The following is a 112103-nucleotide window of genomic DNA, read 5'->3' as shown; positions in this document are numbered from 1 at the left end:
CCGCAGCGCGGGTCGGCGAACCTCCTGCGGAGCCTCCTGCTCGACCCGGCGCAGTGCGGCGAACGTCTGCTTGCTGTCCCCGAGTGCGTTCCACATGCGGGCGACGTCGGTCCACGCCCGTGCCCGCCGCTCCGCCGTCGGCATGCGGTCCACGTTCAGCCGGGCCGCGACCTTAACCGCCTCGTCCGGCGTGCCGAGGGCGTTGAGCACGCTGATCCGGTAGGCGTCGACCTGGGTTCGCGTGGCCTCCACGGTGAACAGGCCCGGCACGGCCGGATGCCGCTCCATCTCCTGCTCGGCCTCGTCCAGCAGCGACAGGGCCGTCGACCGGTCCCGGCCGGTCGCCGCCGAGTACGCGCCGGTCAGCAGCAGCGTCGTCCGCACCGCGCCGGTGTGGTCATGGGAGGCGTCCAGGTCCTCGGCCTCTTTGGTGAGCAGGTGCACCGCGGCCGTCGAGCGGCCCGAGCGGCGCATCGCGATCGCCAGCTGCCGCGAGGCCTCCCCGACAGCCACCGGGATGCCGCTGCAGCGCGCCGCCGCCAGCGCCCGGTCGGCCGCCACCCACGCCGCATCGGAGTGCTGCTTCGTGGCCAGCTCGGCGGCGAGCACGTAACTGCGGGCCAACGCCAGGTCCGCCTCCTGACGGATCCAGCCCGTCGAGGCGTCCCGCGTCGCGGTCGCCGACGCGATCAGGCCGGGCAGCACCTGCCCGAGACGGGCGTACTGGGTGGCGCAGTAGTCCCGGCGCGCGGCAGCGATCTGCTCCACCAGCTGGGGTAGCGGCATCGGCTCCGCCTGCGGCAGCCGGAACAGCGCCACGTCCAGATTGACCGGCGCGGCAGCGGCGGAGGCTGGGCTGGCGCCGACGACGGCTGTCGCCCCCGCTGCCACTACTCCCGTCAGCAGCTCCCTACGACGCACCTCGTCCTCCTCGTCCGACCGGCAACCTCCGGCCACCGTAGCGAGATTGGTCATGCCGGGTACGGCAGACGCACGCAGCTGCTCGGGTGCGATCCGCAAGAACGCGGCGAACTTCAGCAGGGTCGGGTAGTCGATGCGCAGCTTGCCCGACTCGATGCGGGACACGGCCGACGCCGAATAGCCGCAAGCCTTGCCTACCTGGGCCTGCGTGTACCGCGCGGCGCAGCGCGCCCCGCGTAACAGAGCGCCGATCTCAGCATCCGCGCCCATGGGCGCCTCCTCGGACCCGGGATGGGGTGGTGCAGAACCTACCGACGCGGCACGCGGTGTTGGGAGGGCGCGCGGATGCACACCGTATGCCGGATCCGCACACCGCTTGCCGATGCCCGCCCGCCCGCTCCGCACCGGTCTTGCGGGCCGCCATGGTGAGGACCGCACCCGGCAACCGCTGGGCGTCTCCACGACCGGTCCCCCCAACTGCGGCACACCCATGCCGCCGGCCGGTCATCCTCACCGGAGGCAACACATGAAGCTGTTGGTTACCGGCGGCGCCGGTTTCATCGGCTCCCACTTCGTCAGGCGCATGCTCGGCGCCGACGACATCGAGCAGGTCACCGTGCTTGACGCGCTGACGTACGCGGGCAGCAGGGGCAACCTCGGGCAGGCGTTCCTCAGCCCGAAGCTGGACTTCGTCGTCGGCGACATCTGCGACGCCGCCCTGGTGGACGACCTCATGGCCCGGCACACCGCGGCCGTCCACTTCGCCGCCGAGTCCCACGTCGACCGCTCGTTCACGACCGCCGGAACGTTCGTCACCACGAACGTCATCGGCACACAAACCCTCGCGGACGCTGCCATGCGGCACGGCATCGCCAAGTTCGTGCACGTCTCCACGGACGAGGTGTATGGGCCGCTCCTGGAAGGCGCGGCCACCGAGGACTATCCGCTGCGCCCGACCGTCCCCTACGCCGCGTCGAAGGCCGCCAGCGACCTGATCGCCCTCAGCTACTGGCAGACGTACGGGGCGCCCGTCTGCGTCACCCGCTCCTCGAACAACTTCGGGCCCTGCCAGCACCCCGAGAAGATCATCCCACTGTTCGTGACCGGCCTCCTGCGCGGTGAGCAGGTCACCCTCCACGACCAGGGCCAGCACATGCGCAACTGGCTCCACGTCGAGGACAACTGCGCCGGCATCGAACTCGTCCTGCGGTCCGGCGTGCCCGGCGAGGTCTACAACATCGGCGGCGGCACCGACCTGTCCAGTAAAGACCTGACAGGGGAGCTGCTGCGGATCTGCGGCGCCGGCTGGGGCCGGGTCACCTACATCCCGGACCGGCTGTCCAACGACCTCCGGTACGCCATGGACTGGGGCAAGCTCGCCGCCCTCGGCTACAAGCCCGTCCGCGACTTCCAGGCCGGGCTGGAAGAGACCGCCGACTGGTACCGGCGCAACGCCGACCGGTGGGCGCCGCTCTCCCGCAGCCCGCTGCCCGCCATGCCCTCCCCGCGCACCGCCCCGACACCCGCGAAGGGGCGACAGCATGCCTGACCAGACCCCGCGCCGGATCGTCGTGACCGGCGTCGGCGCCAACCCAGGCTTAGGCCTGGCCCGTAGCCTCCTTCGGCTCGGCCATCGGGTCGTCGCCGTCGACGCCAACCCCCTCGCCCCCGGCTTCTTCCTGGGCGATGTCTCGCCGTACGTCGTCCCGCTCGCTGAGGACCCCGACTATCCGGAGGCGATCGTCGGGCTGTGCCGCGCGCTGGCCGTCGATGCGATCGTGGCTGGCATCGAGAGCGACCTGTCGCCGCTGCTCGGCCTGCGGCCCCGCTTGGAAGCCGACGGCATACGCCTGTGGCTGCCGGACGACGAGTCGGTGTACGACTGCATCGACAAGGCCCGCTTCCACCAGGTCCTGACCGAGCATGGCATCCCGACGCCGCGCACCTGGGACCCCGAAGAGTTCGACCGGGTGCCGTCCGGCGTCGAGCTGGTCGTCAAGCCGCGAGGCGGCCACGGCGCCCAGGGCGTGCACATGGTGACGTCCCGACGGCACGCCCGCGTGCTGTGCGAGTTGGTTCCCGCCGCGATCGTGCAGGAACGCGTCTACGGCACCGAGTTCACCGCCGACTGCCTCGTGGATCGCGACGGGCAGGCCTCTGTGATCCTGCGCCGCCGCGATCTGGTCAAGGCCGGCTGCGTGGCCGTCTCCACGACGTTCGAGGACCAGGCCGTCCGCGACCTGATCGTGAAGACGCTGCAGGCCGTACGCGCGCAGGGCCTGTGCTGCGTGCAGGGGTTCATCACCGACAACGGGGTCACCATCACCGAGCTGAACGTCCGTGTGGCCGGAGGGTTCGCGCTCACCGAGGCAGCCGGCGCGGACCTCGTCGACCAGATGGTGCGCGGCCTGTTCGGCCAGCCCGTCGACCACGACCAGCTGACCTACCGCACCGGCGTGTTTCTGACCAACTACCTGGAGACGCTGCGCGTCGGCGACGTCGCCGAGCTGGAGGTCGCCGCAGCCCCGAAGGGAGCCACCGCATGACCACCACCGTCAGGCTCGACGCCGGGCGCAACGCCTCCCCGTACCTGTACGGCGAGGAGGCCGTCGCGGTGGCCCGCGTACTGGAGGCCGGCCAGTACGGGCACACCGACGTCACCGAGGAGTTCGAGCGCCGCATCGCCTCGTTCCTGGGCGTCCGTGACGCCGTCGCCGTCATGTCCGGCACCGCGGCCCTGCACACGGCACTGCTCGCCGCCGAGGTCGGCTCCGGTCACGAGGTGGTCGTGCCGTCCATGACGTTCTGCGCGACCGTCCAGGCGATCCTCGCTGTCGGCGCCACCCCGGTCTTCGTGGATATTGACCCGGCCACGCTGTGTGCGACCGACCAGCTCGTCATGGACGCCGTCACCGACCGCACGCGCGCCGTCATGCCGGTCCTGTTCGGGGGCCGAGCCATCGACCTCACCCCCATCCGTCCGGAGCTGGCTGAGCGGCGCATCGCCGTGATCGAGGACGCCGCGCACGCCTTCGGCTCCCTGGGCGGCGCCCGCCGTGTCGGCGCGTCCGGAGACCTGACCTGCTTCAGCTTCGGCCCGATCAAGAACCTCACCTGCGGCCAAGGCGGCATCCTCATCCCCCGCGACCCGCACGACGCTGCCACCATCCGCCGGATCCGGATGCTCGGCGTCGTCCAGTCCCAGGCCGAACGCGCCAAGACCACCGCCTACGGCGTGGAGGGCTTCGGCCTGCGCTACCAGATGTCCGGCATCAACGCCGCCATCGGCCTGGCCCAGCTCGACCACTTCGAGAAGGCCGAGACGACCCGCCGCATCCTGTGGCGCGCGTACCGGCGCGCGCTCGCCGGCCTGGACGGCGTGACCCTGGTCGACGTCGATCCCGACCGCTCCGTTCCGCACCTGTGCCAGGTCCTCGTCTCGCACCGCGACGAGGTGCACGCGCGGATGACGACCCGCGGTATCGGTGTCGGCGTCCACTACCCGCCCAACCACCTGCAGCCCGCCTTTGCCGAGTGGAGGCGCGACTTGCCCGCCACCGAGCAGGCCGGCCGCGAGATCCTCTCGCTGCCGTTCCACCAGCACCTCACCGAGAACGACATCGACCGGGTCGTCACCGTTCTCGGCCAGGCTCTCAAGACCGGGGGAGCCGGATCGTGCGCAAGGTCCTGACCGTCTGCCTCGGCAATCACTGCCGGTCGCCGTTCGCCGCGCTCGCCCTCGCCCGGCGGGGCGCCGCCGAGCTGGAGGTCCGCTCGGCCGGGCTGATCGGGAAGTGGGAAGGCGAGCCCGCCAACGAGGCGATGGTCGCGGCCGCTCGGCGGCTCGGCCTCGACCTCACCGCCCACCACGCGCAGCAGATCACCCTGGAGGTACTCGACTGGGCGGACATCGTCCTCGCGATGGACACGGCCGTCCTCGAAACGCTCCGGGCGATCTGCGGCGAGAAGAACGCGGAGAAGCTCGCGCTCTACCTGAACGACCGTGACGTCCCCGACCCGATGGGCAAGGACCAGGCGGTGTTCAACGACTGCGCCCTCCTCATCGAGGCAGGGACGGCTCTCCACGTCGGCCGGCCTGACCGGTGACCGGCTGACCCGCCGCGGCCGACAGGATCTCGTCCACGAGCCTGTCCGCCGCGTCCGGACGGCCGTACGCACGGGCCCGCTCCGCCATACCCCACCGCATGTGGGTATCGGCCAGGAGCGGGCCCACTGCTTCCTGCAGCCGGGCCGCCGTCACCTCGCCGGTGAGCGCCACCGCCGCGCCTGCCTGCTCCAAGTGCCGCGCATTGTGCACCTGCTCGTTCCCGGCCGACGACGCCAGCGGTACGAACACGGCAGGCTTGCCCAGCGCGGTCAGCTCCGCCAGCGTCCCCGCCCCGCTCCGCGAGACCACGACGTCGGCCAGGGCCAGGACGTCGGGCAGCTCGCCGCTGACGAACCCAGCCAGGTGGTAGCGGCCTGCCAACTCGGGCGGCAGCCCGGCCGCCCGCGCCCGCAGGCCCTCCTCGTTGGCCGGGCCGCACTGGTGGATGACGTTCGCGAACTGCAGCAGCCACGGCAGGGCCTCGCCGACCAGTTCGTTGATCTGCTGCGAGCCCTGCGCGCCGCCGGTGACATACACCGTCGGCAGCTGCCGGTCGAAGCCCCACAGGCCCAGAGCCTGGACAGCCCTGTCCGCGTGTCCGGACAACACTTCCGGCCGCACCGGGTTGCCCGTCACCACGGCCACCGACCGCGCCGACTCCGACAGCAGCTCCAACGTCGACTCCGACGACACGCAGATCCGCGCCGCCGACGCCGCCAGCTTCCGATTTGCCAACCCGAGCCGCACCGTCTGCTCGTGCAGCACGAGCGGCCGGTGGCACATCCGCGCCGCCAGCCCGGCCGGAACCGCCACATAGCCGCCCGTCGCCAGCACCACATCCGGCCGGAATTGGTCGATGGCCCGCCGCGCCTGCAGCACACCGAGCGGCACCCGGGCCATGTCCCGCACGTTCGCCGGCGACGCCAGCTTGATCGGGTTCTTCGAGCGGCGGATCTTGCCGGTCGCCACCGTGGTGAAGGCGATGCCCTCGGCCGGGGCGACGCGCGCCTCCAGGCCGTCAGCCGTTCCGATCCACAGAGTCTCGAGGGCCCGGCCCTCACCGCCGAGCCGGGCCTGCAGAGTGCGCACCGCGGTCAGCGCGGGATACGTGTGTCCACCAGTCCCGCCGCCCGTGACGACGAGACGGAAAGGGGCGCTGTGCATCGGGCCGCTCCTCGGCGAAACGGAGATCAGACGAGCCGCCACAGTAGCGGCTGCAGGACGCCGCTTCGCCCGCCGCGCGAGAATCCACGCCACGCGTCGGCCCGCCAGGACATGAGAGAGCCGTGCGCTTCCTGGTTGCCGCTGGCGAGCGAAGGGTTGCCGCCCGTTTCAAGATTTTTACGAGTCGCCCGCGCCGTCCGTGTGCGCCGCGAAGTCGCCGCCCACCGCGCGCTGCGTGCCGTCCGCCGTGGCCTTGACCGTGTAGCTGTCGTCCTTCGCGTCCCGGCCGCCGCGCTCGTGGTTGTACTGCCCGGCGAACACCCACTCGCCCTTGGGGACCGTACGGCCCTCCTTGAGCACCCACGTGTAGACCAGGAAGCCGTCCTGCTCGCCGACGGTCAGGGTGAAGTCCTGCTCCGGCAGCGAGCGCCAGGCGCCGGCCGAGCCGACCCCGCCGGTCTGCGCGACCTTCAGCTGCACGGTGAGGGAGGTGAGTTGCTCGCTCGTCTTGAGCGTGACATTGCTCTGCGCCCAGAAGTCGTTGCTGTGCGGGTCCACCGAGCCGTCCGACCACAGCGAGCCGTCCGTCTCGCCGTCGGCCGACGGCACCACGGGGGTCGAGGCGGAGGGCGTCGAGGAGGGGGAACCGCTCGGCCGGCGCGTCTTCGGCGCCCTGCTCGGCGCCGGGTTCACCGGCGGAACCGGCGCCCGGCTCGTCGCGTCCGGCGAGGGCGTGGGCGTCGGTGAGACCGCGACCGTCTGCTGCGGGGGAGTGGTGTTGTCCTTGACCGCGGACGCCACCGCGTACCCGCCGACCGCGAGGACTCCGGCGACCGCCGCGGTGGCGCTGACCACGCGCACCCAGCCGAACACGGGCGGGCGCGTGGCCCGGTGGTCGGGGCGGGTCTGCGCGGCCATGCCCCGCTCGATGCGGGCCAGGATGCGCGCGCGGTCGGGTTCGTGGGCCTCGGCCGCCTCGTGCAGCCGGGCGCGCAGCTCGTCGTGCACGTCCTGCTGCCTCATCGGTTCTTTCCTCCGCTCTCGCCGCCGCGCGCCATGGCCGCGTGCACCCGCTGCGGAACGCGCTGGGTGCCGAGCAGGCGCTGCAGTTCGGCCATGCCCTTGGACGTCTGGCTCTTAACCGTACCCACCGACACCCCGAGGGCGAGCGCGGTGTCCTTTTCCGACAGGTCGAACGCGTGCCGAAGTACCACACATGCGCGTTTGCGGAAGGGCAGGCGACGCAGCGCCGACTGCACGTCCACCACGCCCGCGACGTCCGGGTTCTCGGTCTGCTCCTCTCGGTGCGACCAGAACAGCGCGATCCGGCGCCGCTCGCGCACCGCGCTGCGGATCCGGGTGCGGGCCAGGTTGGCGACCACGCCCCGCGCGTACGCCACCGGATGGTCGGCCGCGCGCACCCGGTCCCAGCGGTGCCACAGCGCCAGCAGCGCGTCCGCGGCCAGGTCGTCGGCGGCATCGGCCTCGCCGGTCAACAGGTGGGCGAGACGGGAGAGTGCGGCGTAGTGCTGCTCGAAGAAGGCATGGAACTCCACGGAGGCGGCGTCGTCGACGACTGAGCCCACGGGTGACCTCTTCTCGGTGCAGCTCTGTGAGTGTCATGTGAATGACATGCGAACGTCCGGCGGAGCCCCGGATGGAGATCCGGAAGCGTAGCAGTGACCGCTTTCTGTCAGTCGTACGGGGGGTCGGACACCGTGTGGCACACCGAACCCGATTCCGTAACACGTTGAAAACCTGAAACGGGTTCAACGTGGGAACAATCCAGCCAGCATCCGCACACGCTCATCAGGCAACGAGGAGTACGACCATGTCCGAGACGCAGAAGGTGGACCAGCGGCCGGATGCCGCGCCACCTGCCGGGAACAGCGTCGACCGGTACTTCAGAATCTCCGAGCGGGGATCGACCTTCGGCCGGGAGATACGCGGCGGCTTCGCCACGTTCTTCACCATGGCCTACATCCTTGTCCTGAATCCGATCATCCTGGGCAGCGCCAAGGACAAGTTCGGCCACTCCCTCGACACCGGCCAACTCGTCACCGCCACCGCGCTGGTGGCCTGTGTGATGACGATCATCATGGGCGTCGGCGGCAACCTCCCGCTCGCGATCGCCGCCGGCCTCGGCCTCAATGCCGTCGTCGCCTTCCAACTCGCCCCGCTGATGAGCTGGTCCGACGCGATGGGCCTGGTCGTCCTCGAAGGACTCGTGATCTGCCTGCTGGTCCTCACCGGGCTCCGGGAAGCGATCATGAACGCGATCCCGCAGCAGCTGAAGCAGGCCATCGGCGTCGGCATCGGCCTGTTCATCGCCTTCATCGGGTTCGTCGACGCCGGGTTCGTCAGCCGCATCCCGGACGTCGCGCACACCACCGTCCCGGTGCAGCTCGGCGCCGTCGGCCGCCTCACCGGCTGGCCCGTCCTGGTCTTCTGTCTGGGCGTCCTGCTGACTATCGCGCTGCTCGCCCGCAAGGTGAAGGGCGCGATCCTCATCAGCATCGTGACGATGACCGTCGTCGCGATCGTCATCAACGCCGTCGCCGACATCAAGAGCTGGGGCCTGACCACCCCGAAGGTCCCGGACAAGATCGTCGCCGCCCCGGACTTCGGGCTGGTCGGTCACTTCAGCCTGTTCGGCGGCTTCGCCAAGGCCGGCGTCCTCACCGCCGTGCTGCTGGTCTTCACCCTCATCCTGTCCGACTTCTTCGACGCCATGGGCACCATCGTCGGCATCAGCGCGGAGGCCGGACTCCTCGACGAGAAGGGCCAGGTGCCCGGCATCGGCCGCGTGCTGTTCATCGACGGTGCCGCAGCCGTCGCCGGTGGTGTCGGCTCCGCCTCCTCCAACACCGCCTACATCGAGTCCGCGGCCGGTGTCGGCGAGGGCGCCCGCACCGGCTTCGCCAACCTGGTCACCGGCGGCCTCTTCGGCCTCGCGCTCTTCCTCACCCCGCTGCTGACGATCGTCCCGCTGCAGGCGGCGGCGCCCGCGCTGATCGCGGTGGGCTTCCTGATGATGACCCACGTCAAGCACATCGACTGGGACAAGTACGAGATCGCCATCCCGGCGTTCCTCACCATCGCCGCGATGCCGTTCACCTACTCGATAACCGACGGCATCGGCGCGGGCTTCCTGTCCTACGTGGTCATCAAGACGGTCCTCGGCAAGGCGAAGGAGGTCAACTGGCTGCTGTGGGGCGTCTCGGTGCTGTTCCTGGTCTACTTCGCGATCGATCCGGTGGAGCAGATCCTGGGCGTGAAGTAAGGCAGAGAAGCAAGGCAGAGGGGGCGGTTGTGCCGAGCCGCCCCCTCCCGTCGGCTACTTGAGTGCCGCCTGCATCATCGCCTTCGCCACCGGCGCCGCCAGCCCGTTGCCGCTCACCTCGGACCGAGCCGCATCCGACTGCTCCACCATCACCGCGACGGCAACCTCCTTGCCGCTGCTGTCCGACTTGCCGTACGACGTGAACCAGGCGTACGGCGTCTTGCTGTTGTTCTCGCCGTGCTGGGCGGTACCGGTCTTGCCGCCGACGGTCACCCCGTCGATCAGCGCGTTCGTACCGGTGCCGTCCTTCACCACCGTCTCCATCGCCGACTGCAACTGCTCGGCGGTGGAGGAGCTGACGATCTCCTCGGTGTCCGCGCTGTCGTCGTAGTCCTTCAACACATCACCGCCGCTGTCGGTGATCTGCGAGACCATGTGCGGCGAGACCAGCTTGCCGCCGTTGGCTATGGCTGCGGACACCATGGCCATCTGGAGCGGGGTGGCGGTGACGTCGAACTGGCCGATGCCCGACAGGGCCGTCTGCGCCTTGTCCATGTTCGAGGGGTAGATGCTGGCGTAGGCCCGCACCGGCACGTCCCGCTCGTCGTCGTTGAAGCCGAACTTCTCGGCCATCGCCTTCACCTTGTCCTGGCCGAGGTCGACGGCCATCTTGCCGAAGACGTTGTTGCAGGAGAAGCGCAGGGCGACCCGGATCGACGCGTCCTCGCACGGGGCCGACTTGTTCTCGTTCTCCAGGTCCCGTGTGGTGCCCGGCAGGGTGTACGGGTCCGGGCTGTCGGTGCGGTCGTCCACGTTCTTGTACAGCCCGTCCTCCAGCGCGGCGGCCGCCACGACCAGCTTGAACGTCGAGCCGGGCGGCAGCGGCTGGCGCAGTGCCCGGTTGGTGAGCGGCTTGTCCTTGTCCGCGTTGAGCTTCTTCCAGGCCGCCCCGGCCGTGTTCGCGTCGGTGAGCCGCGCGGGGTCGTACGACGGCGTCGACACCACGGCGAGGATCTTGCCGGTCTTCGGGTCGATGGCGACGGCCGCGCCCTTGTTGTCGCCGAGCGCGTCGTACGCCGCCTTCTGTACGGCCGGGTCGATCGTGGTGAGTACCTCGCCCGGGTCGGCACGCTTCCCGGTGACCGTGTCCATCACGGTCTTGAGCCGGTTGTCCGTGCCGTTGAGGAGGTCCTTGTAGATGCCCTCCAGCTGGGTCGGGGCGTAGGCCTGCGAGGCGTATCCCGTCACCGCCGCGTACAGCTCGCCGTTCTTGTACGTCCGTTTGTACGCGAGATCGCTCCCCTTCGTCCGCACCGAGCCGGTGATGGCGTTCCCGGCCACGATGATGTTGCCGAGCGGGTGTGAGTACGTCTCGATGACGTTCCGCCGGTTGTCGTTGTCGTCCGCGAGGGCCTTGCCGTCGTAGAACTGCACCCAGGTCGCCCTGATCAGCAGGGCGAGCACGAGCAGCAGCGCGAAGACGGACGCCCGCCTGATCGTCTTGTTCATCCCGCTCGTGTAGACGATCGAGACGGGGTGATCGTTCCCGTACGTCCCGTTTTCTCATCGCACGTTCAGAAAACCGGCCTCGTACGCGGCGATCACCGCCTGCGTCCGGTCCCGGGCACCCGTCTTGGCGAGCACCGCAGCGACGTGCGACTTGACGGTGGCGGGGCCGACGTCCATGCGCCGGGCGATCTCCGCGTTGGTCAGCCCGGCGGCCATGTGCCGCAGCACCTCGCTCTCCCGCCCGGTGAGCCTGCTCACCCACGCCGGGGGTGCGGGCGCCGTGCGCGCGTGCTCGGCCGCGAGGGCGCGTACGGCCGACGGGAACAGCAGGCTGTCGGTGCGCGCGACCAGCCGTACCGCCTGGACGAGCGCGTCGGCGTCCGCCCGCTTCAGCAGGAACCCGGCGGCTCCGGCGCGCAGCGCGTCGTACACGTAGGAGTCGTTCTCGAAGGTGGTCACGACCACCACCCGGGGTGGCTCGTCGAGGGTGGCGAGGATCTGCTCGGTGGCCCGTATGCCGTCGACCTCCGGCATACGGACGTCCATGAGGACCACGTCGGGGCGCAGCTCCCGGACCACGGACACCGCCTCGGCGCCGGTCGCCGCCTCGCCGACCACCTCCAGGCCGGGCTCGGCGGAGAGGATGGCGCGCAGGGCGGTGCGGACCATGCGCTCGTCGTCGGCGAGGACGATCCGGATGGCGGGCCGGGTCATGTCCGCCCTTTCGTCGGTCACGTGGATCCCTTCAGCGGCAGTCGGACGTGCAGGTGCCAGGTGTCCCCGGACGCGCCCGCCCGGGAGGTGCCGCCGAGCAGTCGTACCCGGTCGGCGATGCCGCGCAGGCCGTGGCCGCCGCCGGGGCGGGGAGCGGGGCAGGCGCCGAGGGGGTTCTCGACGGAGATGTCCAGGTGGCCGTCGACGGTGGCGATGCGCAGGGCGACCGGTTCGCCGGCGTGCTTGAGGGCGTTGCTCAGGCCCTCCTGGACGATCCGGTACGCCTCCCGGGAGACCAGCGGGGGAAGCACGGCGGTGCCGGTGTCGACGGTGGCCGTCACGCGCTGCCCGGCCGCGCGGGTCCGGCGCAGCAGCCCGTCCAGGTCGGCCGCGAGGGTCGGGGCGGGGGCGGTGCCCGGTGCGTCGCCGTCCCGCAACACGCCCAGTACGGCGTCGAGTTCGCCGACCGTGCGCCGGGTGGTGTCCTCGATGGCGGCCAGCGCCTCGCGGACGAACTCCGGGTCGGTGTCGAGGACGCGGCGGGCGGCGCTCGCCTGGAGGGTGACGGCGCTCAGCGCGTGTCCGACGGAGTCGTGCAGCTCGCGGGCGAGCCGGTTGCGTACGGCGAGGTCGGCGGCGCGGGCCTCGGCCGCGGCGAGCCGGTCCGCGGGGGTGGGCCCGAGCAGGGCGGGCGCCCAGCGGGCGAGCACGGCCCCGCAGGCGGCGGCGCAGGCGGCGAGGGCGATCAGCATGGCCAGGCCCGCGACCGGGCAGAGCGCCAACGCCCAGCCGTGGTCGAAGACTTCGGGTGTGCCGAGCCGGGTGTCGCGCAGTCCCTGGAACAGGGGCAGCAGCATGAGGAACACCGCGAACGGCGGTACGGCCAGCGACATCCCGGAGAGGATCCCGCCGAGGCCCAGGTGCAGTGTGAGCCAGGCGGCCGTACGCCCCCGTTCGGACCGCGTCCGGGCCGGGCCGTGGGCGAGGGCGTCCCCCTCGATGCCGCACAGGGCGCGGCAGGCGCCGGCCTCCAGCGGGCGGGTCAGCGGAAACAGCGAGGTCACGGTGGCGATCGGCAACCCGACCGCGAACGAGCCGAGTTGCAGGGGCAGGGACCCGAACACGTCGTCCACGCCGGTGAGCGGGCCGACGATCACCGAGCCGACGAGGACGTACGGCATGGCGAGCGCGCCGCCGAGGATCAGATGGATCCAGCGGCGGCGCGCCCGTCGGCCGAAGAGGAAGCTCAACGCCTCGGTCACCGTGGGGCCCTGGCCGACCGGTCCGCGAAGTGGTGGGCGGCGACGGTCGCCACGAGCAGGCCGACGATCATCTGCACAGCGTAGGTGAGGCTCATCGCCGGTGTCGGGCGGTCGGCGAGATCGTGGGAGGTCACCAGGGCGCCGAGCGCCATCCAGCCGCCCCAGCAGGCGACCGCCCCGGAGCCGACCCAGGCCAGGGCGAGCGGCACGGTGACCGGCAGGGCGCGGCCGCGGCGGAAGGCGAGCTGCCAGGCGCCGGTGACGGCGGCGGCGAGGAACCCGACGTAGACGACCTCCATGAGCCGGCCGCCGTTCGTGCCCCGCCCGGCCGTGAACCCGCAGGCCCACAGCAGCCGCAGCGTGCCCGGGACGAGTGCGAGCAGCGCCGCAGTCACGGCGGTCGTCCGCTGCGCGGCCGCCGTGCCGTGCGCGGGCAGCTCCCACACCCGCCCCCGCCACAGGTGGCCCCACCGCTCGCGGGCGTAGTCGACGAACAGCACCCCGAGAGCGAGCCCCTGCACGATGAACCCCCCGTACACGACCCCGAACACCCAGCCGTCGAGGAACGGCCGGTCGTCACCGCTGTCCGTGCCCCCGTGCACGACCAGTTGCAGCGGAAAGCCCACCATGATCGGCGCGAGCAGCCCCGTGGCGACCCACATCGGCACCGCGAGCACCCAGGCCGGCACCCGCCGCCCCCACGCCTGGGTCAGCAACAGCGCCAGCACGATGACGGCGGCGTCCATGAGCACGGTGAGCCCGTTGGCCAGCGCCATGACCATCCGGTGCTCCAGCAGCGGACTCCCGTCCGGGATACCGAGATGACTCCCGCAGATCCAGGCGAGCTTGAGGGACAGGTAGGGCAGGCAGGAGACGATGGTCACGAGCCGCAGCACGGGGCGCAGCCGCAGGCCGGTGACAGCGGCAGTGGTCGAGGAAGTCATGCCTCAACGCTCCCGCGCCCACGGTCCGGCCCACTTCCTGCGTGACGACGATCCGCCTCCGCCGCTCGGCGGAGACGCCGTCCTCCTCACAGCCTCCGCGTGGCCAGCGTCAGGCGGTCCCGCGCGTCGAACAGGGCGTCCTTGATCATCTGTTCGTGGGCCGGGGTCAGGCGGGCCACCGGGACCGAGCAGCTGATGGCGTCGCGGGCGGGGGTGCGGTACGGGATCGCCACACCGAAGCAGCGCAGGCCCAGCGTGTTCTCCTCGCGGTCGACGGCGAAGCCCTGCTCGCGGACCTGGTGGAGTTCCTCGATCAGCTTCTCGCGGTCGGTGATGGTGTGCTCGGTCAGGGCGGGCAGGGTCTCCGGGAGGAGCTTGCGGACCTGTTCGTCGGTGTGGGTGGCGAGCAGCGCCTTGCCGAGGGACGTGGAGTGGGCGGGCAGGCGCCGGCCGACGCGGGTGAAGGGGCGCAGGTAGTGCTGGGACTGGCGGGTGGCCAGGTAGACGACGTTCGTGCCGTCCAGGCGGGCCAGGTGGATGGTCTCCGTGGTGTCGTCGGAAAGGCGGTCCAGGGTCGGGCGGGCCGCCGCCACCACCTCGTCGCCGTCCATGTAGGAGGTGCCGACCAGCAGTGCCCGCACCCCGATGCCGTACCGCGTCCCCGTCGCGTCCGTCTCCACCCAGCCCAGCTCCACGAGCGTGCGCAGCAGCATGTACAGGCTGGACTTGGGGTAGCCCACAGCCTCCTGGACGGCCGCGAGGGAGTGCATACCGGGCCTGCCGGCGAAGTACTCGAGCAATTCAACGGTCCGCACCGCGGACTTGACCTGCGCCCCGCCTGTCTCGCCTGCCGACATCGCCGCTGACCCCTTCGTTCGACGAGGACCTGGATATATAGTCTCCGAGCAGCGTATTCATCATCAGAGACAGTGTTCAGTATATCGAACGCGGCTGATGGTTGACCCAGGAAGTGCGGCCTTACTTGGAGGGACCCGCGGTGGCAGCAGCACCAGTCTGGAGTGTCGACCCGCGCACCGGGAAGCAGCGTGAACAGGTTGCGGTGGAGGCCACAGCCCAGGAGGTGGACGCGGCCGTCAGGGCGGCACACGCCGTGCGCGGTGCCCTCGCCGACCGCACCGTCCGCTCCGCGTTCCTGCGCTCGGCCGCGGCAGGCCTGAACGCGGCCAGGGACGGTCTGATCGAGACCGCCGACGCCGAGACCGCCCTCGGCCCGGTCCGGCTGACCGGCGAACTCGCCCGTACGGCGTACCAGTTGCGGGCCTTCGCGGACATCGTCGACGAGGGCGCCTTCCTGGACGTCATCATCAACCACCCCGACGACACCGCCACCCCGCCCATACCGGACCTGCGCCGCTACAAGGTCCCGCTGGGCGTCGTGGCCGTCTACTCCGCCTCCAACTTCCCCTTCGCCTTCTCCGTGGCGGGCGGCGACACCGCGAGCGCGCTGGCCGCGGGCTGCCCGGTGGTCGTCAAGGCCCACCCGGACCACCCGGCCCTGTCCGAGCTGGTCGCCAAGGTGCTGCGCCGGGCCGCCGCCGAGCACGGCATCCCCGAGGGCGTCGTCGGCCTCGTGCACGGCTTCGAGGCGGGCGTCGAGCTGATCAGGCACCCGCTGGTCACGGCGGCGGGATTCACCGGATCCGTGCGCGGTGGGCGTGCCCTGTTCGACGCGGCCGCCGCGCGCCCGGTGCCGATCCCGTTCCACGGTGAGCTGGGCTCGCTGAACCCGGTCCTGGTGACCGAGGCGGCGGCGGCCGAGCGGGCGGAGGCGATCGGATCCGGCCTCGCCGGGTCCATGACGCTGGGCGTCGGCCAGTTCTGCGTCAAGCCGGGTCTGGTGCTGGTGCCGTCCGGCGCGGCGGGCGACGGCCTGGTCAAGGCGCTCACGGACGCCGTCAGCGACACCGACGCGGGAGTCCTCCTCGACCACCGCATGCGGGACAACTTCGTCGCGGGCGTCGCCGAGCGGGCGCAGCTGCCCGAGGTGGACTCGCCGGTCACGCCGGGCGCGGGCGGCGAGCACACGGTCAGCGCGGGGTTCCTCACCGTGCCGGCGAGCAGGCTGGCCGAGCAGGGCGCGTACGACCTGCTGCTGGAGGAGTGCTTCGGGCCGGTGACCGTGGTGGTCCGGTACGAGGACGAGGGCGAGGCGACGGCGGTCCTGTCCCGGCTGCCGGGCAACCTCACGGCGACCGTCCAGCTGTCGGCCGAGGAGGCCGCCGGCGAGGGCCGGGGCGCCGAACTGCTCGCCGAGCTGACCCCGCTGGCCGGGCGCGTGCTGGTGAACGGATGGCCGACGGGCGTGGCCGTGGCTCCGGCCCAGCACCACGGCGGTCCGTACCCGGCGACCACCTCCACGTCCACGTCCGTGGGCGGCACGGCCATCGAGCGGTGGCTGCGGCCCGTCACCTACCAGGGCGCGCCACAGGCCCTGCTGCCGCCGGAGCTGCGGGACGACAACCCGCTGGGCCTCCCGCGGCGGTTCAACGGCGGCCTCGAGCGCTGAACCGGATTCGCAGGACGGAGGAAAAGGAACCTGGGACACTCACGCAATGGACGTGGAACTTCCCGAACTCCCCTTCGCCCTCCGCACCTACGGGCCCGACGGCAACTGGTCCTATGAGGGGGGTGTGCTCACGGGATGGGCCGGGCCCCGGCAGGATCGGTTCGTCACGCCCACCGGTGAGGCTCTGGAGCCCGCCTCCGACGCGCCCCGGCTGCTCGGGGCGCCCGAGGACGACTTCCAGCTGATAGCCCGGGTCACCGTCGGGTTCGGCGCCGCCTTCGACGCCGGAGTGCTCTACGTCCACGTCGGCGAACGCGCCTGGGCCAAGCTCTGTCTGGAGTACTCCCCGGATGTGCCCACCGTCTGCACGGTGGTCACCCGGGGACACTCCGACGACGCGAACTCCTTCACCGTGGAGGGGAGTTCGGTGTGGCTGCGGGTCAGCAGGACCGGACGGGCCTTCGCCTTCCACGCCTCCCGGGACGGCGAGCGCTGGACCTTCGTCCGGCTCTTCACCCTCGGCGAGGAGAAGGAGACCGGCGCGGCGCTGATCGGCTTCATGACCCAGTCGCCGATGGGCGAGGGCTGTGTGGTGACCTACGACCACATCGAGTTCCGGCCCGGCTGGCCGGACGACCTGAGAGACGGCAGCTGAGCCGAAGGGCAGGGCGGGGTACGGAACCGGGGGCGGTGCTCGTACGTCCTCCGTTGCATGATCAGTGAACGCGTGAACGGTGCTCTGGTGATCCGCACCGCCCTGCCCGCCGAGGCCGAGGTCATCGCCGATCTGCATGTCCGGGCGCGCTCGACCTACTACCCGGACGGGCTCCCGCCGGCCGACTTCGACTGGGTCGAGGCCTGGCGCGGTTCCATCGAGCGCCCCGAGGCACATGTGCTGTGCGCCGTCGAGCAGGGCCGGATCGTCGGCATCGCCTCCTTCCGCACCCCGGACGGCGCACCCGCGGAAACGGTCAAGTTGTTCCAGTTCCACGTCGACCCCGACCACTGGCGCGCCGGCATCGGTACGGCCCTGCACGCGGCCTGCGTGGAGGAGTGGCGGGCCGACGGCAAGCGGACGGCCGTACTCGACGTCCATACGGACAACGCCCGGGCCCAGGCCTTCTACGCCCGCCAGGGCTGGATCCCCGACCCGGAGAACCCGCCCGCCGAGGGCGACCACCACCTCGACCTGCGCTTCTCCGTGCCCGGGAATGAACGTGGCTGATTGAACGTTCACGTACTGGCCGGAGAGAGCCTCCGCGCCCGTACGACCTGGAGAGAGCCGAAGACATGCGCGTCGAGATCTGGAGCGACATCGCCTGCCCCTGGTGCTACGTGGGCAAGGCCCGCTTCGAGAAGGCGCTGGCTGCCTTCCCGCACCGCGACGGTGTCGAGGTGGTGCACCGCTCCTTCGAGCTGGACCCGGGCCGCGCGAAGGGCGACGTCCAGCCGGTGATCAGCATGCTCACCAAGAAGTACGGCATGAGTGAGGAGCAGGCCCAGGCCGGCGAGGAGAACCTGGGCGCCCAGGCCGCCGCCGAGGGCCTGGACTACCGCACCCGGGACCGCGACCACGGCAACACCTTCGACATGCACCGCCTGCTGCACTTCGCCAAGGAGCAGGGCCGGCAGGACGAGCTGATCCAGATCCTGTACCGGGCCAACTTCGCCGAGGAGCGGTCCGTCTTCACCGAGGGTGACGAACGCCTGGTGGGGCTGGCCGCCGAGGCCGGCCTGGACGCCGAGGCCGCCCGCACGGTGCTCGCCGACCCGGACGCGTACGCCGACGAGGTCCGCGCCGACGAGCGCGAGGCAGCCCAGCTCGGCGCGAACGGTGTGCCCTTCTTCGTCCTGGACCGCAAGTACGGCGTCTCCGGAGCCCAGCCCGCCGAGGTCTTCACCCAGGCACTGACCCAGGCCTGGGGCGAGCGTTCCCCGCTGAAGCTGGTCGACCAGGGTGATGCCGAAGCGTGCGGCCCGGACGGGTGCGCGGTGCCGCAGCACTGAGAAACCGCAGGTCGGCGCGGACGTATAAGCGTCTCTAAGCGGATCCACGTAAAAATCGGCAATGGACTACGACTTCATCCGGCCGCAGAGTGGACCCATGGAGACCACGGAGACGTTCGAGAGCCTCGTCCGCGCCGAGTTCACCCCGAAGACCACCTACCTCAACACCGCCAGCAACGGCCTGCTGCCCGCCCGTACCGTCGCCGCCCTGCACGAGGCGGCGCTGCTGCGGGCCGAGGGCCGTCCGCTGACCCCGCTGTTCGAGGACGTCGAGGCCTGCCGGGCCGGGTACGCCCGGCTCGCCGGAGTCCCGGCCACCCGGGTCGCGGCGGGCGCCTCGGTCGCCGCGCACTCCGGCGTGATCGCCGCCTCGCTGCCCGCCGGGGCCGAAGTCCTCACCGCCGAGGACGACTTCACCTCCGTGCTGAACCCCTTCCACGTCCGCGGCGACCTCAAGGTCCGCGCGGTGCCGCTGGAGCGGATCGCCGAGTCCGTCCGCCCGGACACCGCGCTGGTCGCGGTCAGCGCCGCCCAGTCCGCCGACGGCCGCCTCGCCGACCTGCCCGCCCTGCGGGAGGCCGCCCGTGCGCACGGGGCGCGCACCTACGTCGACTTCTCCCAGGCCGCCGGCTGGCTGCCGATGGACGCGGACGCCTACGACTTCACCGCCACGGCCTCCTTCAAGTGGCTGCTCGGCCCGCACGGCGCGGCCTTCCTCACGGTCCCCGAGGACTTCGGCGGGCTCACCCCGCTGCTCGCGGGCTGGGTCGCGGCCGAGCAGCCGTGGGACAGCTGCTACGGCCCGGTCGCCGAACTCGCCCACTCCGCCCGGCGGTTCGACCTCACCCACGCCCTGTTCACCTACGCCGGGCTGCGCCGCTCCCTCGAACTGATCGAGGAACTCGGCGTGGCCGCGGTCCACGCCCACGACGTGGCCCTCGCCGACCGGTTCCGGGCCGGGCTCGCGACCCTCGGCCACGCGGCCGTGCCCGCACCCGGCTCGGCGATCGTCTCGGTCCCCGGACTCGGCGGCCGCCAGCCCGAGCTGAGCCGCGCCGGCATCGAGGTCTCCAACCGCGCGGGCAACCTGCGCGCGGCCTTCCACCTGTTCAACACGCCCGCGGACGTGGACCGCCTGCTGGACGCGCTGTCCGGCTGACACGACCGGACCGGGACCTCCCGTCCCACACGAGGAGGCCCCGGCCCGGTGCTCTGGGGGTTACTTCACCGGGGTGAAGTCGCGCGCGCCAATGAACTCAGGCCGGCGCACCGGCGCGGCGAACGGCTCCACCGCCGCGTTCTCCACGCTGTTGAACACGATGAAGACGTTGCTGCGCGGGAACGGCGTGATGTTGTCGCCGGACCCGTGCATGCAGTTGCAGTCGAACCAGGTCGCCGAGCCGGCCCTGCCCGTGAACAGCCGGATGCCGTACTCGCTAGCCATCTTGGTCAGCGCCTCGTCGGACGGCGTGCCCGCGTCCTGCATCTGCAGCGACTTCTTGTAGTTGTCCTCGGGCGTGGCCCCGGCGCAGCCCAGGAACGTCCGGTGCGAGCCCGGCATGATCATCAGGCCGCCGTTGGTGTCGTAGTTCTCGGTCAGCGCGATCGAGACGGACACCGTGCGCATGTTCGGCAGACCGTCCTCGGCGTGCCAGGTCTCGAAGTCCGAGTGCCAGTAGAAGCCGCTCGCCCCGAAGCCCGGCTTGACGTTGATCCGGGACTGGTGGACGTAGACGTCGGAGCCGAGGATCTGCCGGGCACGGCCGACCACCCGCTCGTCCCGCACCAGGTTCGCGAACACCTGGCTGATCCGGTGCACCTCGAAGACGGAGCGGATCTCCTGCGACTTCGGTTCGACGATCGAGCGCTCGTCGGCCCGGATCGCCGGGTCCGCGATCAGCCGGTCCAGCTCGGCCTTGTAGACCTCGACCTCGTCGGGGGTGATCAGCTGGTCGATGGCGAGGAACCCGTCACGCTCGTACGACTGGAGGCCGTCGGTCGTAATCGGGCCGGGCGTCGTCGGGGAGCCCCAGACGACCGGGTCCTGGCGGGGGACGGTCACCTCGGCGGGGCGCCGGCTGGGATACAGGTCGGTGACGGTGGTCATGGGTGTCACACCTCCTCGGGCTCGGTGAGCAGGGGATAGACGCCGTTCTCGTCGTGGTCCTCCCGTCCCGTCACGGGCGGGTTGAACACGCAGATGCAGCGGAAGTCCTCCTTGACGCGCAGCGTGTGCCGCTCGTGCCCGTCGAGGAGGTACATGGTGCCGGGAGTGATCGTGTACGTCTTCCCGGTCTCGTGGTCGGTGAGTTCGGCCTCGCCCTCGACGCAGACGACCGCCTCGATGTGGTTGGCGTACCACATCGACGTCTCGGTCCCGGCGTACAGGACGGTCTCGTGCAGGGAGAAGCCGACGCGCTCCTTGGCGAGGACGATCCGCTTGCTCTCCCAGGTGCCGGACTTCGCCCGCACATGCCGGTCGGTGCCTTCGATGTCCTTGAACGATCGGACGATCACGGTGGTGCACAGCCTCCTTGCTAGATGGTTTCCCGGACGGCACGGGCGAGGACGCTCAGCCCCTCGTCCAGTTCGTCGGCGGTGACGGTGAGGGCGGGCAGCAGCTTGACGACCTCGCCCTCCGGGCCGGACGTCTCGATGAGCAGCCCGAGTTCGAAGGCCCGTCGGGCGATCCGCCCGGCCCGGTCCTTGTCGTGGAACTCCAGGCCCCAGACGAGACCGCGCCCTCGGTACTCCTTCACGTCGGCGAGGTTCTCCTCGGTGATGGAGATCAGCGCCTGCTCGATCTGCTCGCCGCGGGCGCGGGTCTGCTTCTCCATGGCGGAGCCGTCGGTCCAGTACGTCTCCAGGGCAGCGGTGGCCGTGACGAACGCGGGGTTGTTGCCGCGGAAGGTGCCGTTGTGCTCGCCCGGCTCCCAGACGTCGAGTTCGGGCTTGAAGAGGCACAGCGACATCGGCAGGCCGTACCCGCTGATCGACTTGGAGACCGTGACGATGTCGGGCGTGATGCCCGCCTCCTCGAAAGAGAAGAACGCGCCGGTACGGCCGCAGCCCATCTGGATGTCGTCGACGATGAGCAGCATGTCCTGCCGCTCGCACAGCTCGGCGAGCGCCCGCAGCCACTCCGGGCGCGCGACGTTGATGCCGCCCTCGCCCTGCACGGTCTCCACGATCACGGCTGCGGGCTTGTTGAGCCCGGACCCCTGGTCCTCAAGGAGCCGCTCGAACCAGAGAAAGTCCGGGACCGTGCCGTCGAAGTAGTTGTCGAACGGCATGGGCGTGCCGTGCACCAGCGGGATGCCGGCGCCGGCCCGCTTGAAGGCGTTGCCGGTGACGGCGAGGGAGCCCAGCGACATGCCGTGGAAGGCGTTCGTGAACGACACGATCGCCTCCCGCCCCTTCACCTTCCGGGCGAGCTTCAGCGCGGACTCCACGGCGTTGGTGCCGGTCGGGCCCGGGAACATGACCTTGTAGGGCAGGTCGCGCGGGCGCAGCACCAGGTCCTGGAAGGTCTGCAGGAAGGTCCGCTTGGCGGTGGTCGACATGTCCAGGCCGTGGGTGACGCCGTCCCGGGACAGATAGTCGATCAACGCCCGTTTCAGGACCGGGTTGTTGTGGCCGTAGTTGAGTGAGCCGGCCCCGGCGAAGAAGTCGAGGTACGCGTGGCCGTCCTCGTCGTACATCCGGCTGCCCTGCGCACGGTCGAACACGGTGGGCCAGCCGCGGCAGTAGCTGCGAACCTCGGACTCGAGTGTCTCGAAGACGCTGAGGTCGGGCTGGGTGATGGTCACGGTGAATCGCTCCTCAGTGCGCGGTGGGGGTCAACGGGCCGATGCGGTACAGCACTTCGGGGTCGTGCGGGCCGTCCGGGAACAGGTCGGCGGGGAACAGCACCTCGCGGGCCAGGTCGGCGCCGTGGCGGGCGGCGAACGAGGTGAACAGCCGCTCGGAGGCGGTGTTCCCGGGGGTGATGGTGGTCTCGACGGTGGTGATGCCGCGCTCGGCGGTGAGCCGGGCGGTCAGCCCGTCCAGCAGTGCGGCGGCGATGCCCAGACCCCGGTGGGCGGAGTCGACGGCGACCTGCCAGACGAGCAGGGTGCCGGGGCGGTCGGGCCGCACGTACCCGGTGACGAAACCGACGGGCTCGCCGTCCGCGCCGCGCGCCACCGCCGAGGTGCCGGCGAAGTCCCGGCACCACAGCAGATAGCTGTACGAGGAGTTCAGGTCGAGGGTTTTCGAGTCCTTGGCGAGACGCCAGAGCGCGGCTCCGTCGGACACGGCCGGTCGGTCGATGAGCAGGTCTGCTGGTCGGGCAGTCATGCGGCACGAATTTAGCGAGGCAAATTCAGAAATGCACGGGAGGGTTGACCGGAGTGAGGGCCGGAGGCGGCGAAATGCCTGTTTTGCCCCACATCAAATCATGACAAAACACACCTGGTGTGGAGTGTGTCACAGCTCAGAAATCCCTACGAAATCTTGTTGTTTAGCCTCGAAAAAAGCGGGCAGAAGAAGACGGGAAGCTGTTCTGGGTGGAATTCTGGAAATAGGAGCCGGAATTAATGTGGGTCGTGTGAATTTCAGGCGCCGGACTTTACGCAGCGGACTCGGCCCGCAGCGCGTCCGGCGTGGCGTCGCGGTGCTGGGCGGTCGCCGTCGATCCAGCGCTCCTTCCAGTCGAGGAGGGTGGGTAAGAGCGGCGCGGCGCGTTCGGGTTGCCCGCCATGCGGGCCCACGCCCGCTCGCTCACCGAGATCGCCGACACGCCCGCCGGGCCGCCCATCGCCTTCTGCGCGCCGATCACGCACAGGTCGACGCCCCACGCGTCCGGCAGCACCGGCTCCGCCCCGACGGAGGCGACCGCGTCCAGGTAGAACGGCGCGCCGTGCTCCCGTACCACCTCGCCGATCTCCGGGTGGGCGGCGAAGGCTTCCCGGACCAGCTGGGCCGTCACGGCGGTGTGGAAGGGCACTGCGAGGTCGTACACCGTGGCGCCGGCGTCCCGGAGCCAGTCGCCGAACGTCTGGCCGTACGCGCGCATTCAGGGGGTGTGCAAAGGGTGCGACTCCACCGATCTTAAGTCGAGAGGCTCTGTAACCATCGGTTTGGTTTGAGGGGCTCAAACTCTTCCTTATAATCGGAACCCACAGTTCCCCCATAGGGAGATCCACCCATGACAACGCTCCTCGGGCGCCGGGCCCGCATCCTGGCCGCCATCACCGCGACGGCCGGACTCGTGCTCGTGGCCGGCTGCTCCTCCGGCGACTCGGGCGGCAAGACCACCGTCAAGGGCGTCCACCTCGTCAAGGCCGGTCAGCTGACCACCTGCACCCACCTGCCGTACCCGCCGTTCCAGTCGGAGATCAACGGCAAGGTGCAGGGCTTCGACGTCTCCCTGATCGACCTCGTCGCCAAGGACCTGGGCGTCAAGCAGCAGATCCTGGACACGCCGTTCGAGAACTTCAAGACCGGCGCCTTCCTCAACTCCGGGCAGTGCGACCTCGCCGCCGCCGGCATGACGATCACCGCCGAGCGCAAGAAGAACGTCGACTTCTCCGACCCGTACTTCGAGGCCACCCAGGCCGTCCTCGTCGACAAGAAGGCCGGCGTGAACTCGCTCGCCGACGTCTTGGTCAAGGGCAAGAAGCTCGGTGCCCAGGCGCAGACCACCGGCGAGGACTACGCCAAGAGCAAGGGCTTCGACCCGGTCTCCTTCCACTCCTCGGACGCGGTCCTCAACGGTCTGCGCACCGGCCAGGTCCAGGCCGTCATCATCGACTACCCGGTCGTCCAGGGCTGGCTGAAGGACAAGGCCAACGCCGACGCCTTCAAGGTCGTCGACAACCTCAACACCGGTGAGCAGTACGGCTTCACGGTGAAGAAGGGCAACACCGCGCTGCGCGAGGCCATCAACAAGGCGCTCAAGCAGGCCAAGGCCGACGGCACCTACAAGAAGATCTACGAGCAGTGGATCGGCCCGTACAACGCCTCCGCCGCCTCGCCGTCCGCCTCCTGATCCCATGACCGAGACGGACACGCAGATCCAGCCGAGGAAGACAGGCCTGACGCGCCGCCAGAAGCGCAGGCTGTCGCGCGCGGCGCAGTACGCCGTCTTCGTCGCCGCCGTGGCCGCGTTCGCGGCCGCGGCGGACTGGGGACGGCTGAAGAACCAGTTCGCGCAGGCCCACATCGCCGAGCAGATGTTCCCGGACGTCATCACGGTGGCGCTCAAGAACACCGTGCTGTACACCCTGTCCGGCTTCGTCGTGGGCCTCGCCCTCGGCATGGTCATAGCCCTGATGCGGCTGTCCTCCGTGGGGCCGTACCGCTGGGTCGCCGGCATCTACATCGAGATCTTCCGCGGCCTGCCCGCCCTGCTGATCTTCATCTTCGTCGGTGTCGGCGTGCCGCTGGCCTTCCCCGACATCCAGTACCCCGGCGGCACCTACGGCAAGGTCGCGGTCGCCCTCGGCCTGGTCTCCGCCGCGTACATGGCGGAGACCATCCGCGCCGGTATCCAGGCGGTGCCCAAGGGGCAGATGGAGGCGGCCCGTTCCCTGGGCTTCTCGCCTGCCCGGGCCATGATCTCCATCATCATCCCGCAGGCCTTCCGGATCATCCTGCCGCCGCTGACCAATGAGCTGGTCCTGCTCTTCAAGGACTCCTCGCTGGTGCTGTTCCTCGGCGTCACCCTGGAGGAGCGCGAGCTGTCCAAGTTCGGCAACGACCTGGCCAGCACGACCGCCAACTCCACCCCGATTCTGGTCGCTGGCCTGTGCTACCTGCTCATCACCATCCCGCTCGGCTTCGTCGTCCGCCGCATGGAGTCCAATTCCACCAAGGAGGCGATCCGGTGAGCCGCCCGGAGATCCGCGTCCAGGACCTGCACAAGTCCTTCGGCGACAACCACGTCCTGCGCGGCATCGACCTGGAGATCGGCCAGGGCGAGGTCGTCTGCGTCATCGGCCCGTCCGGCTCCGGCAAGTCGACCCTGCTGCGGTGCGTGAACCTCCTGGAGGAGCCCAGCCAGGGCCAGGTCTTCGTCGGCGGCACCGAGATCACCGACCCGGACGTCGACATCGACGCCGCACGCCGCCGCATCGGCATGGTCTTCCAGCAGTTCAACCTCTTCCCGCACCTGACCGTCACCGAGAACCTCACGCTCCCGCAGCGCCGGGTCCTCAAGCGGGACAAGGCCACGGCCGCGAAGACCGCCGCCGAGAACCTCGCCCGGGTCGGCCTGTCCGAGAAGGCGGACGCCTACCCGTCCTCCCTCTCCGGCGGCCAGCAGCAGCGCGTGGCCATCGCCCGCGCGCTGGCGATGGGCCCCGAGGTGATGCTCTTCGACGAGCCGACCTCGGCGCTTGACCCGGAGCTGGTCGGCGACGTCCTCGCCGTCATGCGCATGCTCGCCACCGAGGGCATGACCATGATGGTCGTCACCCACGAGATGACCTTCGCCCGCGAGGTCGCCGACCGCGTCGTCTTCATGGACGGCGGCGTGATTGTCGAGGACGGCAGCCCCGACCAGGTCATCGGCAACCCGCAGCACGAGCGCACCCGCCACTTCCTCTCCCGCCTGCTCGACCCGGCGATGGCTCAGGTGGAGGAGGAGACGTCGGACCAGATCGGGAAGTCCGAGTCCTAGCTCACTAACACGACCGCGCCCTGGCTCATTAAGGTGCGATGCATGAGCGATCACGCGGTGCTGCACGTGAAGGGCCGGGTCCTGGTGGGCCCCGAGGACGTCCGCGACGAGCTGTGGGTGGTCGGCGGGCGCGTCTGCTACGACCGTCCCGCCGGGGCCCGGGACGTCCGGACCGTCGAGGGCTGGGCGCTGCCCGGCCTGGTCGACGCGCACTGCCACGTCGGACTCGGCGCGGACGGCCCGGTGGACGCGGACACCGCCGAGAAGCAGGCGCTGACCGACCGGGAGACCGGCACCCTGCTGATCCGCGACGCGGGCTCGCCCTCCGACACCCGCTGGGTCGACGACCGCGACGACCTCCCGAAGATCATCCGGGCCGGCCGGCACATCGCCCGCACCCGTCGCTACATGAGGAACTACGCCCACGAGATCGAGCCGGACGAACTCGTCGCGTACGTCGCGCAGGAGGCCCGGCGCGGCGACGGCTGGGTCAAGCTGGTCGGCGACTGGATCGACCGCGACCTCGGCGACCTGTCCGCCTGCTGGCCTCGCGAGGCGGTGGAGGCGGCCATCGCCGAGGCCCACCGCCTCGGCGCCCGCGTCACCGCGCACTGCTTCGCCACCGACTCCCTGCGCGACCTGGTCGAGGCGGGCATCGACTGCATCGAGCACGCCACGGGCCTCACCGAGGACCTGATCCCGCTCTTCGCCGAGCGTGGCGTGGCGATCGTCCCGACCCTCGTCAACATCGCCACCTTCCCGCAGCTCGCGGCGGGCGGCGAGAACAGGTACCCGCGCTGGTCGGCTCATATGCGCCGGCTGCACGAGCGCCGCTACGACACCGTGCGCGGCGCCTACGACGCCGGCATCCCGGTGTACGTCGGCACGGACGCGGGCGGCTCGCTGGCCCACGGCCTGGTGGCGGGCGAGGTCGCCGAACTCGTCACCGCGGGCATCCCGCCGGTCGAGGCACTGTCGGCCACCAGCTGGGGTGCCCGGGCCTGGCTGGGCCGCCCCGGTCTGGAGGAGGGCGCACCGGCCGACCTGGTGGTGTACGAGTCCGACCCGCGGGCGGACGTACGGGTGCTGGCGGCGCCGAGCCGGGTGGTGCTGAACGGGGCCGTGGTCGAGTAAGGGAACGCGTGTGCCCGGTGATTCGAAGAAGTGTGCGGAATATTCACGTTTGAGTGAAGTAACTCAGGATAGCTGACCGTTCACCCACAGTGCGTACAAGGTTGACGGGTCCCAAGCAAGTTTCGTCTGGGGGTCCCACCGCCTTGAACAGCAACAACTTCCGTATGCCCGCACGCCGTCTCGCCACGGTCGCGACGGTCACCGCCCTGGCCGCAGGTCCCGCGGTCCTGGGCGCGGGCGCCGCGCACGCGACCACCGACCACGGTCGCGCCTCCGCCGTCGTGCTCCGCACCGGACTCGACGTGTCCCTGCTCAACAAGACCGTGAACGTCCCGCTCGCGGTCACCCTCAACGAGGTCCAGGCGCCCCGGAGCGCCGACAGAACCGCGCTCTCCGCCCGGCTCGACGGCGTGAACGGCGGCAAGCCGTTCACGGTCCTCGGCGCGGACGTCGCGACGGCCAGGGCCACGGTGGACAAGAAGCTCGCCGAGGGCTCGGTCCGCGTCGTCCACGCCAAGGTGCACGTCCCGGGCCTGCCCCTGCTCTCCCTCGTGGAGGTCGACACGGTCACCGCGAAGGCGACCTGCGCGGTCGGCAAGCGGCCCGTCGCCTCCGCCGACGTCCTCGGCGCCGTCACGGTCCTCGGCAAGCGCGTCACGCTGACCGCGGGCGGCCCGACCGAGGTGAAGGTGCCTGGCGTCGGCGAGGTCCGCCTCGACCTGTCCCAGCACGCGACCACGACCCGCACGGCGGCCGCGACGGCCCTCGAACTCAAGGTCTCCGTCAACCCGCTGAAGCTCAACGTGGCCGACGTGGCAGGAACGATCACCCTGGCCAAGGCCACCTGCGAGTCCCCGATGCACCCGCCCACCGGACACCCGGTCCCGAACCACGACCCGGCGTCCGACGTGAAGCCGCAGGGCGCCCGCGCCGACCTGGCCGAGACGGGCGGCAACCCGGCGACGCCGTACATCGCGGGCGGCGCGCTGGCGCTGCTGCTGGTGGGCGGGGGAGCGGTGACGGTGGCCCGACGCCGCAAGAGCTGACGGACCCCTGGCGGGGTCAGCCCAGTGCCCGCTCCAGCCCCGCCAGGAATCCGTTCACCGTGGCCCTGTCCCGTACGGCCATGCGTATCCAGTCGGCGTCCAGCCCGGGAAACGTGTCCCCACGCCGCACCGCGTATCCCAGCTCGCGCAGGCGCCGTCGTACCGCGGCGGCGTCCGGCATGCGCACCAGCACGAACGGTCCTTCGGCGGGACCGGCCACCCGCACACCCCGGTCGGCGAACGCGCTCAGCCCCGCCACCAGATGGGCCCGGTCCGCCGAGATCCGGTGCGCCGCATGCGCCGCCTCCGCCAGGGCCCGCGGCGCCACGCACGCCTCGGCCGCGGCCAGTGCCGGCGTCGACACCGGCCACAGCGGTTGCGCCCGCTCCAGCTCGGTGATCGTCTCCGGCGCGGCCAGCACGTAGCCGATGCGCAGCCCGGCCAGCCCCCACGTCTTGGTCAGGCTGCGCAGCACGACGAGACCGGGCACATCGGTCCGCCCGGCCAACGCCTCCCGCTCACCCGGCACCGCGTCCATGAACGCCTCGTCGACGACCAACGTCCGCCCCGGGCGGGCGAGTTCGGCGATCGTGGCGGCCGGGTGCAGGACCGACGTCGGATTGGTCGGGTTCCCGATCACCACCAGGTCGGCGTCCTCGGGGACGGCCGCCGGGTCCAGCCGGAAGCCGTCGCTCTCGCGCAGCAGCACCCGGTCCACGGTGTGCCCCGCATCCCGCAGCGCCGCCTCCGGCTCCGTGAACTGCGGGTGCACGACGACCGGCCGGCGCACCTTCAACGCCCGCGCCAGCAGCACGAACGCCTCCGCCGCCCCGGCCGTCAGCAGTACCCGCTCCACCGGCAGCCGGTGCCGCGCCGCCACCGCCGCCCGCGCGGCCCGCCCGTCCGGGTAGGCCGCGAGCGACGACAGCGACCCGGCGATCTGCTCCCGCAGCCACGTCGGAGGCGTGTCCGCGCGGACGTTGACCGCGAGGTCGACCAGCGCGGCCCCGTCGTCACGGACCTCGGCGTCCCCGTGATGCCGCAGATCGTGCCCGGTGTCGTCAGTGTGCATGGCTGTGCGTGTGCCCCCCGTGATGGTGGTGCCCGTGCCCGTGGTGGTGGCCGTCGTCGTCCGGGTGGAAGTGCGGCTGCTGCGGCAGCCCCACCTTGTCCTCGAAGCCCGGCAGCGCGATCCGGTAGACGCAGGAGTCGCAGTTCATCCGGAGGTCGCCCTTGACGGCCTCCTCGTACCGCTCCATCACCAGATCCAGCAGCTCCGGCTCGGGCCCGATGACGTCCGCCGAGCGCACCTCGACCTCCGGGTGCGCGGCCGCCCAGCCCTCGGACTGCTGCCGCACCCGGTCCGGCAGGATGCCGGTGAACAGGAAGTAGGGGAGGACGACGATCCGCTTCGCCCCCAGCTTCACGCACCGGTCCAGACCGCTCGGCACGTCCGGCGCCGCCAGCGACACGAACGCCGTCTCCACACCGGCGTACCCGCGCCCCTCCCACAGCAGCCGGGCCGCCTTGTGCACCTCGGCGTTGGCGTCCGGGTCGGTGGAGCCCCGGCCCACCAGCAGCACGGTCACGTCGGCCCGGTCCTCGGGCGTACGGGCCGTGCCCCCGAGGGCCTCGTCAAGGCGCCGCTCCAGCACGTTCAGCAGCGACGGGTGCGGGCCCAGCGGGCGGCCGTAGGTGTACGAGATCCCGGCGTGCCGCTCCTTCTCGCGGGCCAGCGCGGCCGGGATGTCACCCTTGGCGTGCCCGGCGGACACCAGCATCAGCGGCACGGCCGCGAACCGCCGTACGCCTCGCTCGACCAGGTCGGTGACGGCCTCGCCCAGCGGCGGCGGGGACAGCTCGATGAAACCGCCCGCGACGGGCAGTTCGGGGTGGCGGCGGCCCAGTTCCCGCACGAAGTCGCGGAACGCCTCGGCTCCGGCCTCGTCCCGGGTGCCGTGGCCGGCGACGAGCAGGGCGGGGGGAGGGGTGGTCACGAGGTCTCCTTCGGGGAAATCGGGTGGTACAGCAGGGCGTTGAGCGCGGCGGCGGCGACCGCCGAGCCGCCCTTCTCGGACACGTTGCTCACGGCGGGCAGCCCGCTCGCCCGCAACGCCTCCTTGGACTCGGCCGCGCCGACGAAGCCGACGGGCAGGCCGATGACGAGCGCGGGGGAGGCGTCGAGGGTCAGCAGTTCCTCCAGGGCGGTCGGCGCACAGCCAATCACCCACAGGGCACCGGGCCCGACCTCCTCGTACGCGAGCCGGATCGCATGGGCGGAACGGGTCAGCCCCGGCCCGGCCTTGGCGTCCTTCAGCCGGCACACGGTCTCCCGGCGGGTGATGCCGGCCGCGACCATCTCCACGTCCACGACGACGGGCGCCCCGGCGTGCAGCGCGGCATGCGCCTTCACCAGGTCGCTCTCGTCCGTGACGAGGTCGCTCGCGTACTCCAGGTCGGCGGCGGAGTGGATGACCCGCTCCACCACCGCCCGGGTCAGCGGCGGGAAGTGCGAGGTGTCCAGCCGGGCGCGCAGCCGCCGGAAGGACTCCTGCTCGATGGGATGGACCACACGGGCCACAGGGTTCACTGGGCGCCCTCCTCCGTGCTCTCCTGCGTGTTCACCTGTGTGCTTTCCTGCCAGCGGTAGCCGCGCGGGGTCACCATGCGCCCCGCGATGTCCCGGGTCGCCGTGTTGCCCACGGTCACGACCGTCATCATGTCGACCGTCGCCGGGTCGAGCGCGGCCAGCGTCGTCAGCCGGCTCGACTCGTCCGGCCGCGAGGCGTTGCGTACGACACCGACGGGCGTCGTCGGCTCCCGGTGCCCGGCGAGGATCGCGAGCGCCTTGGGCAGCTGCCAGTCGCGGCCCCGGGAGCGCGGGTTGTAGAAGGTGACCACGATGTCCGCCTCGGCCGCCGCCCGCACCCGCCGCTCGATGACCTCCCACGGCGTGTGCAGGTCGGACAGGCTGATCGACACATGGTCGTGGCCGAGCGGCGCGCCCAGGATCGCCCCGGCGGCCAGCGCGGCCGTCACACCGGGCACACCGACCACGTCGATGTCGTCGGACGCCTCGGCGAGCGCGGGGGAGGCCATGGCGTACACGCCCGCGTCCCCGCTGCCGATCAGCGCCACCGCATGCCCCTTGCGGGCCTCGGCGACCGCCGTGCGGGCCCGCTCCTCCTCCGCGCCGAGCCCCGACTCCAGCACCCGGGTGCCGGGCCGCAGCAGGTCACGGATCTGGTCGACGTACTGGTCGAGCCCCACCAGCACGGACGCCCGCCGCAGCTCCGCCGCCGCGCGCGGGGTGAGCAGGTCCCGGGCGCCGGGGCCGAGCCCGACCACCGCGAGCCGCCCGCGCCCGGGGCGTCGTACGACGGCACAGGTCGCCATGGCCGGCTGCCCGTCGGCACGCTCGGACTTCCGCTTGGGCACGAGGAGTTCACCGCCGCGCACCAGCGCCGCCGCCTCGGCGACGGAGGGGGTGCCGACGGCCGCGAGCGGAGCGATTGACGGGTTGGGCACCCGCACGGCCGCCAGCTCCTCCGCCGGGTACGTCACCAGCGGCACCCCCAGCCGCTCGGCGGCCGCGATGATGCCGGGTTCCTCGGACTTGGCGTCCACGGTGGCGAGTTCGGCCACCGACTTCGGCGAGAGCCTCGCCTCCCGCAGCACGTCCTCGACCAGCCCGAGCACCTCCTCGACCGGCGCGCCCTTGGACGCGCCGACCCCGACCACCAGGGACGGCGGCCGCAGCAGCACCTCCCGCTCGCCCGGTTCGACGGCGCGGTCCGTGAGCCGGACCGTGTACGACCCCTGCGGCGAGGTCGGCAGCGGGGGCAGCGGCCACGGCACCTCGGCCTCCAGAGCGACCGGTTCGCCGTCCAGCAGAGCCCGGGACACCGTGGCGACCGAGCCCTCGAACGGGAACCCGAGGGTGTCCAGACCCGGCAGCCCCACGGCGTCCGTCGCCGTCGTCACCACCGGCTCCGCGCCCAGCAACGCGCCCACCTCACGGGCGAGTTCGTTGGCACCGCCGCCGTGCCCGCCGACCAGCGACACCGCGAAGCGGCCGCCCTCGTCCACGCACACCACACCCGGGTCCGCCGCCTTGTCGCCGAGCAGCGGCGCGAGCAGCCGTACCGTCGCGCCCGTCGCCAGGAAGCACACCAGCTGCTCGCACTCCGCGAACGCGGCCCGGACGGCCTCCCCGACAGGGCCGTCGTACACCCGCGTACGGTCCGGCCAGGCCGCGGCCAGCCGGTCCCGTGCCGCCGCCCCCGCCGCGGTGGCGGAAATGAGGCCGATCACTGGGCAACTCCTTCTCTAGACGCCGGGGTTCTGACGCCCCACAGCAGGAAAACGGGATTGGTCGCCGCGAGCCGGGTCACGTCACCCGGCAGCGGCGCCAGCCGCGACGACTGCAACAGCACCCCGTCGCAGGCGAACCCGGCACTCGTCAGCGCCTCGCGCGCCGCCGGTACCCGGTCAAGGGCTGCCATGGCCACAACAACAGTGCGCCGCGTCCGCCGCGCGCACGCGCCGACGATGGCAGGCAGCTCGCGCCCGCCGCCGCCCACGAACACCGCGTCGGGATCGTCGAGTTCGTCCAGCGCGTCCGGTGCCGAGCCGTGCACCACGCGGACGTCGACACCGTGCGCCCGCGCGTTGGCGTGGATCCGCTCGACCCCGTCCGGGGTCTTCTCGACGGCCACGACGGCCGCGCCGAGCCGCGCGCACTCCACGGCGACCGAACCCGAACCCGCGCCGACGTCCCACACCAGGTCGCCCAGGCGCGGCCCGAGCCGGGCCAACGCCAGCGCCCGCACCTCGAACTTGGTGATCATCGAGTCGCGGTGCGCGAACTCGCTCTCGTCCAGCGCCCACCGGTCCGGCCGCGCGGGCACCCCGGCGACCGTGCGCAGCCCGCCCAGCGCCCGGGTCTCGTCCAGGCACAGCACCACGCTCACCGCCGTACCCCAGTCCCGTGCCGCGGCCTCGGCGGGCGTCACCCGCTCCACGCGCTCGCGCTCGGGATCGCCGAGCGCGCTCGCCACGACGAGGACCCGGCCTTCGCCGAGCGCGGCGCCCAGTTCGGCGGGCCCGGCCCCGGGCCCGGTCAGCACGGCCACCTTGGGGTGCGCCCGGCACACGTTGACGGCCGTGCGCAGGTCGCGCCCGTGCGCGCTCACCACGACCGCGTCGTCCCACGGCAGCCCGATCCGCGCGAACGCCGTCGCCACCGACGACACCCCGGGCCGCACGTCCAGCAGCCCGGCCCCGAACCGCTCGGCCAGCGCCCGCACGATCCCGAAGAACCCGGGATCCCCGGAGGCCAGCACGACCACCGGCAGCTCCTTGCCGACGTACTCCGCGATCGTCTCCAGGGCGGGCGCCAGCGGCCCGAGCACGATCCGCTCCGTGCCCTCGGGCAGCCGTACGGCGTCCAGATGGCGCCGCCCGCCGACGACCAGGGCGGCACCGGCGAGGACGTCCGCGGGAACCGGCGCCCCCGTCCCCGTACCGACGACCGTGATCAACTGTTCGCACCCCGCTCGCGCAGCGCCCGCCGCGCCTCGGGGTCCGCCTTGCGGTACCCGTGGAAGTGGCCCGGGTGGTACAGGTGCGAACGGGTCCCGTGGGCGTCCAGCGCCGGGCCGACCAGGAAGAGCGTGTGCTTCCAGAGCTTGTGCTCCTTGACCGTCTCCTCCAGCGTGCCGATCGTGCACTTCACGACCAGCTCCTCCGGCCAGGTCGCCTGGTAGGCGATGACCACGGGGGTGTCCGTCGGGTAGCCGCCCTCCAGCAGCTCCCGCACCAGCTGGCCGCTGCGCGCCGCCGACAGGAAGATCGCCATCGTGGTGCCGTGCCGGGCGAACTCGCGCACCTCCTCGCCGGGCGGCATCGGCGTCTTGCCGCCGCCCAGCCGGGTCAGCACCACGGACTGGGCGACCTCCGGGATGGTCAGCTCGCGCTGCGCGAGGGCGGCGACGGCGGAGAAGGACGAGACGCCCGGCACGATCTCGGTCTCGATCCCGATCTCTGCGCACCGGTCCAGCTGCTCCTGCGTGCCGCCCCACAGCGCCGGGTCGCCGGAGTGGATCCGCGCGACCTTCAGGCCCTCGGCCAGGGCCCGCCGGTAGACGGCCACGACGTCCTCCAGGGACATGGTCGCCGAGTCCAGGATCTCCGCGTCCGCGCGCGCGTGCTCCAGCACCTCCGCCTGGACCAGGCTCGCCGCCCAGATCACCACGTCGGCCTCGGCGATCGCGCGTGCGGCGCGGAACGTCAGCAGGTCGGCGGCGCCGGGGCCGGCACCGACGAACGTCACCTTGCCGGTGGGGGCATCGGCCATGGGAAGGGGTCCTCTCGTGCGGAAGTGCGAGTCGAAATCGGGGGATATGTCAGAGTCTGGGAGCATGTGGACGGCGCCGGATGTGCGCGAAGGCTCCTCCATCGGATAGCAAGGGCCTATGGCGGTCTTTGTCGCGCTCGGCGCGTTCCTGATGACGCTGGCCGGCGGCTGGACGGCACAGCGCGTGACCGACCGTCGCCACCTGGTCCTGGGGCTGGCCGGCGGTCTGATGCTGGGCGTGGTCGGCCTGGACCTGCTGCCGGAGGCGCTGCACGCCGCCGACCGCGAGATCTTCGGCGTACCCGCGGCCCTGCTGCTGTTCGTGGCCGGTTTCCTGCTGGCCCACCTGGTGGAGCGCACGCTGGCCGCGCGCCAGGCGGCGCACGGGGGCGACGAGCACAACCACCGCGCGCCCGAGGTGGGCCTGACGGCGGCCGCCGCGATGGTCGGCCACAGCGCGATGGACGGTGTGGCGATCGGCGCGGCCTTCCAGGTGGGCGGCGGCATGGGCGCCTCCGTCGCGCTCGCCGTGATCGCGCACGACTTCGCCGACGGCTTCAACACCTTCACGATCACGAGCCTGTACGGCAACGCGCGGCGCCGGGCGATAGGCATGCTCGTCGCCGACGCGTTCGCACCCGTGGTGGGCGCGCTGTCGACCGCGTTCTTCCACATCCCCGAACCGCTGCTCGGCGGCTATCTCGGCCTCTTCGGCGGCGTGCTGCTCTATCTCGCCGCAGCCGAGATCCTCCCCGAGGCCCACCATGAGCACCCCGCCCGCTCCACCCTGCTGTGCACGGTGGCCGGCGCGGCCTTCATCTGGCTGGTGGTCGGCATCTCCGGCGGCTGACCGCTGCGGCCTCACAGCTTCCCGCCCCGCCCGCCGTCCCGCCGCGGCGGCGCGATCAGCGTCGACAGGTACGGCAGTGACTCCCCGTCCAGCTCCGCGGCCGGCCGCACCGACTCCTGAGGCAGCCCGAGCGCCGAGCCCCACACGGCGTCTTCGATCCGCCCGGTCTCCCGCAGCACCTCGGCGACCTCGGCGGCCTGCCGCCCGAACTTGTACGCCACGACGGTCCCCGGCCCGGCCAGCGCCTCCTTGAGCACCGCCGAGCCCGCCGTCACCGGCACCAGCGTCAGCGGCTCGGTGCCCTCGGTCAGCACGGCCCCGGACCTGGCCGCCAGATCCTGCATGGCGGTGATGCCTGGCACGGTCTCCACCACGACACCCGGCACCAGTTCCGTGATCGTCTGCGCGAGATACGTGAACGTCGAGTACACGTTCGGATCCCCGATGGTGGCGAAGGCGACGGACCCGCGCCCCCGCAGCAGCTCGGCGACCTTCTCGCCCGCCGCGTCCCAGGCGGCCTCCCGCCGCGCCCGGTCGGTCCGCTCGTTCAGCGCGAACACCACCCGGACGACCTTCTCCGCGGGCACGTAGTGCAGCACGGTCGCTTCGGCCCGGCCGCGTTCTCCGCCATCTTTTCCATCAGGCGCAGCCATGACCGGTACGACGACGACGTCCGCCGCGCGCAGCGCGTTGACTCCCTTGACGGTCACCAGCTCCGGGTCACCGGGACCGACCCCGACACCGACCAGCCTGCTGCTCATGACGTCCGGCACCTCTCCACGAACCTACGGGCCACACCGGGCTCGGACGCCCAGTGCGTGTGCAGATAACTCGCGTGCACGCCCTGCTGTACGAAACCTTCGACCCGCCGCACCGGGGTGCGCACCCCCCAGGCGGGAGCGGGCCCCGCCCCGGGCTCGACGACCGTGCGGTGGAACTCGTGCCCCCGCATCCGCGTCCCCGCGACGGTCAGCACACTGTCCCCGACGGCCACCGCGTCCCGATACCCCAGAGTGAGCCGTTCACTCATCCGCGCGGTGGCGTCCAGCACCCCGCACATGGGCTTCCCGTCCAACTCCCGGCACAGATACAGCAGCCCGGCACACTCGGCGGCGACAGGAGCACCGCCGAGAGCCAGCTCGGCGACGGCCTTGCGCAGCGGCTCGTTGGCGGACAGCTCGGCGGCGTACACCTCGGGGAAGCCACCGCCGATCACCAAGCCGGCCGTGCCCTCGGGCAGTTGCTCGTCCCGAAGCGGATCGAAAGTGACGACTTCGGCTCCGGCGGCGGTGAGCAGCTCGGTGTGCTCGGCATAGGAGAAGGTGAACGCTTCCCCGCCGGCGACAGCAACTACGGGCCCTGGCCTCTCAGCCCACCGAGTCGGGTGGTCGTGGGTGGGCAAGACGGGGGTCCAGGGGGCAGAGCCCCCTGGTACGGGACCCGCAGCACGGGCAAGTGCCTCCAGCGCCGCCAAGTCGCAACCCCGAGCCACTTGCGCCGCCATAGCCCCCACGGAGTCGACCGCAGCCAAGTGCCGCTCGGCAACCGGCACCAACCCCAGATGCCGAGAAGGCGTATCCACCTGAGCAGCCCGCCGCAGCACACCCAGCACCGGCACCCCCGCCGAATCCAGCGCGTCCCGCAGCAGCTCCTCATGCCGGTCGGAGCCCACCTTGTTCAGGATCACGCCCCCGACCCGCACCTCGGGATCCCAGGAAGCGAACCCGTGCACCAGCGCCGCCACCGACCGCGACTGCGACGACGCGTCCACGACCAGCACCACCGGCGCCCGCAGCAACTTGGCGACATGAGCCGTGGACGCGAGTTCCCCCTCGCCCGCGGCCCCGTCGTACAGCCCCATCACACCCTCGACGACCGCGAGGTCACACCCGGACGCCCCGTGCAGGAACAGCGGAGCGACCAGCTCAGGGCCGCACAGGTAGGCATCGAGGTTGCGCCCCACCCGCCCGGTCGCGAGCGCGTGGTACCCGGGGTCGATGTAGTCGGGCCCGACCTTGTGCCCGGACACGGCGAGCCCCCGCGCGGCGAACGCGGCCATCAGCCCCGTGGCGACGGTGGTCTTGCCGCTGCCGGACGACGGCGCGGCAATGACCAGCCGGGGAACGGAACTCACCACTCGATGCCCTTCTGGCCCTTCTGCCCCGCGTCCATGGGGTGCTTGACCTTGGACATGTCGGTGACGAGGTCGGCGAAGTCCACCAGCTTCTCGGGCGCGTTACGACCGGTGATCACCACATGCTGGGTACCCGGCCGGTTCCGCAGGACGTCCACGACCTCGTTCGTGTCCACCCACCCCCAGTGCATCGGGTAGGCGAACTCGTCCAGCACGTACAGCCGGTACGTCTCGGCCGCCAGGTCCCGCTTGACCTGCTCCCAGCCCTCCCGGGCCTTCTCCTCGTTGTCCATCTGGGCGTCCCGCTGGACCCAGGACCAGCCCTCGCCCATCTTGTGCCAGTCGACGGTGCCGCCCTCGCCGGAGGCACCGAGCACACACAGCGCGTTCTCCTCGCCGACCTTCCACTTCGCCGACTTGACGAACTGGAACACCCCGATCGGCCACCCCTGGTTCCAGGCGCGCAGCGCGAGCCCGAACGCGGCGGTCGACTTGCCCTTGCCGATGCCCGTGTGGACCACGACCAGCGGACGGTTGCGGCGCTGACGAGTCGTCAGCCCGTCGTCCGGCACCACACTCGGCTGTCCCTGCGGCATTACGCGGCCCTCCTCGAAGTCCCGTGCGTCCCCTGCACATCCCTGACAAGCCCGGCGATCGAGTCGGCCCGCAGCTCGTCCAGCGTGACGGCCGTACCGCCCAGCTCACCCGCGAGCTGCCCGGCGAGCCCGAGCCGCACCGGCCCCGACTCGCAGTCCACGACCACCGAGGCGACTCCCTCGGCCGCGAACAGCCGCGCCGCCCGCCCCGCCAGCGCGACCGGCTCCGGGCCGCCGGTGGCCCGCCCGTCGGTCACCACCACGACCAGCGCCCGCCGCGCCGGATCCCGCAGCCGCTCCACCCGCAGCACCTCGTGCGCCTTGAGCAGCCCGGCCGCCAGCGGCGTGCGGCCGCCCGTCGGCAGCGACTCCAGCCGGGCCGCCGCGGCGTCCACCGACGAGGTCGGCGGCAGGGCGACATCGGCCGCGGCACCCCGGAAGGTCACCAGGCCCACCTTGTCCCGCCGCTGGTAGGCGTCAAGGAGCAGGGACAGGACAGCACCTTTGACGGCGCTCATCCGCTGCCGTGCCGCCATCGACCCGGACGCGTCGACCACGAACAGCACGAGGTTCCCCTCGCGCCCCTCCCGCGTCGCCTGCCGCAGATCGTCCCGGCGCAGCACCAGTCCCGGCCCGGACCGCCCGCGCGCCCGCTGGTGCGGGGCCGCGGCCAGCACGGTCGCCGCCAGGTGCAGCTTGGTGAGCGTCCCGCGCGGCCGCCGGGCTCCGGTGGTCCGCCCGTGCTCGGTCCGCGCGCGCGAGCGCCGCCCGGCGGCACCCTCGCCGATCCCGGGCACGCTCAGCGCCTTCGTACGGAACGGCTCGGCGGCCCGTACGGCCTGCTGCTCCCGTGCGCCGGAGGTCTGCGGCTGCCCGCTCTCACCGGCCTCGGGCTGCGCGGCGGTGTCGCCGCCGCCCTGCGGACCACCGTCGGACTGCGGCGGCTGCCCACCGCCCCCACCGGGACCGTCGGGGTCGGGGTCGGGGTCCTCGTCGTCCGAGCCGCCGAACTCCTCCAGGGTCTCGTCCAGCTTGTCCTCGTCAAGACCCGGCGCGTCGAACGGATTGCGCCGGCGGCGGTGCGGCAGCGCCAGCAGCGCCGCCTGCCGCACGTCCTCGGCGAGCACGTCCGTCCGCCCGGCCCAGGCGGCCAGCGCGGTCGCCGTACGCGCCATCACGATGTCGGCACGCATGCCGTCCACCTCGAAGGCCGCGCAGGTCGCCGCGATCTGCCGCAGCGCCCCGTCGCCCAGCCGGACCTGCGGCAGCAGCTCGCGCGCGGCCACGATCCGGGCCCGAACGGCGGCCTCCTCGTCGGCCCACCGTGCGGCGAAGCCCGCCGGGTCGTCGTCGTAGGCGAGCCGCCGCCGTACGACCTCCACCCGCTGGTCGGGCTCCCGCGAGGCCGCGACCTCCACCGTCAGCCCAAACCGGTCCAGCAGCTGCGGCCGCAGCTCGCCCTCTTCCGGGTTCATGGTGCCGACGAGCAGGAACCGGGCCGCGTGCCGCACCGAGACGCCCTCGCGCTCGACGTAGGACGCGCCCATCGCCGCCGCGTCCAGCAGCAGGTCGACCAGGTGGTCGTGGAGCAGGTTGACCTCGTCGACGTAGAGGATCCCGCGGTGCGCGTCGGCCAGCAGGCCCGGCTCGAACGCCTTCACGCCCTCCGCCAGCGCCCGCTCGATGTCCAGCGCGCCCACCAGCCGGTCCTCGGAGGCGCCGACGGGCAGCTCGACCATCCGCGCGGGCCGCGCCGCACCGGCCCCGGCCTCGTGCGGCCCGTCCGGGCAGGACGGCTCGGGCGCCGCCGGGTCACAGGAGAATCGGCACCCGGGAACTACGGACACCTGAGGCAGCAGCGCCGAAAGGGCCCGTACGGCCGTCGACTTGGCGGTGCCCTTCTCGCCGCGCACCAGCACACCGCCGACCGCCGGCGACACGGCGTTCAGCAGCAGCGCGAGCCGCAGGTCGTCCTGGCCGACGACGGCCGTGAACGGAAACGGGGTACTCACTTCTCGTCGCCCTCCAAGTCGCCTTCCAGCTCCAGGTAGGTGGCGCGCAGCCGCTCCAGCGTGTCCGCGTCCGGCTCCGCCCACAGCCCGCGGTCCGCCGCCTCGAGGAGCCGCTCGGTGATCCCGCGCAGCGCCCACGGGTTGGACTTCTTCATGAAGTCCCGGTTCTCCGGGTCGAAGACGTACTCCGCGCTGAGCTTCTCGTACATCCAGTCGTCGACCACGCCCGCCGTCGCGTCGTAGCCGAACAGGTAGTCCACGGTCGCCGCCATCTCGAAGGCGCCCTTGTAGCCGTGCCGGCGCATCGCCGCCATCCAGCGCGGGTTGACCACCCGCGCGCGGAAGACGCGGTGCGTCTCCTCGCCGAGCGTGCGGGTCCTCACCTGGTCGGGTACGGCGCTGTCACCCACGTAGGCCTCGGGGTTGACCCCGGTCAGGTGGCGGACCATGGCGACCATGCCGCCGTGGTACTGGAAGTAGTCGTCGGCGTCGACCAGGTCGTGCTCGCGGGTGTCGACGTTCTTCGCGGCTACCGCGATCCGCTTGAACGCGGTCTCCATGTCCCCGCGCGCCGCCCGCCCGTCGAGCCCGCGCCCGTACGCGTACCCGCCCCACACCGCGTACACCTCGGCGAGGTCGGCGTCGGAGCGCCAGTTGCGGGCGTCGATCAGCGGCAGCAGACCGGCGCCGTACGCGCCCGGCTTGGAGCCGAAGACACGGGCCGTCGCGCGCCGCCGGTCACCGTGCTCGGCGGTGTCCTCGTCGGCGTGCGCCTTCACGAAGTTCTGTCCGGCGGGCTCGTCCAGCTCGGCCACCGCCCGCACCGCGTCGTCGATCAGCCCGACCACATGCGGGAACGCGTCCCGGAAAAAGCCGGAGATACGGACCGTGACGTCGATGCGCGGCCGGCCCAGCTCCGCCAGGGGAATCACCTCGAACCCCGTCACCCGGCGCGAGGCCTCGTCCCACACCGGGCGGCAGCCCAGCAGCGCCAGGATCTCGGCGATGTCGTCGCCCTGGGTGCGCATCGCCGACGTGCCCCAGACCGTGAGGCCGACGGACTTCGGGTACTCACCCGTGTCCTGCAGATACCGCTGCACCAGCGAGTCGGCGAGCGACTGGCCGACCTCCCAGCTCAGCCGGGAAGGAATGGCCTTGGGGTCGACCGAGTAGAAGTTGCGGCCGGTCGGCAGCACGTTGACCAGACCACGGGTCGGGGAGCCCGAGGGGCCCGCCGGGACGTAACCGCCGTCCAGCGCCTTGAGGATGTGGCCGATCTCGTCGGTCGTGCGGGCGAGCCGGGGGACCACCTCGGTGCACGCGAACTCCAGCACCGCGACCGCGTCCGGGAGTTCGGTGCCCAGGACCTCGCGGACCAGTGGCACGCTCTCGGCGACCGCCCAGTCACGGGCCTCCATGCCCTCCGCGATCCGCCGGCACAGCTGCTCCAGCAGGTCGATCGCGTCGGCGGCCGTACGGGAAGGGCCGTCGACGAGGTCCGTCAGCTCGACCGGCACCTTCACCGGCGTGCCCGGTTCGGCGAGCAACTCCTTCTCCACGAGCCCGAAGTACTCGGCCAGCGAGGCCCGCAGCCCCGGCAGCGCGTTCGCCTGCCCGCCCCACACCTGCGAGGCGCGCAGCACGGCGAGGACCAGGTTCACGCGCGGCTCGCCGACCGGACCGCCGCCCAGGATGTGCAGCCCGTCCCGGATCTGCACGTCCTTGATCTCGCACAGATAGCCGTCGATGTGCATGACGAACTGGTCGAAGTCGTCGTCCTCCGGCTGCTCGTCCACATGCAGGTCGTGGTGCAGTTCGGCCGCCTTGACCAGCGTCCAGATCTGGGCGCGGACGGCAGGTGCCTTGGCCGGGTCCAGGTCGGAGACGAGCGCGTACTCGTCCAGCAGCTGCTCCAGCTTGGCCAGGTCGCCGTAGGTGTCGGCACGGGCCATCGGCGGCACCAGGTGGTCGACCACCGTGGCGTGCCCGCGCCGTTTGGCCTGCGTGCCCTCTCCGGGGTCGTTGACGATGAACGGGTAGATGAGGGGCAGCTCACCGAGAACGGCGTCCGGGGCGCAACCGGCGCTCAGGCCCAGGCCCTTGCCCGGCAGCCACTCCATCGTGCCGTGCTTGCCCATGTGCACGATCGCGTCGGCGCCGAAGCTGTTGTCGAGCCAGCGGTAGGCCGCCATGTAGTGGTGCGACGGCGGCATGTCGGGGTCGTGGTAGATGGCGATCGGGTTCTCGCCGAAGCCGCGCGGCGGCTGGATCATCACGACGACGTTCCCGAACTGCAGGGACGCGAGCACGATCTCGTCCCCGTCGACGTACAGGCTGCCCGGCGGCTCGCCCCAGGCCTCCAGCATCGCGTCCCGCAGCTCCGGGTCGAGCTGGTCGAACCACGCCCGGTAGTCGGCGAGCGGCACCCGTGCGGGCGCGGAGGCCAGCTGCTCCTCGGTGAGCCACTCGACGTCGTGCCCGCCGGCCTCGATCAGCCGGTGGATCAACTCGTCGCCGTTGTCCGGGTATGCGGTGAGCCCGTATCCGGCCTCCTTCAGGGCGTCCAGGACGCGTACCGCCGACGCGGGCGTGTCCAGGCCCACCGCGTTGCCGACCCGGGAGTGCTTGGTCGGGTAGGCGGTGAAGACCAGCGCGATCTTCTTGTCCGCGTTCGGCCTGTGCTTCAACTGTGCGTGCCGTACGGCGATCCCGGCCACCCGCGACGCCCGCTCGGGGTCGGCGACGTACACCGGGACGTCGTCCGGTCCCTGCTCCTTGAAGGAGAACGGCACTGTGACGAGCCGGCCGTCGAACTCGGGGATCGCGACCTGCATCGCCGCGTCCATGGGGGAGAGCGCGGCGTCCGACTCGTCCCAGGCGGACCGCGAGGAGGTGAGGCAGAGGCCCTGCAGCACCGGGACGTTCAGATCGGCGAGCGCACCGATGTCCCAGGACTCCTCGTCACCGCCCGCCGAGGCCTGCGAGGCATGCGTACCGCCCGCCGCCAGGACGGTGGCGACCAGGGCGTCGGCCTGCCCCAGCAGCTCGTACAGCCCGGCGTCCGCGCCGCGCAGCGAACCGCAGTACACGGGCAGGGCGTTGGCACCCCGCGCCTCGATCGCCTCGCACAGCGTGTCCACGAAGGCGGTGTTGCCGCTCAGTTCGTGCGCCCGGTAGAAGAGGACGCCCACGGTCGGCCGGCCGTCCCGGATCCCGTACGAGCCGTGCACGCCGTACTCGGGCATCTTCCGCGGCTCTTCGAAGCCCTCGCCGGTCAGCAGCACGGTGTCGGACAGGAACCGGGCCAGCTCGGTCAGGTTCGCGGGCCCGCCCTCGACCAGGTACTTCAGGGCCTCCGCCACCACACCCGCCGGTACGGACGACTCGGCCATCAGCTCGGCGTCCGGCACGGCCTCGCCGCCCAGCAGCACGGTCGGCACACCGGACGCGCGCAGCGCGGCCAGCCCGTCCTCCCAGGCACGCTTGCCGCCCAGCAGCCGTACGACGGCGATGTCCGCGCCCTCGACGAGGCCCGGCAGCTCCTCGGCGACGTCCACCCGGGTCGGGTTCCCGATCCGGTAGCCGGCGCCGGAGGCCCGGGCCGCCAGCAGATCGGTGTCGGCGGTCGACAACAACAACACTGTGCTCATGCGGGCGCTCCCGGTGGAATGAAAGGCAGTCCTTGCGGCGCGCCCGACTCGATGAGCCGCCAGAGCGCGTCCGTGTCCGCGTGCTGTTCGATCAGGTCGCCGAGCCGGTCGAGCTGCTCCTCGCGCAGCGCGGCGAACGAGGTGTCGGGGGCCGGTACGAAGCGGCGCCCCGCGGCGGCCGCCACCTCGCGCAGGAAGGCCCGCCGGAAACCGTCCGACTCCAGCGAGCCGTGCCAGTGCGTGCCCCAGGTCTGACCGACCCGGCAGCCGTCCAAGAAGGCTTCCCCGCCCGCTATGGAGGCGACCCCGTGATGGATCTCGTACCCCTCGACCCGCTCCCCGAGGGCTTCCCCGGTCGGCCGGGTGAGGGTCTTCTCGCGGGCGAACCGCACCCGCACGGGCAGCAGGCCGAGTCCGGGAACGGCGCCGGCGCGCGACTCGACCTCGTCCTCGATGTGCTCGCCGAGCACCTGGAAGCCGCCGCAGATACCGAGAATCGGGCGCTGCTCGGCGGCCCTGCGCACCAGCGCGTCCGCGAGGCCCCGCTCCCGCAGCCACTCCAGCGCCCGTACGGTCCCGCGTGTGCCCGGGACCACGACCAGGTCCGCGTCCGCCAGCTCCTCCGGCCGGTCCACGAACCGCACCACGACGCCCGGTTCGGCGGCCAGCGCGTCCACGTCCGTGAAGTTGGACATGAGCGGGACCGCGCAGACGGCGACCCGCAGCACGTCCTCGCCGACGGGCGGGGCGGTGTTCGACTCCCGCACGGTCCCGCGCAGGGAGACCCGCAGTCCGTCCTCCTCGTCGATGCCGAGCCCGTGCCGGAACGGCAGCACGCCGTAGGTGTGCCGCCCGGTGAGCCCGTGCAGCATGTCCAACCCCGGCTCCAGCAGGCTGACATCCCCGCGGAACTTGTTGACCAGGAACCCGGCGACCAACTCCTGGTCCTCCTGGGACAGCAGCGCGACGGTCCCGAAGAAGGAGGCGAACACGCCCCCGCGGTCGATGTCGCCCACCACCAGCACGGGCAGCCGCGCGTTCCGCGCGATCCCCATGTTCACGATGTCGGTGCGCCGCAGATTGATCTCCGCGGGCGAACCGGCCCCCTCACAGATCACCGCGTCATACGTGCCCCGCAACTCGGCAAGACAGTCCAGCACCGTGCCGAGCAGCCGCTGTTGGCGCCCCCCGTGGTACCCGCGCGCGCTCAGCTCGCCCACCGGCTTGCCGAGCAGCACCACCTGACTGCTCTGCTCGCCACCGGGCTTGAGCAGCACGGGGTTCATCAGCGCGGTCGGCTCGACACGGCAGGCCTGGGCCTGCATGGCCTGAGCCCGCCCGATCTCTGCACCCTCCCGGGTCACGAACGAGTTGAGGGACATGTTCTGCGCCTTGAAGGGCGCGACCTTGACGCCCTGGCGCACCAGCCACCGGCAGATCCCGGCCGTCACGACGCTCTTGCCGGCGTCGGAGGTGGTGCCGGCGACGAGCAGACCACCGTTCACTTGCCACGTCCCTTCACGAGTCGGCGCGCGGCGACCGTGACGCCGAGCGCGAGCAGGCCGACCCGGCGGGAGAGCCGTACGGCCCGGTCGATGTCGGTGACCCGGACCGCCCGCCCGGTGTCCCCGCCCAGTACGGGCCGGTGTTCGACGCGCCCGCCGTAGGAGAGCGTCCCGCCCAGCCGCACGCCGAGGGCACCCGCGAACGAGGCCTCGACGGGCCCGGCGTTGGGACTCGGGTGCTTGCGGGCGTCCGCCCGCCAGGCACGCAACGCGCCGCGGGGGTCCGGTCCGGCCGCGGCGGCGAGCACGGCGGTCAGCCGCGCCCCCGGCCACCCGACGACGTCGTCGAGCCGGGCGGAGGCCCAGCCGTAGCGCCGGAAGCGGGCCGACTTGTGCCCCACCATCGCGTCCAGGGTGTTGACGGCCCGGAACCCGAGCAGCCCCGGCACCCCGCCCACCGCACCCCACACCAGCGCACCCACCACGGCGTCGGAGGTGTTCTCGGCGACGGACTCCACGACCGCTCGGGCGATCCCGTCGGCGTCGAGGGCCTGCGGATCCCGCCCGCACAGATGCGGCAGCCGCGCCCGGGCCGCCTCGACGTCCCCGGCCTCCAGCGCGCGCCCGACGGTCCGTGCCTCCCGGGCGAGCGAAGTACCGCCGACCACGGCCCAGGTGGCGGCGGCGGTCAGCGCGACGGAAGCGACGGGGGAGCGGCGCACGGCCCGCTCGGCCACGGCCCCCAGCGCGACGGCGCCTCCGGCGCACACGACGGTGTGCAGCGCACCCCAGCCGCGGTGGTCGTGCCACAGCGCGCGCTCCACGGCGGCGGCAGCCCGCCCGAACGCGGCGACCGGATGCCCGCGGCGCGGATCGCCGAGGACCAGGTCGCCGACGAGGCCGGCGGCGGCGCCGTACGCGTAGAAGCGATCGGCACCCATCGGCTCAGCCGGCCGTCGGGGCAGGCAGGGCCTGGTTACTGAACCTCAATCGGCAGCCGCGCATGGCGATATGTCCTCACTCAGGGTGTCCACGCCCTGGTTCGACGAGACCGGCGGTGAGAGTTCCTGGCTCCCGGGGATTTCTTCCCCGGTGACAGTGGCGGGACCGCGCCGGATTCGCACCGGCTTCCTCTCCTGCCGCCGTACATGGCCCGGGCAGTCCACCACGCGCCCGGAAGGGCCGTCAACTTGCCTTTGACCTGGGAAGCCGGACTGTGCTGAGGCCCACATCGCCGGCCCGCCGGGCAGCGCCGAGCGACCGGGTTGCGGTGAATTCCGCTCCCTCGGACGGCATTCGGGGATCCCGCTCGCGCTCACGGACCGTGATCGCCTGCAAGAGCGCGTACGTCGCGTACGTCTTATACGGGATGCAACGGTCGCGGGGCCGCGGCGGACACACGTCCGCCCTGTCGCTCCGACTGAATCGGTGCCGACAGGGCGGACGATGGAGAATTCGGCGTCAGGGCTTCGCCACGATCAGATAGATCCCGTACGCCACCGCGGCCGCACAAGCCGCGAAGCACACGTACGCACCGGTCACGGCCAGCGCCGCGGACCCACCCTGCGCCGTGGCCTTCTCGCGGCGCGAGAGGCCGTTGACGCCGAGGGTGAACAGCGCCACCAGGCCCACCGTGAACGCGAGGCTGACGCCGAAGACGGAGCCGAGAGCCGCCCAGTCGATCTTCATGGGGATGCTTCCTTCAGTTTCCGGGCGGTCAGACTGCGGCGGCCGGCGGAGTCGCCGGAGCCGGTTCGGTGGTGGCCTGGGCCGGGATCGTGACCGACAGGTCCTCGGCGACGATGCCCGCGGGCGGCGGGGTCACCGCGGCGATGGCGGTGGTCACCACGCCGGCCGGCTCCACCGTGTCGTCGACGACGTTGGTGTGGTCGACGACCTCGCGGCGGGAGATCTTCCAGATGGCGGCGCTGGCGCCGACCAGGAAGACGGCGACGGCGGCGGTGCCCCAGTCACCCAGGTCCATGACGGACTCGGCGCCCGCGCCGACCAGCGCGGCGGCCGGCAGGGTCAGCGCCCAGGCGATGAACATGCGGGTCGCGGTGGACCAGCGGACCACACCGCCCTTGCGGCCCAGACCCGCACCCATCACCGAGCCGGAGACGACGTGGGTGGTGGAGAGGGAGAAGCCGAGGTGCGAGGAGGCCAGGATGGCCGTGGCCGCGCTGGTCTGGGCGGCGAAGCCCTGTCGCGGCTCGAGGTCGGTCAGGCCCTTGCCCATGGTGCGGATGATCCGCCAGCCGCCGATGTAGGTGCCGAGCGCGATCGCCAGACCCGCGGAGAGGATCACCCAGGTGGGAGGGTTGGAGTCGGGGGCGATGGCGCCGCCCGCGACGAGGGCGAGGGTGATGATGCCCATCGTCTTCTGCGCGTCGTTGGTGCCGTGGGCGAGGGAGACCAGACCGGCGGAGGCGATCTGACCGGCGCGGTAGCCCTTGCGGGTGGCCTCGCCGTCGGCGTTCTTGCCGATGCCGTAGGAGAAGCGGGTGGCCAGCATCGCGGCGAGACCCGCGACGATCGGCGCGGCGACCGCCGGGAGCAGCACCTTGGTGACGAGCACGTCACTGTGGACGGCCCCGAAGCCAGCGGAGGCGACGGTGGCGCCGATCAGGCCGCCCATCAGGGCGTGCGAGGAGCTGGACGGCAGTCCCACCAGCCAGGTCAGCAGGTTCCAGAGGATCGCGCCGACCAGGGCGGCGAATATGACCTCGGGACGGATGCCGTTCTCATCGACAAGGCCCTTGGAGATCGTGTTGGCGACCTCCACGGAGAGGAAAGCGCCTACAAGGTTGAGGGCGGCGGACATGGCCACCGCGACCTTGGGCTTGAGCGCACCGGTCGAGATGGTCGTGGCCATCGCGTTGGCGGTGTCGTGAAAACCGTTCGTGAAATCGAACGCGAGTGCGGTTACCACCACAATCGCGAGGATCAGCGAGAAGTTTTCCATTTACCCAGGCAATCGTTCGAGGTCATTGGCTGTTGGACCGTAGGCAACCTGGGTGAACGGAAGGTGAACTGGGGCAGGCGTGAGGGTGTCGTCAAAGGATGGCTGGGATGTCGTTCGCGTCCGACACCCCAGGCGCCCCTTGGCTACCAACCCTGCGCGAAGGCCTGCAGCAGGCTCGGCGGCCCGTTGAAGAGATTCTGGTCACCCGGCAGACCGCCCTCGGTGCCGAACTGCCAGAAGGTCCAGTGCGACCAGCCGCCCGGCAGTTCTCCCGGGTCCGACGTGCCGTGCCGGGCGATCCACAGGGGGTGGTCCGCGGCGAAGGCGCGGCTGTCGCCGGTGCAGGCCTGCCACCAGTCGGCGGTGGTGTAGATGACCGGACGCCGGCCGGTCTCCCGCTCGACCTCGTCGCTGAAGGAGCGGATCCAGTCGACCATCCGCGTCCGGTCCAGCCGGTAGCACTCGTTCTTGTCGTCGTACGGGTTGTACTCGATGTCGAGCGCGGGCGGCAGTGTCCAGCCGTCCGCCCGCCAGTCCCCGCCGTGCTGCACGAAGTACGCGGCCTGTTCGGCGCCCGAGGAGCGGTCCGGCCGCGCGAAGTGGTACGCGCCCCGGATCAGGCCCGCCTGGCGCGCGCCCTCGTACTGCCGGTCGAAGTAGGGGTTCTGGTAGGTCGTGGACTCGGTCGCCTTGATGTAGGTGAACCGTGCGCCGTCCGACCGGGCGGCTGGGAAGTCGACGTGCTGTTGGTGGGACGACACGTCGTGGCCTCTGAGCGGGCCCACGGCGGACGCCGGTGACCCGGCGGCCGCGGCCTGGGTGCCCGTGAGGGCGAGCGCCGCGGTGGCGGCCGCGAGAACGCCCGCGCGGCGGCGGGAGCGGGAGGCGGTGCGAGCACGAGGCATGTGTCCCCCTGGAGTGGCGGTGGAACGTCGTCCAGCGAGCAGGAAGGATCCGAGCAGGAAGGATCCGAGTAAGAAAGATCCGGTTACGAAAGATCATTGAATGCCTGATGATCACTTAAGGCATGATGATTTCGGGTGTTTTGCGGCGGTCTTCACCCGTTCGGCGGTACGGGTTCCGGCCCGAAGCACGCCGACGGGCCGCTCCGAGCCGGGCCGGCTGGCAGGATCGCGGCATGGCTGAACAGCGGCGGGAAGCGGAGCGGGAAGCGGAAGCGGCGCGCGTCTGGGAGGCGCTGGTCGCCACGGCCCGCCGGACGGTGGCCGACGGACTGGTCGTCGGCACCTCGGGAAACGTCTCGGCGCGCGTCGGGGACGTCGTGCTGGTCACCCCTTCGGGCGTGCCCTACGACCGGCTGACCCCGGACGACATCACCGGCGTCGACCTCGACGGGCGCCAGGTGCTCGGCACGCTCGTGCCGACCAGCGAACTGCCCATGCACCTCGCCGTCTACCGCACCACCGACGCCCGGGCCGTCGTCCACACCCACGCCGTGCACGCCACGGCCGTCTCCACCCTCGTGACCGAGCTGCCGCCGATCCACTACATGGCCGGCGCCTTCGGCGGCCGCGTGCGTGTCGCCCGCTACGCGACCTACGGCACCGACGAGCTGGCCGCGAACATGCTCGACGCCCTCGCCGACCGCTCCGGCTGCCTGCTGCAGAACCACGGCACGATCACCTACGGCACCACCCTCGACCAGGCCTACGACCGCACGGCCCAGCTGGAGTGGATGTGCCGCCTGTGGCTGACGGCATCGTCGGTGCCGGGCCTGACGCCCTCCCTGCTGACGGACATACAGATGGAGGAGGCCGGCACGCGTTTGAAGGGCTACGGCCAACGCAGCTGACCTTGGTCGCTTGGTCGCTTGGTCGCTTGGTCGCTTGGTCGCTTGGTCGTCTGGCCTTCTGGCCGCTCGCCGCACCGGCCGGGCTCGGCCTGCACCAGCTCGGCCCGGCCCGCACCGGCTCGGCCGGCACCGGCCCGGCTCGGCCCGCACCGGCTCGGCTCTCACCTGCGAGGCCCGCACCTGCCCGGGCCGGCCCGCACCGGCTCGGCCCGCACCGGCCCGGCCCATCGGTTCTCTCCGCCGCAGCGACGCTCGGCCACGGCGCGCTCCTCCGCAAGGTGCTCAGCCCCAGCGCACGCCTCCGGCTGTGCCGCGCCCTCCCGCACCCTGCCGGATCCCGGTCCTCCCGCACCCCGACCCCCCTCACCCCGCCGCATCCCGACCCCCTCACCGTTCCGCTGGCCCGTATCGGGAACCCGCACGACACTGGAAGCCGTGGGCACCGTCAGAGCGACCGCCGCCGCACTCACCGCGGTCCTGGCCGCCGGCGCGGCCTCCGTGGCCGTCGGGCGGCTTGCCAGTGACGCCGCGCTGAAGGCGCCGCCCGGCCGCCCGCTGCCCACCGAACCCCGGCTCACCGTGCACGGCACGGCCGCGGGACAGATCACCCTCACCCGCGACCTGGCCTCACTGCGCCCCGGTACCTACGGCCTGGCCGGCGACGGGTCCCACGCGGTCGTCGGTCCCGTCCTGGCGACCGCCGCGCACACCGCCGACACCGTCGTACGCCGCCTCGTGCGCGTCACGCACGGCACCCTCGCCGCCGGCGACGCCGTGTGGCTCACCCCGAACGTGCACGTCGGCAACCCGGACACGGCCCTCGGGCTCGACCACGCCGACGTCGACGTGCCCGGCGAACTCGGGGCCCTGCCCGCCTGGTTCGTGCCCGGCCACCGGGACACCTGGGTGATCGCCGTGCACGGCCTGGGCACCACCCGCGAGCACGCCATGAATGTCATGGAGTTCCTTCACAGCCGCCGGCTGCCGATCCTCGCGCTCGCCTACCGCGGCGACCTCGGCGCCCCACGCCCGCCGGACGGCCTGGGCCACCTCGGCGAGACCGAGTGGCGCGATGTGGACGCCGCGATCCGCTACGCCGTCCGCTACGGCGCCCGCCGGGTCATCCTCCTCGGCTGGTCCACCGGCGCCACCATGGCCCTGCGCGCCGCCGAGCACTCCGTCGTGCGCGAGCGCGTCGCCGGTCTGGTCCTCGACTCGCCGGTGCTCAGCTGGCCGGCCACCCTGCGCGCCCTCGCCCAGGCCCGCCACACCCCCGAACCCCTGCTGCCGCTCGCCGTGTGGGCCGCGCAGGGCCGGGCCGGTCTCAACGCCGACGGGGCGGGGGAGAGCGCCGATCCCGCGCTGCTCGACGTACCGACCCTGATCGTCCACGGCCCGGACGACACGGTCGCCCCGTGGGAGTACTCCCGGCGCCTGGCCGCCCGCCGCCCCGACCGCGTCGCCCTGCACACCGTGCCGCAGGCTCCGCACGGTGCGATGTGGAACGCGGACCCGAAGGAGTACGAGGAGCGTCTGCGCCGGTTCCTGACCCCGCTGATGTGAGGCCCCCGGCTCCGCCGGTGCAAGTCGGAAGCCCCGGTTCCAGGCGTTCCGTTTAAGGCCGAACGACTGGCCTGATCATGTCTCCTCGCCCGCCATCACCCCCGGTGCGTTGGCCAGCCCCGTCGCCCCCCGTGACATTCCGTTTGGGTTTTCGGACCGTCAACCGGAAGACTGCACCCGTGACGTCCCGTATCCCGCGCGACTCCAGGCTTCGACTTGTCCGACCGCGACCCCTGGCCGCCGCCCCCAGAGCTGTGAACCAGCGGCGCCCACGCCGCCCCGCACCCCGGCCGCCGGAGGGCACCCCGGCCCCCGCTGAACTGGCCAGAATGGCGCGCACCGGACTGGGCGGCGCGGTCCGCATCGCCCGCTGGGCCGACTCCGCTCTCGGCCCCGGCCGCGACGCCGCCACCGCCGACGGCAAGGCCACCCTCTCCGACATCAGCGCCGAACGCGCCTCCGCCGACCTCGCCCTGAGCACCGCTCAGATCCGCGCCGACTGGGACACCGCCCGCCTCGCCGGACTCGTCGAGGTGCACGGGGACAGCGCGCGCCCCGGCTGGCGTCTGCGCGCCTGGGACCGCGACGACAGCGCCGTGCTGCGCGGCTGGGTCGCCCTCTTCGACGCCTGGTCGCTGGCCAGCCCCGAACCCGCGGGCCACGAGCCGGCCGCCGTCGCCGAGGTCGTCTCGGCCATGCCCCAGGTGCTCTCCTTCCTCCAGCTGTCCGCCGGTCCCGTCCCGGTCGAGCAGCTCCTCGACCTGCTCCAGCAGAGGGTCACCGAACTGCGCACCGAGCGCTGCGAGATTCCCTACGAGCCCGGCTCCGCAGAGTCCGTAGGGCTCCTGAGCCCGGCCGAACCCCGACCGGCCGAACCCGGACCGGTCGGGGACACCCCGCTCGCCCCCCTCCTCGACTGGGCCCTCCAGGCCCTCGCCGCCGTCGGCGCCCTGACCTACGGCGGCGGCCAGGCCACGCTCACCCCGCTGGGCAGCTGGGCGGTCTGGGTCAAGCTGGAGCAGATCTGCGTGGCCGCGCAGAGCCCCGCCGGCAACATCGAGCAGGCGGCCGAGGACATGCTCCGCGGCTGCGCCCAGCTCCGCCCCAACGCGGCCCGCGCCGAGTACCGCGCCTGGCTCGCCGCCCGCCCCGTCGGCAGCGCCGTCACCGAACTGCTGGGCGCCGCCCGCGGCGAGGACGCCCTGCTGCGCGGCCTCGCCTTCGAGGCGCTGCGCGTCGTCGGCGCCCCCGCCGAGCCCGACGTACGCGCCGTGCTGGACGACCCGGCCCTGCGGCCGTACGCCCTGCTGTGGCTCGCCGAGCACGACGGCGTCGACCCGGAGGACGCCCACGAGGTCCTCACCCGTGAGGAGGCCACCTGGCTGTGGGTCGACACCGCCGCCGCCGTCGCCGACCACGGCGAGACGGAGATGCTGGTACGGCATCTGGAGGCCGCCGTGCAGCCCACCGTCCCCACGCTGCTGGACGAGGTCCGTGCCGTCGGTCACCCGCGCACCGTGCAGGTCCTGGTCGCGCTCGCCGCCGCCCACCCCGACCCCGCCCTGGCCAAGGCCGTGCGCCGGGCCGCCTTCCAGGTGCACACCGGCGGATAGGCCTTTCGGCGGGCCGCGGGACCGGTCCGCTCAGCCGCCGATCTCGGGGGCGTACGTCCCGAAGCTCCAGATGTTGCCCTCGGCGTCCCGGGCCATGTAGTCCCGCGAGCCGTAGTCCTGGTCCGTCGGGGGCATCAGGATCTCCACGCCGTGCTCCACGGCCTGCTGGTGGTGGGCGTCGACGTCGTCCACGACCACGTACACCCCCGCGGGCCCGGCGTCCTTCATCGCCGTGTCGAAGAGGCCGCCGCGGCCCTTGGAGCCGACCATCACCGCGCCGTTGCCCTGGATCAGCTCGGCGTGCATCACCGAGCCGTCCTCCGTCTCGTACACCGACAGCTCGGTGAAGCCGAAGGCCTCCGTGAGCTGCCTGATCGCCGCCTTCGCGTCCGCGTACAGCAGCGTGGGGTAGATGCTCGGCCGTCCGCCTGTGCCTGCCATGCCGATCACTCCTTCGTGCGTCGGTCGGGTGTCCGGTCCTCGCATCGAGTCTTGCAGCCACCACTGACAACGCCTCAGCGGAAGGTGTCGCACCGGGACGGATCCGTGTGGTGCATGTCACGGCATCGCCCCTCGGGCAACAGCCCCTGGACAGCGGCCCGAACACACGGACGTAGAAAAACCGCTTGCACGGCCCCGTTAGACTTGGCCCATGGCCATTCTCCTCGCGCATTAGACGGCGGGAACGTCCTCAGCCGCCCACCGCCCAATCCCGTACGCCCAGGAGTCTGTCCGTGATCTCCGCCTCCGGTATCGAGCTGCGCGCCGGTGCGCGCGTCCTCATCGAGAACGCCACCTTCCGTGTCGCCAAGGGCGACCGCATCGGCCTCGTCGGCCGCAACGGCGCAGGCAAGACCACCCTCACCAAGGTCCTCGCCGGCGAAGGCATCCCGGCCGCCGGCCACGTCGCCCGCTCCGGCGAGGTCGGCTACCTCCCGCAGGACCCCCGCACCGGCGACCTCGACGTCCTCGCCAGTGACCGCATCCTCTCCGCGCGCGGCCTCGACGTACTGATCCGGAAGATGCGCGAGAACGAGCAGCGGATCGCCAATGGCCAGGGCGCGACCCGCGAGAAGGCCCTCAAGCAGTACGAGCGCCAGGAGACCGAGTTCCTCACCAAGGGCGGGTACGCCGCCGAGGCCGAGGCCGCCACCATCGCCGCCGCGCTCAACCTGCCCGACCGTGTGCTCGGCCAGCCCCTGCACACGCTCTCCGGCGGTCAGCGCCGCCGTGTCGAGCTGGCCCGGATCCTCTTCTCCGACGCCGACACGCTGCTGCTCGACGAGCCCACCAACCACCTCGACGCCGACTCGATCATCTGGCTGCGCGACTACCTGAAGACCTACCGCGGCGGCTTCATCGTCATCTCGCACGACGTCGACCTGGTCGAGACGGTCGTCAACAAGGTGTTCTACCTGGACGCCAACCGCTCCCAGATCGACGTCTACAACATGGGCTGGAAGCTCTACCAGCAGCAGCGCGAGGCCGACGAGAAGCGCCGCAAGCGCGAGCGCGCCAACGCCGAGAAGAAGGCCGCCGCCCTCAACGCGCAGGCCGACAAGATGCGCGCCAAGGCCACCAAGACGGTCGCCGCGCAGAACATGGCCCGCCGCGCGGACAAGCTGCTGTCCGGCCTGGAGGCGGTCCGCCAGTCCGACAAGGTCGCCAAGCTCCGCTTCCCCGAGCCCGCGCCCTGCGGCAAGACCCCGCTGATGGCCGAGGGGCTGTCGAAGTCGTACGGCTCCCTGGAGATCTTCACCGACGTCGACCTGGCCATCGACAAGGGCTCGCGCGTCGTGATCCTCGGCCTCAACGGCGCCGGCAAGACCACCCTGCTGCGTCTGCTCGGCGGGGTGGAGCAGCCCGACACCGGCGAGGTCCGCCCCGGCCACGGCCTCAAGCTCGGCTACTACGCCCAGGAGCACGAGACCCTGGACGCCGACCGCACGGTCCTGGAGAACATGCGCTCGGCCGCCCCCGACATGGACCTCGTGGAGGTCCGCAAGGTGCTGGGCTCGTTCCTGTTCTCCGGCGACGACGTCGACAAGCCCGCCGGCGTCCTCTCCGGCGGTGAGAAGACCCGTCTCGCCCTCGCCACCCTGGTCGTCTCCTCCGCGAACGTCCTGCTCCTGGACGAGCCGACCAACAACCTCGACCCCGCGAGCCGCGAGGAGATCCTCGGCGCCCTGCGCACGTACAAGGGCGCGGTCGTCCTCGTCACCCACGACGAGGGTGCCGTCGAGGCGCTCCAGCCCGAGCGGATCATCCTGCTGCCCGACGGCGTCGAGGACCTGTGGGGCGCCGACTACGCCGATCTCGTCGCCCTGGCCTGATCGAAGGACTGATCCACTGCGTATGGATCATTCGGCCGAGCCGTGATCCATCATCTGTGTGAGATCTCCTCGTATCGAGGTGTGTCGTACATCGATTTCGCGGCCGATCCCCTGACCACCAAGGGATCGGCCGCTTCGCATCCCTGACCTGGCACTTCGCGAATCCACCCGTTCGGCCTCATGGGCGCTCCACTGCGGAATCGCAGATTCCGCATGTGGGGATGTGCTCCTGTCGTCACAACGATGTCTCACGGACCTTGCCGAATGGGTGGCCATCACGCCGTGGAGGGGTGATCATGAGGAGACCAGAGCGCACTTCCCATGAGGAGGCACGGGTGGCCGAGACTCTGAAGAAGGGCAGCCGGGTGACCGGCGCCGCGCGCGACAAGCTCGCGGCAGACCTGAAGAAGAAGTACGACTCCGGTGCGAGCATCCGGGCGCTGGCCGAAGAGACCGGCCGCTCGTATGGCTTCGTACACCGGATGCTCAGCGAGTCGGGCGTCACGCTCCGTGGGCGTGGCGGAGCGACCCGGGGCAAGAAGGCCGCATCGTCCTGACTCCGGGCGGCCCATCGCCTTCGACGGTGGCCACCCGGTCGGTTGCCTGATCGGCCGGGTGGTTACTGTGCAGTCACTTAGCATGCCAGTACGGCAATGCGTGATGACCGCACCCATCGGAGGCGCCCCATGGCTTCGCCCGACCAGGACCTCGCTCCTGTACTCGACAAGGACGGCGTACGGCTCACCGTCGACGACGCGCTCGCCACGGTGACGCTGACCAACCCGGCCAAGCGCAACGCGCAGAGCCCCGCCCTGTGGCGGGCGCTCACCGAGGCCGGTCGGCTGCTGCCGGGCTCCGTCCGTGTCGTGGTGCTGCGCGGCGAGGGCAAGTCCTTCTCCGCCGGGCTGGACCGTCAGATGTTCACTCCGGAGGGGATCCCGGGCGAGCCGACCTTCACCGATCTCGCGCGCCGTGACGACGCCGGGCTCGACGCATCCATCGCCGAATTCCAGGAGGCGTTCACCTGGTGGCGGCGGAACGACATCGTGTCCATCGCCGCTGTCCAGGGGCATGCCATCGGTGCCGGGTTCCAGCTCGCGCTCGCCTGCGACCTGCGGGTCGTCGCGGACGACGTGCAGTTCGCCATGCGCGAGACCGCCCTCGGCATCGTTCCCGACCTGACCGGCACGCATCCGCTGGTCGGCCTGGTCGGGTACGCCCGCGCGCTGGAGATCTGCGTGACCGGGCGGTTCGTCGGGGCGCAGGAAGCGGTGGCGTCGGGGCTGGCCAACCTTGCCGTGCCCGCCGTCGAACTGGACGGTGCGGTGGGGGACTTGGCCGCGGCGATGATGGCTGCGCCGCGGGATGCCGTGGTGGAGACCAAGGCGTTGCTGCGCGGTGCGCTGGAGCGGGATTACGAGGCTCAGCGTGCTGCCGAGCGGGCCGCTCAAGGTCGGCGCTTGCGGGACCTGGCGGGCGTCGGCGAATGAGCCGTTCGCCGGGCAGGCACCCGGTGTTGGTCGCTGTGCCCACCCTCCCCCACTCTCGGCTTCGCTCGAGCGGGGGACCCCCATCGCCCTGCGGAACGACTGCCCACAGCGAGGCAAGCGAGGTGGCGGAGTCAGCGCACCGCCGTGACCAGCACCGCCACGGTCGGGTGATCGTCCAGCGCGTCCCGTACCGCCACGCGTACCTGCCGGGCCACGTCCACGGCCCGGTGGTCCGTGCCGGTCGCCAGTTCCACGCGTACGTGCCGGTGGGGCAGGGAGGTTCCGTCGGCGCGCTGTTCGACGTGCACCGCCCGGCCCAAGCCCGCGAGTGAGCCCGTCAGACGGGTCACCCCGGAAACGGACAGCGCGGCTGCCGTCGCGAGGGACTCGTCGGGGTCCGTGGTCTCGCGGGCAGGCGGCGGCTGCGGTGTGGCTACCGTGTCCCCCTGCCCGTCCGCTGCTTCGAGCAGGTCCGTCACCCGCAGGTCGACCTCCGTGACCGTGAGGCCCAGACGGTCCGTCGCGGCCGTGGCCAGCGTCAGCCGCAGGCGGGACGCCGTCGTCGGCAGGGGCTCGGCGGCGGTGGCCGCGAAGTCCGCCGTCACCCGGAGCGCACCCGGGAACAGGGCGCTCGGCGGAGCCGGTACGACGGGTTCGTGGACGTCCTCCGGATCGGCGAGCGTGATCCGCAGCGTGCCGAGACGCACGTCCGGTACCTCCGTCGCTGCCGCGCGCGCCAGCACCGCCGCGGCCGCGCCCTCGGCGATCCACGCCCCGTCGCGCGGGCCACCGAGCGGCAGCAGCCGGCCGAGCCCCAGCTGACGCCTCACTTCCTGTGCCCACCGGTCCGCCGTCATTCCTCCAGCCTGCCGCATCCCCGGCGCACAACCGAGCATCCTTGCTTACGGTGGTCGCAGGACGACGACCGAAAGGGACGTACGGCGATGACCGAGATGACGACGACCCCAGAAGGTGACAGCGAGCCGCAGGTGTCGACCCGTAAGGCCACCAGGCGCGGCGGTGGGGACCCGGCGACCCGGGGACGCACCACCATCGCCGACGGTGTCGTGGAGAAGATCGCCGGACTGGCCGCCCGGGAGGTGCTCGGTGTCCATGCCATGGGCAGCGGTCTGGCCCGCACCTTCGGGGCCGTGCGCGACCGGGTGCCGGGCGGTGCGAAGTCGGTGACCCGGGGGGTGAAGGCCGAGGTCGGCGAGGTGCAGACGGCGCTCGACCTGGAGATCGTCGTGGACTACGGCGTGTCCATCATCGATGTCTCCCGCGCGGTACGGGAGAACGTGATCGCCTCCGTGGAACGGATGACCGGACTCGAGGTCGTCGAGGTCAACATCGCGGTGAGCGACGTCAAGCTCCCCGAGGAAGAGGAAGAGGAGCCCGCGCCGCCCCGGATCCAGTGAGGCACCGGGCCCCGCTCACCTGACGAGCTGAGGAGTGCTGCATGAGCATGGCCGTGGTCGGCATGATCGCCGGAATGGCGCTGGGGTTCGCCGGGTACTTCGGCGGGTTCGGGGCCTTCCTGCTGGTGGCGGCGCTGGGCGCCGTCGGGTTCATCGCCGGCCGGTTCCTGGAGGGTGACCTGGAGCCCGGTGACTTCTTCCGCACCCGCGGCGACCGGCGCGACCGCGGGCGGTGACCGCCGTGAGCGCGGAGACGGGCACGATGCGCGGGCCCCTGGACCTCGCGTCGCCCGGCGAGCGGGGTGCCACCCGGATCGCCGACCGGGTCGTCGCGAAGATCGCCGCCCAGGCCGCACGCGAGGCGCTCGCCCCGCTGCCCGAGGGCGTCGCACCCCCGCACGCCACCGTAGTCGTCCACCACGACACGGCCCGCGTCCGTGTCGTCCTCGAACTCGGCTACCCCTGCGACATCGGCGCCCGCTGTGCCGCCGTGCGTCGCCAAGTCGTGGAGCGGGTAGGCGCGTTGGTGAGCATGGAGGTGCCGGAGGTCGCCGTCCAGGTCGAGCGGCTGCACCGGACACCGGCACCCGGCGCACCCCACGGGAGGACGCCATGAGCGAGCCCCGGCCATCCGAGAGTCCCCCCCATCGACTGCCCGTCCTCGACATCGACAAGACCCCCGACGCCCCACCGGCCCTGCTCCCCGAAGGCAGCGGCCGCTTCTGGTCGGCCCGCCGCGTCCCGGCGGGCATCGTCGCCCTGTGCCTCCTGGCCGGCGCGGCCGTCTTCCTGTACGACATCGCTGCGGTCCGCGCCCACCGTCCGGCGATGCAGTGGCGCGGGGCCCTGGCCCGGCAACTCGCCGAGCGGCCCCTGGACAACGCCTGGGTGCTGGCCGGAGCGGGGGTCACCGCCGCCCTCGGCCTCTGGCTGATCGTGCTCGCCCTCACGCCCGGCCTGCGGGACCTGCTGCCCATGCGGCGCCCGCACCCCGACGTACGCGCCGGACTGAGGCGCGAGGCGGCCGCCCAGGTGCTGCGCGACCGGGCCATGGAGGTCTCGGGCGTCCGGGCGGTACGGGTGCGGATGCGGCGGAAGCGGGCCGATGTCCGCGTGGTCTCGCACTTCCGCGGCCTGGACGAGGTACAGGCCGACCTGGACGCCGTACTCACCGAAGCGGTCCGGGGACTTGGTCTGTCCCGCCCGCCCGCGCTGTCGGTGCACGTCCGACGTCCCGGACCGAAGGGGTGAGGCGGATGCGCAGGGGCACCGTCAACCGCGTCCTGCTCGGGCTCGTGGGCCTGCTGCTGCTCGTCCTGGGCGGCGCGGTGCTGGCCGTGGGCCTGGGCGCGCCGCCACCGCACTGGTGGCTGCACACCGGCCCGCACGACGTCCTGCTCAGCAACGCCGAGCGCACCCGCTGGCGGCAGGCCGGCTGGTGGTGGCCGACGGTCATCGCCGCCCTGGCCGTCCTCGTGCTGCTCGCCCTGTGGTGGCTCACCGCGGTCCTGCGCCGACGCCGTCTGACCGAGGTCCTGGTCGACACCGGCGACGGCGAGGGCGCCCTGCTCCGCGGCAGGGCCATGGAGTCGGCCCTGGCCGCGGACGCGGCCCACCAACAGGGCGTGACCCACACCGAAACCCTGCTGACGGGCCGCCGTACGACGCCCGCGGTGCGCGTGTGGCTCCAGTTGGAACCGGACGTCGACCCCGGAACAGCACTGATCGACTTCACGGCCCAGGCACTGACGCACGCACGCGAGTCGGCGGGGCTGGTGTCACTTCCGGCGGAGGTACAACTGAGGGCGGTGAAGCACCGTGCAGAGAGGGTGACTTGACACCGCGAACCCTCAGAACCCGTGCCTCATGCCCCCGTCCACCGGCACCATGATCCCCGTCAGATAGGAAGCCGCCGGAGACAGCAGGAACGCGGACACCCGCCCGAACTCCTCGGGCGCCCCGTACCGCCGCAACGGAATCCGGGCCTCGTTCGCCGCCCGGGTGGCCTCAGGATCGGCGGACAGCCCGTCCAGTTCGCGCACGCGATCCGTGTCGATGCGCGCCGGCAGCAACCCCACGACCCGGATGCCCCGCGGCCCCAACTCGTCCGCGATGGACTTGGCGAACCCGGCGAGGCCGGGCCGCAGCCCGTTGGAGATCGTCAGCGCGGGAATCGGCTCGTGCACCGACCCGGACAGCACGAACCCGATGACCCCGCCCGGCTCCAGCTCGGCCGCCGCCGCGCGGGCGAACCGGACCGCGCCGAGGAACACCGACTCGAAAGCGTTCCGCCACTGCTCGTCCGTGTTGTCCGCGACGAACCCGGGCGGCGGCCCGCCGACGCTCACCAGGACGCCGTGGAAGCCGCCGAAGTGCTCCCGGGCGGCCGCGATCAGCCGCTCGGGCGCCCCCGCGTCGGAGTTGTCGACGGCCACGCCGACCGCGTTCTCGCCCAGCTCGGCGGCCGCGTCGGCCACCCGCTTCTCGTCACGGCCGGTGATGACCACCTTCGCCCCGTCGGCGACCAGCTCCCGCGCGGCGGCGTTGCCCAGCCCGCGCGTGGCGCCGGTGACGATGTACACCCGGTCCTTCAGTCCAAGATCCATGGCCCCTATCCTGCCCCGTGCCCGGCGCCGCGGTCCCCTCCGTCCCCGAACAGCGTGAGGGCGGTGTTCACCAGCGCGATGTGGCTGAACGCCTGCGGGTAGTTGCCCACCTGGCAGCCCAGCTCCGGGTCGTACTCCTCCGCCAGCAGCCCCACGTCGTTGGCGAGGCCGACCAGCCGCTCGAACAGCTCCCGGGCCTCGTCCGTGCGGCCCGTCATGTGCAGGGCGTCGGCGAGCCAGAACGAGCAGGCGAGGAAGGCGCCCTCGCCGCCCGGCATCCCGTCGACGCCGACGGCGTCCGTGTCGTAACGGCGCACGAAGCCGCCGTGGCCCAGGTCCTCACGGATCGCGTCGACCGTGCCGATCACACGGGGGTCGTCGGGGGGCAGGAAACCGACCCGCGGGATCAGCAGCAGCGCTGCGTCCAGCTCGCGCGAGCCGTAGTACTGGGTGAAGGTGCCCCGCCGGCGGTCGAAGCCCTGCTCGCACACCTCCCGGTGCACCGCGTCGCGCATCGCCCGCCAGCCGTCCGGATCGCCGCTCAGGTGCGGATACTTCTCCAGCGTCCGTACGGCGCGGTCGGCGGCCACCCACACCATCACCTTCGAGTGCACGAACTGCCGTCGGCCGCCGCGCACCTCCCACAGGCCCTCGTCGGGCTGCCGCCACGCCGACTCCAGGAACGTCATCAGCGCGCACTGCAGCGACCACATGTGCGGCGCGGTGCTCAGGCCCGACTCGCGGGCCAGGTACAGCGAGTCCATGACCTCGCCGTACACGTCCAGCTGGAGCTGCTCGACGGCTTCGTTGCCGATCCGTACGGGTGCGGACTCGGCGAAACCGGACAGCCAGTGCGCCTCCCACTCCGTCAGGCGTCGCTCGCCCGCCAGGCCGTACATGATCTGCAGGTCCGCCGGGTCGCCCGCGACCGCGCGCAGCAGCCAGTCGCGCCAGGCCTCGGCCTCCCGGTGGTAGCCCGCGGAGAGCAGGGCGCCGAGGGTGAGGGTGGCGTCGCGCAGCCAGCAGTAGCGGTAGTCCCAGTTGCGCACACCGCCCAGTTCCTCGGGCAGCGAGGTGGTGGCCGCGGCGACGATCCCGCCCGTCGGGGCGTAGGTGAGGGCCTTGAGCGTGATGAGGGACCGTACGACGGCGTCCCGGTGCGGCCCGTCGTAGCGGCAGCGGGCCGTCCAGCGCCGCCAGTCCCGCACGCTGCTGCTCAGCGCTTCGTACGGATCGACGAGGGCCGGGCGCGGCTCGTGCGAGGGGTGCCAGGTCAGCACGAAGGCGACCCGCTCGCCCTCGGTGACGGTGAACTCCGAGTGCGTCGCCATCTGCTCGCCCCAGGTGTGCACGTGCGGTTCGGCGCGCAGCCACACAGAGTCCGGGCCGGCGACGGCCACCCGATGGCCGTCCACGCGGCGCACCCACGGCACGATCGAGCCGTAGTCGAAGCGCAGGCGGATCGTGCTGCGCACGGTGACGCTCCCGCTGACGCCCTCCACGATGCGTACGACGTCGGGGGCGCGGTCGCGCTGCGGCATCAGGTCGGTGACGCGCACCGTGCCCTCGGGGGTGTCCCACTCGGTGTCGAGGACGAGGGTGTCGGGCCGGTAGGCGCGGCGGGTGCAGGTGCCCGCGCCCTTCGGTGCGATCCGCCAGTGGCCGTTGTCCTCGTCGCCCAGGAGCCGGGCGAAACAGGCGCCGGAGTCGAAACGGGGCAGGCACAGCCAGTCGATCGAGCCGTCCCTGCCGACCAGCGCCGCGGTCTGCTCGTCGCCGATGACGGCGTAGTCCTCGATGCGCGCGTTCACGGGATGCGGGTTCCCGAAGGTCCCCGGGGCCAATCCGGAGGTGCGCCGGGGGAGTGACGGGTTCCCGGGGCGCCGGGGATCACACGGCGGCCGGTTCCGTCTCCTCGGGCGTCTCCTGGGCCGCGGCCTCCTCGCGGTCGCGGATCTCGCGCCGGACCAGGAACCACCAGCCCACCGGGACACCCGCGGCGAACAGCCACCACTGGATCATGTACGCGTAGTTCAGCGGGGCGTCCTCGCTGCCCGGGTCGGAGATCTGTTCCGGGGAGCCGCCCTTGGGCTCGGGCGCCGTCTGCTCGACGTAGCCGCCGAGCACCTTCGCGCCGAGCCGCCGCGCCTCCTCGGCGCTGTCGATCAGCATGATCTGCCGGTCCGGCAGGCCCTTGACGTTCTTGATGCCGCTCGCCGCGGTGGTCTCGTCCGCCTTGAGGCGCCCGGTGATGGTGGTCCGGCCGGCCGGCGGCGCCGGGATCCTGGGGAAGGCGGTCTGCACGCCGTTCGCGGGGATCCAGCCGCGGTTGACCAGCAGCACCTTGCCGTCCGTCAGGACGAACGGGGTCAGGACGTGGAAGCCGACCTCGTCGTCGGAGTTGGTCCGGCGGCGGACCACGACCTCGCGGGAGGGGTCGAAGGTGCCGGTCGCGGTGACCGTGCGGTACTTCTCGGCGTGGGTCACGGCGTGCCCGGGGGAGGTGAGCCGTTCCACGGGGACCGGCTCGGCGTGCAGCGCCTGGGAGACCAGGTCGTTGCGGGCGGTGCGTTCCTCGTACCGGTGCTGCTGCCAGAAGCCGAGCCTGATCATCGTCGGGATCAGCGCGATCGCCACGAGGGTGAGGATCACCCACTGGCGGGTCAGCAGAAAGCGGTAGCGGTGCACCCCACGACGGTACAACTCGGTCGTGGGGTGCGAGCGCGCGGGTGCCGGGTCACACGCGGTCGACGATCCCCACCTTCCCCTCGGCGCGGGCGCAGTGGGCGCCGCAGTAGAAGCTGCCGTCCGCCTCGACGCCCTGGCCGATGATCGAGACCTTGCAGTGCTCGCAAACCGGGGCCATGCGGTGGATCGCACAGGAGAAGCAGTCGAACACGTGCACAGCGCCCTGTGCGTGGACCTCGAAGGTCATCCCGTAGTCATTGCCGCAAACTTCGCAATTCGCCATGCGCCACAGGGTGAGCCGTCGCCCTCGCCGCGAGGTGGCGGACGCCGGGCGAGTCGCGGCGAATCACCCATCCGTACGGTCCCGCGTCCCCTCACCCGTCGGCGGGATCGACGTCCCTCAGCAACTGCCCGAACGCGGCCTCGTCCACGATCGGCGTGCCGAACTGCCGCGCCTTGACCACCTTCGAGGTGCCCGAGTCGGGGTCGTTGGTGACCAGCAGACTGGTCAGCCGGGACACGCTCGTCGCCACATGCAGCCCGGCCTCGGTCGCCCGGTCCTCCAACAGCTCCCGCTCGGTGGAGGTGTCCCCGGAGAACGCCACCCGCATGCCCTGTTTGAGACGTTTGCCGTCTTCGTACCGGCCCGGGTTGGGATAGGGGCAGGCGGGCCGCTTCCGGGACGGGCGCCAGCTGGACGGCCGGTAGCTGCCGTAGCCCCCGCTCGCCTGCCGGCCGATCCGGGGCGTGTCCGACCACTCCGTCAGCGGCCGGCACTCCAGCAGCGGCAGCCGTACGCCGCCCGCCGCCGCGGCCCGCAGACTGGGCCGGAACGCCTCGGCGAGCACGCGCGCGTCGTCCAGCGCGTGGTGCGCCCGCTGCTGTACGACACCGAAGTGCGCCGCCAGCGACTCCAGCTTGAAGTTGGGCAGCGGCAGCCCCAGCTCCTTGGACAGCGCGATGGTGCACAGCCGCTGCCGCACCGGCGCCTCGCGCTCCGCGCGCGCGTACTCGCGCGCGATCATCTGCCAGTCGAAGACCGCGTTGTGCGCGACCAGCACCCGGCCGTCCAGCCGGGCGGCGAACTCCTCGGCGACGTCCGCGAACAGCGGCGCCCCTTCCAGCACCTCGCTCGTCAGACCGTGTATCCACACGGGGCCCGGATCGCGCTCCGGGTTGACCAGGGTGTACCAGTGGTCCTCGACCTCGCCGCGCTCGTCCAGCCGGTAGACGGCGGCGGAGATGATCCGGTCGTCCCGGGCCAGGCCGGTGGTCTCCACGTCAACGACCGCGTATCCCTTCGGATACGCGGCCGGCCACTGGGTGGGGGAGGACACTGCGGTCGCACGGTCTTCGAGCATGGTCATTGAGGATACGGGCCGCGACTGACAGCGCTGTCCCACAGGGGCCGAACCCGCCGAACCCGCCCCCTCGCGCTCGCCCTCCCGCTCGGCCGCCGCACGCGCGTGCGTGCGTGCGTGCCCGCAAGGCGGGGGACCCGCGGGACAGTTCGGGGCGGCAGCCGGCGTCAGCCCAGCGCGGCCACCAGATCCCCGGCCGCCAGCGGCTCCAGACCGCAGCCGTCGGCCGGGCCGGGCAGCAGCCGGTACACCGCGCCGGTCGCGCCCTCCGGTGCCACCCCGCCGTGCACCAGCGCGAGCAACACGTGCTTCTTCGCGGCCGCTTCACCCGCACGCGTGTCGGCGTCCGCCGCGTCCGTCGCGGGCTCCCGCCGCTCCGGCGGCTCCAGGGTGCGCACCCGGGCGGCGAAGGCGGTGTCCGGCTCCCCTGCGTGGCGCCGGTAGTGCCACAGCTCGTCGACGGCGCGCCGGTCGGGTGCGCGCCGGACGACCAGCACCTCGTCACCGCGCGCCGCCGCGTGCCACACCGCGAGGTCCCACAGCGTCGTACGGCCGGACGCGAAGTACTGGAACAGGTCCCGGCCGACGCGGCCCAGGTCCTCGCCGTGCCGGTACACGTCGTGGAAGCCGTCGTCCGAGGGCAGATGCAGGTCCGTCCACAGGAACGTGCGGTGGCGCAGGTCGACCAGCATCGGCACATGGATGCGCGAGTCGCCCACCAGGTCGTAGCGCTGGCGCACCGTGCGCGGGTGGTACCCGGCGCCGCGCGCCTCCTCGGCCGCCGACGGCAGCGCCATGAAGCCCGCGAACGCGTCGAGCAGCTCCTCGAACGGGATGTTGTTGAAGCTGAAGACGACCGGCACCGCGTACCGCACCCCCAGCTCGCCGAGTGCCGCGAGGTCCAGGTCGACGTACTCGGTCGCGCCGTCCGGTGCGGGTGCCGACGTCAGGTCACCGGAGTGGACGGCCCACCGCTCGCCGTACACCAGGTTCGTGTAGTCGCACAGGCCCGCGAACTCCCAGTCCTCGTCGTACAGGGCCACCGACAGGTCCAGGTCCACGCGTGTCTTCACGGGCTGCATCCAGTGCAGGAAGAGCCGCAGCACCGCGCCCTCGGGCAGCGGCTGGGTGCTGCCGCGCGGCACCGACACCAGCGCCTTGGCGGCGGTCCGCTCGGCGGCGGGCACCGCGAGCCCGGCGAGTGCCGAGTCGAGCACGGCCAGGTCGAACCGGGGCCGGTCGGCCAGGCGGCGCAGCGCCTCGGCCTCCAGCAGCGCGCACGCGCGCGTGGTGAGCGCCTCGGCGAGCGGCGCCTGGGTGTCGTCGACCGTGAACGCGTGCGTCACCTGCCCGCGCGGGAAGAACACCCGCCGCTCGCCGGGCAGATGACGGATCCGCATCCGGCCCAGCGCGGCGAGCAGCGGCCCGGGGCCCGCCTTGGGCAGGACGCGGCGCAGTACCTCGGCGAACTCCTCGGGCAGCGTGTCGAGTTCGCGCAACCGCAGCAGGTGGTCGAGACGGCGCAGCAGCTCACCGGGGCGCTGCGCGAGGAGGGCCAGGGCGGCCTGTGTGTCCCGCTCGTGCAGCGCCTGCTCCACCCGCGCGCCCCAGGTGGCCGCCCGGATGCGGTCGCCGGCGACCCGTACGGCCTCCGGATGCTCGGCGGCCGTACGCAGCAGGGCCTCGCCCAGGGCGGTGCCGGAGGTGTCGGTACCGCGCAGCACGGCGAAGGCGAGGGCGGCCCGCGGGTGGCGGGCGTGCCGCTCGAAGGGGTGCAGGATCTCGGTGGCCCGCTTCCACGGGCCCGGGTGCCGCAGCACGTCCTCCACGAGCGACGGCACCGCCAGAGCGTCGAGCACGGCGAGCAGCCGGCCGCGCAGCGCGCGGGGCAGCGAGCGCAGCCGCGGCGGCTCCAGCAGATCCCCCTCGCCGCCCGACCACACGCACAGCAGGCGCAGGACGTCGGTCGCGGTGGTCAGATACGCGGCGAGCAGCTCGGTGACGGCCACGCGCGTGTGCCGGTCGGTCAGCAGCGTGCCCAGGACGAACGCCTTGGTCTCGCGGACCGGGATCTCCTCGGGCAGCCAGCCGAGGTCCGCGGGCGCGTGGTTCAGCAGCACCCTCAGGTCGGCGCGGTCCTGCGGCGGCAGGGGAGTGCGGCGGGCCAGCAGCGTCCGCAGGGCGTGCACCGTGTCCGCCGCGCGGTCCGTGCCGAGCGCGAGCAGCTTCAGCGGACCGGCCGGCACATCGCGCGGGCGGCGCGGCTCGACCGGCACCAGGAAGGGATCGGCGGGGTCGATCCGGCGGCGGCACAGCGGGCAGCCCGTGTAGTCCGCGCCGTCCCAGCAGGCGCGGCACACGAGGTGTGCGCACGGCGCCACCGGGTGCACGCTGCCCACCGCGGCGCACAGCACGCAGGGCTGCGCGGGCCACTGCAGCAGCAGCGCGAAGACCCGGTCGACGTACAGCTGGAACGTGTCGTCGGGGACGGAGGCCGGGAAGCTGCGGAACAGCGGCATGTGGGTGCGGTCGGCGCCCAGCTCGGCGTCGACGTGCCCGATCAGCTGCCGGCCGGCGTCCCCGAGCCCCGCCGGTCCCAGCCAGGCCAGGGCCGCGCGCAGCTGTGCCGTCGGTGCGAATCCCCGGTCGAGCAGTTCGCCCTCCAGGGCGACGAGTCCCTCCGCCGTCGACGGATCGCCCGGGCGTGGTCCGGCCTGGTCGACGTAGACGGTACGGAGGCGGCGGAGCAGCACGGACGACAGTTCGGACAAGCGGAATCCCCCGAAGGAAGGAAGGCGGCAGAAGGCCGAAAGAAGGTGGTCGAGGCGGAGGCGGAGAGTGAGCGCGCTGCAGATTCCAGGAAAGGGAGAGAAGGAAGCACGCTTGCGGAGCCGCCCCCGCGATCAGGAACAGTAGGGGGAGCGGGAGTTCGGGCGCCAGTTATTTTCCGCGCGGTGCGAGCAGCGCCCCCACCAGCGCCCGTACGGCGGTGACGAACAGCCGCTCCGTGTCCACGGGACGGGCCAGCGCACGGGCCAGGGCGGGGTCGTCACCGGCGGCCTCGGCGCTCCACAGCTCCTCCTCGCCGGGCCGCTGCACCGGGGCACGCTCACGGTTGCGCTCGACCAGCACATGACCGACGACCTGGAACTGCACCGCCCGCACGAATTCAGCGGCCCGGGCGCCGCGCAGCCCCGCCGCGTGCGCCTCGCGCACCAGGGCCTGCTGGGCGGGCAGGAACATCCGCTCGGTCAGCCCGCGCTCGTGCACCAAGGCCACCAGATGCGGATGGTCGCGCAGCTGCCGGCGCAGGGCGCGCGCCACGGAGACGACCCGCTGCTCGGGCGTACGCCCGACGGGCCGGATCTCGCCGAGACCGGCCACGGTCCGCTCCACCAGCGCCTCCAGCAGGGCCTCGCGGCCCCCGACGTGCCAGTAGATCGAGGTGACGGCGGTGCCCAGCTCGGCTGCCAGCTTGCGCATCGTGAGCGCGTCCGGGCCGTGCTGCCGCACCAGCCCGGCGGCGGCCTGAAGGACCTCCTCCCGGCTGAGCGTCCCTCTCGCCATGATCCCTCCAACTCCGGTCCGTGCACGTGTATTTACCCCGCGTCCCGACTGCTGTAACTGTGTTACAGATGACGGCCCGTCAGAAGAAGGGCGGTACGGCGTATGGCACGCGTACGGTACGGAGCACGGACCGAGGCGGAGATCGCCGCCACGCGCACCGCGAGCGCTCGGCTCCCCGACATCTGGTCCACCGGAGTGGTGGCCGTCTGGGAGACCGACCCGGACGCGGTCGCGGCTGTGCTGCCACCACCCCTGAAACCCACCGGCAGCCCGCTCGTCCGGGTGAACATCAGCAAGGTCGACCTGCCCGGATACCCGCTCGGCGCGGGCTCCTTCGCGGTCGCCGCCGCGCACGGCGAGGTCGAGGGCTGGTACCCGCTGGTGATGCCGATGACCCACGAACGCGCCCTCACCGGCGGCCGTGAGGTCTTCGGGGAGCCCAAGAAGCTCGGCGAGGTGACCGTCGAGCGCGACGGCCTCGTCGTACGGGCGTCACTGGCCCGGCACGGCATCGCCTTCGTGGAGGTGCGCGGTGCGGTGAACGGTGAGCTGCCCCTTCCGGAGCCCTCGCCCAAGACCGACTTCTACTTCAAGTTCCTTCCCGCCGTGGACGGTTCGGGCTTCGACGGGGACCCCGTGCTGGTGCGCTGCGTACGGCACGAGAAGGTGCGCCGACTGGAACGCGTCACCGGGGACGTCGTGCTGCGCGAGTCCGGGTACGACCCCGTCGCCGACCTCCCGGTGCTGCGCCTGCGGGAGATCACCGTCGGCGAGAAGACCAGCGACCAGCGCGGCCGGGTGGTCGAACGGGTCGACGCGCAGGCCCTGTTGCCGTACGTCCACCAGCGCTACGACGACCCGCTCCAGGTCCACGACGGGCCGCCGGAAGGGAGCCGGTGATGGACCTGCGAGCGGGACAGGTCGCCGTCGTCACCGGGGCGGCGAGCGGGATCGGGCTGGCGATGGCGCGGCGGTTCGCTGTCGAGGGCCTGAAGGTCGTCCTTGCCGACGTCGAGGAGACGGCGCTGGACAAGGCCGCCGCCGACCTGCGCGCGGACGGCGCCGACGTGCACGCGCGCGTGGTCGACGTCGGCGTGCGCGAACAGGTCCTGGAGCTGGCCGAGTCGGCGTACGAGACCTACGGGGCCGTACACGTCCTGTGCAACAACGCGGGGGTCGGCTCGGGCGCCGAGGGGCGCATGTGGGAGCACGAGCCGAACGACTGGCAGTGGGCCTTCGCCGTCAATGTGTGGGGGGTCTTCCACGGCATCCAGGCGTTCGTGCCACGGATGATCAAGTCCGGTCAACATGGTCATGTCGTCAACACGTCCTCCGGCGACGGCGGCATCGCGCCCCTGCCGACCGCCTCCGTGTACGCGGTCACCAAGGCGGCCGTCGTCACCATGACCGAGTCCCTGTACGCCCACCTCAAGGCCGAGCACGCGCGCGTGGGCGCCTCCGTGCTCTTCCCCGGGCCGCACATGCTGCGCACCGGCCTGTGGGAGTCGCACCGCAACCGGCCCGCCCGCTACGCCAAACAGCGTCCCAGGAAGACCCCGTACCGCAGCCTCGACCAGTGGGAGTCAGCGATGCGCGCGGCCGGCCGGGAGGTCCGCTTCACGCCCGTCGAGGAGGTCGCCGAGCTGGTCCTGGACGGCATCCGCGCCGACCGCTTCTGGCTGCTGCCGGCGAGCGAGCACAGCGACGCCCAGATCCGCGCGCGGGCGCACTCGATGCTGGACCGCGCGAACCCGTCGTATCTCGAAAGCTTCATACTCGATTGACCGGGAGGCTGTTGTGGCCGGCCAGGACCCGTACCTGATCATCTCCTCCGACTGCCACGCCGGGCTGCCCACCGAGCAGTACCGGCCCTACCTGGAGTCCCGATTCCACCGGGACTTCGACGAGTTCCTCGCGGGCCGCGAACGGCGCCGCGAGGAGATGACCCGGCTCGGCATCCGCAACGAGGCGTTCGCGGCCAAGTGGTTCCAGGACAACGAGGAGGGCCTGCGCGGGGGCTGGGACACCGCACAGCGGCTGAAGGAACTCGACGGGGACGGGGTGGCCGCGGAGGTGGTCTTCCCGGACGCCGACGCCGTGGACAGCCAGACCGCCGCGCCCTTCGGCGTGGGCCTCGGCCTCTCCGGGGACCATGACCCGGAGCTGGGCATGGCGGGCGCCCGGGCACACAACCGCTGGCTCGCGGACTTCGTGTCCGAGAACCCCGAACGGCACTGCGGCGTGGCCCTGTTGCCGGTCACGGCCGAGGCGGCGAAGGTGGTCGCCGAGATCCACCGCGCCAGGGAGTCCGGGCTCGGCGCCCTGATGATCCCCGCCCTGTGGGGCGACAAGGAGCCGTACCACGACCGCCGGTACGACCCCGTGTGGGCGGCGGCCGCCGAGTGCGGGATGCCCGTGCTGACCCACTCCGGATCGGCGCCGCGCCACGAGTACGGCGACCACCTGGGGATCTTCGTCAGCGAGGTGACCTGGTGGCCGGCCCGGCCGCTGTGGTTCCTGCTCTGGTCCGGTGTCTTCGAACGCCACCCCGGACTGCGGTTCGGGGTCGCGGAGTCGGGCTGCTGGTGGCTGCCGAACCTGCTGTGGTTCATGGACCGCCTCTACCTCGGCGCCCACGGCGGCAAGAAGCTCTCCCCGTTCCAGGAGCTGAAACGCCCGCCGCACGAGTACCTCGACCGGCAGATCTTCGTCTGCGCCACCAACACCAAGCGCCGCGAACTGGCCCAGCGCTACGAGATCGGCGTCGACAACATCCTCTGGGGCAGCGACTTCCCGCATCCCGAGGGCACCTGGCCCGACACGCGCGCGTGGCTGCGGCGCACCTTCCACGACATCCCGGTGAGCGAGACGCGCCGGATGCTGGGCCTCGCGGCGGCGGAGGTCTTCGGCTTCGACGTGCACAGGCTGACACCGCTCGCCGAGCGCATCGGCCCCACCCCCGCGGACCTCGGCCAGCCGGCCGACCAGGCGGCCGTCGAGGCGTCCTGGGCGCGCTCGCGCGAGGTGGGCCGGCACTGGCTGACCGACCACGACTTCCCGACGCTGGGAGTGACACAGTGAGCGACCGGTACACGGTGATCTCCGCCGACTGCCATGCGGGAGCCGATCTCCTGGACTACAAGCCGTACCTGGACAAGCGCCACCACGACGACTTCGACGTCTGGGCGGCCACCTACGTCAACCCGTACGAGGACCTGCTGGCCGACTCGGCCGACCGGAACTGGAACTCCGAGCGGCGCCTCGCGGAGCTGGAGGCGGACGGGATCGTCGCGGAGGTGATCTTCCCGAACACCATCCCGCCGTTCTTCCCCTCCGGCTCCCTGATGGCCCCGCCCCCGAGCGCCGAGGACTTCGAGCGGCGCTGGGCCGGTCTGCGCGCCCACAACCGCTGGCTCGCGGACTTCTGCGCGGCCGCGCCCGGCCGCCGCGCCGGTGTCTTCCAGATCCTCCTGGGCGACGTCGAGGAGGCCGTCAAGGAGATCAGGTGGGCCGCCTCGGCGGGCCTCAAGGGCGGCCTGATGCTGCCCGGCACCCCGCCGGGCTCCGGCCTGCCCGAGCTGTACTCGCGCACGTACGACCCGATCTGGGCCGTCTGCTCGGAACTCGGCGTCCCCGTCAACCACCACGCGGGCTCCGCCTCCCCGCCCCTCGGCGACGAACCGGCCGCCCGCGCGGTCTTCATGGTCGAGACGACCTGGTTCTCCCACCGTGCGCTGTGGCACCTGGTCTTCGGCGGGGCCTTCCGCCGCCACCCCGGGCTGCGGCTGGTGCTGACCGAGCAGGGCTCCGGCTGGATCCCCGGAGTCCTCGACATGCTGGACTACTACCACGGCCGCCTGGTCGCGGCCGCCTCGAAGGCCGACACCGCCGAGGCCAAGTTCGGCGCCGGTCTCGCCGCGAGCATGGGCGAGGCGCCGTCCCGGGTCTGGCACGAGCACTGCTTCGTCGGCGCCAGTTTCATGCGCCCGCACGAGGTGCAGCTGCGCGACCGCATCGGCATCGACAAGATCATGTGGGGCAGCGACTACCCGCACGACGAGGGCACCTACCCGTACACCCGCGAGGGCCTGCGGTTCGCCTACCCGGGCGTCCCGCGCGCGGAGCTGGCGGCCATGCTCGGCGGCAACGCGGCCCGCATCTACGGCTTCGACCTGGACCTCCTGGACCCCATCGCGGCGAAGGTCGGCCCTACGGTGGCCGAGCTGGCCGAGCCACTGCGGGAGCCGCCGGCGGACGCGACGAGCCCGGTGTTCGCGTCAGGAGCGTCGGTACGGGTCTGGTGACGGCCGGGGTGCGATCCTCCCTGCTGTGACGGAACCAACCCATGACGAGGCGCACGACGGTGCGCTGGGCACCCGCCTGAACTGGCTGCGGGCGGCCGTCCTCGGCGCGAACGACGGCATCGTGTCCACCGCCGGACTCGTCGTCGGCGTGGCCGGTGCCACGGACTCCCGCGCCGCCCTGCTCACCGCCGGCCTGGCCGGCCTGCTCGCCGGGTCCATGTCGATGGCGGCGGGCGAGTACGTGTCGGTGTCGACGCAGCGCGACTCGGAGAAGGCCGCACTGGCCCTGGAGCGGCAGGAGCTGAGCGAACAGCCCGAGCTGGAGCTGGAGGAGCTGACCGGGCTCCTCCAGGAGCGCGGCCTGTCCCAGGAGGTGGCCCGTGAAGCCGCCGAGCAGCTCACCGCACGGGACGCGCTGAGGGCACACGCGCGCGTGGAGCTGGGCATCGACCCGGACCAGCTGACCAACCCCTGGCACGCGGCCTGGGCGAGCTTCCTGGCCTTCACCGTGGGCGCTCTGCTGCCGCTCCTCGCGATCGTCCTGCCGCCCGCCGCCTGGCGGCTCCCGGTCACCGTGGTCTGCGTGCTGGCCGCGCTCGTCCTCACCGGGTGGAGCAGCGCCCGGCTGGGAGCGGCCGACCCGAGGCGCGCGGTGCTGCGGAACGTGGCGGGCGGGGCGCTCGCCATGGCGGTGACGTACGGGGCGGGGACACTGCTGGGCGCGGCGGGCGTGTAGCGGACCCGCCCGCACCCTGGTCACCCGGCCCCCCGCGGCCACGGCGTACCGTGAAGTGCGCTCGACCACCCCCTGAGCGCCCTGCACGCAACCCGCACGAGAAGGACCCTCGCCATGCGCGCCACCACCATCCACGCCCCGTACGACATGCGCGTGGAGAACGTCCCCGAGCCCGTGGTGCAGCTGCCCACCGACGCCGTGGTGCGGGTGCTGCGCGCCTGCATCTGCGGCAGCGATCTGTGGGCGTACCGGGGCGAGGCGGCCCGGCAGCCGGGACAGCGCATCGGGCACGAGTTCCTCGGCGTCGTCGAGGAGACCGGCTCCGAGGTGAGCACCGTCCGGCGCGGTGACCTGGTGGTCGCGCCCTTCATGTGGTCCGACGGCGTCTGCGACTACTGCCGCGAGGGCCTGACGACCTCCTGCGAGCACGGCGGCTTCTGGGGCTCCGTCGGCTACGACGGAGGCCAGGGCGAGGCGGTGCGCGTGCCGTTCGCCGACGGCACCCTCGTCCAGCTGCCCAAGGAAGCGGCCTCCGACGACCACCTGCTGTCCGCCCTGCTGACCCTCTCCGACGTCCTCGGCACCGGTCACCACGCCGCCCTCGGCGCGGGCGCCCGCCCGGGCGCCACGGTCGCCGTGGTCGGCGACGGCGCGGTGGGCCTGTGCGCGGTGCTGGCCGCCAAGCGGCTGGGCGCCGAGCGGATCATCGCGCTGGGCCGGCACGCGGTCCGCACCGACATCGCGCGCCGCTTCGGCGCCACCGACGTCGTCGCCGAGCGCGGCGACGAGGCCGTCGAGGCCGTCCGCGCGCTCACCCGCGGCCAGGGCGCGCACGCCGTCGTCGAGGCCGTCGGCACCGAGCAGTCCATGCGGACGGCCGTGAACATCACCCGCGACGGCGGCGCGATCGGCTTCGTGGGCGTCCCGCACGGCAGCGGCACCGGCCTGGACCTCGGCGTCATGTTCGACCGGAACATCGCCCTGCGCGGCGGTGTCGCGCCGGTCCGCGCCTACATCCCCGACCTGCTGCCCGACGTCCTCGACGGCACGATCGACCCCTCGCCGGTCTTCGACATGACCGTCGGCATCGAGGGCGTGCCGGACGGCTACAAGGCGATGGACGAGCGCACCGCCCTCAAGGTGCTCGTCACCAACGACCTGTGACCCGCCGGGGCCTGTCGCCCTAGGACCAGCGGATCGGCAGCGGCAGCGCCGTGAGCAGGCCCGAGACCACGACCACCGCGCCCAGGGCGACCACCTCGGTCCGCGCGGGCACCTGGGCGGTCAGCGGGTCGGCCGCCCGGCTCAGCCGGATCCGCGCCCACAGGGCGAGCACGGCGACGACGGCGACCAGGATCACCTTGGCCAGCAGGGTGCGTCCGTACGCCGTCGTCGTCAGCTGGTCCAGGATCGTGGCCGCCGGCATGCGCCGCAGCGAACTGCACACGCCCGTCGCCGTGAGGGCCGCCAGCAAAGCGGCGGCCACGCGCGCGTAGCGCCCCAGCAGCGCGGCCCCGGCCGCGTCGCCCCGCCACAGCCTGACCGTCCGCAGCGCGTGCGGCAGGCCGCCCGCCCACAGCGCCGCGCAGGTCAGGTGGACCAGCGTCAGACCGGAGCCGACCAGCGGGCCGTGCTCGGTCGTGGGGTGGGCGCGCAGCGCCTCCGCGACCACCACCGCGGCCAGCGGCCACACCTGGGCCGCCGGGCGGCGCGAGCGCGTGCACAGTGCCGCCAGCAGGAAGGCGTTGACCTCCAGCAGCGCCAGCCTGCCGTCGCGGGAGTCGTACAGGCCGCCGACGTCGATCTGGCCGAGACTGTGCGGGACCAGATTGCCGGTGGAGACGACCGAGGCGAGGGCCAGCGCGGCCAGGAACCCCGCGCCGGTCGCCAACAGGGCCCAGCTGCGCGGTCGTTCGGCCGGGGCACCGGGCAGGCGCCGGGCGAGCCGCAGCACGAGCAGCTCGCCCAGCGGGACGCACAGGGCGGCGAACAGCACCCCGCGCAGCAGCGCGATGCCGCCCACGCCGGGAGCGGCGGCCTCCCCGGTCCTGTGCAGCGCGGCGGACGGGCCCAGCAGCGGGACCAGGGCGGCCAAGGCCGCCAGGACCAGGACGGCGACGGCCCGTCCGGTGCCGGACCGGCGCGCCGGTCCGTTCGCGTCGGCGGCCTCGGCACCCGGTCGTATCAAGGTCACCCCGTGATCTTCGCCAGCCGTCACAGAACCGGGCAAGTCCCGGAAAACAACTGGGGCTACAGCATTCCACCCATAGGTACGTTTCCGGCCGCCCGCGCACTCACCTCCAGGCGGCCGGGTCCGAACCCCACGGCACCGGAGGCCGTGCCCAGTCGGCGGGGCCGCCCGTGAAGGACACCGGGGGCAGGGCGTGCCGCAGCCGGCCGAGCGGGCTGTCCGTCTCGGACAGCCAGGCGTCCGGTCCCTCGTACGTGAGGCCGTCCGTGGCCCGGTCGGGCCGGATTTCGTCCGTCAGCCAGCGTGCGGTCCGGGCGAGCGCCAGCCGGACGAGCCGGCTGCCTCCGTCGTACGACTGCTCGGTCACCGCCCGCAGTACGGCAGCCGCCAGCAGATAGCCGGTGCCGTGGTCCAGGGCCTGCGCGGGCAGCGCGCCGGGCTGCCCGGCCGACCCCTCGGTCGCCGCGATGCCGGTCGCGACCTGCACCAGGCTGTCGAAGCCGCGCCGCCCGCCCCAGGGCCCGTACGCGCCCCATGCCGACACCTGCGCCACGACCAGCCCGGGACGCCGCTCGGCGAGCGCCCGCGGGGAGAGTCCGAACCCGTCCAGGGCGCCCGGCCGGTAGCTGGTGACCACGACGTCCGCCGAGGCCAGCAGCTCCTCGAAGGTGTTCCGGTCGGCGGTGAGGTCGAGCGTCGCCGACCGCTTCCCGAAGCCCGTGTCGGCGTGCTGGTCGGCGAGTTCGGGCAGGTGCGGGGCGTCCACGCGCAGCACGTCCGCGCCGAGCAGGGCCAGCGTCCGGGTGGCGACCGGCCCGGCGAGCACCCGGGTCAGGTCGAGGACGCGGAGCCCGGCTGCGGGCAGCAGGGGAGCGGTGGCCGCATCGAGCGCGGGGAGCACGCGCGCGTGCACCGAGTCCAGCCGCTCCCGCTCGACCAGGGGCCGGGCGGCCACCTCGGCGGCCTGCTCGTGCGCCGCCCACTGTTCCGGGGTACGCAGCGCCACGGCGAGACCGCCGGCGCCGTACACCGTCTCCTCCACCTCCAGCGCGGGAAGTTCGGTGAGCCGGGCGGCCACGGCCTCCACCGGGGCGTCGGCCGGCAGGCCCAGCGCGCCGAGCAACCGGGCCCGGTGGTGCGGGTAGTTGGCGTGGGCGCGCACCCAGCCGTCGGCCGTCCGCCAGAACCGCGACAGCGGCGCGAAGACGACCGGCGCCCGCCCGTCGACCTGCAGCAGCCGCTCACTGTGGAAGGCGGCGGCGACCGCACCGTCGTCCACCCGAACCTCCGGCACCTCGGCGAGCCCCGCCCGCCGCGCCCCCAGCTCGGCGGCGGCCAGCGCACACGCGCCGACGCACGCGCGCGCCAGCCGCCGTACGGGGAGGCGCGCCGCAAGCGCGCCCTCCCGCACCACGGTGGTGACCCGCTCGGCAGGGCCGGGACCGCCGCCCACGACGGACCATGCGTACTTGATGTCAGTCATGACTGCACTATGCAGTATTGACTGAATCAATACATGGAGGGAGGGCGGAGGTCCCTACTGGACCGCGCGCAGCGCGTTGACGACACCGAAGCCGTAGAAGCCGTTGACGCGCTTGCCGCCGACGCAGGTCGCGTCCACGACGCCGTCGCCGTTCCCGTCGTACGGGTCGCTCGGGCAGCCGGGGTTGTCCGCCTGGGCCTTCAGCAGGGCCTGCAGCTGGGCGGGGGTGGCGTGCGGGTGGGCCGACTTCAGCAGCGCGGCCACGGCGGCCACGTGCGGGGAGGCCATCGACGTGCCCTGGAGGAAGCCGTACTGGTTGTTCGGCAGCGTGGACAGGATGCGGCCGTTCTTCGACGGCGTGTCCGGGATCTGGTACTTGTCGCCGCCCGGCCCCGCCACGTCGACGACGCCCTGGCCGTAGCTGGAGTAGTACGACTTGGTGCCCTTGACGCCCACCGCGCTCACGGTGACCACGCCGGGCAGCTGGGTCGGCACGTCGAAGCACTCGTGCGGATCGATCGTCCGGTTCGTGGCGGTGGAGTCGTCGGGGCTGGAGGTGTCCACGATCGCGTCCGCGTCGAGGTCGTGGTTGGAGTTGCCGGCCGACGCCACATTGAGCGTGCCCTTGTGCTGTGCGTACAGCTGGGCCCTGTTGACCGCGTCAACGATGGCACGTTGATCGGGGTCGTCCATGCAGTTGTACAGCCACGGGTCAACGTAGTAGCTGTTGTTGGTGATCTCGATGCCGTGGTCCGCGGCGAACACGAAGGCGCAGACCACGCTTTCGGGGTAGAACAGCGAGTTCGCGTCCGGCTGGGCCACGGTGATGCTCGCGACCTTCACCCCGGGCGCCACACCCGCCACGCCTATGCCGTTGCGGGCCGCGGCTATCTCGCCCGCCACATGCGTGCCGTGGTAGTGGTCGGCGTCCACCGGACGCCAGGAGCCGTACGTCGTGTCCGCCTTGCCGCTCACGCAGTTCGCCGACTGGGACGCGGAGAAGTTCGGGGCGATGTCCGGGTGGGTGTCGTCGACGCCGGTGTCGATCACGCCGACGGTCACGTTCCTGCTGCCCGGGTCGATCGTCGCGGCCTTGTCGGCGCCTATCGCCCGCAGATCCCACTGGTCGGCCTCAAGGGGCTCCTGGCCGGCCGCCGCACCCTCGGCGAGCTTCGCGGCCTCTGCCTTCGACAGGACCTGCGCCGCGCCCTCGTCGGTCGTGCCCGCGGCGGTCAGCGGAGCGGTCCGCGTGGCACCCGCCGACTGCACTCCGCGCACGGCGCGCATCTGCGGGCCGAAGTCGGGGTTCGCGGAGTGGGCGACGATCACGCCGATCCGGTCGTAACTCTCCACGACCGTGCCACCGTTGCGGGTGATGGCCTGCTGCACGGACTCGATCGTGTGCCGGTCCGTGCCGGTGTTGACCACGTAGGCGAGGTTGGGGCCGTCCGCCGCCCGCGCCGCCGTGGCCGCGGGGGTCGCCGCCGAGGCGGCCGTCGGCAGGAAGCCGAGCGAGGCGGTCAGCGACAGAACGACCGGCACGGCGAGCGCGAGCCGGCGTCTGGAGCGCAGATGAGCCATGGGATCTCCACATCATCCGGATACAAAACCGCCCGAGACACAGGTGGTGCTCGGGCAGGTACATGACGGGTGGTGCAGGGCGAAGCTATCTCCCGGGACTGATCTCCGAAAGGGTCAGGAGGACTTGAACCGCTCCGCGCGTGGCGCCGTGACCGTGGACGGAGGGCCCAGCAGGATCGTGCCCCCCGCCGAGATCACACAAAGGGATCTGTCAGTGACTCCTTGTAATGTGATCCACGTCCCTGTGAGGTCAGAAAGCGCATGTCCGTGACGCGAGGAGACTCCGTGGCTACCGAGACACCGCCCCCTGCGAAACCCCAAGCCCACCTTCCCTCCACCGAGGAGTTCGCCGAGGTGCAGCAGAGCGCGGAGTTCGGTGAACTGCGCCGCTCCCACCGCTCCTTCGCCTTCCCCCTGACCATCGCCTTCATCGCCTGGTACCTGCTGTACGTCCTGCTCTCCAACTACGCGGGCGACTTCATGGGCACCAAGGTGGCCGGCAACGTCAACGTGGCCCTCGTCCTGGGCCTCGCCCAGTTCCTCACCACGTTCCTCATCGCCTGGTGGTACGCGCGGCACGCCGCGGCCAAGTTCGACCCCAGGGCCGAGGCCATCAAGTCCCGGATGGAGGGCGGCGCATGAGCCCCGCACAGCACACCCTGCTGGCCGCCGGCGAGGCGAGCGAGCACCGCCCGCTGATCATCACCCTGTTCGCGGTGTTCGTCGCCGCGACCCTCGTCATCACCGTCTGGGCCGGCCGGCAGACCAAGGACGCCGCCGACTTCTACGCCGGCGGCCGCCAGTTCACCGGCTTCCAGAACGGCCTCGCCGTCTCCGGCGACTACATGTCCGCCGCGTCCTTCCTCGGCATCGCCGGCGCCATCGCCCTCTTCGGCTACGACGGCTTCCTCTACTCCATCGGCTTCCTCGTCGCCTGGCTCGTCGCCCTGCTCCTGGTCGCCGAGCCACTGCGCAACTCCGGCCGCTACACGATGGGCGACGTACTGGCCTACCGGATGCGCCAGCGGCCCGTCCGTACCGCCGCCGGCACCTCCACGATCGTCGTCTCGATCTTCTACCTGCTGGCCCAGATGGCCGGCGCCGGCGTCCTGGTCTCGCTGCTCCTGGGCATCACCAGCGACGGCGGCAAGATCGGCATCGTCGCCCTGGTCGGCGTCCTGATGATCGTGTACGTCACCGTCGGCGGCATGAAGGGCACCACCTGGGTCCAGATGGTCAAGGCGGTGCTGCTGATCGCGGGCGCCCTGCTGCTCACCTTCCTGGTGCTGCTGAAGTTCCACTTCAACGTCTCGGACCTGCTGGGCAAGGCCGCCGACAACAGCGCGAAGGGCTCCGCCTTCCTGGAGCCCGGCCTGAAGTACGGCGCCACCGGCACCACCAAGCTGGACTTCATCTCGCTCGGCATCGCCCTGGTCCTCGGCACGGCCGGCCTGCCGCACATCCTGATCCGCTTCTACACGGTCCCGACGGCCAAGGCCGCCCGCAAGTCCGTGATCTGGGCCATCGGCCTGATCGGCGCCTTCTACCTGATGACCCTCGCCCTCGGCTTCGGCGCGGCCGCGCTGATCAAACCGGACGAGATCATCGCCTCCAACAAGGCGGGCAACACCGCAGCCCCCCTGCTCGCGCTGCACCTCGGCGGAGTGAACTCCAGCTGGGGAGCGATCCTGCTCGCCAGCATCTCAGCGGTCGCCTTCGCCACCATCCTCGCGGTCGTCGCCGGCCTGACCCTGGCCTCGTCCTCCTCCTTCGCGCACGACATCTACGCCAACGTCATCAAGAAGGGGCAGGCCACCGAGAAGCAGGAGATCAACGCGGCCCGCTACGCGACCGTCGGCATCGGCGCCGTCTCGATCGTCCTGGGCGCCCTCTCCCGCGACCTCAACGTCGCCGGCCTGGTTGCCCTCGCCTTCGCGGTCGCCGCCTCCGCAAACCTGCCGACCATCCTCTACAGCCTGTTCTGGAAGCGGTTCACCACCTCGGGCGCCGTCTGGTCGATCTACGGCGGCCTGGTCACCGCGGTCGGCCTGGTGCTGTTCTCGCCGGTGGTGTCCGGCAAGCCGACCTCGATGTTCCCCGACGTGGACTTCCACTGGTTCCCGCTGGAGAACCCCGGCATCATCTCGATCCCCGTCGGTTTCCTGCTGGGCGCCGTGGGCACCCTGTTGTCGAAGGAGGTCCCGGACGCCGGCAAGTACGCGGAGCTGGAGGTGCGGTCCCTGACCGGGACCGGAGCGCACTGAGCTTCGTACGGAGGGCCGCGTCGTCCGGGACTGTACGGTCCTACGACGCGGCCGCGTCGTACCTCGTAAGATCAGGCTGCTGTCGATGTCAGTCGTCTCACGTAGGCTCGCAGGTGACGGAAAACGAGTGCTGCGGATCGAGGGAGGGGGCCCACGTGCTCATCGACACCTACGGCCGAGTGGCCACCGACCTGAGGGTCTCGCTGACCGACCGGTGCAATCTGCGCTGCACCTACTGCATGCCCGAGGAAGGCCTGCAGTGGCTCGCGAAGCCCGACCTGCTCACGGACGACGAGATCGTCCGCCTCATCGACATCGCGGTCCGCCTGCTCGGCATCGAGGAGGTCCGCTTCACCGGCGGCGAGCCCCTGCTGCGCCCCGGCCTTGTGGGCATCGTCGAGCGTGTCGCGGACCTCGCCCCCCGCCCCCAGATGTCCCTCACGACGAACGGCATCGGCCTCAAGCGCACCGCTGTCGCCCTGAAGGCGGCCGGCCTGGACCGGGTCAACGTCTCCCTGGACACCCTGCGCCCCGACGTCTTCAAGGTCCTCACCCGCCGCGACCGCCACAAGGACGTCATCGAGGGCCTCGAAGCCGCCCGCGATGCCGACCTCACCCCGGTCAAGGTCAACACGGTCCTGATGCCGGGCCTGAACGAGGACGAGGCCCCTGACCTGCTGGCCTGGGCGCTGGAGCACGAGTACGAGCTGCGCTTCATCGAGCAGATGCCGCTCGACGCCCAGCACGGCTGGAAGCGCGAGAGCATGGTCACCGCCGGGGACATCCTGGCCTCTCTGCGCACCCGCTTCGACCTCACCCCCGAGGGCGCGGACGAGCGCGGCGCGGCACCGGCCGAGCGCTGGCTGGTCAACGGCGGCCCGCAGCGGGTCGGCGTGATCGCCTCGGTCACCCGGCCGTTCTGCGCGGCCTGCGACCGCACCCGCCTCACCGCCGACGGCCAGATACGCACCTGCCTGTTCGCCACGGAGGAGACCGACCTCCGCGCGGCCCTGCGCTCCGGCGCCCCCGACGAGGAGATCGCCCGCATCTGGCGCCTGGCGATGTGGGGAAAGAAGGCGGGAGCGGGCCTGGACGACCCGACCTTCGTCCAGCCGGACCGGCCGATGTCCGCCATCGGCGGTTAGGACTCTTGCGGTCAGGACTCTTCGGGGGCTTCCCAGTCCTCGAACTTCACCACATCCTTGAGGAACCCCCGGACCCCGAGGAACTGCGAAAGATGCTCGCGGTGTTCCTCGCAGGCGAGCCACGTCTTGCGCCGCTCCGGCGTGTGAATCTTCGGGTTGTTCCACGCCAGCACCCACACGGCATCGGCACGGCAGCCCTTGGCGGAGCAGATGGGGGTCTCGTCACTCACAGGTTCGTCACTGGTTCCGTATCACAAAGCCCCCGTAAACAAGGCGACGCCGAGCAGCCACGGGGGGAGCTGCCCGGCGTCGGTCCGTCGCTCCGACGGGGGATGCGGAGCGCGTACGCAGTATGTCACGGGTCACCCGTCGCCCGGCACTGGAACTACACGATTGATCTGAGCTTTTCTTGAGCTTGACACGGAGCCGCCGGCAGTGGCCGCCGCGTCCGCCGTGGTCACGCCCCTTCGGGCCACTCGGACTCCGCCCGTGCCGTCTCCTCCTCCGCGCGTGGCGGCGCGATCATCGGCCGCGTCGGTGCGGTGATGAAGGTCGACGGAAGATTGGGCGGCCGCTCCCGGCCCGCGTTCGCGATCACTACGGCGACATAGGGGAGGAGCGCACCGAGCACCAGCGCCACGACGGCGACGTACCGTTCGACATTCCACAGCGAGGCCGCGAGGATCACGGAGAGGGTGCGGATCGTCATCGAGATGACGTACCGCCGCTGCCGACCCCGCACGTCCTCGGCCAGCCCCGTCCGGGCGCCTGTGATCCGGAACACCTGGACGCCGCCACCGTGCTGCTTGCGCATCACACTCCACCATCCGCCCGCAGACTGACCAGGACACCTCCACGTTACGCCGAGGCCGCACGGCCGACGAGACCGGGTCGCTCCCTGCCTGCGCGAACGTCCTCGGCCCTGCCACCGACGGGTGAACCCGACGTGCGCCGTACGGCGCACGGACCCAGACTGACCCTAGTGCTCACGTCGAGCCGTACGAGGAGGCAGCCATGGGCTGGTTGTGGGCGATCATCGTGGGATTCGTACTGGGCCTCATCGCTAAGGCGATCATCCCGGGCAAGCAGCACAGCCCCCTCTGGCTGACCACCATCGGCGGCATCCTCGGCGCCGTCGCCGGCAACGCGATCGCCGCCGCGCTCGGCGTGGCGGAGACCCGCGGCATCGACTGGAGCCGGCACGCCTTCCAGCTCATCGCCGCGATCATCATCGTCTTCGCCGTGGACCGGCTCTACATGGCGACGCTGGGCAAGAAGAAGCAGCAGGCCGTCTGACGGCGGACACAGCGAAGGGCGGCCCCGCTTCGAGGGGCCGCCCTTCGGTCTGTCCTAGGCGCCGGTGACCTCTACCGCGGCCAGGTTCTTCTTGCCCCGCCGCAGCACCAGCCACCGCCCGTGCAGCAGGTCCTCCTTGGCGGCCACGGCATCCTCCGCGGTGACCTTCGCGTTGTTCACGTAGGCCCCGCCCTCCTTCACGGTCCGCCGCCCGGCGGACTTGCTGGCCACCAGGCCGACCTCGGCGAACAGGTCGACCACCTGGCCCAGCTCGGCGACCTGGACGTGCGGCACCTCGGACAGTGCCGCCGCCAGCGTCCGCTCGTCCAGCTCCGCCAGCTCGCCCTGGCCGAACAGGGCCTTGGACGCGGCGATCACGGCGGCCGTCTGGTCGGCGCCGTGCACCAGCGTCGTCAGCTCCTCGGCGAGCGCGCGCTGCGCGGCACGGGCCTGCGGACGCTCCTCGGTCTGCTGCTCCAGCTCCTCCAGCTCCTCGCGGGACTTGAAGGACAGGATCCGCATGTACTTCGAGATGTCACGGTCGTCCACGTTCAGCCAGAACTGGTAGAACGCGTACGGCGTCGTCATCTCCGGGTCGAGCCAGACGGCGCCGCCCTCGGTCTTGCCGAACTTGGTGCCGTCCGCCTTGGTCATCAGCGGGGTGGCCAGCGCGTGCGCCTCGGCGTCCGGCTCCAGCCGGTGGATCAGGTCGAGACCGGCCGTGAGGTTGCCCCACTGGTCGCTGCCGCCCTGCTGGAGCGTGCAGCCGTACCGCCGGTACAGCTGCAGGAAGTCCATGCCCTGCAGGATCTGGTAGCTGAACTCGGTGTAGCTGATGCCCTGGTCGGACCCCAGACGGCGGGCCACGGAGTCCTTCGTCAGCATCTTGTTGACGCGGAAGTGCTTGCCGATGTCCCGCAGGAACTCGATCGCGGAGAGGTTCTCCGTCCAGTCGAGGTTGTTCACCATGACCGCGGCGTTCTCGCCCTCGAAGGACAGGAACGGCTCGATCTGGGCGCGCAGCTTGCCCACCCAGCCGGCCACCGTCTCCGGGTCGTTCAGCGTGCGCTCCGCCGTGGGGCGCGGGTCACCGATCAGGCCCGTCGCGCCGCCGACCAGCGCCAGCGGCCGGTGCCCGGCCTGCTGGAGCCGGCGCACGGTGAGCACCTGCACCAGATGCCCCACGTGCAGCGACGGCGCCGTCGGGTCGAAACCGCAATAGAACGTGACGGGACCGTCCGCGAGCGCCTTGCGCAAAGCGTCCTCGTCGGTGGACAGGGCGAACAGCCCACGCCACTTCAGCTCGTCGACGATGTCCGTCACGGTTCTCGTGTCTCCTCGGTGATCCAGGGGCAGTCGGGTGACAGCCGACTACGAGGTTATACGCCCTGACTGACAGAGCTCATATTGAAATCGGGGATCCGCAGGGTGGGCATCGCGGCCCGGGTGAAGTAGTCGCCCCACTCGCGCGGCAGCGTCTTCTCCGTACGCCCCGCCTCCGTGGCCCGGCCGAGCAGGTCCACCGGCGACTCGTTGAACCGGAAGTTGTTCACCTGCCCGGTCACCTCGCCGTTCTCCACGAGGTAGACGCCGTCCCGGGTCAGGCCGGTGAGCAGCAGCGTCGCCGGGTCGACCTCGCGGATGTACCACAGGCAGGTCAGCAGCAAGCCGCGCTCGGTGGCCGCGACCATCTCCTCCAGGGAGCGGTCCTGCCCGCCGTCCAGGATCAGGTTCCCGATCGCCGGGGCGACCGGCAGCCCGGTCAGGCCCGCGCTGTGCCGAGTGGTGATCAGATGCTTGAGCACGCCCTCGCCGATCCACTCGGTGGGGTGCACCGGCAGCCCGTTGTCGAACACGGACTGGTCGCCGCCGGAGGAGTGGGCGACCACGAAGGGCGCGCACTCCAGGCCCGGCTCGTTCGGGTCGCTGCGCAGGCTCAGCGGCAGCTCGCTCAGCTTCTCGTCGACACGGGTGCCGCCGCCCGGCTTGGAGAACACCGTCCGGCCCTCGGCCGCGTCCCGGCCCGAGGCCGACCACAGCTGGTAGATCAGCAGGTCCGCGACCGCGGTCGGCGGCAGCAGCGTCTCGTACCGGCCCGCGGGCAGCTCCACCCGCCGCTCGGCCCAGCCGAGGCGTACGGCCAGCTCGGCGTCCAGGGCGCCCGGGTCGACGTCCTTGAAGTCCCGCGTGGAGCGGCCCGCCCACGCCGAGCGGGCCCGGTCCGGGGACTTGGCGTTCAGCTCCAGCGTGCCGTTCGGCTGGTCGTGCCGCAGCCGCAGTCCGGTGGACGTGCCCACATACGTCGACACCATCTCGTGGTTGGCGAAGCCGTACAGCTCGCGGCCGCCGGCTCGCGCGCGTGCGAAGGCCTCGCCGAGCGCCGGTGCGAACTCCGCGAAGACGGCCGAAGAGGTCTCGGCGGGCGCGTCCGTGAAGTCCGGGGACTCCTGGACACCACCGATCAGCGGCTGGGCGTCCTCGGCGGGCCCGGCCCCGCGCGCCGCCGCCTCGGCGGCCCGCACCAGCGGCTCCAGCTCCTCGGAGGTCACCGCCGACCGCGACACCACGCCGGAGGCCGTGCCCTCCTTGCCGTCCACGGTCGCGATCACCGTGAGGGTACGGCCGCGGGTCACACCGTTGGTGGTCAGCGCGTTGCCGGCCCAGCGCAGGTTGGCGCTCGACTCCTCGTCGGCGATGACGACGCAGCCGTCGGCCCGGGACAGCGCGAGGGCCTGCTCGACGACCTCGTGCGGCTTGTTGGTACGGGCGCTCATCGACCGGCCTCCTGCGTGGTGTTCAGAATGTTGACGCCCTTGAAGAGGGCGGAGGGGCACCCGTGGGACACGGCGGCGACCTGGCCCGGCTGGGCCTTGCCGCAGTTGAAGGCACCGCCCAGGACGTAGGTCTGCGGGCCGCCCACAGCCGCCATGGACCCCCAGAAGTCGGTGGTCGTGGCCTGGTAGGCGACGTCCTTCAGCTGCCCGGTGATCCGCCCGTTCTCGATCCTGAAGAAGCGCTGCCCGGTGAACTGGAAGTTGTACCGCTGCATGTCGATCGACCAGGACCGGTCGCCGACGACGTAGATGCCCCGGTCGACGCCGCCGATCAGGTCCTCGGTGGACAGCCCGGCGGGATCCGGCTGCAGGGACACGTTGGCCATGCGCTGCACCGGCACATGCCCGGGGGAGTCGGCGAACGCACAGCCGTTGGACCGCTCGAAACCGGTCAGCTTCGCGATCCTGCGGTCCAGCTGGTAGCCGACGAGCGTGCCGTCCTTCACCAGGTCCCAGGACTGCCCCTCGACGCCCTCGTCGTCGTACCCGACGGTCGCGAGGCCGTGCTCGGCGGTGCGGTCACCGGTGACGTTCATCAGCTCGGAGCCGTACCTCAGCTTGCCGAGCTGGTCGAAGGTGGCGAAGGAGGTGCCCGCGTAGGCAGCCTCGTAGCCGAGCGCGCGGTCCAGCTCGGTGGCGTGCCCGATGGACTCGTGGATGGTCAGCCACAGGTTGGACGGGTCGACCACCAGGTCGTACAGGCCCGCCTCCACGCTCGGCGCCCGCATCTTCTCGGCGAGCAACTCGGGGATCTGCTCCAGCTCGGCGTCCCAGTCCCAGCCGGTCCCGGTCAGGTACTCCCAGCCGCGCCCGACCGGCGGTGCGATCGTCCGCATCGAGTCGAACTCGCCGCTCGACTCGTCGACCGACACGGCGGTCAGCTGCGGGTGCAGTCGCACGCGCTGCTGGGTCGTCACGGTTCCGGCCGTATCGGCGTAGAACTTGTTCTCGTGCACGGTGAGCAGCGAGGCGTCCACATGGTTCACGCCGCGGGCCGCCAGCAGCCGGCTGCTCCACTCCGTCAGCAGCGCGGCCTTCTCCTCGTCGGGCACGGAGAAGGGATCGATCTCGTACGAGGAGATCCATGTCTTCTCGGCATGGACCGGCTCGGCGGCCAGCTCCACCCGCTCGTCCGACCCGGCGGCCTTGATCACCTGCGCGGAGAGCTTCGCCATCGCCACCGCCTGTGAGGCGACCTTGGCGGCCGCGTCCAGGGTCAGGTCAACGCCGGACGCGAAGCCCCACGTACCGCCGTGCACGACCCGGACCGCGTACCCGAGGTCGGTGGTGTCCGACGATCCCGCGGGCTTGGCGTCCCTGAACCGCCAGGACGCGCTGCGCACCCGCTCGAACCGGAAGTCCGCATGCTCGGCCCCCAGCGCACGCGCGCGTGCCAGCGCGGCGTCGGCCAGAGCCCTTAGCGGAAGCGCCGTGAAGGCTTCGTCGATGGAATGAGGCACGGAGGTCTCCCTGCTGTCGTGGCCTGTCGGTTCCGATCATGTCGCGGGAGCGGCCCGGCGGACCACAAGTTTCGGTCCAAGGCGGGGCCATTCTGTAGGGACCCGACAGCGTCGCAGTCGCGCCACTGTCGGTGCCCGCTTGCCCACGGAAGCGGCGCTACCGATAGGTTTTCGATGAAGCCGCCTGCCCTCCAGCTGTCCGGGCGGGCTGTCCGACCGCATCAGACCGCAAACGAAAGGGTGATCCGTTGAGCCGCTCGGTTCTCGTCACCGGAGGCAACCGGGGCATCGGCCTCGCCATCGCCCGCGCTTTCGCCGACGCCGGCGACAAGGTAGCGATCACGTACCGCTCGGGTGAGCCGCCGGCCGCCCTGACGGAATTGGGCTGCCTCGCCGTCAAGTGCGACATCACCGACGCCGAGCAGGTGGAGCAGGCCTACAAGGAGATCGAGGAGCAGCACGGTCCGGTCGACGTCCTGGTCGCCAACGCCGGCGTCACCAAGGACCAGCTCCTGATGCGCATGTCCGAGGAGGACTTCACCTCGGTCATCGACACCAACCTCACGGGCACCTTCCGCGTCGTCAAGCGCGCCAACCGCGGCATGCTGCGCGCCAAGAAGGGCCGCGTCATACTGATCTCCTCCGTGGTCGGTCTGCTCGGCCAGGCGGGGCAGGCGAACTACGCCGCCTCCAAGGCCGCCATGGTCGGCTTCGCGCGTTCCCTCGCCCGTGAGCTGGGCTCGCGCAACATCACCTTCAACGTCGTCGCGCCCGGCTTCGTCGACACCGACATGACCAAGGCGCTCACCGAGCAGCAGCGCGAGAGCATCGTGTCGCAGGTGCCGCTCGGCCGTTACGCGCAGCCGGAGGAGATCGCCGCGACGGTGCGGTTCCTCGCCTCGGACGACGCTTCGTACATCACTGGAGCCGTCATCCCCGTTGACGGCGGACTGGGAATGGGTCACTGATCACCATGAGCGGAATCCTCGAGGGCAAGCGCATCCTGATCACGGGTGTGCTGATGGAATCCTCCATCGCCTTCCACGTCGCCAAGCTCGCCCAGGAGCAGGGCGCCGAGATCATCCTGACCGCCTTCCCGCGGCCCACGCTGACCGAGCGCATCGCCAAGAAGCTGCCGAAGCCGACCAAGGTCATCGAGCTGGACGTCACCAACGACGAGCACCTCGCCCGCCTGGCGGACGTGGTCGGCGAGGAGCTGGGCGGTCTCGACGGCATCGTCCACTCCATCGGCTTCGCCCCGCAGGACGCGCTCGGCGGCAACTTCCTCAACACGCCGTTCGAGTCGGTCTCCACCGCCATGCACGTCTCGGCGTTCTCCCTGAAGTCGCTGACCATGGCCTGCCTGCCGCTGATGCAGAACGGCGGCTCGGTCGTCGGCCTCACCTTCGACGCCTCCTTCGCCTGGCCGCAGTACGACTGGATGGGCCCGGCCAAGGCCGCCCTGGAGGCGACCAGCCGCTACATGGCGCGCGACCTCGGCAAGCAGAACATCCGCTGCAACCTCGTCTCGGCGGGCCCGATCGGCTCCATGGCCGCCAAGTCCATCCCGGGCTTCAGCGAGCTGGCCTCCGTGTGGGACAGCCGCTCCCCGCTGGAGTGGGACCTCAAGGACCCGGAGCCGGCCGGCAAGGGTGTCGTCGCGCTGCTGAGCGACTGGTTCCCGAAGACCACCGGCGAGATCATCCACGTGGACGGCGGTCTGCACGCCATCGGCGCGTGACCCTCGCCTGACGTCGACGCCCCGTTCCCCGCGGTCCGCGGGGAACGGGGCGTCACTCGTTCGGCCTACCCGGCCGGGCGGGGCCCGGGGTCAACGGCGCACTCTGGATTACGGGTTCACCCCGCGCATCCTCCGCAGCCCGGCCGAGGAGGTCCCCTTGTGCGCCTGTCCCGCAGTCTGGCCCCGCTGACCGTGGCCCTAGCCCTCGTGCTCTGCCTGCCGTACGACGCGCTGCCCCACGCGCGCGCGGGCCACGGCGAGCCGCCCGCGCCGAGCCTGTTCGGCGCCGCGTGCCGTACGACCGTCACCGGTTCGCACGTGGTCGCGTACTGCCACAACCCCTACGTCGACACCGACCGGGTGCGGCTGCACATCGAATGCGCCCGCTGGTGGGACATCGACACCGACAGCGCCCCGGTGGACACCGCGGCCGCCATGACCGTACGGCTGACCGGCCGGTGCTGGAAGGAAGTCCGCTCGGTGTGGATCAGCCACCAGAAGGCGCTCTGAACCTGCCCGGACGGCACAGGAACGGATAGCTCGCCGCCTCCGCGGCGGCGGCCTCCGCGTCGCCCGTGCGGATCGCGTCCACCAGCCGGGTGTGGTCCATGTACGTCTCGGGCGTCAGCTCGGCGCCGACGTCCGCGCGCAGCCAGTCCCGCAGCACCTCTCCCAGGTCGGCGTACATCGCCGTCATGACGTCGTTGTGGGAGGCGGCCACCACGGCCAGGTGGAAGGTGGCGTCGGCCGTCACGAACGCCTCGGCCTCGCCGGTCTGCCAGGCCTCCTCGCGCCGGGCCAGGAGCGCGTCCAGCTGCTTGAGGTCCTTCTCGGTGCGCCGCTCGGCCGCCAGCTTGGCCGCCGCCGACTCCAGCGTGGAGCGCAGCTCGGCGATGTGCCGGGGGTCGGCGTCCGCGAACCGGCGGTGCATCACGCCGGCCAGTTCGCTGGTCGCCGCGACGTACGTGCCCGAGCCCTGGCGGATGTCCAGCAGGCCGTTGTGTGCGAGCGCGCGGACAGCCTCGCGGACGGTGTTGCGGGCGACACCGAGCTGCTCGACCAGCTCCGGCTCGGTCGGGATGCGCGAGCCGACCGGCCACTCGCCGGAGGCGATCTGATTGCGCAGCTCGGCGATGACCTGCTCGGACAGCGCCGAACGACGCGGGTGGCTCAGAGGCATGGCACACCTTCGCACGCGAGGCCCGGGCGACTGCCTCCCGGGGATGGACAACCAATCATCCCATCATTCTATGATGGGCGGCATGGCTGGTGAGGAAACGGAAACCCGGACCGTGGAGAACCCGACCGCGCAGAACCCGGCCGTGGACACCCGTCGCACGCCCCCCACGCGCGCATGGGCGACACGGCTGGTCGTCGTCGGCATCGTGCTGTCCGCGCTGAACCTCCGGCCGGCCATCACCAGCCTCGGCGCGCTCCTGGAGGAGGTCCGCGACGGCCTCGGCATGAGCGGCAGCGTGGCCGGGCTGCTCACCTCCGTGCCCCCGCTCTGCTTCGCCGTCTTCGGCGTCACCGCACCCCGGCTGGCCCGCCGCTTCGGACCGGCCGCGGTGGTGTGCGCGGGCATGGCCGCCATCACGGCGGGCCTGCTGATACGGCCCTACGCCGGCGGCACGGCCGGCTTCCTGGCCGCCAGCGCGCTCACGCTCATGGGCATCGCCGTCAGCAACGTGCTGATGCCGGTCATCGTCAAGCGCTGGTACCCCGACCGGGTCGGCTCCATGACCGGCCTGTACTCCATGGCCCTCGCCCTCGGCACCTCCGTCGCCGCCGCGGTGACCGTGCCCCTGACGGACGCCCTGGGCGGCAGCTGGCAGTCCGGACTCGCCGTGTGGGCGGCGCTCGCGGCCGCCGCCGTCCTGCCCTGGCTGCCGCTGGTGCGGGAGCGGGGCACCGAGACCGCCCCCGACCGCGGCCACGCGCCGGTGCGCGCTGCGCGGGACCGGCAGGCCCCGCTGCGCATCACCCGCAGCCGTACCGCCTGGGCGCTCGCCGTCTTCTTCGGGCTCCAGGCCACCGCCGCGTACATCACGATGGGCTGGATGGCCCAGATCTTCCGCGACTCCGGCGTCCCCGCGGGCACGGCGGGCCTGCTCCTCGCCGTCACCATGGTGATGGGCGTGCCCCTGGCCTTCGTCATCCCGCGGGTCGCCACCCGGCTGCCCCATCAGGGGCCGATCGTGCTGCTCCTGGGCGTCTGCGGCCTCGCCGGATACGCCGGCCTGTACTTCGCGCCGGCCGCCGGTGCGTGGGCCTGGGCCGTGCTGCTCGGCGTCTCCAACTGTGCCTTCCCGCTGGCGCTGACGATGGTAGGCATGCGGGCCAGGACCGGCCCGGGCGTGGTCCAGCTGTCCGCGTTCGCCCAGAGCACCGGGTACCTGATCTCCATCCCGGGCCCGCTGCTGGTCGGTGTGCTCTACCAGCAGAGCGGCGGCTGGGGGGTGCCGATCGCCCTCATGGCGGGACTGATGCTGCCCCAGATGGCGGTGGGCTTCCTGGCGGGCCGCGACCGCATCGTGGAGGACGAGGCGGCGGCGCGCTGACGACCCCGGCGCACGGGGCAGGCACGCGGGGTGCGAGACTGGCGGCATGCCAGTGCTCGACCCGAACCCGCCGAACGGCCAGAAGAAGATGCTGATCGTCTTCGGCGCGTTCTTCGCCATCTTCGCGATCATCGCCGTCATCGCGACGCTCGCCTCACCCTGATCCGGCCCCCCGCCCGACCCGCGACGCGCCCCGATGGTGGGGCTGGCCCCACCATCCCCTAGGGGGCCAGTGTCAGGGTCAAGTGGGTGGGTCACCGGATGGGTTGAGGGCCCCGGATTCCGTAGCTTCGAGATGTGACCGCATCAGGCGGCCAGGACCACTCGAGGACCCACGGAGGCGACCATGCCGGCCCGCACGCACACCCGGCCCCACCCGGCCACCACGGGCAGCGTCGACACCCGGCTGCCCTGGTGGGCGCTCGCCCTGCCCACGCTCGCCTTCGTCGCGCTGCTGACGCTCATACTGAACCCGTCGGACGCCCACGCGGCGACCGGTGATCCGGCGATCACGCAGCTCTTCGCGCGTGTGCAGCAGCTCCTCGCGCGCTGACGCGGAGCCTTCGTGCGCGGTGAATCCGCATGTCAACTCCCTGCGCCACATGGCCTGTTTCATGCGAAGCTGGGTCCCATGAGCGTCGCAGAACCCCGCAGGATCGCCCTCTTCCGGCATGCGAAAGCCGACTGGCCCCAGGTGTCCGACCACGACCGCCCGCTCGCCGAGCGGGGCCGCATGGACGCCGCAGTCGCCGGGCGCAGGCTGGCCGACACCGGTATCACCTTCGACCTGGCCCTGTGCTCCACCGCGGTCCGGACCCGCGAGACCTGGAAGCTTGCCGTCCACGAACTCGCGCACCGGCCGAAAACCCACTACGAGGAGCGGGTCTACGAGGCCTCGCCGGGCGAGCTGATCGCCGTGCTCAACGAGATCCCGGACGATGTGCAGAACGTGATCCTGATCGGGCACAACCCGGGCGTGCACGGCCTGGCCGACATCCTCGCGGGCGACTGCGAGGGCGACGCCCGCGAGCGGATGAACCACCGTGGCTTCCCCGCCGCGGGCTTCGCGCTGCTCTCCTACGACGGCGCCTGGAAGAGCCTGGAGCCGGCCGTGGCCACGCTGACGGACTACTGGGCACCCTCCGAGTGACGGCACCCACGGCAGGAGGGCCCGGCACCGTGGCGGTGCCGAGCCCTCCTCACATCCGGTGCGCGCTCCGTCCGGGGCGGCTCAGTCCTCGTCGTGCGTGTCGGCCGCCTCGACCTCTTCGCGGGTGACGCCCAGCAGATAGAGGACCGTGTCGAGGAAGGGGAAGTTCACCGCCGTGTGCGCGGCCTCGCGGACCACCGGCTTGGCGTTGAAGGCGACCCCGAGACCGGCCGCGTTCAGCATGTCCAGGTCGTTGGCACCGTCACCGATCGCCACCGTCTGCGCCAGCGGCACCCCGGCCTCCGCGGCGAACCGGCGCAGCAGCCGCGCCTTGCCCGCGCGGTCCACGACCTCGCCGGTGACCCGCCCGGTCAGCTTCCCGTCGACGATCTCCAGCGTGTTGGCCTGCGCGAAGTCCAGCCCCAGCCGCTCCTTCAGGTCGTCCGTGACCTGGGTGAACCCACCGGAGACGACCCCCACTTGGTAGCCGAGGCGCTTCAGGGTGCGGATGAGCGTGCGCGCGCCCGGCGTCAGCCGTACCTCGTTGCGCACCTTCTCCACCACCGAGGCGTCCAGCCCCTTCAGCAGGGCGACGCGCGCGTGCAGCGACTGCTCGAAGTCCAGCTCCCCGCGCATCGCGGCGGCCGTCACCTCGGCGACCTGGTCCTCGCAGCCGGCATGTGCGGCGAACAGCTCGATGACCTCGTCCTGGATGAGGGTGGAGTCCACGTCCATGACCACCAGCCGCTGGGCACGCCGGTGCAGGCCCGCGGAGACGACGGCGATGTCGACACCCAGTGCCGCCGCGTCGGACGCCAGGGCCGTGCGCAGCGGCTCGGTCTCCACACCGGAGACGGCGAACTCCACCGCGGTCACCGGGTACTTGGCGAGCCGGAAGATGCGGTCGATGTTGCCGCCGGTCTTGGCGATCCGGGCGGCGACGGCGGCCGTCGATTCGGCGGTGAGGGGGTGACCGAGGACCGTCACCAGGGAGCGCCCGTGACCACGGGGACGGTTGTCGCCGTGCCCCGAGATGATCTCCGCCTGCATCTTCATCGACTCGGCCCAGCTGTGCACGGTGGCCCTCAGGTCGCCCTCCAGGCCCGCCGGAGGCTGGGTGACCAGCACGCACAGCACCAGGCGGCCCCGGGTGACGACCTGCTCGATGTCGACCACGTCGACGAGGTAGGCGGCAAGGGTGTCGAAGAGGCCGGCCGTGATGCCCGGCCTGTCCTTGCCGAAGATCTTGACGAGGAGAGTGGGGACCTCGGAGGTCTGCGAAGCGCTCATGGTGTCACCACCGTATCCGGCACCCAGTGCCTTCTGCCCGTGAGGTCCGCCTGACGGACACGGAACAATGGGTGTCGGGCCGATGTAGAGGATCTTGCCGCCGGACGACGGCGCGCCCACCGCGCCAAAGCCATTCGGCTCGGGCTCTACCACGACTGTGACACGCCCGCGCTCGCGACGGGCAGCACCAGGGCGTCTGCTCCGCGTGGCCGTCGTGGGTTCACCTTCTCGGCTTGCCGGGCGCAGGCGGTCGGTGGGCCCTCGTCGGGAGGGTCTGGCGCGTGATGCTGGCGGCGGGCGGCATCAGTACGTCCGCTCCGCGTGGCCGTCGCGGGTTCACCGCCTGGGCCTGCCGGGCGCAGGCGGCGGCAGCGGTGGTGGGGGCGGCGGCCCCTCGTCCGGAAGGTCCGGCGCGCGATCACGCGGGCGCGCGCCGGGACGGCCCCGGGGTGCGGGGGGAAGCGGGCCGAGGGGCCGGGCCACGGTGGGGGCGCCGTACACGTCGTCCCCGCTCGACGGCGGCCGCACATCCTCGGGCTCCGCCCGGAACCGCTCCGGCACCTGGAGATAGGGGTTCGTGTCCGGGTTCGGGGGCCGGTACGGCCTGCCCGGCGCGTACGGACCCGCCGCGCCGCCCCGGCCGTAGCCGGCGCGCCCGGACGCATCGCCGTACCCCGGATCCGCGCCCCGCACCCCACCCGGCACCGCACCCCGCCCCGGCCCCACCGCCCGAGCCCCCGCAGCTCCCGCCACCCGGGCCAGCAGCGCTCCCGCCGCCCCGGCCCCCGCACCCCACAGGGCGCCCAGGAGCAGCGCCATGCCCAGGTGGCCGTGCAGCTCGATGCCCGCGCCGAAGGCGTCGAAGCCCAGCACGGACAGCGAGGCGTCCACCGAGACATCGGCCAGCCAGGCGAGGAAGGGCAGCGCGAGCGCGGTCGCGATCCCGAGCCGCAGGGCGCAGCGGCCGGCGAACCCCGCCGCACCGACCGGTCCCGGCAGTGGCGTCCGTACCGCCGTCAGCACCCCGGCCAGCAGCATCAGCAGCGCCGTCGCGACCACGAGCAGCCACACCCGCCCGTCCAGCTCGGCCAGCCGGCCCACCGTGACGGGCCGGTCGGAGTGCGTGCTCAGGAGCTGGTCGAGAGGGTGGGGCAGCACGGTGCCCAGTGCGCCGGTGGCTTTACCGTCCCACGGGACGAACAGGCCGATCGGGACGCCCAGCCACACCCCGTTCGGGGCGCCCAGCAGGGCCGCGCCCGCGATCCGGCGCGGATGGTCGTCCCCGATCGCCGCGTACGCCGCCGCCGCGAGCCCGGCGGCCACGGCCGTCAGCAGCACGGTGACGAGCGCCGACACGGCCGGCCGCACGACCCGGTGCACGGCGTCCCAGCCGGGCGGCAGGGGAGTGCGCCGGGAGGCGAGCAGGGCGATCAGCAGGATTCCGGCGGACCAGCAGAGGCCGCCGAGGAGGGTGGGCGCGGTGTCCACGGTGAAACCGACCGCGGCCTTCGCATGGATCAGATCGCCGATCCGGTCCGGCAGCAGCCCGCCGACGTCCCCCAGACCGGGGATGTGCAGGCCGCCCCCCTTGCCGCCCCCGCCGGGCAGCTTGTCCAGGCCGAGCGAGCCGCCGTCGATCGTGATGACGTCGTGCCCGGCCCAGGCCAGCCCGCCCAGCGTGGCCACGAAGAGGGCGACCACCGCGCCTGCGCGCGCGAGAAGTTCGGACGGCGCGATCACAACTCCCGCCGTGCGCAGGGACCGTAGGAAGAACCACGACAGCAGCAGGGCGCCGACCAGGCTCACCCCCAGTGGCGTGATCTCGACGGCCGTGTGGGCCTCGGCACCCTTCAGCCCGAAAGCGGACACATCACCCGACGGGGAGACCGAACCACCCGCCCCGAGCGCCACAACAGCCGCCGTCATGGGGCCCAGTGAGCCCGCCGCGTCCGCCTGCAGCAGATGCAGACCGAGCGCGGCCGTGCCCGCCATCCCTATCAACGCCCAGCTGACTGCGGCGATCGCGGACAGCAAGATGTCCGTCCACGGCAGCGAGGTGCCGTGCCGTGCGGTCTCGACGCCCGTGGCAGCACTCATGGCAGACCCCCCGATCCGCGGCGCGGCACCGGAGCCGCGCTTGTCCCCCTCGCGGGGGATTACCACTCTCCGGCCCGGTTTCAACCCCGTCAACGGGGCGAGTTGAAGCGCGCACGGGCGCCCTCCACAAGGCCCGACTTTCGGTCACGGGGCCCCGCCTGGAATAGTTCCCCACGATGTTCGACATCCCTAGACTCCCTGTGATGGGGGTAATTCGGGGGACAACTCAGTGGGGCATGGAGTGCCGGAACTCGTACTGGAAACAAACGGACAGACCTGGACGCTCGATTCGTCCAGGTCTTACACCCTCGGACGCGATCCGCAGGGTGACATCGTCTTCGACGACGCCAGGGTCTCCTGGCGTCACGCCACGGTCAGCTTCAACGGCCGCAGTTGGGTCATCGAGGACCACGGCAGCACCAACGGCACCTTCGTGCAGGGCCAGCGGATCGGCCAGACGGAGATCGGCCCGGGCTCGGCGGTGCACCTCGGCAACGCGACCGACGGACCGCGCCTGAACCTGTCCGGCGCCGCCGCGGCGGCTCAGCCTCAGCAGCAGGCCGCGCCGTACGCCGCCCAGGGAGCGGGGGCCGGCTGGGCACAGCAGGCTCCGCAGCAGCAGGCCCCGCAGGCCGGTTGGCAGCAGCCGCAGCAGGCCGCGCCGATCCCGCAGCAGCAGGGCGGCGCTCCCGCCGAGCAGTACGCGCAGAAGGTGCCCGGTGGAGGCGCGGGGGCGCCGCCGGTCTACGGCGACCGCAGCCCCACGACGTTCCACCAGTTCGCCATCGGCAACGTGATGCGCATCGGCCGTGCCCTGGAGAACGAGCTGGTCGTCTCCGACCTCCAGGTCTCCCGGCACCACGCCGAGTTCCACTCGGTGCCCGGCGGCCGCTTCGAGATCCGTGACCTGGGTTCGCACAACGGCACCTACGTCAACGGCCAGCCGATCCCCAAGGGCGGCACGGTACAGCTCGGTCCGAACGACATCGTCGGCGTCGGCCACTCCACCTTCCGCATCGTCGGCGACCGCCTCGAGGAGTTCGTCGACACCGGTGAGGTCTCCTTCTCCGCACGCCACCTGACCGTCACGGTCGACGGCGGCAAGCAGATCCTGAAGGACGTCTCCTTCGGTGTCCCGGAGAAGTCGCTGATCGCGGTCATCGGCCCGTCCGGTTCCGGCAAGTCGACCCTGCTCAAGGCGCTCACCGGCTACCGGCCCGCCAACCAGGGCGAGGTGCTGTACGACAACCGCAACCTCTACAAGCAGTTCGCCGAGCTGCGCCAGCGCATCGGTCTGGTCCCGCAGGACGACATCCTGCACAAGGAGCTGACCGTCAAGAAGGCCCTCAAGTACGCGGCCAAGCTGCGCTTCCCCGCCGACACCACGGCCCAGGAGCGCGACGCCCGCATCGACGAGGTGCTGCGCGAGCTGAAGCTCGACATCCACAAGGACAAGAAGGTCACGTCCCTCTCCGGTGGCCAGCGCAAGCGTGTCTCGGTGGCCCTGGAGCTGCTCACCAAGCCGTCGCTGATCTTCCTGGACGAGCCGACCTCGGGCCTGGACCCGGGCATGGACCGCGACGTCATGCAGCTGCTGCGGGGCCTGGCCGACGACGGCCGTACGGTCCTCGTGGTCACCCACTCGGTGGCCGAGCTGGCGATCTGCGACAAGCTGCTGGTGATGGCGCCGGGCGGCGCGGTCGCCTACTTCGGCCCGCCGGAGGAGGCGCTGAACTTCTTCGGCTACGACACCTGGGCCGACGTCTTCTCCGCCTTCGAGAACTACCGCGACTACGACTGGGCGGGCCGCTGGAAGGGCTCGCAGCACTACCAGATGTACGCCGCGGACATCGACGCCGTAGCCCCGCAGTCCGTACACATGCCTCCGCCGCAGGCGATGAAGCCGCCCAAGCCACAGGGCTGGGGTTCACAGCTGATGACCCTGATCCGGCGGTACGTGGCGGTCATCGCCTCCGACAAGGGATTCCTGGCGCTGACGGTGATCCTGCCGGCGGTGCTCGGCGCGGTCAGCCTGCTGATCGACCACAACCGGGGTCTGCTGGTCAACGAGGCGGTCAACCCGCGCACCGGCGCGCACGTCCCGAACGGCACGGCCACCACGGTGCTGCTGATCCTCGCGGTCGGCGCGTGCTTCGCCGGCGCGGCCAACTCGGTGCGTGAGCTGATCAAGGAACGGGTCATCTACGAGCGGGAGCGCGCGACCGGCCTGTCCCGGTCGGCCTACCTGATGTCGAAGGTGGTCGTCCTGGGCGCGGTCACCGTGCTCCAGGGCCTGATGGTCGGCCTGATCGGCTTCTCCAGCCGCGAGATCCCGGACGAGGGGCTCGTCCTCGGCAGCTCGACGCTGTTCGAGCTGTGCCTGCCGATCATGGCGCTCGGCTTCACCTCGATGATGTTCGGCCTGGTGATCTCCTCGCTGGTGAAGACCGCCGAGAAGACCATGCCGCTGCTGGTGATGTTCGCGATCATCCAGGTCGTCTTCACCGGCTGCCTCTTCACCCTGCACGGCACCCTCGGCGTCAACGAGTTCTCGTACCTGATGCCGTCGCGCTGGGCGGTGGCCGCCGCGGGCGCCACGCTGGACTTCAACAACATCGCGCCGAACACCGACGACCCGAGCAGCACGGACCCGCTGTGGAACCACGAGGCCTCGGCCTGGGGCCTGGACATGTTCGCGCTGATCGTTCTCGGTGTGGTCTGCGGCTTCTTCGTCGCCCGCTTCCTGCGCCGGCACGAGCCGGAGGTCATGCGGAAGTGACCGCGCCGTGACGACGTGAAGGGCGGCACCCCCGAGGGGTGCCGCCCTTCCGCGTATGTCAGAGGTCCGCGCGGCCTCAGTACGCGCTGTTCACGTTGTCGATCGAGCCGTACTTGTCGGCCGCGTAGTTGGCGGCGGCGGTGATGTTGGCGACCGGGTTGTAGATGTCCCACGAGGTGCCGGCGACGTGGTACGCGTTGAAGGTCGGCGGGATGACCTGCAGCAGGCCCTTCGACGGGATGCCGTTGATCGCGTTGATGTCCCAGTTGTTGATGGCCATGGGGTTGCCGGAGGACTCCCGCATGATGTTCTTGTGCAGGCCGTGGTAGCTGCCCGGGATGCCCTTGGCCTTCATGATGTCCAGGGCCTGGCGGATCCAGCCGTCGAGGTTGTTCGCGTAGGTCTTCGCGGCGACCAGCTGCATCTGGGGGCGCTGCGCGGAACGGCTCGCGGCCGCCTTGGCGGCGCGCTCCTGTGCGGCCTTCTTGACGGCCTCGGCGGCGGCCTTCTGCTTCGCCGCGGTCTCGGCCTTCGCCTTGGCGACGGCGTCGGTCGCGGCCTTCTGCTTGGCGGCGAAGGCGTCGAGCTTGACGGTCTCCGTGGCGAGCTGGCTGGTGAGCGTGCCCTTGACGTCCTTGACCGGCTGGGCGGCGACCTGCGGCGCCTCGGCCGGGGCACCGGCGGTGATGGTCTCGGCGCTGCTGGGGACGGCCGAGAAGGCGAGTGCGGCGGCGCCGAGGACGCCGACACCGGCGATCGCGAACTTGTGCTGCTTGGTCAGCGAGCGACTATGACCACGGGTGAGGATGTTCTTGGACATGCTGAAGGACCTCTTCGGATAGCGCGGAGGTCGCTCTGCGTCCGCCGGAAGAACCTGCTCCTTCCGCACGAACGCCGCGGGGGGAACCCCGCAGCGCTGAGCGACGAGAGCAATTCTTAGCGGCCGCAAAATCCTGTGGCAAAGGTGTGACGTACGATCCCCGATAGTGGATCGGGCAAGGGCAAAACGGGACAGACTGGAACGTCTGCCCCGTTCGTGGCGGGAAGGTATATCTCCTATGTCCGTTCGTACGTGATGTGTGCCCTATGTGCGGGCTCACACCGGAGGCGTGGCGGTCTCACCAGGAGTTGCCGTCGCAACGCTCTGCGTGAGGGTTCTCCTCCGGGAGGATGAGGTGGATGTCCCCGAACTCGTGCCACAGATAGAGCCCGCGCAGCGCCTCCTCGTACGCGCGGTCGACCGCGGCCCGCCCCGCGACCGCCCGCAGCATCAGCAGATGCGAGGCCTCCGGCTCGTGCAGTCCGGTCACCAGCCCGTCGACCACACGCACCCCCCGCTCGGGCGTGACCTCCAGATCGGTCCACCCCTCGGCCGCCCGCACCACGCCGTCAGGCCCGGTCGCCGACTCCACGGCCCGCACGGCCGTCGTCCCGACCGCGATCACCCGCCCGTCACCCGCCTTCACCGCGTTGATCAGCCGCGCCGACGCCACCGGCACCGCGAACCGCTCCGGGTACGGCGGCTCGTGCGCCTCCGCCGACGCCACCCCCGTGTGCAGAGTGATCGGCGCGAACTGCACCCCACGGCTCACCAGCTCCGCCACCAGCCGCGCGGTGAAGGGCCGCGCCGCACTCGGCATCTCCGCGCTGCCCGCCCCGTCCGGCGCGGGCAGCGCGAACACCGTCTGATAGACGGACAGCGGCTGATCCCGCTCTGTATAGGAGTAGCGGATGGGCCGCCCGTGCTCCCGCAGCACCCGAAGGACCTGCGCCCCGGACACGCGAGCCCACCACAGCCGCTCACCGCGCGCGCTCAGCGGCTCCTCCAGGACCAGCAGCGCCCCGCCCGGCAACCGCACCTCTGTCCCCGTGGGCGTGCCCGCACGCGCGCGCGTAGTACCCCTCCCGTCCGGATCCCGCAGCTCGACCGCCCACCGCCCGTCGTCCCCGCGCGTGGAGAAGTGCACCACCACGCGCACGTGCCCGATCCGCCCGTCCACCGCGGCGGCCAGCGTGGGCGAGGTGTTCACCACCAGCAGATCCCCCGCCCGCAGCAGCCGCGGCAGCTCGGCGAACACGTGGTGCGTCACCTCGGTGCCGCGCGACACCAGCAGCCGTACGTCGTCCCGGTCCAGACCGGGCCCGCGCTGCTCGGCGGGCACCCGCGCCGACAGCTCCTCCGGCACCTTCACCGCGACAGCCGAAGGCTCAGGCGCCCCGGAGGCGAACGAATCGAACGCAGTCATCGCCCCTCCGCGAGGGCCGGCGCCGCATACCGCCCGCTCGCGGGCCGCTCGTCCAGCAGCCGCAGGAACGCCGGTACGACACTGCCGGGCGCCGGACGCGGATCGTCGTCGTCCGGTACGGCCGCCGTGTACAGGTCGGTGGCCATGTCCCCAGGGTCCACCGCCCACACCCGCAGCCCCGGTTCCTCCGCGCCGAGCACCGCGGCGAGCTGGTCCAGGGCCGCCTTCGAGGCGCCGTAGCCGCCCCACGTCTCGTACGCCTCCGCCGCCGCGTCCGAGCTGACCGCGACGACCGCGCCCGCCGGTGACTCCCGCAGCAGCGGCAGCGCCTCCTGGACCAGGCCCAGCGCCGCCACCACGTTCACCTCCAGCGCCCGCCGCAGCCCCGCGAGGGGCAGCTCCGCCAGCCGCACCAGGGGCTCGGCACCCAGCGCGCTCGCGTTGCTCACCACCAGGTCGACACCGCCCAGCTTCCGCGCGGCGGCCACCAGCTCGGACCGGTGCCCGGCGTCCGTGACGTCCCCGGGCAGTGCCTCCACCCGCCTGCCGTGCCCGGCGACCGCCTCCGCGGCCTTTGCCAGGGGCCCCGCGCCGCGGGCGTCGAGCACCAGGTCCCAGCCCCGCGCGGCCAGCGCCTCGGCGAGCGCCCGCCCCAGGCCCTTGGAGGCCCCCGTGATGATCGCTACCGGCATGACAACCGTCCCCTCGTCGCGTGCCGCCCTCGTCGGAGCGGTGACCCCAACGTAGGAACGGCACCCCCCGCGCCGCCTCGGACGCGGGCCGCAATACGGCGGGGCCCTTCGACGTACGCCGCACGTCGCGGGGCCGCAGACCTACCTCACCGGTCCTAGGTCCATCGGACCGGACCCGGCGGTCACCGGTCCGATCCGCGCTGTCACACCCCGCCGGTACCGTGAGGACATGAGTCAAGGCCCCCGGTCCGGCCTCGCCGCGGTGAGTTCCGCGCTGCTGGCCATGAGCAGGCATCTGGAGGTGCGCGACGTCCTCAAGACGATCGTCGCCTCCGCCCGCGAGCTGCTCGACGCGCAGTACGCCGCCCTCGGCGTTCCCGACGACCACGGCGGCTTCGCCCAGTTCGTCGTCGACGGCGTCAGCGACGCCCAGTGGAAGGCCATCGGCCCGCTGCCCCGTCAGCACGGCATCCTCGCCGCGATGCTGCAGGAGGCCCGGCCCGAGCGCCTCGCGGACGTGCGCAAGGATCCGCGCTTCGAGGGCTGGCCGTCCGCCCACCCGGACATGTCCGACTTCCTGGGCCTGCCGATCAGGGACGGCGACGAGGTCATCGGCGCCCTGTTCCTCGCCAATAAGCTGCGCTCTGTGGGGGGACACCCCCCGTGCCCCAAACCGGAAGGCAGCTGCGGCTTCACCGAGGAGGACGAGGAACTGCTCTCCATCCTCGCCCAGCACGCAGCGATCGCCCTCACCAACGCCCGCCTCTACGAGCGCAGCCGCGAGCTGACCATCGCCGAGGAGCGCTCCCGCCTCGCCCACGAGCTGCACGACGCGGTCAGCCAGAAGCTCTTCTCCCTGCGCCTGACCGCCCAGGCCGCGGCCGCGCTGATCGACCGCGACCCCGCCCGCGCCAAGGGCGAGCTGCACCAGGTCGCCGCGCTCGCCGCCGAGGCCGCCGACGAACTGCGCGCCGCCGTGGTGGAGCTGCGCCCCGCAGCCCTGGACGAGGACGGCCTGATCGCCACCCTGCGTACCCAGATACAGGTCCTCGACCGCGCCCACACCGCGCGCGTCACCTTCGCCAGCAACGGCTTCCGCGCCCTGCCGGCCTCCCAGGAGGAAGCCCTGCTCAGGGTCGCCCAGGAAGCCCTGCACAACGCCCTGCGGCACTCCGGCGCCGAGCACGTCGGCGTGAGCGTGGACCGGCGCGGTGGCGGAGCCGTGCTGCGCGTCAGCGACGACGGCAGCGGCTTCGACCCGCGGTCGGTCCGCAGCGCCGGACGGCACCTTGGCCTGGTCTCGATGCGGGACCGGGCGAGCGGCGTCGGCGGCACGCTGACCGTGGAATCGGCGCCCGGCAAGGGCACCACGGTCGAGATGGAGGTCCCCGGTGGCTGACGCAATCAAGGTGCTGCTCGTCGACGACCACCAGGTCGTCCGCCGGGGCCTGCGCACGTTCCTGGAGGTGCAGGACGACATCGAGGTCGTCGGCGAGGCCGCCGACGGCGCCGAGGGGGTCGCCCGCGCCGAGGAGCTGCGGCCCGACGTCGTCCTCATGGACGTCAAGATGCCGGGCACGGACGGCATCGACGCCCTGCGCAGACTCCGCGAACTGGACAACCCCGCGCGCGTGCTGATCGTCACCAGCTTCACCGAGCAGCGCACGGTCGTCCCGGCCCTGCGTGCGGGCGCCGCCGGGTACGTCTACAAGGACGTGGACCCCGACGCGCTGGCCGGCGCCATCCGCTCCGTGCACGCCGGGCACATCCTGCTCCAGCCCGAGGTCGCCGGCGCCCTGCTCTCCCAGGAGGAGGCCAACTCGGGTCAGGGACGCGGAGGCTCGCTCACCGAACGGGAGCGCGAGGTGCTCGGCCTGATCGCCGACGGCCGCTCCAACCGGGAGATCGCCCGTGCCCTCGTGCTGTCCGAGAAAACCGTCAAGACGCACGTCTCCAACATCCTGATGAAGCTGGACCTCGCCGATCGCACCCAGGCGGCCCTGTGGGCCGTACGCCATGGCGTGACCGGCTGAAACGCCCTCCCCAACGCCTCACGGACGGCAACTCGGAAGGTTCCGTTCCGGGCTGAGATTCATACCGTCGTGGGAATGTCACCCGGATGGCGCATCCTCCGGTGATCTCCGCCGTTCTCCAGTGCGTGCCGCGGTGAACCGCCGCGGCGAACGCCAAGGAGGGCTCAGACAGTGAAGAACCTGAAGAAGGCAGCGGCCGTGACGATGGTGGCCGGTGGCCTGATGGCCGCCGGTGCGGGGATGGCCTCCGCCACGGACGGGGCCTGGGCCGGCGGTGCGGCCCACGGCTCCCCGGGTGTCGGCTCGGGCAACGTCGTCCAGGCCCCGGTACACGTCCCGGTGAACGTGTCCGGCAACAGCGTGAACGTCATCGGTGTGCTGAACCCGGCCTTCGGCAACCTCGGCCTCAACCAGTGAGGCACGGCCACTGACGACCTCAGGCCTCCCGGGCCCACCGGGAGGCCTGTCCGGTTTTCATCCGACTGGCCTGAACGGGGGCTCGACGTGCGGACCCCGCACCCCGGCAAGGGCTCCGGCGTTGATCAGCGCACGACCCACGGCCGGGTCGGACCCGCACACGCAGGAGGAACCCGTTCCATGAGCATCGCCAAGAAGGCCGCCCTCGCCCTGACCGTCGCCGGCATCGCCGCAGGCGCCTCCGCCGGAGCCGCCGTCGCCGACTCGACCGCGAGCGGCGCGGCCACGATGTCCCCGGGCGTCGCCTCGGGCAACGTCGTCCAGGCTCCGGTCCACGTCCCGGTGAACGTGACCGGCAACAGCGTGAACGTGATCGGCGCCCTGAACCCGGCCTTCGGCAACACGACGGCCAACAACTGACGCGGCAAACAGCCGAGAGGGCTCCTCGACCGACCGGCTCGGGGAGCCCCTGCCGGCTCAGCGACCGCGCTCCCGCTCCTCCACGATGGAGTTGTACGCCGCCACCTGCGCCCGCCGGGCCGTTCGCTCGACCGGCTGCAGCGCCGCGGACCGCGCCGCCATCTCGGCGGAGCTGACCGCACCCCCGTGCCCGTTGTCGTAGGCCAGGGACACCAGCATCGCCACCCGCCGCGCCAGCTCCAGCACCCGCACCGCACGCGGCGGGTACCCGGGCGCCAGCACCTCCCGCCCCCGCGCGGCCCGCGACCGGTAGGCGTCGATCGCCGCCTCCGCCGCCGGACCCGACCCGGCGACATCCAGCTTCGACAGCATCTCGGTCGCGTCCCGCAGGGCCTCCGCCAGCTCCCGCTCCGCCTCGCCCAGCGAGGGCACATCGGCGGGCGGCGCCTCCCGCACCGGCAGCACATGCCAGACGACCTCGACATGCAGATCACCCTCGGGCCCGGCCGCGTACACCTCCGGAACCAGCCCGAACGCGGCACCGAAGCAGACCACCGCCTCCTCGGCCTCCAGCGCCCGCGCATTGAACTCCGGCGGACCGCTCAGCCCCAGCGGATGACCGGGCGCGGGCAGTGCGACCCGCAGGCCGGTCACCCCCAGCGTCCGCAGCCGCCCGAGCGCGAGCGTGAGCCCGACCGGCACCGACTCACCCGGCAGCCCGTCCACCCGGTGCACCGTGTCCTCGCCCACGATGGCGAGTGCGGCGTCATCCGGAGAGGCAACTCCGGACAAAAGGGCATTTCCCCAAGCGGCAAGGCGTCCTGAACGCGGTTCCGAGAGCATGCCCCCACCCTAAGGACCGGACCGATGGAATGGAGCGGCGCACGCGTGGCGTAGATTTCATGGGGGGCTGCGCCCACCGGCGTGGCGGACCGAGCCCACAGGCGTACGCGACAGCCGAGACCGGCCACACTGCAAGGGGAGACAACGCGCTCATGAGCGATGTTCTGGAGCTTCAGGACGTATCCGTGGTCCGCGAGGGCCGGGCTCTGGTGGACCAGGTCTCCTGGTCGGTCAAGGAGGGAGAGCGCTGGGTCATCCTCGGCCCCAACGGCGCCGGCAAGACCACCCTCCTGAACGTCGCCTCCAGCTACCTCTACCCCAGCAAGGGCACCGCCACCATCCTCGGCGACACCCTCGGCAAGGTCGACGTCTTCGAGCTGCGCCCGCGCATCGGCGTGGCCGGCATCGCCATGGCCGAAAAGCTCCCCAAGCGCCAGACCGTCCTGGAGACCGTGCTGACGGCCGCGTACGGCATGACGGCCCACTGGCAGGAGGAGTACGACGAGGTCGACGAGCAGCGCGCCCGCGCCTTCCTCGACCGCCTCGGCATGACCGAGTACGTGGACCGGAAGTTCGGCACGCTCTCCGAGGGCGAGCGCAAGCGCACCCTGATCGCCCGCGCCCTGATGACCGACCCCGAGCTGCTCCTGCTCGACGAGCCCGCCGCCGGGCTCGACCTCGGCGGCCGCGAGGACCTGGTCCGCCGCCTCGGCCGGCTGGCCCGCGACCCCATCGCCCCCTCGATGATCATGGTCACCCACCATGTCGAGGAGATCGCCCCCGGCTTCACCCACGTCCTCATGATCCGTCAGGGCAAGGTTCTCGCCGCGGGCCCGATCGAACTGGAACTGACGTCCCGTAACCTCTCCCGCTGCTTCGGCCTGCCGCTCGTCGTCGAGCAGGTCGGCGACCGCTGGACCGCGCAGGGCCTGCCCCTGTCCTGACGCCGCCCCGCTCCCCGTTCGCGCCCTGTCCGCCGCCCGACCGCGGTCCTACCATGACCATGTGAACGACATCGACGCGTGGGTGTGGTGGCTCGTCGGCGCGGCGGCGCTCGGAATCCCGCTCGTGGTCACCGCGATGCCGGAGTTCGGCATGTTCGCGGTGGGAGCCGTCGCGGCCGCGGTCGTCGCCGGCCTGGGCTTCGGCGCCGTGATCCAGGTGCTCGCCTTCGTCGTCGTCTCGGTCGCCCTCATCGCCGTGGTCCGCCCCATCGCGGCCCGGCACGACAGACAGCGGCCCCAACTGGCCACCGGCGTCGACGCCCTGAAGGGCAAGCAGGCCGTCGTCCTGGAGCGCGTCGACGGCTCCGGCGGCCGGATCAAGCTCGCCGGCGAGGTCTGGTCGGCCCGCGCCCTGGACACCGGCCGCGCCTACGAAGTCGGCCAGGAAGTGGACGTCGTGGACATCGAGGGGGCCACCGCGATCGTCATCTGAGCCATCTGACCCACGAGTTGGGCGACGGTCTGCCAGACTCGACGAGCAAGATCTTCAACAACCACAGGATCTGCCACGGTGCCGAGGCGGAGAGGGGTACGGGGAACACGATGGAACCGGTCATCATCGTCCTGGTCATTCTGGTGGTGTTGGTCTTCATCGCCCTGATCAAGACCATCCAGGTCATCCCACAGGCCAGCGCCGCCATCGTCGAGCGCTTCGGCCGCTACACGCGGACACTCAACGCGGGCCTCAACATCGTGGTCCCGTTCATCGACACCATCCGCAACCGCATCGACCTGCGCGAACAGGTCGTACCGTTCCCGCCCCAGCCGGTGATCACCCAGGACAACCTGGTCGTGAACATCGACACGGTCATCTACTACCAGGTCACGGACGCGCGGGCGGCCACCTACGAGGTCGCCAGCTACATCCAGGCCATCGAGCAGCTCACGGTCACCACGCTCCGCAACATCATCGGCGGCATGGACCTCGAACGCACCCTGACCTCCCGCGAGGAGATCAACGCGGCCCTGCGCGGTGTCCTCGACGAGGCCACCGGCAAGTGGGGCATCCGCGTCAACCGCGTCGAGCTGAAGGCCATCGAGCCGCCCACCTCCATCCAGGACTCGATGGAGAAGCAGATGCGCGCCGACCGTGACAAGCGCGCGGCGATCCTCACCGCGGAAGGTACGCGCCAGGCGGCCATCCTCACCGCCGAGGGTGAGAAGCAGTCCCAGATCCTGCGCGCCGAGGGTGAGGCCAAGGCCGCCGCCCTGCGCGCCGAGGGCGAGGCCCAGGCCGTCCGTACGGTCTTCGAGGCGATCCACGCCGGCGACCCGGACCAGAAGCTGCTCAGCTACCAGTACCTGCAGATGCTCCCGAAGATCGCCGAGGGCGACGCCAACAAGCTCTGGATCGTCCCCAGCGAGATCGGCGACGCCCTCAAGGGCCTCTCCGGCGCCATGGGCAACTTCGGCCCCCTGGGCGGCGGCGCCTCCGTCCCGCCCCAGAACAACGGGCCCAGCACGGAACGCCGCGAAAAGCCGAGCATCGACTGACAGTTCTTCACGACGCCCGGTTCACCCAGCCCCGCGCCCCTGAAGGGGTGCGGGGCTGTAGGGGTCAGGCAGCGTCCAGAGCCAACCAGTCAGGCAGAGCCGCAAGATCCTCCTGGCCCAGAGCCAAGAGCATCGCATCCGCGGGAGTCGGCTCGAACGGCTCCCGAAGCAAGGCCATCCCGGCCTCCTCCGGAGTCCGGTTGGCCTTACGGTGATTGTCCTCCGCACACGCGGCGACCGTATTCAGCCACGTGTCCTGCCCACCCTGCGCCCGCGGCAGCACATGGTCCACGGTCGTCGCCCTGCGCCCGCAGTACGCGCACCGGTGCCGGTCCCGGACCAGCACCCCCCGCCTCGACCACGGAGCTTGTCTTCGGAACGGCACCCGTACATACCTGCACAGCCTGATCACCCGGGGCGCGGGTATGTCCACATCGGCACCGCGCATACGCAGTTCGGGATGGGCCTGCTCGACGACGGCCTTGTCCTGCAGGACCAGCACGACGGCCCGGTTCAGAGTCACCGTCGACAGCGGCTCGAAGCTCGCGTTCAGGACCAACGTGTCACGCATCCAGCCCACCTCCCGTGTGCACCTGCCCACCCCCCGGCGGGCTTGGATCAACTCTGGACGGGCGCGCCGAGATGGACAACGCAATAAAAAATGCCCGCCTCCGATCACTTCCAAGACCGGAGGCGGGCAAACGTTCAATGAACGCTTGACTGAATCAGTGCGCTGCGTCAGCCCTTCGCGGCGTTCTCGTACTCGCCGATGAGCTGGGCACGCGCGAGCGCGTGGAACCGCAGATTGAAGCCGACGACGGCCGGAGAAACGTCCGCGTCCGGGCCGAGCTTCTCCTGGTCCACCGCGTACACCGTGAAGACGTACCGGTGCGGGCCGTCCCCGGGCGGCGGAGCGGCACCGCCGAAGTCCTTCGACCCGTAGTCGTTGCGCACGTGCACCGCGCCCTCGGGCAGACCCTCGAACTTCCGGCTGCCCGCACCGGCCGGCAGCTCCGTCACCGAGGCAGGGATGTCGAACAGGACCCAGTGCCAGAACCCGCTGCCGGTCGGCGCGTCGGGGTCGTAGCAGGTCACGGCGAAGCTCTTGGTCTCCGCGGGGAAGCCCTCCCACCGCAGCTGCGGCGAGGTGTTCCCCTCGGCGTAGACCTGAGCGCTCCCCAGCGTCCCGCCCTCCTCGACGTCCTCACTCGTCACCGCGAACGACGGCACGGGAGGATGGAAGTCGTGGGGGAGCGGCCGCCGCTTGAGCTCGGTCACCTCGGTACCTCCTGATCGATCTTGTCCAGTAGGTCAGAGCCTAGAACCAGTTGCGCTTGCTGCCGACCTCGGACAGCCACTGGTTGAGGTAAGCCGCCCAGTCGGTCCCGTGGAAGTCGTTCAGACCCACCTGGAAGGAACGGAAGGTGTCCGAGCCCTCGCTGAACAGACCCGGCTTCTTGTCCATCTCCAGGACGACGTCCATGGCGTGCTCGTCGGCGACGAAGCTCAGCTCGACCTGGTTCAGGCCCCGGTACTGCGACGGCGGGTAGAACTCGATCTCCTGGTAGAACGGCAGCCGCTGCCGCGTACCCCGGATGTGGCCGCGCTCCATGTCCGCGTTCTTGAAGCGGAAGCCCAGCTGGATGAAGGCGTCCAGGATCGCCTTCTGCGCCGGCAGCGGGTGCACGTTGATCGGGTCCAGGTCGGAGGAGTCCACGGCACGGGCGATCGCCAGCTCGGTGGTCACCCCGATGTGCATCCCGCGCAGCGCCTGCCCGTCGATCATCGTGACCGGCGTCTCCCACGGGATCTCCAGGCCGAACGGCACCGCGTGCACGGCCCCCGCCTGCAGCTCGAAGGCACCGCCGAGCCGCACCTTGGTGAACTCGATGTCCTGCTTGTACTCCTGGTCGCCGCTCTCGACCTCGACCCGCGCCTGCAGGCCGACGGACAGCCCCTCGATCTCCTGGTTCACGGACCCGCCCTGGATCCGCACCTCGCCCTGGACCACGCCGCCCGGTACGGCATTGGTCTCGGTCAGCACCGTCTCGACCGAGGCCCCGCCGGCTCCGAGGCTCGCGAGCAGCTTCTTGAACGCCATGACTCTCCCTTTACGAATGGACCCTCGACCCGTACAAACGCGATCCGGTCACGACCGGTTCCGAGGCCTCACCCTGGCAAGGAGAGCGAACCGTGACCACCCCTTGGCCCGGAACCCTCTGGACTACGCTCGGACGGCATGATCGCGCCTCCGGACCGTACGCCACTGCGCAGAGAGTTCTTCGACCGCCCCGTCCTGGACGTCGCCCCCGACCTCCTCGGCCGCATCCTGGTCCGCACGACCCCCGACGGTCCGATCGCCGTGCGCCTCACGGAGGTGGAGGCGTACGACGGCCCGAACGACCCCGGCTCACACGCTTACCGTGGCCGCACCGCCCGCAACGAAGTGATGTTCGGTCCGCCCGGACACGTGTACGTCTACTTCACCTACGGCATGTGGCACTGCATGAACCTGGTCTGCGGACCCGAGGGCAGGGCGAGCGCCGTACTGCTCCGAGCCGGTGAAGTCGTCGAGGGCACTGAACTGGCTCGCAAACGTCGACTTTCGGCCCGGAGTGACAAGGAACTGGCCAAGGGTCCGGCACGCCTGGCCACCGCCCTCGAGGTCGGCCGCGCCCTGGACGGCACGGACGCGTGCGCCTCCGGCGAGACCCCACTGAGGATGCTGACCGGTACTCCTGTACCTCCTGACCAGGTGCGCAGCGGTCCACGGACCGGAGTCGCCGGCGAAGGCGGCAACGGCGACGTCCATCCCTGGCGCTTCTGGGTGGCCAACGACCCGACGGTGAGCCCCTATCGGGCCCATGCGCCAAGGCGCCGCTCAAGTTGACGCACCCTTGCAAGGTGCGTAATGTAGCCCGAGCCGCTGAACCGGGTACGGCGATCGCCTGCAGCCGGAGCGGCCAAACCACTACTCAGCTACAACCCCTCACCAGGGTCGATTCTGGCGCGCCCGCGTGCCTGAATTCGAACCCGAGAGACTCGATTATGAGTCGCCGAGGGAATCGGCTAACGTAGTGAATGTCGAAAGGCGACGAGCGAAAGCCCGAAAAGCCCAAGACAATCCCGCCGACCGGGAATCGGACGCCGAAAGGATCTGATAGAGTCGGAAACACCGAAGGGAAGCCCGGAGGAAAGCCCGAGAGGGTGAGTACAAAGGAAGCGACCGTTCCTTGAG

At 71.8% G+C, this 112103-nt stretch carries 109 protein-coding genes, 1 pseudogene and 1 riboswitch (1 of these 111 running past the window's edge); of the genes and pseudogenes, 53 read left to right on the top strand and 57 right to left on the bottom strand.

The annotated features are described in order from the left end of the window. Positions 1–1191 carry the 5' portion of a helix-turn-helix domain-containing protein gene (locus tag ACFYZZ_RS35895; protein ID WP_389185326.1) on the bottom strand. 87 nt of this gene lie to the left of the window's left edge, so only the first 1191 of its 1278 coding nucleotides appear in the window; its start codon is at positions 1189–1191; its stop codon lies off the left edge, out of view. 256 nt (positions 1192–1447) lie between these two features. Here ACFYZZ_RS35895 and ACFYZZ_RS35890 point away from each other — a divergent pair, with 256 nt between their 5' ends. Genes ACFYZZ_RS35890 through ACFYZZ_RS35875 form a run of 4 tightly spaced genes read left to right on the top strand, consistent with a single transcriptional unit; the run spans position 1448 to position 5028 of the window. Then, complete coding sequence (locus ACFYZZ_RS35890; protein WP_389185324.1) at positions 1448–2470, top strand: dTDP-glucose 4,6-dehydratase; 1023 nt, start codon at positions 1448–1450, stop codon at positions 2468–2470. Continuing rightward, positions 2463–3467, top strand: coding sequence for an ATP-grasp domain-containing protein (locus tag ACFYZZ_RS35885; protein ID WP_389185321.1), 1005 nt, complete (start codon positions 2463–2465; stop codon positions 3465–3467). Before ACFYZZ_RS35890 ends, ACFYZZ_RS35885 begins: the two co-directional genes overlap by 8 nt. Next, a complete protein-coding gene (locus ACFYZZ_RS35880) occupies positions 3464–4612 on the top strand; it encodes a DegT/DnrJ/EryC1/StrS family aminotransferase (protein WP_389185318.1) in 1149 nt (382 codons plus the stop codon). The genes ACFYZZ_RS35885 and ACFYZZ_RS35880 overlap by 4 nt, the downstream gene beginning before the upstream one ends. After that, complete coding sequence (locus ACFYZZ_RS35875) at positions 4597–5028, top strand: low molecular weight phosphotyrosine protein phosphatase (protein ID WP_389185315.1); 432 nt, start codon at positions 4597–4599, stop codon at positions 5026–5028. Before ACFYZZ_RS35880 ends, ACFYZZ_RS35875 begins: the two co-directional genes overlap by 16 nt. On the opposite strand, the gene ACFYZZ_RS35870 is transcribed toward ACFYZZ_RS35875, so the two are convergent. The 3 genes from ACFYZZ_RS35870 to ACFYZZ_RS35860 all read right to left on the bottom strand — a co-directional run bounded on the left by ACFYZZ_RS35870 (position 4982) and on the right by ACFYZZ_RS35860 (position 7779). Continuing rightward, the gene (locus ACFYZZ_RS35870; protein WP_389185312.1) at positions 4982–6193 is read right to left on the bottom strand and encodes a glycosyltransferase; all 1212 of its coding nucleotides are present in this window, start codon (positions 6191–6193) and stop codon (positions 4982–4984) included. The two genes, ACFYZZ_RS35875 and ACFYZZ_RS35870, sit on opposite strands and share 47 nt — an antisense overlap. Positions 6194–6370: 177 nt before the next feature. Then, positions 6371–7216, bottom strand: a complete 846-nt coding sequence (locus ACFYZZ_RS35865; protein ID WP_389185309.1) for a hypothetical protein — start codon at positions 7214–7216, stop codon at positions 6371–6373. Beyond that, entirely contained in the window at positions 7213–7779 is a 567-nt protein-coding gene (locus tag ACFYZZ_RS35860; RefSeq protein WP_389185306.1) for a SigE family RNA polymerase sigma factor, read from the bottom strand. Before ACFYZZ_RS35860 ends, ACFYZZ_RS35865 begins: the two co-directional genes overlap by 4 nt. Before the next feature lie 245 nt (positions 7780–8024). Here ACFYZZ_RS35860 and ACFYZZ_RS35855 point away from each other — a divergent pair, with 245 nt between their 5' ends. Then, a complete protein-coding gene (locus tag ACFYZZ_RS35855; RefSeq protein WP_389185303.1) occupies positions 8025–9476 on the top strand; it encodes an NCS2 family permease in 1452 nt (483 codons plus the stop codon). A 54-nt stretch (positions 9477–9530) separates the two neighbouring features. On the opposite strand, the gene ACFYZZ_RS35850 is transcribed toward ACFYZZ_RS35855, so the two are convergent. The 5 genes from ACFYZZ_RS35850 to ACFYZZ_RS35830 form a co-directional block, all read right to left on the bottom strand. Beyond that, positions 9531–10985: a peptidoglycan D,D-transpeptidase FtsI family protein gene (locus ACFYZZ_RS35850; RefSeq protein ID WP_389185300.1), complete on the bottom strand. Its 1455-nt coding sequence runs from the start codon at positions 10983–10985 to the stop codon at positions 9531–9533. A 54-nt stretch (positions 10986–11039) separates the two neighbouring features. Continuing rightward, the gene (locus ACFYZZ_RS35845; protein WP_389185756.1) at positions 11040–11699 is read right to left on the bottom strand and encodes a response regulator; all 660 of its coding nucleotides are present in this window, start codon (positions 11697–11699) and stop codon (positions 11040–11042) included. 17 nt (positions 11700–11716) lie between these two features. Then, on the bottom strand, positions 11717–12961 hold the full coding sequence (locus ACFYZZ_RS35840; RefSeq protein WP_389185297.1) for a sensor histidine kinase: 1245 nt from the start codon (positions 12959–12961) through the stop codon (positions 11717–11719). Beyond that, a complete protein-coding gene (locus tag ACFYZZ_RS35835; protein WP_389185294.1) occupies positions 12958–13905 on the bottom strand; it encodes a hypothetical protein in 948 nt (315 codons plus the stop codon). The genes ACFYZZ_RS35840 and ACFYZZ_RS35835 overlap by 4 nt, the downstream gene beginning before the upstream one ends. Before the next feature lie 86 nt (positions 13906–13991). Further along, complete coding sequence (locus tag ACFYZZ_RS35830; RefSeq protein ID WP_389185291.1) at positions 13992–14762, bottom strand: IclR family transcriptional regulator; 771 nt, start codon at positions 14760–14762, stop codon at positions 13992–13994. Between the two features lie 140 nt (positions 14763–14902). Here ACFYZZ_RS35830 and ACFYZZ_RS35825 point away from each other — a divergent pair, with 140 nt between their 5' ends. From ACFYZZ_RS35825 to ACFYZZ_RS35805, 5 genes are all read left to right on the top strand, one after another. Then, complete coding sequence (locus tag ACFYZZ_RS35825) at positions 14903–16432, top strand: aldehyde dehydrogenase (NADP(+)) (protein WP_389185288.1); 1530 nt, start codon at positions 14903–14905, stop codon at positions 16430–16432. A gap of 46 nt (positions 16433–16478) precedes the next feature. Beyond that, entirely contained in the window at positions 16479–17087 is a 609-nt protein-coding gene (locus ACFYZZ_RS35820; protein WP_389185285.1) for a DUF1349 domain-containing protein, read from the top strand. A 57-nt stretch (positions 17088–17144) separates the two neighbouring features. After that, positions 17145–17657: a GNAT family N-acetyltransferase gene (locus ACFYZZ_RS35815; protein ID WP_389185282.1), complete on the top strand. Its 513-nt coding sequence runs from the start codon at positions 17145–17147 to the stop codon at positions 17655–17657. Positions 17658–17722: 65 nt separating this feature from the next. Then, entirely contained in the window at positions 17723–18439 is a 717-nt protein-coding gene (locus ACFYZZ_RS35810) for a DsbA family oxidoreductase (protein ID WP_389185279.1), read from the top strand. 97 nt (positions 18440–18536) lie between these two features. Continuing rightward, positions 18537–19598 (top strand): aminotransferase class V-fold PLP-dependent enzyme, encoded by a 1062-nt coding sequence (locus ACFYZZ_RS35805; protein WP_389185276.1) that lies wholly within the window; start codon positions 18537–18539, stop codon positions 19596–19598. A 60-nt stretch (positions 19599–19658) separates the two neighbouring features. Here the strand turns inward: ACFYZZ_RS35805 and thpD are convergent, their stop codons facing one another. From thpD to ACFYZZ_RS35780, 5 genes and pseudogenes are all read right to left on the bottom strand, one after another. Next, on the bottom strand, positions 19659–20546 hold the full coding sequence (thpD, locus tag ACFYZZ_RS35800) for an ectoine hydroxylase (protein WP_389185273.1): 888 nt from the start codon (positions 20544–20546) through the stop codon (positions 19659–19661). A 5-nt stretch (positions 20547–20551) separates the two neighbouring features. Next, positions 20552–20956, bottom strand: a complete 405-nt coding sequence (locus tag ACFYZZ_RS35795) for an ectoine synthase (protein ID WP_389185270.1) — start codon at positions 20954–20956, stop codon at positions 20552–20554. Between the two features lie 20 nt (positions 20957–20976). Then, entirely contained in the window at positions 20977–22248 is a 1272-nt protein-coding gene (gene ectB, locus ACFYZZ_RS35790) for a diaminobutyrate--2-oxoglutarate transaminase (protein ID WP_389185267.1), read from the bottom strand. A gap of 13 nt (positions 22249–22261) precedes the next feature. Then, positions 22262–22777: a diaminobutyrate acetyltransferase gene (gene ectA, locus ACFYZZ_RS35785; protein WP_389185264.1), complete on the bottom strand. Its 516-nt coding sequence runs from the start codon at positions 22775–22777 to the stop codon at positions 22262–22264. Between the two features lie 317 nt (positions 22778–23094). After that, a pseudogene (locus ACFYZZ_RS35780) lies at positions 23095–23486 on the bottom strand (aminotransferase class V-fold PLP-dependent enzyme); the annotation flags it as partial. Between the two features lie 141 nt (positions 23487–23627). Between ACFYZZ_RS35780 and ACFYZZ_RS35775 the strand changes: the two are divergent. The 5 genes from ACFYZZ_RS35775 to ACFYZZ_RS35755 all read left to right on the top strand — a co-directional run bounded on the left by ACFYZZ_RS35775 (position 23628) and on the right by ACFYZZ_RS35755 (position 28282). Beyond that, on the top strand, positions 23628–24470 hold the full coding sequence (locus ACFYZZ_RS35775) for a transporter substrate-binding domain-containing protein (protein ID WP_389185260.1): 843 nt from the start codon (positions 23628–23630) through the stop codon (positions 24468–24470). A 4-nt stretch (positions 24471–24474) separates the two neighbouring features. Further along, entirely contained in the window at positions 24475–25311 is an 837-nt protein-coding gene (locus ACFYZZ_RS35770; RefSeq protein WP_389185258.1) for an amino acid ABC transporter permease, read from the top strand. Then, positions 25308–26102 carry an amino acid ABC transporter ATP-binding protein gene (locus ACFYZZ_RS35765; RefSeq protein WP_389185255.1) on the top strand — a complete coding sequence of 265 codons (795 nt, stop codon included), beginning with the start codon at positions 25308–25310 and terminating at the stop codon, positions 26100–26102. Before ACFYZZ_RS35770 ends, ACFYZZ_RS35765 begins: the two co-directional genes overlap by 4 nt. 42 nt (positions 26103–26144) lie before the next feature. Continuing rightward, entirely contained in the window at positions 26145–27236 is a 1092-nt protein-coding gene (locus ACFYZZ_RS35760; RefSeq protein ID WP_389185252.1) for an amidohydrolase family protein, read from the top strand. 143 nt (positions 27237–27379) lie between these two features. Continuing rightward, entirely contained in the window at positions 27380–28282 is a 903-nt protein-coding gene (locus tag ACFYZZ_RS35755) for an SCO1860 family LAETG-anchored protein (protein ID WP_389185249.1), read from the top strand. 16 nt (positions 28283–28298) lie between these two features. On the opposite strand, the gene cobC is transcribed toward ACFYZZ_RS35755, so the two are convergent. Genes cobC through cobM form a run of 6 tightly spaced genes read right to left on the bottom strand, consistent with a single transcriptional unit; the run spans position 28299 to position 34640 of the window. After that, positions 28299–29354, bottom strand: a complete 1056-nt coding sequence (gene cobC / locus ACFYZZ_RS35750) for an Rv2231c family pyridoxal phosphate-dependent protein CobC (RefSeq protein WP_389185246.1) — start codon at positions 29352–29354, stop codon at positions 28299–28301. Then, positions 29344–30279: a sirohydrochlorin chelatase gene (locus ACFYZZ_RS35745; RefSeq protein WP_389185244.1), complete on the bottom strand. Its 936-nt coding sequence runs from the start codon at positions 30277–30279 to the stop codon at positions 29344–29346. The genes cobC and ACFYZZ_RS35745 overlap by 11 nt, the downstream gene beginning before the upstream one ends. Further along, complete coding sequence (locus ACFYZZ_RS35740) at positions 30276–30863, bottom strand: precorrin-8X methylmutase (RefSeq protein ID WP_389185753.1); 588 nt, start codon at positions 30861–30863, stop codon at positions 30276–30278. The genes ACFYZZ_RS35745 and ACFYZZ_RS35740 overlap by 4 nt, the downstream gene beginning before the upstream one ends. A 5-nt stretch (positions 30864–30868) precedes the next feature. Further along, entirely contained in the window at positions 30869–32596 is a 1728-nt protein-coding gene (cobJ, locus tag ACFYZZ_RS35735; RefSeq protein ID WP_389185241.1) for a precorrin-3B C(17)-methyltransferase, read from the bottom strand. Continuing rightward, positions 32593–33825: a precorrin-6y C5,15-methyltransferase (decarboxylating) subunit CbiE gene (gene cbiE, locus ACFYZZ_RS35730; RefSeq protein WP_389185238.1), complete on the bottom strand. Its 1233-nt coding sequence runs from the start codon at positions 33823–33825 to the stop codon at positions 32593–32595. The genes cobJ and cbiE overlap by 4 nt, the downstream gene beginning before the upstream one ends. After that, positions 33822–34640: a precorrin-4 C(11)-methyltransferase gene (cobM, locus tag ACFYZZ_RS35725; protein ID WP_389185235.1), complete on the bottom strand. Its 819-nt coding sequence runs from the start codon at positions 34638–34640 to the stop codon at positions 33822–33824. Before cobM ends, cbiE begins: the two co-directional genes overlap by 4 nt. Positions 34641–34758: 118 nt before the next feature. Here cobM and ACFYZZ_RS35720 point away from each other — a divergent pair, with 118 nt between their 5' ends. Continuing rightward, entirely contained in the window at positions 34759–35490 is a 732-nt protein-coding gene (locus tag ACFYZZ_RS35720; protein WP_386573956.1) for a ZIP family metal transporter, read from the top strand. A gap of 11 nt (positions 35491–35501) precedes the next feature. On the opposite strand, the gene cobI is transcribed toward ACFYZZ_RS35720, so the two are convergent. The 10 genes from cobI to ACFYZZ_RS35670 all read right to left on the bottom strand — a co-directional run bounded on the left by cobI (position 35502) and on the right by ACFYZZ_RS35670 (position 49257). Next, positions 35502–36251, bottom strand: a complete 750-nt coding sequence (cobI, locus tag ACFYZZ_RS35715; protein ID WP_389185232.1) for a precorrin-2 C(20)-methyltransferase — start codon at positions 36249–36251, stop codon at positions 35502–35504. Continuing rightward, positions 36248–37627, bottom strand: coding sequence for a cobyrinate a,c-diamide synthase (locus tag ACFYZZ_RS35710; protein ID WP_389185229.1), 1380 nt, complete (start codon positions 37625–37627; stop codon positions 36248–36250). Before ACFYZZ_RS35710 ends, cobI begins: the two co-directional genes overlap by 4 nt. Beyond that, positions 37621–38220, bottom strand: a complete 600-nt coding sequence (cobO, locus tag ACFYZZ_RS35705; protein WP_389185226.1) for a cob(I)yrinic acid a,c-diamide adenosyltransferase — start codon at positions 38218–38220, stop codon at positions 37621–37623. The genes ACFYZZ_RS35710 and cobO overlap by 7 nt, the downstream gene beginning before the upstream one ends. Continuing rightward, on the bottom strand, positions 38220–40232 hold the full coding sequence (locus ACFYZZ_RS35700) for a putative cobaltochelatase (RefSeq protein WP_389185223.1): 2013 nt from the start codon (positions 40230–40232) through the stop codon (positions 38220–38222). Before ACFYZZ_RS35700 ends, cobO begins: the two co-directional genes overlap by 1 nt. Further along, positions 40229–43882 carry a cobaltochelatase subunit CobN gene (gene cobN, locus ACFYZZ_RS35695; protein ID WP_389185220.1) on the bottom strand — a complete coding sequence of 1218 codons (3654 nt, stop codon included), beginning with the start codon at positions 43880–43882 and terminating at the stop codon, positions 40229–40231. The genes ACFYZZ_RS35700 and cobN overlap by 4 nt, the downstream gene beginning before the upstream one ends. Further along, positions 43879–45387: a cobyric acid synthase gene (locus ACFYZZ_RS35690; RefSeq protein ID WP_389185217.1), complete on the bottom strand. Its 1509-nt coding sequence runs from the start codon at positions 45385–45387 to the stop codon at positions 43879–43881. The genes cobN and ACFYZZ_RS35690 overlap by 4 nt, the downstream gene beginning before the upstream one ends. Then, complete coding sequence (locus ACFYZZ_RS35685) at positions 45384–46328, bottom strand: cobalamin biosynthesis protein (protein ID WP_389185214.1); 945 nt, start codon at positions 46326–46328, stop codon at positions 45384–45386. The genes ACFYZZ_RS35690 and ACFYZZ_RS35685 overlap by 4 nt, the downstream gene beginning before the upstream one ends. 99 nt (positions 46329–46427) lie before the next feature. After that, positions 46428–46570, bottom strand: a riboswitch (cobalamin riboswitch). Between the two features lie 278 nt (positions 46571–46848). Beyond that, positions 46849–47076, bottom strand: coding sequence for a hypothetical protein (locus ACFYZZ_RS35680; protein WP_386573948.1), 228 nt, complete (start codon positions 47074–47076; stop codon positions 46849–46851). Positions 47077–47104: 28 nt separating this feature from the next. Beyond that, positions 47105–48352, bottom strand: coding sequence for an anion permease (locus ACFYZZ_RS35675; protein WP_389185211.1), 1248 nt, complete (start codon positions 48350–48352; stop codon positions 47105–47107). A 143-nt stretch (positions 48353–48495) separates the two neighbouring features. Then, positions 48496–49257, bottom strand: coding sequence for a lysozyme (locus ACFYZZ_RS35670; RefSeq protein WP_389185209.1), 762 nt, complete (start codon positions 49255–49257; stop codon positions 48496–48498). Between the two features lie 233 nt (positions 49258–49490). Between ACFYZZ_RS35670 and ACFYZZ_RS35665 the strand changes: the two genes are divergently transcribed. The 3 genes from ACFYZZ_RS35665 to ACFYZZ_RS35655 all read left to right on the top strand — a co-directional run bounded on the left by ACFYZZ_RS35665 (position 49491) and on the right by ACFYZZ_RS35655 (position 53341). Continuing rightward, entirely contained in the window at positions 49491–50165 is a 675-nt protein-coding gene (locus tag ACFYZZ_RS35665; protein WP_389185206.1) for a class II aldolase/adducin family protein, read from the top strand. Between the two features lie 435 nt (positions 50166–50600). After that, complete coding sequence (locus ACFYZZ_RS35660; RefSeq protein WP_389185203.1) at positions 50601–51728, top strand: alpha/beta hydrolase; 1128 nt, start codon at positions 50601–50603, stop codon at positions 51726–51728. Between the two features lie 329 nt (positions 51729–52057). Continuing rightward, positions 52058–53341, top strand: a complete 1284-nt coding sequence (locus tag ACFYZZ_RS35655) for a hypothetical protein (RefSeq protein ID WP_389185200.1) — start codon at positions 52058–52060, stop codon at positions 53339–53341. A 30-nt stretch (positions 53342–53371) separates the two neighbouring features. On the opposite strand, the gene ACFYZZ_RS35650 is transcribed toward ACFYZZ_RS35655, so the two are convergent. Beyond that, complete coding sequence (locus tag ACFYZZ_RS35650) at positions 53372–53782, bottom strand: VOC family protein (protein WP_389185197.1); 411 nt, start codon at positions 53780–53782, stop codon at positions 53372–53374. A gap of 293 nt (positions 53783–54075) precedes the next feature. Between ACFYZZ_RS35650 and ACFYZZ_RS35645 the strand changes: the two genes are divergently transcribed. The 3 genes from ACFYZZ_RS35645 (at position 54076) to ACFYZZ_RS35635 (ending at position 57164) form a co-directional block, all read left to right on the top strand. Next, entirely contained in the window at positions 54076–55674 is a 1599-nt protein-coding gene (locus tag ACFYZZ_RS35645; protein ID WP_389185194.1) for an ABC-F family ATP-binding cassette domain-containing protein, read from the top strand. Between the two features lie 335 nt (positions 55675–56009). Continuing rightward, positions 56010–56231 carry a helix-turn-helix domain-containing protein gene (locus ACFYZZ_RS35640; RefSeq protein WP_004002281.1) on the top strand — a complete coding sequence of 74 codons (222 nt, stop codon included), beginning with the start codon at positions 56010–56012 and terminating at the stop codon, positions 56229–56231. 129 nt (positions 56232–56360) lie between these two features. Then, a complete protein-coding gene (locus ACFYZZ_RS35635; protein WP_389185191.1) occupies positions 56361–57164 on the top strand; it encodes an enoyl-CoA hydratase/isomerase family protein in 804 nt (267 codons plus the stop codon). Positions 57165–57295: 131 nt separating this feature from the next. Here the strand turns inward: ACFYZZ_RS35635 and ACFYZZ_RS35630 are convergent, their stop codons facing one another. After that, complete coding sequence (locus tag ACFYZZ_RS35630) at positions 57296–58021, bottom strand: nucleopolyhedrovirus P10 family protein (RefSeq protein ID WP_389185188.1); 726 nt, start codon at positions 58019–58021, stop codon at positions 57296–57298. Positions 58022–58108: 87 nt separating this feature from the next. On the opposite strand from ACFYZZ_RS35630, the gene ACFYZZ_RS35625 reads away from it, so the two are divergent. Genes ACFYZZ_RS35625 through amaP form a run of 5 tightly spaced genes read left to right on the top strand, consistent with a single transcriptional unit; the run spans position 58109 to position 60420 of the window. After that, positions 58109–58582 (top strand): Asp23/Gls24 family envelope stress response protein, encoded by a 474-nt coding sequence (locus ACFYZZ_RS35625; RefSeq protein ID WP_389185185.1) that lies wholly within the window; start codon positions 58109–58111, stop codon positions 58580–58582. 41 nt (positions 58583–58623) lie between these two features. Next, on the top strand, positions 58624–58818 hold the full coding sequence (locus ACFYZZ_RS35620) for a hypothetical protein (RefSeq protein ID WP_094214678.1): 195 nt from the start codon (positions 58624–58626) through the stop codon (positions 58816–58818). Continuing rightward, a complete protein-coding gene (locus tag ACFYZZ_RS35615; protein WP_389185182.1) occupies positions 58815–59198 on the top strand; it encodes a hypothetical protein in 384 nt (127 codons plus the stop codon). Before ACFYZZ_RS35620 ends, ACFYZZ_RS35615 begins: the two co-directional genes overlap by 4 nt. Next, the gene (locus ACFYZZ_RS35610) at positions 59195–59833 is read left to right on the top strand and encodes a DUF6286 domain-containing protein (RefSeq protein WP_389185179.1); all 639 of its coding nucleotides are present in this window, start codon (positions 59195–59197) and stop codon (positions 59831–59833) included. Before ACFYZZ_RS35615 ends, ACFYZZ_RS35610 begins: the two co-directional genes overlap by 4 nt. A gap of 5 nt (positions 59834–59838) precedes the next feature. Then, a complete protein-coding gene (gene amaP, locus ACFYZZ_RS35605) occupies positions 59839–60420 on the top strand; it encodes an alkaline shock response membrane anchor protein AmaP (protein WP_389185176.1) in 582 nt (193 codons plus the stop codon). A gap of 12 nt (positions 60421–60432) precedes the next feature. On the opposite strand, the gene ACFYZZ_RS35600 is transcribed toward amaP, so the two are convergent. The 7 genes from ACFYZZ_RS35600 to ACFYZZ_RS35570 all read right to left on the bottom strand — a co-directional run bounded on the left by ACFYZZ_RS35600 (position 60433) and on the right by ACFYZZ_RS35570 (position 68804). Further along, positions 60433–61188: an SDR family oxidoreductase gene (locus ACFYZZ_RS35600; protein ID WP_386573929.1), complete on the bottom strand. Its 756-nt coding sequence runs from the start codon at positions 61186–61188 to the stop codon at positions 60433–60435. Positions 61189–61193: 5 nt separating this feature from the next. Next, positions 61194–62999 (bottom strand): glycoside hydrolase family 15 protein, encoded by a 1806-nt coding sequence (locus ACFYZZ_RS35595; RefSeq protein ID WP_389185172.1) that lies wholly within the window; start codon positions 62997–62999, stop codon positions 61194–61196. Between the two features lie 79 nt (positions 63000–63078). Continuing rightward, on the bottom strand, positions 63079–63876 hold the full coding sequence (locus tag ACFYZZ_RS35590; protein WP_389185169.1) for an SURF1 family protein: 798 nt from the start codon (positions 63874–63876) through the stop codon (positions 63079–63081). Positions 63877–63925: 49 nt separating this feature from the next. Next, on the bottom strand, positions 63926–64159 hold the full coding sequence (locus ACFYZZ_RS35585; protein WP_066991839.1) for a hypothetical protein: 234 nt from the start codon (positions 64157–64159) through the stop codon (positions 63926–63928). A gap of 91 nt (positions 64160–64250) precedes the next feature. Continuing rightward, on the bottom strand, positions 64251–65237 hold the full coding sequence (locus ACFYZZ_RS35580) for a DEDDh family exonuclease (RefSeq protein WP_389185166.1): 987 nt from the start codon (positions 65235–65237) through the stop codon (positions 64251–64253). 167 nt (positions 65238–65404) lie between these two features. Then, positions 65405–68008, bottom strand: coding sequence for an MXAN_6230/SCO0854 family RING domain-containing protein (locus ACFYZZ_RS35575; RefSeq protein WP_389185163.1), 2604 nt, complete (start codon positions 68006–68008; stop codon positions 65405–65407). Between the two features lie 169 nt (positions 68009–68177). Beyond that, positions 68178–68804: a TetR/AcrR family transcriptional regulator gene (locus ACFYZZ_RS35570; RefSeq protein ID WP_389185160.1), complete on the bottom strand. Its 627-nt coding sequence runs from the start codon at positions 68802–68804 to the stop codon at positions 68178–68180. 102 nt (positions 68805–68906) lie between these two features. Here ACFYZZ_RS35570 and ACFYZZ_RS35565 point away from each other — a divergent pair, with 102 nt between their 5' ends. The 6 genes from ACFYZZ_RS35565 to ACFYZZ_RS35540 all read left to right on the top strand — a co-directional run bounded on the left by ACFYZZ_RS35565 (position 68907) and on the right by ACFYZZ_RS35540 (position 75008). Beyond that, positions 68907–69704: an acetoacetate decarboxylase family protein gene (locus tag ACFYZZ_RS35565; RefSeq protein WP_389185157.1), complete on the top strand. Its 798-nt coding sequence runs from the start codon at positions 68907–68909 to the stop codon at positions 69702–69704. After that, the gene (locus ACFYZZ_RS35560) at positions 69704–70588 is read left to right on the top strand and encodes an SDR family NAD(P)-dependent oxidoreductase (RefSeq protein ID WP_389185154.1); all 885 of its coding nucleotides are present in this window, start codon (positions 69704–69706) and stop codon (positions 70586–70588) included. Before ACFYZZ_RS35565 ends, ACFYZZ_RS35560 begins: the two co-directional genes overlap by 1 nt. Before the next feature lie 13 nt (positions 70589–70601). Further along, positions 70602–71885: an amidohydrolase family protein gene (locus ACFYZZ_RS35555; RefSeq protein ID WP_389185151.1), complete on the top strand. Its 1284-nt coding sequence runs from the start codon at positions 70602–70604 to the stop codon at positions 71883–71885. Beyond that, positions 71882–73108, top strand: a complete 1227-nt coding sequence (locus tag ACFYZZ_RS35550; RefSeq protein ID WP_389185148.1) for an amidohydrolase family protein — start codon at positions 71882–71884, stop codon at positions 73106–73108. The genes ACFYZZ_RS35555 and ACFYZZ_RS35550 overlap by 4 nt, the downstream gene beginning before the upstream one ends. 25 nt (positions 73109–73133) lie before the next feature. Beyond that, the gene (locus ACFYZZ_RS35545; RefSeq protein WP_389185145.1) at positions 73134–73844 is read left to right on the top strand and encodes a VIT family protein; all 711 of its coding nucleotides are present in this window, start codon (positions 73134–73136) and stop codon (positions 73842–73844) included. 114 nt (positions 73845–73958) lie between these two features. Then, positions 73959–75008 (top strand): zinc-dependent alcohol dehydrogenase family protein, encoded by a 1050-nt coding sequence (locus ACFYZZ_RS35540; RefSeq protein WP_389185143.1) that lies wholly within the window; start codon positions 73959–73961, stop codon positions 75006–75008. 19 nt (positions 75009–75027) lie between these two features. Here ACFYZZ_RS35540 and ACFYZZ_RS35535 read toward each other — a convergent pair whose 3' ends face one another. The 3 genes from ACFYZZ_RS35535 to ACFYZZ_RS35525 form a co-directional block, all read right to left on the bottom strand. Then, a complete protein-coding gene (locus ACFYZZ_RS35535; protein ID WP_389185140.1) occupies positions 75028–76038 on the bottom strand; it encodes a CopD family protein in 1011 nt (336 codons plus the stop codon). A gap of 100 nt (positions 76039–76138) precedes the next feature. Then, positions 76139–77518, bottom strand: a complete 1380-nt coding sequence (locus tag ACFYZZ_RS35530; protein ID WP_389185137.1) for a CoA transferase — start codon at positions 77516–77518, stop codon at positions 76139–76141. Between the two features lie 54 nt (positions 77519–77572). Further along, positions 77573–79099 (bottom strand): S8 family serine peptidase, encoded by a 1527-nt coding sequence (locus ACFYZZ_RS35525; protein ID WP_389185134.1) that lies wholly within the window; start codon positions 79097–79099, stop codon positions 77573–77575. 285 nt (positions 79100–79384) lie between these two features. On the opposite strand from ACFYZZ_RS35525, the gene ACFYZZ_RS35520 reads away from it, so the two are divergent. The 3 genes from ACFYZZ_RS35520 (at position 79385) to moaA (ending at position 82508) form a co-directional block, all read left to right on the top strand. Then, the gene (locus ACFYZZ_RS35520; protein ID WP_389185132.1) at positions 79385–79741 is read left to right on the top strand and encodes a DUF485 domain-containing protein; all 357 of its coding nucleotides are present in this window, start codon (positions 79385–79387) and stop codon (positions 79739–79741) included. Continuing rightward, the gene (locus ACFYZZ_RS35515) at positions 79738–81363 is read left to right on the top strand and encodes a cation acetate symporter (protein WP_389185131.1); all 1626 of its coding nucleotides are present in this window, start codon (positions 79738–79740) and stop codon (positions 81361–81363) included. Before ACFYZZ_RS35520 ends, ACFYZZ_RS35515 begins: the two co-directional genes overlap by 4 nt. A gap of 155 nt (positions 81364–81518) precedes the next feature. Further along, positions 81519–82508, top strand: coding sequence for a GTP 3',8-cyclase MoaA (gene moaA / locus ACFYZZ_RS35510; RefSeq protein ID WP_389185129.1), 990 nt, complete (start codon positions 81519–81521; stop codon positions 82506–82508). Between the two features lie 11 nt (positions 82509–82519). Here the strand turns inward: moaA and ACFYZZ_RS35505 are convergent, their stop codons facing one another. Then, the gene (locus tag ACFYZZ_RS35505; protein WP_386573910.1) at positions 82520–82738 is read right to left on the bottom strand and encodes a hypothetical protein; all 219 of its coding nucleotides are present in this window, start codon (positions 82736–82738) and stop codon (positions 82520–82522) included. A gap of 227 nt (positions 82739–82965) precedes the next feature. Then, positions 82966–83322 (bottom strand): DUF3099 domain-containing protein, encoded by a 357-nt coding sequence (locus ACFYZZ_RS35500; RefSeq protein ID WP_389185127.1) that lies wholly within the window; start codon positions 83320–83322, stop codon positions 82966–82968. Between the two features lie 200 nt (positions 83323–83522). Between ACFYZZ_RS35500 and ACFYZZ_RS35495 the strand changes: the two genes are divergently transcribed. Further along, on the top strand, positions 83523–83804 hold the full coding sequence (locus ACFYZZ_RS35495; protein ID WP_386573908.1) for a GlsB/YeaQ/YmgE family stress response membrane protein: 282 nt from the start codon (positions 83523–83525) through the stop codon (positions 83802–83804). A 54-nt stretch (positions 83805–83858) separates the two neighbouring features. Here ACFYZZ_RS35495 and tyrS read toward each other — a convergent pair whose 3' ends face one another. Genes tyrS through ACFYZZ_RS35480 form a run of 3 tightly spaced genes read right to left on the bottom strand, consistent with a single transcriptional unit; the run spans position 83859 to position 88098 of the window. Next, positions 83859–85127, bottom strand: a complete 1269-nt coding sequence (gene tyrS / locus ACFYZZ_RS35490) for a tyrosine--tRNA ligase (RefSeq protein WP_386573907.1) — start codon at positions 85125–85127, stop codon at positions 83859–83861. A gap of 56 nt (positions 85128–85183) precedes the next feature. After that, entirely contained in the window at positions 85184–86578 is a 1395-nt protein-coding gene (locus tag ACFYZZ_RS35485; protein WP_389185123.1) for a metallopeptidase TldD-related protein, read from the bottom strand. After that, a complete protein-coding gene (locus ACFYZZ_RS35480) occupies positions 86575–88098 on the bottom strand; it encodes a TldD/PmbA family protein (RefSeq protein WP_389185121.1) in 1524 nt (507 codons plus the stop codon). The genes ACFYZZ_RS35485 and ACFYZZ_RS35480 overlap by 4 nt, the downstream gene beginning before the upstream one ends. A gap of 248 nt (positions 88099–88346) precedes the next feature. On the opposite strand from ACFYZZ_RS35480, the gene fabG reads away from it, so the two are divergent. The 3 genes from fabG to ACFYZZ_RS35465 all read left to right on the top strand — a co-directional run bounded on the left by fabG (position 88347) and on the right by ACFYZZ_RS35465 (position 90349). Continuing rightward, positions 88347–89066, top strand: a complete 720-nt coding sequence (gene fabG / locus ACFYZZ_RS35475) for a 3-oxoacyl-[acyl-carrier-protein] reductase (RefSeq protein WP_386573904.1) — start codon at positions 88347–88349, stop codon at positions 89064–89066. 5 nt (positions 89067–89071) lie between these two features. Beyond that, positions 89072–89839 (top strand): enoyl-ACP reductase FabI, encoded by a 768-nt coding sequence (gene fabI / locus ACFYZZ_RS35470; RefSeq protein ID WP_386573903.1) that lies wholly within the window; start codon positions 89072–89074, stop codon positions 89837–89839. Positions 89840–89998: 159 nt separating this feature from the next. Then, positions 89999–90349, top strand: coding sequence for a hypothetical protein (locus tag ACFYZZ_RS35465; RefSeq protein WP_389185117.1), 351 nt, complete (start codon positions 89999–90001; stop codon positions 90347–90349). On the opposite strand, the gene ACFYZZ_RS35460 is transcribed toward ACFYZZ_RS35465, so the two are convergent. After that, positions 90327–91019, bottom strand: coding sequence for a FadR/GntR family transcriptional regulator (locus ACFYZZ_RS35460; protein ID WP_389185115.1), 693 nt, complete (start codon positions 91017–91019; stop codon positions 90327–90329). The two genes, ACFYZZ_RS35465 and ACFYZZ_RS35460, sit on opposite strands and share 23 nt — an antisense overlap. An 82-nt stretch (positions 91020–91101) precedes the next feature. Here ACFYZZ_RS35460 and ACFYZZ_RS35455 point away from each other — a divergent pair, with 82 nt between their 5' ends. The 4 genes from ACFYZZ_RS35455 (at position 91102) to ACFYZZ_RS35440 (ending at position 93550) form a co-directional block, all read left to right on the top strand. Next, positions 91102–92400 carry a CynX/NimT family MFS transporter gene (locus ACFYZZ_RS35455; RefSeq protein ID WP_389185112.1) on the top strand — a complete coding sequence of 433 codons (1299 nt, stop codon included), beginning with the start codon at positions 91102–91104 and terminating at the stop codon, positions 92398–92400. A 46-nt stretch (positions 92401–92446) separates the two neighbouring features. Continuing rightward, a complete protein-coding gene (locus ACFYZZ_RS35450; protein WP_386573898.1) occupies positions 92447–92563 on the top strand; it encodes an SGM_5486 family transporter-associated protein in 117 nt (38 codons plus the stop codon). Positions 92564–92746: 183 nt separating this feature from the next. Next, positions 92747–92953, top strand: coding sequence for a hypothetical protein (locus ACFYZZ_RS35445; protein ID WP_389185109.1), 207 nt, complete (start codon positions 92747–92749; stop codon positions 92951–92953). A gap of 78 nt (positions 92954–93031) precedes the next feature. Beyond that, positions 93032–93550 (top strand): SixA phosphatase family protein, encoded by a 519-nt coding sequence (locus ACFYZZ_RS35440; protein ID WP_386573896.1) that lies wholly within the window; start codon positions 93032–93034, stop codon positions 93548–93550. An 81-nt stretch (positions 93551–93631) separates the two neighbouring features. On the opposite strand, the gene serB is transcribed toward ACFYZZ_RS35440, so the two are convergent. Then, on the bottom strand, positions 93632–94840 hold the full coding sequence (gene serB / locus ACFYZZ_RS35435; RefSeq protein WP_389185106.1) for a phosphoserine phosphatase SerB: 1209 nt from the start codon (positions 94838–94840) through the stop codon (positions 93632–93634). A gap of 336 nt (positions 94841–95176) precedes the next feature. Further along, a complete protein-coding gene (locus tag ACFYZZ_RS35430; protein ID WP_389185103.1) occupies positions 95177–96937 on the bottom strand; it encodes a streptophobe family protein in 1761 nt (586 codons plus the stop codon). Positions 96938–97178: 241 nt separating this feature from the next. Between ACFYZZ_RS35430 and ACFYZZ_RS35425 the strand changes: the two genes are divergently transcribed. Further along, the gene (locus tag ACFYZZ_RS35425; protein WP_389185100.1) at positions 97179–99716 is read left to right on the top strand and encodes an FHA domain-containing protein; all 2538 of its coding nucleotides are present in this window, start codon (positions 97179–97181) and stop codon (positions 99714–99716) included. Positions 99717–99792: 76 nt separating this feature from the next. Here the strand turns inward: ACFYZZ_RS35425 and ACFYZZ_RS35420 are convergent, their stop codons facing one another. The 3 genes from ACFYZZ_RS35420 to ACFYZZ_RS35410 form a co-directional block, all read right to left on the bottom strand. Beyond that, positions 99793–100536 carry a transglycosylase SLT domain-containing protein gene (locus ACFYZZ_RS35420; RefSeq protein WP_389185098.1) on the bottom strand — a complete coding sequence of 248 codons (744 nt, stop codon included), beginning with the start codon at positions 100534–100536 and terminating at the stop codon, positions 99793–99795. A gap of 298 nt (positions 100537–100834) precedes the next feature. Next, the gene (locus tag ACFYZZ_RS35415) at positions 100835–101962 is read right to left on the bottom strand and encodes an S-adenosylmethionine:tRNA ribosyltransferase-isomerase (RefSeq protein WP_389185095.1); all 1128 of its coding nucleotides are present in this window, start codon (positions 101960–101962) and stop codon (positions 100835–100837) included. Then, complete coding sequence (locus ACFYZZ_RS35410; protein WP_389185092.1) at positions 101959–102654, bottom strand: SDR family NAD(P)-dependent oxidoreductase; 696 nt, start codon at positions 102652–102654, stop codon at positions 101959–101961. Before ACFYZZ_RS35410 ends, ACFYZZ_RS35415 begins: the two co-directional genes overlap by 4 nt. A 229-nt stretch (positions 102655–102883) precedes the next feature. Between ACFYZZ_RS35410 and ACFYZZ_RS35405 the strand changes: the two genes are divergently transcribed. The 4 genes from ACFYZZ_RS35405 (at position 102884) to ACFYZZ_RS35390 (ending at position 105524) form a co-directional block, all read left to right on the top strand. Further along, positions 102884–104053 (top strand): GAF domain-containing sensor histidine kinase, encoded by a 1170-nt coding sequence (locus ACFYZZ_RS35405; protein WP_389185089.1) that lies wholly within the window; start codon positions 102884–102886, stop codon positions 104051–104053. Continuing rightward, positions 104046–104687 (top strand): response regulator, encoded by a 642-nt coding sequence (locus tag ACFYZZ_RS35400; protein ID WP_389185086.1) that lies wholly within the window; start codon positions 104046–104048, stop codon positions 104685–104687. Before ACFYZZ_RS35405 ends, ACFYZZ_RS35400 begins: the two co-directional genes overlap by 8 nt. Positions 104688–104858: 171 nt before the next feature. Further along, positions 104859–105104 carry a chaplin gene (locus tag ACFYZZ_RS35395; protein WP_389185083.1) on the top strand — a complete coding sequence of 82 codons (246 nt, stop codon included), beginning with the start codon at positions 104859–104861 and terminating at the stop codon, positions 105102–105104. Positions 105105–105284: 180 nt separating this feature from the next. Beyond that, the gene (locus ACFYZZ_RS35390; RefSeq protein ID WP_386573886.1) at positions 105285–105524 is read left to right on the top strand and encodes a chaplin; all 240 of its coding nucleotides are present in this window, start codon (positions 105285–105287) and stop codon (positions 105522–105524) included. A gap of 57 nt (positions 105525–105581) precedes the next feature. Here the strand turns inward: ACFYZZ_RS35390 and ACFYZZ_RS35385 are convergent, their stop codons facing one another. Beyond that, complete coding sequence (locus ACFYZZ_RS35385; RefSeq protein WP_389185080.1) at positions 105582–106367, bottom strand: hypothetical protein; 786 nt, start codon at positions 106365–106367, stop codon at positions 105582–105584. Between the two features lie 152 nt (positions 106368–106519). On the opposite strand from ACFYZZ_RS35385, the gene ACFYZZ_RS35380 reads away from it, so the two are divergent. From ACFYZZ_RS35380 to ACFYZZ_RS35370, 3 genes are all read left to right on the top strand, one after another. Next, positions 106520–107311 (top strand): ABC transporter ATP-binding protein, encoded by a 792-nt coding sequence (locus tag ACFYZZ_RS35380; RefSeq protein WP_389185077.1) that lies wholly within the window; start codon positions 106520–106522, stop codon positions 107309–107311. Between the two features lie 61 nt (positions 107312–107372). Beyond that, the gene (locus ACFYZZ_RS35375) at positions 107373–107804 is read left to right on the top strand and encodes an NfeD family protein (protein WP_389185074.1); all 432 of its coding nucleotides are present in this window, start codon (positions 107373–107375) and stop codon (positions 107802–107804) included. 110 nt (positions 107805–107914) lie between these two features. Further along, positions 107915–108865 (top strand): SPFH domain-containing protein, encoded by a 951-nt coding sequence (locus ACFYZZ_RS35370; protein ID WP_386573882.1) that lies wholly within the window; start codon positions 107915–107917, stop codon positions 108863–108865. A 64-nt stretch (positions 108866–108929) separates the two neighbouring features. Here the strand turns inward: ACFYZZ_RS35370 and ACFYZZ_RS35365 are convergent, their stop codons facing one another. From ACFYZZ_RS35365 to ACFYZZ_RS35355, 3 genes are all read right to left on the bottom strand, one after another. After that, positions 108930–109436, bottom strand: coding sequence for an HNH endonuclease (locus tag ACFYZZ_RS35365; RefSeq protein ID WP_386573881.1), 507 nt, complete (start codon positions 109434–109436; stop codon positions 108930–108932). Between the two features lie 167 nt (positions 109437–109603). Next, the gene (locus tag ACFYZZ_RS35360; protein ID WP_389185069.1) at positions 109604–110143 is read right to left on the bottom strand and encodes a YbhB/YbcL family Raf kinase inhibitor-like protein; all 540 of its coding nucleotides are present in this window, start codon (positions 110141–110143) and stop codon (positions 109604–109606) included. Positions 110144–110183: 40 nt separating this feature from the next. Beyond that, positions 110184–110966, bottom strand: coding sequence for a sporulation protein (locus ACFYZZ_RS35355; protein ID WP_386573879.1), 783 nt, complete (start codon positions 110964–110966; stop codon positions 110184–110186). A 138-nt stretch (positions 110967–111104) separates the two neighbouring features. Here ACFYZZ_RS35355 and ACFYZZ_RS35350 point away from each other — a divergent pair, with 138 nt between their 5' ends. Beyond that, positions 111105–111755 (top strand): DNA-3-methyladenine glycosylase, encoded by a 651-nt coding sequence (locus ACFYZZ_RS35350; RefSeq protein ID WP_389185066.1) that lies wholly within the window; start codon positions 111105–111107, stop codon positions 111753–111755. Positions 111756–112103: the final 348 nt, after the last annotated feature.

Source organism: Streptomyces sp. NPDC001816, assembly GCF_042892235.1.
GTDB lineage: Bacteria > Actinomycetota > Actinomycetes > Streptomycetales > Streptomycetaceae > Streptomyces.
The sequence above is the reverse complement of the archived record's forward strand: the minus strand, read 5'-3'. Positions and strand labels throughout refer to the sequence as shown.

Coding starts and splice junctions, on each gene's coding strand:
- ACFYZZ_RS35890 (WP_389185324.1), top strand. CDS start 1,448: ATGAAGCTGTTGGTTACCGGCGGCGCCGGTTTCATCGGCTCCCACTTC.
- ACFYZZ_RS35885 (WP_389185321.1), top strand. CDS start 2,463: ATGCCTGACCAGACCCCGCGCCGGATCGTCGTGACCGGCGTCGGCGCC.
- ACFYZZ_RS35880 (WP_389185318.1), top strand. CDS start 3,464: ATGACCACCACCGTCAGGCTCGACGCCGGGCGCAACGCCTCCCCGTAC.
- ACFYZZ_RS35870 (WP_389185312.1), bottom strand. CDS start 6,193: ATGCACAGCGCCCCTTTCCGTCTCGTCGTCACGGGCGGCGGGACTGGT.
- ACFYZZ_RS35865 (WP_389185309.1), bottom strand. CDS start 7,216: ATGAGGCAGCAGGACGTGCACGACGAGCTGCGCGCCCGGCTGCACGAG.
- ACFYZZ_RS35855 (WP_389185303.1), top strand. CDS start 8,025: ATGTCCGAGACGCAGAAGGTGGACCAGCGGCCGGATGCCGCGCCACCT.
- ACFYZZ_RS35850 (WP_389185300.1), bottom strand. CDS start 10,985: ATGAACAAGACGATCAGGCGGGCGTCCGTCTTCGCGCTGCTGCTCGTG.
- ACFYZZ_RS35845 (WP_389185756.1), bottom strand. CDS start 11,699: ATGACCCGGCCCGCCATCCGGATCGTCCTCGCCGACGACGAGCGCATG.
- ACFYZZ_RS35835 (WP_389185294.1), bottom strand. CDS start 13,905: ATGACTTCCTCGACCACTGCCGCTGTCACCGGCCTGCGGCTGCGCCCC.
- ACFYZZ_RS35830 (WP_389185291.1), bottom strand. CDS start 14,762: ATGTCGGCAGGCGAGACAGGCGGGGCGCAGGTCAAGTCCGCGGTGCGG.
- ACFYZZ_RS35820 (WP_389185285.1), top strand. CDS start 16,479: ATGGACGTGGAACTTCCCGAACTCCCCTTCGCCCTCCGCACCTACGGG.
- ACFYZZ_RS35815 (WP_389185282.1), top strand. CDS start 17,145: ATGATCAGTGAACGCGTGAACGGTGCTCTGGTGATCCGCACCGCCCTG.
- ACFYZZ_RS35810 (WP_389185279.1), top strand. CDS start 17,723: ATGCGCGTCGAGATCTGGAGCGACATCGCCTGCCCCTGGTGCTACGTG.
- ACFYZZ_RS35805 (WP_389185276.1), top strand. CDS start 18,537: ATGGAGACCACGGAGACGTTCGAGAGCCTCGTCCGCGCCGAGTTCACC.
- thpD (WP_389185273.1), bottom strand. CDS start 20,546: ATGACCACCGTCACCGACCTGTATCCCAGCCGGCGCCCCGCCGAGGTG.
- ectA (WP_389185264.1), bottom strand. CDS start 22,777: ATGACTGCCCGACCAGCAGACCTGCTCATCGACCGACCGGCCGTGTCC.
- ACFYZZ_RS35775 (WP_389185260.1), top strand. CDS start 23,628: ATGACAACGCTCCTCGGGCGCCGGGCCCGCATCCTGGCCGCCATCACC.
- ACFYZZ_RS35770 (WP_389185258.1), top strand. CDS start 24,475: ATGACCGAGACGGACACGCAGATCCAGCCGAGGAAGACAGGCCTGACG.
- ACFYZZ_RS35760 (WP_389185252.1), top strand. CDS start 26,145: ATGAGCGATCACGCGGTGCTGCACGTGAAGGGCCGGGTCCTGGTGGGC.
- cobC (WP_389185246.1), bottom strand. CDS start 29,354: ATGCACACTGACGACACCGGGCACGATCTGCGGCATCACGGGGACGCC.
- cobM (WP_389185235.1), bottom strand. CDS start 34,640: ATGGCCGATGCCCCCACCGGCAAGGTGACGTTCGTCGGTGCCGGCCCC.
- ACFYZZ_RS35720 (WP_386573956.1), top strand. CDS start 34,759: ATGGCGGTCTTTGTCGCGCTCGGCGCGTTCCTGATGACGCTGGCCGGC.
- cobI (WP_389185232.1), bottom strand. CDS start 36,251: ATGAGCAGCAGGCTGGTCGGTGTCGGGGTCGGTCCCGGTGACCCGGAG.
- cobO (WP_389185226.1), bottom strand. CDS start 38,220: ATGCCGCAGGGACAGCCGAGTGTGGTGCCGGACGACGGGCTGACGACT.
- cobN (WP_389185220.1), bottom strand. CDS start 43,882: ATGAGCACAGTGTTGTTGTTGTCGACCGCCGACACCGATCTGCTGGCG.
- ACFYZZ_RS35685 (WP_389185214.1), bottom strand. CDS start 46,328: ATGGGTGCCGATCGCTTCTACGCGTACGGCGCCGCCGCCGGCCTCGTC.
- ACFYZZ_RS35680 (WP_386573948.1), bottom strand. CDS start 47,076: ATGAAGATCGACTGGGCGGCTCTCGGCTCCGTCTTCGGCGTCAGCCTC.
- ACFYZZ_RS35675 (WP_389185211.1), bottom strand. CDS start 48,352: ATGGAAAACTTCTCGCTGATCCTCGCGATTGTGGTGGTAACCGCACTC.
- ACFYZZ_RS35670 (WP_389185209.1), bottom strand. CDS start 49,257: ATGCCTCGTGCTCGCACCGCCTCCCGCTCCCGCCGCCGCGCGGGCGTT.
- ACFYZZ_RS35665 (WP_389185206.1), top strand. CDS start 49,491: ATGGCTGAACAGCGGCGGGAAGCGGAGCGGGAAGCGGAAGCGGCGCGC.
- ACFYZZ_RS35655 (WP_389185200.1), top strand. CDS start 52,058: ATGGCGCGCACCGGACTGGGCGGCGCGGTCCGCATCGCCCGCTGGGCC.
- ACFYZZ_RS35650 (WP_389185197.1), bottom strand. CDS start 53,782: ATGGCAGGCACAGGCGGACGGCCGAGCATCTACCCCACGCTGCTGTAC.
- ACFYZZ_RS35635 (WP_389185191.1), top strand. CDS start 56,361: ATGGCTTCGCCCGACCAGGACCTCGCTCCTGTACTCGACAAGGACGGC.
- ACFYZZ_RS35630 (WP_389185188.1), bottom strand. CDS start 58,021: ATGACGGCGGACCGGTGGGCACAGGAAGTGAGGCGTCAGCTGGGGCTC.
- ACFYZZ_RS35625 (WP_389185185.1), top strand. CDS start 58,109: ATGACCGAGATGACGACGACCCCAGAAGGTGACAGCGAGCCGCAGGTG.
- ACFYZZ_RS35620 (WP_094214678.1), top strand. CDS start 58,624: ATGAGCATGGCCGTGGTCGGCATGATCGCCGGAATGGCGCTGGGGTTC.
- ACFYZZ_RS35610 (WP_389185179.1), top strand. CDS start 59,195: ATGAGCGAGCCCCGGCCATCCGAGAGTCCCCCCCATCGACTGCCCGTC.
- amaP (WP_389185176.1), top strand. CDS start 59,839: ATGCGCAGGGGCACCGTCAACCGCGTCCTGCTCGGGCTCGTGGGCCTG.
- ACFYZZ_RS35600 (WP_386573929.1), bottom strand. CDS start 61,188: ATGGATCTTGGACTGAAGGACCGGGTGTACATCGTCACCGGCGCCACG.
- ACFYZZ_RS35585 (WP_066991839.1), bottom strand. CDS start 64,159: ATGGCGAATTGCGAAGTTTGCGGCAATGACTACGGGATGACCTTCGAG.
- ACFYZZ_RS35580 (WP_389185166.1), bottom strand. CDS start 65,237: ATGCTCGAAGACCGTGCGACCGCAGTGTCCTCCCCCACCCAGTGGCCG.
- ACFYZZ_RS35570 (WP_389185160.1), bottom strand. CDS start 68,804: ATGGCGAGAGGGACGCTCAGCCGGGAGGAGGTCCTTCAGGCCGCCGCC.
- ACFYZZ_RS35565 (WP_389185157.1), top strand. CDS start 68,907: ATGGCACGCGTACGGTACGGAGCACGGACCGAGGCGGAGATCGCCGCC.
- ACFYZZ_RS35560 (WP_389185154.1), top strand. CDS start 69,704: ATGGACCTGCGAGCGGGACAGGTCGCCGTCGTCACCGGGGCGGCGAGC.
- ACFYZZ_RS35540 (WP_389185143.1), top strand. CDS start 73,959: ATGCGCGCCACCACCATCCACGCCCCGTACGACATGCGCGTGGAGAAC.
- ACFYZZ_RS35530 (WP_389185137.1), bottom strand. CDS start 77,518: ATGACTGACATCAAGTACGCATGGTCCGTCGTGGGCGGCGGTCCCGGC.
- ACFYZZ_RS35525 (WP_389185134.1), bottom strand. CDS start 79,099: ATGGCTCATCTGCGCTCCAGACGCCGGCTCGCGCTCGCCGTGCCGGTC.
- ACFYZZ_RS35515 (WP_389185131.1), top strand. CDS start 79,738: ATGAGCCCCGCACAGCACACCCTGCTGGCCGCCGGCGAGGCGAGCGAG.
- ACFYZZ_RS35500 (WP_389185127.1), bottom strand. CDS start 83,322: ATGCGCAAGCAGCACGGTGGCGGCGTCCAGGTGTTCCGGATCACAGGC.
- ACFYZZ_RS35495 (WP_386573908.1), top strand. CDS start 83,523: ATGGGCTGGTTGTGGGCGATCATCGTGGGATTCGTACTGGGCCTCATC.
- ACFYZZ_RS35485 (WP_389185123.1), bottom strand. CDS start 86,578: ATGAGCGCCCGTACCAACAAGCCGCACGAGGTCGTCGAGCAGGCCCTC.
- fabI (WP_386573903.1), top strand. CDS start 89,072: ATGAGCGGAATCCTCGAGGGCAAGCGCATCCTGATCACGGGTGTGCTG.
- ACFYZZ_RS35460 (WP_389185115.1), bottom strand. CDS start 91,019: ATGCCTCTGAGCCACCCGCGTCGTTCGGCGCTGTCCGAGCAGGTCATC.
- ACFYZZ_RS35455 (WP_389185112.1), top strand. CDS start 91,102: ATGGCTGGTGAGGAAACGGAAACCCGGACCGTGGAGAACCCGACCGCG.
- ACFYZZ_RS35450 (WP_386573898.1), top strand. CDS start 92,447: ATGCCAGTGCTCGACCCGAACCCGCCGAACGGCCAGAAGAAGATGCTG.
- ACFYZZ_RS35445 (WP_389185109.1), top strand. CDS start 92,747: ATGCCGGCCCGCACGCACACCCGGCCCCACCCGGCCACCACGGGCAGC.
- ACFYZZ_RS35440 (WP_386573896.1), top strand. CDS start 93,032: ATGAGCGTCGCAGAACCCCGCAGGATCGCCCTCTTCCGGCATGCGAAA.
- serB (WP_389185106.1), bottom strand. CDS start 94,840: ATGAGCGCTTCGCAGACCTCCGAGGTCCCCACTCTCCTCGTCAAGATC.
- ACFYZZ_RS35430 (WP_389185103.1), bottom strand. CDS start 96,937: ATGAGTGCTGCCACGGGCGTCGAGACCGCACGGCACGGCACCTCGCTG.
- ACFYZZ_RS35420 (WP_389185098.1), bottom strand. CDS start 100,536: ATGTCCAAGAACATCCTCACCCGTGGTCATAGTCGCTCGCTGACCAAG.
- ACFYZZ_RS35415 (WP_389185095.1), bottom strand. CDS start 101,962: ATGACTGCGTTCGATTCGTTCGCCTCCGGGGCGCCTGAGCCTTCGGCT.
- ACFYZZ_RS35410 (WP_389185092.1), bottom strand. CDS start 102,654: ATGCCGGTAGCGATCATCACGGGGGCCTCCAAGGGCCTGGGGCGGGCG.
- ACFYZZ_RS35405 (WP_389185089.1), top strand. CDS start 102,884: ATGAGTCAAGGCCCCCGGTCCGGCCTCGCCGCGGTGAGTTCCGCGCTG.
- ACFYZZ_RS35390 (WP_386573886.1), top strand. CDS start 105,285: ATGAGCATCGCCAAGAAGGCCGCCCTCGCCCTGACCGTCGCCGGCATC.
- ACFYZZ_RS35385 (WP_389185080.1), bottom strand. CDS start 106,367: ATGCTCTCGGAACCGCGTTCAGGACGCCTTGCCGCTTGGGGAAATGCC.
- ACFYZZ_RS35380 (WP_389185077.1), top strand. CDS start 106,520: ATGAGCGATGTTCTGGAGCTTCAGGACGTATCCGTGGTCCGCGAGGGC.
- ACFYZZ_RS35370 (WP_386573882.1), top strand. CDS start 107,915: ATGGAACCGGTCATCATCGTCCTGGTCATTCTGGTGGTGTTGGTCTTC.
- ACFYZZ_RS35365 (WP_386573881.1), bottom strand. CDS start 109,436: ATGCGTGACACGTTGGTCCTGAACGCGAGCTTCGAGCCGCTGTCGACG.
- ACFYZZ_RS35355 (WP_386573879.1), bottom strand. CDS start 110,966: ATGGCGTTCAAGAAGCTGCTCGCGAGCCTCGGAGCCGGCGGGGCCTCG.
- ACFYZZ_RS35350 (WP_389185066.1), top strand. CDS start 111,105: ATGATCGCGCCTCCGGACCGTACGCCACTGCGCAGAGAGTTCTTCGAC.